This is a genomic window from Streptomyces sp. NPDC052114 (assembly GCF_040680155.1).
Taxonomy (GTDB): domain Bacteria; phylum Actinomycetota; class Actinomycetes; order Streptomycetales; family Streptomycetaceae; genus Streptomyces.
Genome location: NZ_JBFAWC010000014.1, coordinates 112,307 through 227,649, shown reverse-complemented (window position 1 = coordinate 227,649; position 115,343 = coordinate 112,307). Strand labels below are relative to the sequence as shown.

Sequence of the window (115,343 nt, the reverse complement as noted above, 5' to 3'; positions counted from 1 at the left end):
CCGCCGCGTTGCCCACCGCCCAGACGCCGGGGACGGTCGTGCGGAAGGTCTCGTCCACCACCGGGTACGGACCGACCGGGGTCTCCCTGAACTCCGCGCCCAGCGCGCTCAGGAGGCCGTCCCGCAGCACCGGCTTCGAGGCGACGAACAGCACCGAGCGCGGGAACACCCGGCCGTCGGCGAGCCGGACGCCCGTCAGGCCGTCCGCCCCGGCCTCCACGCCCGCGACCTCGCCCTCCACCACCTGGACCCCGGCCGCCGCGAGCCGTTCCCACTCCGCGTCCGGCAGGTCCCGCACGGTGTGCAGGAACAGCGTCACGTCCTTGGACCACTGGGTGACGAGCAGCGCCTGGTGGCTGGTGAAGGGCTCCGGGGCGAGCACGCCGAACGCCTCGTCCCGCACCTCCCAGCCGTGGCAGTAGGGGCAGTGCAGCACGTCGCGGCCCCAGCGCTCGGCGACGCCCGGCACGTCGGGCAGCTCGTCCACGACGCCCGTGGCCAGGACCACCCGGCGGGCGTGCACGGCCCCGCCGTCCGCGAGGCCGACCGCGAACTCGCCGTCGGCGTCGGGGGAGACGGCCGTCACGCGGTCGCGCACGACCTCCACGTCGTACCGCTCCAGCTCCCGGCGCCCCTCGCCGAGGAACTCCGCGGGCGGCATGCCGTCGCGCGACAGATAGCCCTGCATGTGCGCCGCGGGCGCGTTGCGCGGCTCGCCCGCGTCGACCACCAGGACCCGCCGCCGGGAGCGGCCGAGCACGAGGGCCGCGCTCAGGCCCGCCGCGCCCCCGCCGACGACCACCACGTCGTACGCCTGGTTCGTCTCGTTCTCCATCGTGTGCTCCCTCGGGTCCGCGTGACGGGTCATGGTGACCACCTCCCTTCCGACCATGCCCCCGCCACTGCGAAAACGACAAGCTCGTTTGCCGATAGTGCAAAAGGTGCGCCATAGTGGAGGCATGAGCGAAGAGACGGAAGCGCCGGAAGAGATGGAGCAGGTCCTCACCGAGGTGGGTCCCCGGCTGCGCCGTATCCGCAAGGAGCGCGGCGCCACCCTCGCGGGTCTGTCCGCCGCCACCGGCATCTCGGTCAGCACCCTGTCCCGCCTGGAGTCCGGCCACCGCAAGCCCAGCCTCGAACTGCTGCTGCCGATCGCGCGCGCCCACCAGGTCCCCCTGGACGAGCTGGTCGGCGCCCCGCCGGTGGGCGACCCGCGCGTGCGGGCCAAGCCGATCGTCCGGCACGGCCGCACCATGCTGCCCCTGACCCGTCAGCCCGGCGGCCTCCAGGCGTACAAGGTGATCGAGCCCGCCCGCACCGCACCGGCCCCTGACCCGCAGACGCACGAGGGGTACGAGTGGCTGTACGTGCTCTCCGGAAGGCTGCGCCTGATCCTCGGCGACCACGACGTGGTGCTCGGGCCGGGGGAGGCCGCGGAGTTCGACACCCGGGTGCCGCACTGGTTCGGGGCCACGACCGAGGGCGGCGCGGAGTTCATCAGCCTGTTCGGGCCGCAGGGCGAGCGGATGCACGTACGTGCACGGCCCACCCGCAAGGGGAAGGGTGACGACTGAGCGCCGGATCACGGGTGGGTACGGGACTGGTGCCGGGACGGTTCCCCTGGGGGTAAGCGACCGCTTAGTATGCGGTCGAGCACGGTCGACGACAGCCCCGTGGAGGCCCCGCATGCAGGCATGGCAAGTGCACGAGAACGGCGAGCCGGGCGAGGTGATGCGCCTGGCCGAGGTGGAGAGGCCCGTCCCCGGCGAGGGGCAGGTGCTGCTGAAGGTCCGCGCCGCGAACATCAACTTCCCGGACGCGCTGCTCTGCCGCGGCCAGTACCAGATCAGGCCCCCGCTGCCGTTCACGCCGGGCGTGGAGATCTGCGGCGAGATCGAGGACGGCCGCCGCGTGATCGCCAACCCCGCGCTGCCGTACGGCGGCTTCGCCGAGTACGCCGTCGCGGACGCCGCCGCCCTGCTGCCCGCGCCCGAGGCGCTGGACGACGCGGAGGCCGCCGCGCTGCACATCGGCTACCAGACCGGATGGTTCGGACTGCACCGCCGCGCGCACCTCCAGGAGGGCGAGACCCTGCTGGTGCACGCCGCCGCGGGCGGTGTCGGCAGCGCCGCGGTCCAGCTCGGCAGGGCGGCGGGCGCCAGGGTCATCGGCGTCGTCGGCGGCGCGGACAAGGCGAAGGTCGCGCGCGAGCTGGGCTGCGACCTCGTCCTGGACCGGCGCGAGGACGACATCGTCGCCGCCGTGAAGGAGGCCACCGGCGGTCGCGGGGCCGACGTGATCTACGACCCCGTGGGCGGCGACGCCTACGCCAAGTCCGCGAAGTGCGTGGCCTTCGAGGGCCGCATCCTCGTCGTCGGCTTCGCCAGCGGCGCGATCCCCTCGCCCGCGCTCAATCACGCCCTCGTGAAGAACTACTCGATCGTGGGCCTGCACTGGGGCCTCTACAACACCAAGGACCCGCGGGCCATCGCCCGCTGCCACGAGGAGCTGACCGCGCTCGCCGCCAAGGGCGCCGTCAGGCCACTGGTGAGCGAGCGCGTGCCGCTGGCCGACGCCGCGGCCGCCGTGCAGCGCGTCGCCGACGGCATCACGACCGGCCGCGTGGCCGTCCTGCCGCACGGAGGTGCCGCATGACGGACGCCGCCGAACTGCGCCGCCGCACCAGGGAGTTCCTGGCCGCGCACGAGCCCGCGGCCACGGACCGCCTGGACTTCCTCAGGGCCCGCTTCGACGCGGGCCTTGCCTGGGTGCACTACCCCGAGGGCCTCGGCGGGCTCGGCGCGCCGCGCTCCCTGCAGGCCGTCGTGGACGCCGAGCTGGAGGCCGCGGGCGCGCCCGACAACGACCCGCGCCGCATCGGCATCGGCCTCGGCATGGCCGCCCCGACCGTGCTCGGCTTCGGCACCGACGAGCAGAAGAGCCGCTTCCTGCGCCCGCTGTGGACCGGCGAGGAAGTGTGGTGCCAGCTCTTCAGCGAGCCCGGCGCGGGATCCGACCTCGCCGCGCTCGGCACCCGCGCCGTGCGGGACGGCGACCACTGGGTGGTCAACGGCCAGAAGGTGTGGACCTCCAGCGCCCACACCGCCCGCTGGGCCATCCTCATCGCCCGCACCGACCCGGAGCGGCCCAAGCACCGCGGCATCACGTACTTCGTGTGCGACATGACCGACCCGGGCGTCGAGGTGCGGCCGCTGCGCCAGATCACCGGCGAGGCCGAGTTCAACGAGGTCTTCCTCACCGACGTGCGCATTCCCGACGCGCACCGCCTCGGCGAGGTCGGCGACGGCTGGAAGGTCGCCCAGACCACGCTCATGAACGAGCGCGTCTCCATCGGCGGCATGCGCATCCCGCGCGAGGGCGGCATGATCGGCCCGGTCGCCGAGGCCTGGCGGGAGCGTCCCGAGCTGCGCACCCACGACCTCCACCAGCGCCTCCTGAAGCTCTGGGTCGAGGCCGAGGTCGCCCGGCTCACCGGCGAACGGCTGCGCCAGCAGATGGTCGCGGGCCAGCCGGGCCCCGAGGGCTCCGGCATGAAGCTCGGCTTCGCCCGCCTCAACCAGGAGATCAGCGGCCTGGAGGTGGAACTCCTCGGCGAGGAGGGCCTGGTGTACGACGACTGGACGATGCGGCGGCCCGAACTGGTCGACTTCGTGGGCCGCGACGCCGGCTACCGCTATCTGCGCTCCAAGGGCAACAGCATCGAGGGCGGCACCAGCGAAGTGCTCCTGAACATCGTCGCCGAGCGCGTCCTCGGCCTGCCCGCCGAGCCGCGCACCGACAAGGACGTCGCCTGGAAGGACCTCGCGCGATGAGTGACCTGCTGTACTCCGAAGAGGAAGAGGCGCTGCGCTCGGCCGTGCGGGCCCTGCTCGCCGACCGGTGCGACGCCGCCGCGGTGCTCGCGCGCGCCGAGACCGACGAGCCGCACGACCGCGCACTGTGGAAGGCGCTCACCGACGGCATGGGCCTCGCGGGACTGCTCGTGCCCGAGGAGCTCGGCGGCCAGGGCGCCACGCACCGCGAAGCGGCCGTCGTCCTGGAGGAGTTGGGCCGTGCTGTCGCGCCCGTGCCCTACCTGACCAGCGCGGTCGTCGCGACGGAGACGCTGCTGGCCTGCGTTCCTGGCGAGGGGAACGAGGCCGCCGAGCTGCTCGGGGCGCTCGCCGCCGGGCGCACGGTCGCCGCGCTCGCGGTGGGTCTCGCGCTCGCTCCGGGCGCCGCCTTCCCGGGCGTACGCGAGGAAGCGGGCGCCCTGCACGGGGAGTTGACCGGCATCGCGGACGCGGACGGCGCCGATGTGCTGCTCGTCCCCGCCGACGGCACGCTCTACGCGGTCGACACGGCGCGGGACGGCGTCACCGTCACCCCGCGGACCTCCCTCGACCTCACCCGGCGCCTCGCCACGGTCACCTTCGAGGGGGCACCCGCGCGTGTCCTGACGCGGGACGCCGAGGCGGCCGTACGACGCGGTCTGCGCGCCGGCGCCGCGCTGCTGGCCTCCGAGCAACTCGGCCTCGCCGACTGGTGCCTGACGGAGACGGTCCGCCACACCAAGGAACGTCACCAGTTCAACCGCCCCGTCGGCTCCTTCCAGGCGCTCAAGCACCGGCTCGCCCAGCTCTGGCTGGAGGTCGTCAACACCCGTGCCGCGGCCCGCGCCGCCGCCGACGCGCTCGCCACCAGGAGCGCCGACGCCGACGTGGCCGCCGCCCTCGCGCAGGCCTACGCCGCGCCCGTCGCGGTGCACGCGGCCGAGGAGGCGCTCCAGCTGCACGGCGGCATCGGCATGACCTGGGAGCACCCCGTCCACCTCTACCTGAAGCGGGCCAAGGCCGACTCGATCGCGTACGGCACGGCGGGCCGGCACCGCGAGGCGCTGGCGGAGCTGGTGGACCTCAGGGCCCCGTGACGTGACGCCTGCCGTCCCCGCCTGAACCGGCGTTCGCCGGTTCGGGCGGGCGGTGCTTTTGGGGCGGTGGCTACACCGGGAAGGAGTTGTCACCCGCCCAGGTGATCGTGACCTTCTCCGGCGAGAGGCCGTGGATGACCGCGCGGCCCGCGTCCCGCGCGAACCGCTGCGCGATGGCCGCGGTGTCCCCGGCCGGGAAGCGGTCGTTGAGGGCGGCGACGATCCGGTCGGCGGGGATGCCGACCGCCCGGGCGAGGTTGTCCGTGTTCCCGGGCCGGTTGTTCCAGCCCTCCGACGCGTTGCCCGGACCGACGTGGACGGAGTCCTGGGCGGTGAGGATGGAGGCGCCCGCGTCCTCGATGCGGTTCTGGCCGTCCATCGGCCGTGCCGTCAGGTGGAAGTGCGAGCCGGTGATCGTCACCTTCGAGTCGTCCCTGTTGCCCGTCTCGTTGCCGAGCGTGAGCATCACGTTGAGGTGCACGGCGAGCTGGGCGCTCGTGCCCTCATGGGTGACCGTGAACGCGATGGGCCGGGAGATGAGGTTCTTGCCGCCGTTGTTGCGGCACTCGGGGCCGAACAGGAAGCCGCCGAGCTCACGGCGCGGGCTGTCCCCGTCGTTTCCGCGGCCGACGATGATGTCCAGGATCCGGCTGCCGCTGCTGGCCCGCCAGTTGGGGTCGCCGGCCCGCTGCACGGCGGTCGCGCCCGCGACGGCGGGAGCGCGCTGCACCTGCCCCGGGGCTTCTTCAACCGAGCGCTGCACGTCCGCGGCCGGGGCCTCGGGTGCCGGACCGGCCAGCACCCGGTGGGCGTTGGCCTCCGCTTCGCGCTCGAACCGGTCGGAGGGGTCGGAGACCTTGAGACCGGAGCCGTTGTCGGTGCCCGCGACCGGGCCCTGGCGCTGCTGGATGACGTGGGTCAGTTCATGGGCGAGGGTGTGCCGGTCGTTGCCGCCGTCGCCGATGACCACGTGGCTGCCGGAGGTGTAGGCGCGGGCACCGACCTCGGCGGCCGAGGACTTCGCTGCGCTGTCGTCGTGGATGCGCACATCGGAGAAGTCCGCGCCGAGGCGGGCCTCCATGTCGGTGCGGGTGCCCTCGTCCAGGGGGCGTCCGCCGCCGCGCAGCACGTCGTGGACGGCGGAGCGCTGCACGGCGGGCTGCTCGGCCGCCTGGTGTCCGCACCCGGCGCCGTGCCGGTGCTGCTCCTGCGCGGCGGAGTGTCCGTTCCGGCGGAGCATCTGCACGACGGCGGCGTTGCCCGCGCTCGACTGGAGGGCGAGCAGCCCCTGGTGGGGCGCTCCGGTGTCCGCGTCGGCCTTGCGCACGGTGGTGTGCCCGCTCTTCGGGCCGTGCTGCTTGGTGTTGTCGTGCTCGTGCAAGGTGCCTCTTCCCACGCGGACGTGACGTCATCCTCATGCATACGCGCCACGCCGTCGCGGAACCAGGGCCCTGAGGGCAGAGTGGGCTGCCCGAACGGGCACCCTCGCGGGGGCGCATTTGATGTGGCATGCACGTACCGCGTGCGGGCTGCGCGTTTTACCCACTCCTTACGTAAGGCATAATTGCGAACCGTTCGCAATAACCATTGATCTTCTGTAGGGGTGTGGAGCATGAGGGCCCGATCGATACGGGGCACAGGCGCGGTGGCGACGGCGGCCGCGATAGCGGTCGCCGCCTCCGCCTGCTCGGCGCCGGGCGACGGCGACGGCGGCGGTGCGAAGGACTCGGCGGTCGTCGGCATCGCCTACGAGCCCGAGACCCTCAGCCCGCTCCTCGGCTACGGCAAGGACGGCAACTCGAAGATCTTCGACGGGCTGCTCACGCACGACGCAGACATGAAGCTCAAGCCCGCCCTCGCGGCCGAGCTGCCCAAGGTCACCGACGACGGCAGGACCTACACGTTCAAGCTCCGCAAGGGCGTCAAGTTCAGCGACGGCAAGCCCTTCTCGGCCAAGGACGTCGTCTTCACGTACGAGACCATCCTCGACAAGAAGACCAACAACGCTTCCAAGACGGAGCTGGACGCCGTCAAGAGCGTCGAGGCCAAGGGCGACGACGCCGTCGTCTTCCACCTGAAGTACCCCTACGCGCCGTTCGCCGAGCGCACCGTGCTGCCCATCGCCCCCGAGCACGTCGCGGGCAAGCAGGACGTGAACACCGGCGACTTCACCACGAAGCCGGTCGGCACGGGCCCCTACGAGCTCGTGAAGTGGTCCAAGGGCGAGAAGCTGACCTTCAAGGCCAACCCCGGCTACTGGGGCGGCGCGCCGAAGATCAAGAACTTCACGATGGCGATCATCAAGGACGACGACATCCGCGCCACCCGGCTCGACGCCGGTGAGCTCGACGGCGCGATCCTGCCGCCCAACCTCGCCGAGAAGTACAAGAACGACGACGGCAAGAAGACGTACGCCGCCAAGACCTTCGACTACCGCGTCGTGACCCTGCCGACCGGCAACAAGGTCGCCGGTGACACCGACATCCGCAAGGCCCTCGACGTCGGCGTGAACCGCAAGGCCATGGTCGACTCGATCCTGGACGGCGCGGGCAAGGAGGCCTACGGGCCGGTCCCGACCGACAGCCCGTGGTTCACCCAGGGCACCGAGCGCGAGTTCGACGCCGCCAAGGCCAAGAAGATCCTCGACGACGCCGGGTGGAAGCCGGGCGGCGACGGCATCCGCGAGAAGGACGGCGTCAAGGCCGCCTTCCCGCTCTGGTACCTCACCGGCGACAAGCTCCGCCAGGACCACGCCCTCGCCTACGCCTCCGACGCCAAGAAGCTCGGCATCAAGGTCGAGGTGCAGTCGGGCACGTGGGAGGTCATCGAGCCGCGCATGCCCAAGGACGCGGTCCTCGCCGGCGGCGGCTCCCCGGCCGACCCGGACTTCGACCAGTACACGCTCCTGAAGTCCTCGCTCGCCGGCGACGGCTTCAACAATATGGCGCACTACAAGAACGACAAGGTCGACAAGGCCCTGGAGGACGCCCGCAAGAGCGGCGACCGGGCCGAGCGCCAGAAGGCGTACGACACCATCCAGCGCGAACTGGTGAAGGACCCCGGCTACACCTTCCTCACCCACATCGACCACCTCTACGTCGTCGACAAGCGCTTCGGCGACCTGTCCACGCAGGTCGAGCCGCACGACCACGGCCTGGCCTCCGGCCCGTGGTGGAACGTCGAGGACTGGCAGCCGAAGAAGTGACATCGGCGACCTCCGAGGTCCCGCGGAAGGCGGCGGCGCGCCGTCTTCCGTGGGGGCCGATGGGACGCCTCGTGGGACGGCGGGCGCTGTTCGCCGTCCCCGTGCTGCTGGTCGTCACCTTCGGCGTCTTCGCCATCGCCGCCGCCTCGCCGTTCGACCCCGTCAAGGCGTACGCGGGCACGGCGGGGCTCACCGCGTCCCAGGAGAACCTCGACCAGCTGCGCGCCAACCTCGGCGTCGACAAGCCGCTGGTCGGCCAGTGGTGGGACTGGCTCACCTCGGCCCTCACCGGTGACCTGGGGACCTCCAGCACGCTGCGCCGGCCGGTCGCCGACGCCATCGGCGAGCGCATCGGCTGGTCGGTGCTGCTCGCCGCCACCGCGTTCCTCGTCGCGATCCTGGTCGGCACCGCCCTCGGCGTGCTCGCCGCGCGCCGCCCCGGCGGCTGGCTCGACCGCGCCGTGACCTCGCTCGCGTACACGCTGGAGGCGGCGCCGCCGTTCTGGCTCGGCCTCCTCGCCGTCTGGCTGTTCGCGCTCAAGCTGGGCGTGCTGCCCTCGGGCGGCCTCACCGACACCGCCAGCTCCACCGTGACGGCCGGACAGGTCGCGAGCCACCTCGTGCTGCCCGCGGGCGTCCTCGCGGTCTCGCAGCTGCCCTGGTTCGTGCTGTACGTGCGCCAGGGCGTCGGCGACGCGCTGGGCGACGACCCCGTGCGCGGCGCCCGCGCACGGGGCCTCGCCGAGCGGACCGTCCTGCTCGGCCACGCCCTGCGCTCCGGCATGCTGCCCGTGCTCACGCTCATCGGCTCGCGCGTGCCCGAACTCATCACCGGGGCACTGCTCGTGGAGACCGTCTTCAGCTGGCCCGGCATCGCGGCGGCCACCGTCCAGGCCGCCACCTCCGTGGACTTCCCGCTGCTCGCCGCCCTGACCGCGCTCGCCACCGCCGCGGTGCTCCTGGGCAACCTCGTGGCCGACCTGCTGTACGGCCTCGCCGATCCGAGGGTGGGTTTCGATGGCTGACCTCGCATGGCGCGCCCAGGGCGGCGCGCGTCGCGCACACCGCTCCACGCGTGCGTGGAAGGTGCGTTCCTCCGCGGTGATCGTCGCCGCGGTCGTCCTCGCCGTCCTCGTCGTACCGCCGCTCGTGAACCTCGACGAACAGGCCGTCGACCTGGCCCAGAAGCTGCGGCCGCCGTCGCTCGCGCACCCCTTCGGGACCGACGACGTCGGTCGTGACCTGCTGCTCCGCTGCGTCTACGGCCTGCGCGTCTCGCTCCTCGTGGGCGTCGTCGCGGCCGTCGTCGCGACCGTCATCGGCACGGCCGTGGGCGCCCTCGCGGCGGCCTCCGGGGGCTGGGTGGACCGGATCGTGATGCGGCTCGTGGACGTCTTCTCGTCCGTGCCGCACCTGCTGCTCGGCATCTTCATCGTCGCGATGTTCCGGCCCGGAGTCTGGCCGGTCGTCGTGTCCGTGGCCCTCACGCACTGGCTGTCCACGGCCCGCATCGTGCGCGCCGAGGTCCTCTCCCTGCGCTCGCGGCCCTATGTCGACGCGGCGATCTCCGGCGGCGCGTCACGGCTGCGCGTGACGGTGCGGCACCTGCTGCCCGGCGTCCTGCCGCAGGCCGGGCTCGCCGCCGTCCTGATGGTGCCGCACGCCATCTGGCACGAGTCCGCGCTGTCCTTCCTCGGCCTTGGACTCCCCACCCACCAGGCCAGCCTCGGCACGCTCGTGCAGAGTTCGCGCGGCACGCTCCTCGCGGGCGACTGGTGGCCGACGCTGTTCCCCGGCCTCTTCATCATCGTGCCCACCCTGGCGATCGCGGGCCTCGCGGGCGCCTGGCGGGAACGGATCAATCCCCGGCGCCGATCGGAGCTCATGCTGTGACGGTCACCGAGTCCGCCGTGGCGGCGGCCCCCGTCCTGTCCGTACGGGGTCTTTCCGTACGGTTCCGCATGCGTGGCGGCGCCCACGTCGCCGCCGTCACCGACGCCACCTTCGACCTCGCGGCGGGGGAGTGCCTCGCCCTGGTCGGCGAGAGCGGCTGCGGCAAGTCCGTGCTCGCCTCCGCGCTGCTCGGCCTGCTCCCGCAGAACGCCGAGACGGCCGGGTCCGCGCTCCTGGGCGACACCGACCTGCTGACCGCCGACGAGCGTACGCTGGCCCGCACCGTGCGGGGACGGCGCGTCGGCCTCGTACCGCAGAGTCCCGCCGCCCATCTGACCCCCGTGCGGACCGTGCGCTCCCAGCTGGAGGAGACCCTCCGCGAACTCGCGGACGTACCGAGGCCCCGGCTGCGGGCAGCGGCCGAGGCGGCCGCCGAACGCGCCGCCTTCCCCCTCGGCCACCTCGACCGCCATCCGCACGAACTCTCCGGCGGCCTGGCCCAGCGCGCCGCCACCGCGCTCGCCCTCATCGGCGACGCGCCGCTCCTGCTCGCCGACGAGCCCACCACGGGCCTGGACCGCGACCTCGTGGACCGCACCGTCGACGAGCTGCGCCGGCACGTCGGCACGGACCGCGCGCTCCTCCTGATCACCCACGACCTGGCCGCCGCCGAGCGGATCGCCGACCGCGTCGCCGTGATGTACGCGAGCCGCGTCGTCGAACTCGCCGACGCCACCGACTTCTTCGGCACGCCAGGGCCCCGCCACCCCTACGCCCGCGGGCTGCTCGACGCCCTGCCGGAGCGGGCCTTCAAGCCCGTGCCCGGCATGCCGCCCGAGCTGTCCGCGCTCCCCGAGGGCTGCGCGTTCGCGGCGCGCTGCGACCGGGCCGACGCGGCGTGCGGCGCCGTGCCCGCGCTCACCGGCGGGACCGCCTGCCACCACCCCCACGCGGACGTGCTGGAGGCGCCCCGTGCTTGAACTGCGCGGCATCATCGCCGGATACGACCGGCGCGCTCCCGTCGTGCGGGGCGTCGACCTCACCGTCGAGCCCGGCGAGTCGGTCGGGCTGCTCGGGCCCAGCGGCTGCGGCAAGTCCACGCTGGCGCGGGTCGCGGCGCTGCTGCACCGGCCCGACGCCGGGCAGGTCGTCGTCGACGGCGAGCCCGCGGGAGGCTGGCGCCATCGGGCGCCGCGTGCGCAGCGGACCGCCTTCGGCGTCGTCTTCCAGCAGCCCCGGCTGTCGGCGGATCCCCGGCTGTCCCTGGCCGATCTGATCGCCGAGCCGCTGCGGGCGGTGGGGCGGGGCGCCGATGTCTCCGCCGAGCTGCCGGAGCTGGCGACCCGCGTCGGCCTCGGCGCCGACCTCATGGGGCGCCGCCCGCACGAGGTCAGCGACGGGCAGTTGCAGCGGGCCTGCCTGGCGCGTGCGCTGGTGCTGCGGCCGCGGTGGCTCATCTGCGACGAGATGACGGCGATGCTGGACGCCTCGACGACGGCGGCGTTGGTCCACGTCGTGGAGGAGTACCGGAGCGAGTCGGGGGCCGGGCTGCTGGCCGTCGGGCACGATCGGGTGCTGCTGGAGCGGTGGTGCGACCGGACGGTGGGCTGGGAGGAGCTGGCCGCCTAGGCGCCCCGCGCCACCACCCGCACCTCCGTCCCACCCCGGCGTATCGCCCGGACCTCCTCCGCCGCCAGCCCGTCGTCCACCACCAGCAGGTCGAAGTCCGACAGCGGCGCCAGCGCGTACAGGCCGTCGCGGGTGAACTTCGTGTGGTCGGCGAGCAGCACCCGGCGCGTGGCCGCCGCCATCATCGCCCTCTTGACCTGCACCGTCTCCGGTGACGTGTGATAGCAGCGGCCCCGCGTCACGGCCGTCGTCGACATGAACAGCACGTCCGCGCGGAATGCCTCGACGCTGTCGGCCGTGTGCAGGCCCATGAACGCGTCGTACGCAGGGAAGTAGCTGCCCCCGAGCGCGATCAGCGAGACGCCGGGCTCCTTGGCGAGCGCCGTGATCGCGGGCAGCGAGTTGGTGATGACCGTCAGCGGGGTGCGCTCGGTCAGCAGCCGCGTCAGATGCAGACACGTCGTGCTGTCGTCGAGCAGCACCGTCTGCCCCGGCACGAGATCCCGCGCGGCGGCCCGTGCGAGCTGCTGCTTCGTCTGCGCCATCGTCGACATGCGCTCGGCGACGCTGCCGTGGAACTGCGCGGACGGCAGACCCGTCGCCCCGCCCCGCACCTTGCGCAGCCACCCCTGCGACTGGAGGAAGTCCAGATCGCGGTGGACCGTCATCAGGCTGACGCCGAACTCCTCGGCGAGGTCGGCCGCGCGCACGAAGCCGTGCGCGACCACCGACTCGCGGATGGCGCCGCGCCGCGCCTCCCGCACGTCCGCCCGGTCCGCCGTCGCCATGCCGCTCTCCCCGCCTGCCGCACCATGTGAAATCTCCGAGTGATGATCTCATGGATTTCACACACCGACCGGCCGGGGGCCGGGCCGTGGCGCTGCTGGGAGCGGGGGACGGAAGTCCTCCTCACACGGCGGAAGTCCCTCGTCGCGGGAGATGCCGGGAGACGATTGACGTGGGTTTTCGGCCACTTGTTAGCTCGTTCCTGCCAGCACACGTCGCCGTCATCGCCGCAGGGGAGCTTCAATGACGAACACCCCGAGTTCCGTTTTCACACGACTCGGCATTCCACCCGCCCTCTCCTGGGGATATCTGGGGCTCCTGATCTTCATGACCGGCGTCGGCATCGAGGCCGGCTACCTCGCGCCGTACCTGGAGAGCCTCGGGATCGAGGCCTCCGCCGTCGCGATGGTCTTCACCGTGTACGGCATCACGGGCGCCGTCGCCGCCTGGTTCGCGGGGGCGCTCTCCGACCTGTGGGGGCCGCGCCGCGTGATGTGGCTCGGGCTCATCGCCTTCGTCGTCACCCACGTCTTCTTCCTGACGGTGGCGATCCCCGGCAAGGCGTACCCGCTGCTGCTCCTCGGCTACGGCCTGCGCGGCCTGGCCTTCCCGCTCTTCGCGTACGCCTTCCTCGTCTGGATCGCGGCGGTCGCCCCGCAGCGGCAGATGGGCAGCGCGATGGGGTGGTTCTGGTCGGCGTTCTCCGCCGGACTCCCCACGCTCGGCTCCCTCACCGCCAGCCTGCTGATCCCGCACATCGGGGAACTCGGCACCCTGTGGGCCGCGCTCGGCGTGGTCGTCGTCGGCGGGCTCGTGCCGCTCCTGCTCATCCGCGAGCGGCGCGGCTCGGGACGGCTCGCACCGCCCGGGGAGAGCCCGGTGGCGGGACTCGTCGGCAGCGTGACGATCCTCTACCGCGAACCGCGGGTGGGCGCGGGCGCGGCGGTGCGGATGCTCAACACCGCCTCGCAGTTCGGCTTCCTGGTGATGCTGCCCACCTGGTTCGTCAGCGAGATCGGGCTCTCGAACGCGCAGTGGCTGCGGCTGCTCGCCCTGATGTTCGCCACCAACATCGTCACCAACCTCCTGTTCGGGATGGTCGGCGACCGGCTCGGCTGGCGCACCACCGTCGCCTGGTTCGGCGGCGTGGGCTGCACGCTCTCCACGCTCGTCCTCTACTACGTCCCGTCCGCGGCCGGCGCGCAGTACGCCCTGTGCGTCCTGGTCGCCGTCCTCTACGGCGCCACGCTCTCCGGATACGTCCCGCTCTCCGCGCTCATGACCGCCATCGCCCCTGCCCACAAGGGCCAGGCCATGGCCGCCCTGAACCTCGGCGCGGGCGCCTCCACCTTCGTCGGGCCCCTCGTGGTCGGCCTGTTCCTCGGGCCGCTGGGCGTGGACGGCGTGGTGTGGATCTTCGCCGGGTGCCACGCGGCGAGCGCGCTGCTCACGCTCTTCCTGAAGACCACCGCCCCGGACCCCGGTCGTTCCGGGCCCGGGACGGCTATCCCCGAGGACGACTCCGCGGTACTCCTGCCACAGCCGCTTCCCGCCCCCGCCGCAGGCGACGGACTCGTCGCCGCGCCCGCCCCGAAGGGACTGTGACCATGTCCGTACTCGCCATCGACGTCGGCACCACGATGATCAAGTCGGTCGTCTTCGACGACCAGGGCAACGAACTGGCCGTCTCCCGGCTCGCCACCGAGGTGCACCGCCGTCACCCCGGCTGGGCCGAGCAGGACATGGACACCGTGTGGAACGCCGTCGTCTACACCGTCCGCAACGCCCTGTCCGAGGTCACCGACCCCGTCTGGCTGGTGACCTTCACCGCGCAGGGCGACGGCGCCTGGCTCGTGGACGCCGCGGGCCGCCCCACCGGACCCGCCGTCCTCTGGTCCGACGGCCGGGCCGGCGACATCCTCACCCGCTGGGAGCGCGCGGGCGTCCTCGCCGAGTCCTACCGCCGCAACGGCTCGCTGACCTGTAGCGGCATGCCCAACGCGATCTTCAGCTGGCTGGGCTCCCACGACCCGCAGCGCCTGGCGCGCTCGGCCGCCTCGCTGACCGCGGGCGGTTGGCTGTTCCTGCGCCTGACCGGGGTCACCGCCACCGACGAGTCCGACGCGTCGGCGCCCTTCCTCGACCACGCCACGGGCGACTACGACCCCGAGATCATCGCCCTGTTCGGCCTGACCTCCTACGCCCGCCTCCTCCCGAAGGTCCTCGGCGAGCACGAGCGCATCAGCGAGATCACCTCCGAGGCCGCGGCCCAGCTCGGGCTGCCCGCCGGACTGCCCGTCGTCATGGCGCCGTACGACATCGCCTCCACCGCCCGCGGCGCCGGCGTCGTCAACCCCGGCCAGGCGTGCGGCATCCTCGGCACCACGCTGTGCACGGAGATCGTCCGCAAGGACGTCGACACCGGCGGCGAGCCGTCCGGCATCAACATCGCCTACCGCGGCCGCGAGCGGATCCTGCGCGCCTTCCCCACGCTGAACGGAGCCGAGGTCCTGACCTGGGCCGCCCGCACCCTCCACGTCGAAGGGCCGCCGGAACTGGCCGAGCTGGCGTTCACGTCCGAGCCGGGCGCCCGCGGCCTGATGTTCCTGCCCTACCTCTCGCCCGCCGGCGAGCGGGCACCCTTCCTCGACCCGCGCGCCCGGGGCGCCTTCTGGGGGCTTTCCCTGGACCACACCCGGGCCGACCTGGCCCGCGCCGTCTTCGACGGCCTCTCCCTGGTCCTGCGGGACTCCCTCGTCGCCTCGCGCACGACGGTCACCGAGCTGCGGCTGTGCGGCGGCGGCGCCAACAGCGCCGAGTGGTGCGCGCTCATCGCGGACGCGACCGGCGTCCCCACGGCCCGCTCCGCCGACACCGAACTCGGCGCCAAGGGCGCCTTCCTCACCGGCCTCGTGCTCAGCGGCGCCGAGTCCAGCATGCACAGCGCCGCCGCCAAGTACGTGCGCATGCGGACGAGTTGGGAGCCCGACCCGGAGCGCTCCGCCTACTACGCCGGTCTGTACGAGTCGTTCCTGAACTGGCGGACGCTCGCGAGGGACGCGGGCTGGACCGCGGCCGGCACGCCCTCCGTCCCCGGCAGCCCTTCCGTCCCCGCCGCTCGTACGGCACCGGAACCCCGTACGTCACCCGACGCCCGTACAGCACAGGAACCCCCTACCGCACATGACCAAGGAGCCACCCGTGCCTGAGCAATCGCCCGCCACGGACCCCGTCTGGCTCGGCCTCGACCTCGGCACCCAGAGCGCCCGCTGCGTCGCCGTCGACGCCACCGGCCAGGTCCTCGCCGCCGCGTCGCGGCCGCTCACCAGCCACCGCGAGGGCCACCGCCACGAGCAGGACCCCGAGCAGTGGTGGACCGCGCTCGCCGACGCCTGCCGCGAGGCCCTCGCCGGCATCGACGCCGAGCGGATCCGCGGCCTCGCCCTCGACGGCACCTCCGGCACGATCCTGCTCGCCGACGCGCACGGCGCGCCCCTCACACCGGGCCTGATGTACGACGACGGGCGCGCCGCCGCGCAGGCCGCCCGCGTCAACGACGCGGGCGCCGCCGTCTGGCAGGAGCTCGGCTACCGCACCATGCAGCCGTCCTGGGCGCTGCCCAAGCTCCTCTGGCTCCTGGAGCACGAACCCGCGGCGGCCGGTACGGGGGTCCGGCTGCTGCACCAGCCCGACCTGATCACCTGGCGGCTCGCCGGGCACCAGGTGCCGAGCGACGCGAGCCACGCCCTGAAGACCGGCCACCACCTCGTCGAGGAGCGCTGGCCGCTGCGGGAGTTCGCCGAACTCGGCGTGCCCGAGGAGCTGTTGCCCCAGGTCGTACGCCCCGGCAGCGTCCTCGGCACGGTCTGCGCGGCCGCCGCCGCACGCACCGGCATCCCCGAAGGCACCACGATCGTCGCCGGCATGACCGACGGCTGCGCGGCCCAGATCGGCGCGGGCGCCCTCACCCCGGGCGCCTGGAACTCCGTGCTCGGCACCACCCTCGTCTTCAAGGGCATGAGCCCGCACCTGGTCCGCGACCCGGGCGGTGTCGTCTACTGCCACCGCGGCCCCGGCGACAGCTGGCTGCCCGGCGGCGCGTCCAGCAGCGGCGCGGGCGTCCTGAGCCGCGCGTTCCCGGACGCCGACCTCGACGGACTGACCGCGCTCGCCGCCCGCTCGGACTCCGACGCGGTGGCCTACCCCCTGGTGTCCACGGGCGGCGAACGCTTCCCCTTCCGCGCGCCCGACGCCCGGCCGTTCGTCCTCGGCGAGCCCGCCGACGACGCCGAGCGCTTCCACGCCCACCTCCTCGGCGTCGCCTGCGTCGAACGGCTCTGCTTCGACTACCTCGACCTGATCGGCGCCCCCGTCGACGGCCCGCTGACCCTCACCGGCGGCGGGGCGCGCAACCGCTACTGGAGCGGCCTGCGCGCCGACGTCCTCGGCCGGCCCGTGTGGATCCCCGAACAGGCCGAGGGTGCCCTCGGCATGGCGGTGCTCGCCGCCACCTGCGCGGGGGTGTCCGTCCAGGACGCCGCGGCCGCCATGGTCCGCATCGGCGAGGAGATCTTCCCCGACCCGGCGCGCACGGCGCGCTGGACCCCCGTCTACCTCGCCTTCGTCGACGCCCTCGCCGCACGGGGCTGGCTCGACCGGGCCGTCGCCGACCACGCACGGGAACGCGCCCGCCGCGCGCCCGGCACGCAGGACCACGAAAGGGCAGGACAGTGACCGACTTCATCCTCGTACGCCACGGGGAGACCGTCTGGCACGACGGCAACCGCTACGCGGGCCGCACCGATGTCGACCTCACCCCGCGCGGCCTGGCGCAGGCCGCCGCGCTCGGGGCGTGGGCCGAGGGGGAGCGGATCGACGCCGTGGTCAGCTCACCGCTCGGCCGCGCCCGGCGCACCGCGGAGCCCGCGGCGCAGGCCCTCGGTCTGGTCCCGCGCGTCGACGAACGGCTCCTGGAGGTCGACTTCGGGCGCGGCGAGGGCCTGACGCGCGACGAGATGCGCGAACGCTTCCCCGAGGCGCTCGCCGCCTTCCTGCGCGACCCGGTCGCCCACCACCTGCCCGGCGGCGAGGACCCGCGCGCGGCCGCCGTCCGGGCCAGCGCCGCCCTGTTCGACCTCGGCGACGAGTTCCCCGACGGACGCGTCCTCGTGGTGGCCCACTCCACCCTCGTCCGCCTCGTCCTCTGCCGTCAGCTGGGCATCCCGCTCGCCGACTACCGGCGGGTCTTCCCCGCGCTCCACAACGGCGCCCTCACCGAACTGCGGCTGCGCGAAGGCCGGATGTCGCTGCTGCGCCTGAACGCGCCGGCCGTCGCCCCCGTACCCGCCGCGTAACCCCCACCAGGAAGGAAGCCCCTCATGAGCACCACCGTCCTCGCCGCAGGCGACCATTTCGTCCTCCCGCGCCTGCTCACCGAAGAGGTCCGCACGGCCACCGAAGGCGCCGTCGACGTCCGCGAACTCACGCTGCCCTGGCCGCACACGCCCTTCGGCCCCGTCGGCGAGGTCGACGAGGCGTCCGGCACCGAGGACGAGCTGATCGAGGCGCTCCAGGGAGTCGAGGTCTGCGTCACGCAGATGGCGCCCCTCACGGAGCGCATTCTCGCCAACTGCCCCGACCTGAAGCTGATGTGCGTCAGCCGGGGCGGACCCGTCAACGCCAACCTGGAGGCGGCCACCCGGCACGGCGTCGCCGTCTGCTACGCCCCCGGACGCAACGCCGTCGCCACCGCCGAGCACACCCTCACCCTGCTCCTCGCCGCCGCCCGCGGTGTCGGAGACACGCACACCGACCTGCGCGGCGGCGTGTGGCGCGGTGACTACTACGACTACGACAACTGCGGAATCGAGATCGAGGGCGCCACCGTCGGCCTCATCGGGTACGGCGCCATCGGCAGCCGCGTCGCCAAGGTCCTCGCGGCGATGGGCGCGCACGTCCTGGTCCACGACCCCTACGTGCGCCCGGAGGCCCTCGCGGGCATCGCCGAACAGGTCTCCCTCGACGACCTCCTCACCCGCTCCCGCATCGTCTCCCTGCACGCGCGCGTGACCGACGAGACGAAGGGCATGATCGGCGCCGCGCAGCTCGCCCGGATGCCCCGCGGCTCCGTCCTCGTCAACTGCGCCCGCGGCGCCCTCCTCGACTACGACGCGGTCTGCGACGCCCTGGACGCGGGACAGCTGTCCGGCGCCGCCTTCGACGTCTACCCCCACGAGCCCGTCCCCGCGGGATCGCGCCTCCTGAAGACCCCCGGCATCGTCATGACCCCGCACATCGCGGGCGCCAGCCAGGAGGTCGCGCACAAGGCCGCACGGATCGTCGCGGCCGAGGTCGCCCGCTTCCTGCGCGGCGAGCCGCTCGCCCACTGCGCGAACCCCGAGGTCCTCGGCGACCGGGCGTGAACACCCGACGGCAATAGCGCCAACTTCCGGAACGGCCGGGTCGCCGGGCGCGGGCGGGGCCCCATACTCACTTCGTTCCCGCCCGGCGCCGTGCCCGGGCGCCCTCGAACCCCCGTTCCGGAAGGCAGACATGGCCCTCACCACCCGTCGCAGAGCCCTCACCACCCTCGGTGCCGCCCTCGCGGGCAGCGTCGCGTTGCCCGCCCACGCCCACGCGAGCGGGCGCGGGCACCACCCCCGCCCGCTGATCCGCGCCCACGCCCACAACGACTACGAGCACCCCCGGCCCCTCCTCGACGCGCTCGACCACCGCTTCGGCAGCGTCGAGGCCGACATCTACCTCGTCGACGGACAACTCCTGGTCGCCCACGACCCGGTGGACCTCGACCCCCGCCGCACCCTCGAATCCCTCTACCTGGAGCCGCTCGCCGCGCGGATACGCGCCCAGCACGGCTCGGTCTACCGGGGTTACCACCGCACCCCCTTCCAGCTGCTCATCGACATCAAGACCGAGGGCGCGTCGACGTACGCCGAGCTGCACCGCCATCTGCGGCCCTACCGGCGGCTGTTCACGTCGTACACGTACGGAAAGGTGCGCCGGGGAGCGGTGACCGCCGTGGTCTCCGGGGACCGCGCGGCCCGCGCCCCGATGGAGGCGCAGCGCGTGCGGCACGCCTTCTACGACGGCAGGCTCGCCGACCTCGGCACCGCGGCGCCCGCCTCGCTCATCCCGCTGATCAGCGACAACTGGTCCCTCAACTTCGGCTGGCAGGGCACCGGGCCGATCCCGCCCGCCGAGCGCGACAAGCTGCGCGGCATCGTCTCCCGGGCCCACGCGCGCGGGCAGCGGGTCCGCTTCTGGGCGACGCCCGATCTGCCGGGCCCGCAGCGCGACGCGGTCTGGGGCGAGCTGCTGGCCGCCGGTGTCGACCACCTCAACACCGACGACCTGGCCGGTCTCGAGGCCTTCCTGGACGCGCACGGCGGCTGACGGGCCGCTGACCTCGGCGGATCAACGCCCGCGCACAGAGCACCCGTTCGGAGCACAGGTCACGGGCCCGAACGGGCCCTCCGCTGCGCCACACTGACGGCCGAAAGCCGCGGTGTCGCGTGGCGGAGGAGGTACTTCCCATGGCCGTTTCGATCTCTGTCGTGCTGCTGCTCCTGATCCTCGCGGTGGTCTTCCTGCGCAACGGCGCGCTGAAGCTCTCGCACGCCGTCGTCTGCGCCCTGCTGGGCTTCTACCTGGCGAGCAGCAGTGTGGCGCCGACCATCCACCACAGTGTGGCGGCCACCGCCGACCTCGTGCGCGGCATCGGGCCGTGAGTGTCGCGGACCGGCCCCGGGCGTGATCGTTCTTTGCGGGTTCATGAACAACTGACGCCTTTTCATGGACACTTCAAGGGGGCGGCCCTAGCTTCGGCGCATGTCCAGCAGACTGCGCCGCCTCACCCTCCTCAGCGCCGTGGCCCTGACGGTGTCCCTCGCGGGTCCCGCGTACGCCGACGAGATCCCCAAGGCCCCCGGGCACCGGCTCGTCGACGGCTATCAGGGCGCGCCCGCCCACGCCCGCCCGCTGCCCGGCACCCCGCCGCCCCAGCACCCCTACCTCGCCGCCAACGGACGCAGCGGCATGCACGCGGACGCGGCCGGCAGCGGCACGTACCCCTGGAGCGGACCGCTCGGGAAGCAGCCGGCCGTCGACAGCGAGAAGATGGCGGCCCTCGGCGGGGAGTGCGCGACCGTCACCTTCGACCGCGCCGGGCGCATCGTCACCGTGTGCGGCACCTTCACCGGCTTCCTGGTCAAGCTGCTCGACCCGAAGACGCTCGACACGCTCGCCGAGTACAAGCTGCCGCAGCGGCCCTCGACCGTCGAGGCCATCACCCGCCTCGACTTCTCGAAGATCTTCAAGGACACGTCGGGCGGCGCCTATTCGTACCTCGACAACGAGGACCGGCTCGTCCTCGCCGACTCGCGCCAGCACGTCGTCCGGCTCGCGCACGAGCAGGCGGCGGACGGCACCTGGCGCTTCGTCGTCGACAAGGAGTGGGACCTGACCGCGCACGTCCCGCACGACTGCGTCAGCTGGACCAACCTCTACCCGAGCGGTGAATGCGACCCGGTCACCTCCGTGATGCCGGACTGGGACGGCCGCATCTGGTGGGTGACCCGCCAGGGCCGGATCGGCACCGTCGATCCCCGGACCGACGAGATCCGCTCCGTCCGGCTGGAGGGCGAGGAGATCCAGAACTCGTTCTCCGTCGCCGAGGACGGCGTCTCGATCGTCTCCGACCACGCCCTCTACAGCTTCCGGGCCGCCGCCGACGGCACGCCGGAGGCCGTCTGGCGCCAGACGTACGACCGGGGCACCGGCACCAAGCCCGGCTCGGTGAACCAGGGTTCGGGCACCACGCCCGACCTCTTCGGCGAGCACGGCGACTACGTGGCGATCACCGACAACGCCGACGACCGCATGAACGTCCTCGTCTACCGGCGCGGCGCCGATGTGCCCGACGGCAAGCGCCTGGTGTGCAAGGTGCCCGTCTTCGGATCCGGCGCCTCCACCACCGACAACTCCCTGATCACCTGGGGCGACAGCCTCGTGGTCGAGAACAACTACGGCTACGAGAACATCACCTCGCTCGCCTTCGGCCGCAGCGTCGTCGGCGGCGTCAGCCGGATCGACGTGCGCGAGGACGGCAGCGGCTGCGACACGACGTGGGAGAGCGAGGTGCGCTCGCCCTCGACCGTGCCCAAACTCTCCACCGCCAACGGCCTGTTGTACTTCTACACGAAGGAGCCCAACAGCCTCGGCATCGACGCCTGGTACCTCACCGCCGTCGACTTCCGCACCGGCGAGACCAAGTGGAAGCGGCTCGCCGGCACGGGCATCGCGTACGACAACAACTGGGCGCCCGTGACGCTCGGCCCCGACGGGACCGCCTACGTGGGCGTCTTCAACGGTCTCGTGGCGGTGCGCGACACGCCGTGAGGCCACTCAGGCCCGGGAGAACACGCCGATGCCGTTCGGCACCGGGCGCTCGGCCCCGCCGCTGGGGTTGTTGCGCACGGTCACGGCATCGGCTCCCGGGGACCTGGCCACCAGGGTCGAGGTGGCGGAGACCAGCGTGGAGGAGCCACCGCCGTCCAGGCTGAACCCGTCCCGTGCCCCGAGCGCCCGCAGGGTGTCGGCGACTTCGGCGATGGTCAGGCCCGCGCGGAACTCCGGGGAGCCGTCGAGCGAGAGCAGCACCAGCCGCCGGCCGTCGTCGGATATCCCGGCTGCGGTCCGCACCGCCGAGGCGGTGGGGTCCAGGCCGGGCAGCGGCACGCCGTCCCGGAGCACGGGATACCCGCCGAGCGCGAACCGGAACGGAATGTGCGACCGGGCCGCCACCAGCCGGTGCGTGACCTGCACCCGGTCGCCCACCGACAGCTTGCGCAGCTCCTGCGCGCCCGCCTCGCGGCCGACCAGGACCGTGGTGCCGCGGGCTATCGGGCCGCTGCCGGGCGTGTTGGCGAGGGACACGACACGCCCGTGCCGGACCGTCACCTCGTGGGTGTCCGCGCTGCACGGCGCGCCGCGGCTCGTGTCGGTGCCGCAGGTCGCGCGCACCCGCGAGACGGCGCCCCAGTCCTCGGTGAACGCGCCGACGGAACCCACCGGCAGCGCGTACTGGTTGAGCCCGCCCAGCGGGAGGCGGGACTGCGGGGTGCGTATCCGCCCGTCCAGGGCGAGGTCGTCGAGGCGGGCCCTGCGGTCGTACCCGACGCCGAGCACGGCCTTGGTGGTCACGCCCGGCGGCATCGCGGGACCGAAGCGCTGGCCGTCGGGCACGGCCCCCTTGAGCGTGCGGCCGCTCGCGATCGCCGGTCCGACGGCCGCGCCGGTCGCCTCGACGCCCGGATGCTGGGTCTCGGTGATGTTGAAGAAGTCGCCGTTGATCCCGCCGACCGCGCCGGCGCCGTCGGCCAGCGCGGAGACGGGCGCGCGTGCGGCGACCTTGCCCGGGTAGAGCAGGTCGACGCCGGTGCGCGGATCGCGCAGGTCCACGTCGAGCACGTGCGCGCGGGCCGTGCCGTGCGAGGCGGGTATGTCGAAGTAGCCGTACTCCACGCCCGGCGCGATCTCGTCGAGCGCCGTCTGCCCGGTGCTCCCGGAAACGGCAGCGGCCGGTGCCGCTCCCATGAGAGCGGCACCGGCCAGCGTGCCGAGCGCGGTGATGAGGGCGCAGGCCGTTCTGAACCGTCCACTGCGTTGCTCGTGCCGTGTCACAGATCCCCCCTGGTGTCGGCTGGGCCACCCAACTGTCCCAGCGGCCAGGGGAGTTCACCAGGTCCCGGTGGCTATGTTCCGACGAGCCGGGAACGGATGAGGAAACGGACGCCTTCGGGGGCCTCCAGCGAGAAGCCGCTGCCCCGGCCCGGCACGACGTCCACGATCAGCCGGGTGTGGCTCCACACCTCGTACTGGCTCGCGGACATCCAGAAGTCGACGGGCTCGGCGACCCCCTCGACGGTCAGCCGCGCGAGGCGGACGTCGGAGGCCCCGGTGCGGAACTCGCCGGCCGGATAGCACATGGGCGCGCTGCCGTCGCAGCAGCCGCCGGACTGGTGGAACATCAGCGGCCCGTGGGTCTCCCGCAGCCGTTGCAGCAGCCGGGCGGCCGCGTCGGTCAGCTCCACCCGTGCGGCGCCGTCCTTCGTCTCATGGCGGTCCATGCGCCGACCCTCCTCCGCGGCACGTTGCAACAGGGTTGCGAGCGGGCCGCGGAGGCGGCGCGCGGGCCGCCGGGGCACCCGCATGGACCAATTGTGTGATCGTCGGGTCGTGTCGCCGGGTGTGGGAGCGGTCAGCGGTGAAGCTGGGGCGATGCGCTGGCTCCTCACGTCGATCGCCGCCCTGTCCCTGGCCGCTCCGTCGTCGTACGCGACGGCGGCCCCCGGCCCCGCCGAACCGCCGTGCCGCGCGGGCACCGCCGCCTACCAACGCGAGCTGGAGCGCGAGCTGCGCCTGCCGGTCGACGGCCGTCAGTCCGCCGCCGACTGTGTCGCCATCCGGCGCCTCCAGCAGCGGCTCGGCATCCGCCCGGCGGACGGCAGCGCGTCCCTGCGCACCTACCGCCTGGTCGTCGCGGACCACGTCCGGCGCGACCCCGCAGCCCGGCGCGGCTGCCCGGTGAAGCCGTTCCGGGTCACGTGCGTGGACCTGAACCGGCAGATCCTGTGGGTGCAGAAGGGCCGCGGGCTGGTGTTCGATCCGGTGCCGATCCGCAGCGGCAGGGACGGTCTGGAGACCCGGCGCGGCTGGCAGCGGATCTACTGGAAGAACCGCGACCACTTCTCCACGATCTACCACGTGCCCATGCCGTACGCGCAGTTCTTCAACGGCGGACAGGCGCTGCACGGCACGCGTGCCGACCTGTTCTCCTCCGGATCGGCCGGCTGCGTCAACCTCGCGCTGGGTGACGCCAAGCGGCTCTACGCCCTGCTGGTCAAGGGCGACCGCCTCTACATCTGGGGAACGAAACCGGGCACGGGCGGCTGACGCCGTCCGTGCCCGGTGCGCGGGGGCAGGCCGGGCTACTTGCCCTTCTTGCCTCCGCCTCGCTGGTTGGTGAGCTTCACCGTCACCGGCTTGGCGGCGCTGCCGGCGATGACCCGGTGCGGGCCGCTCACGGTGTTCTTCGGCAGGACGTACCCGTCGGGAACGGCGGTCTCCTTGAGGTAGTACGAGCCGAGTTCGAGGTTCTTGTAGTCGCACCGGCCCCGGCCGTCGGTGGCGCAGCCCCCGTCGATCAGGGTGTCCCGGTTCGCGCCGGCGGTCTGCAGGCCGGGCCTGGAGTTGGTCTCGCGCCACAGCTGGAAGACGGCGCCCGCCAGCGGCCTGTCCGTCTTCTTGTCGTGCTTGAGGACCGTCAGCGCGCCCGTGACGCCAGGGTGCTTCTGGACGACGTTCCGTGCCTCGACGGTGACGCCCTTGGAGGCGTTCTCCTCGGTGAGGACCAGCGGGCCGAAGACCGCGGGCCGGGGCTTCTGGTACCCGGGCGGTTCCTGCGTCTCGACCCAGTAGTACGTGCCCACGGGGACGTTCGTGCGGCAGGTGCCGTTCGCGGGCGTCGTGCAGGGCGGGCCCGTCTCGGTGTCGGGGTCGGCCCCGCCCTGCTGCAGGCCGTCGACGCCGTTGGTCTCGCGCCACAGCTGGAAGACGGCACCCCGCAGCAGGGCTCCGGTGTCCTTGTCCTTCTTGACGACGCCGACATCACCCTTGACCACGACCGGCTTCTTCTTGTTGGTCGCGGTGACCTTCACGCCCTTGTCGGCGTTGGCCGCCGTCAGCTCGACGGGACCGAAGACGTTCGGCGAGGGCAGGTCGTAGCCGCTGGGGGCCTTGGTCTCGCGCCAGTAGTACGTGCCGAGCGGCACGGTCTTCACGCACTCGCCGGGCGCCTCGGTGACGCAGGGGCTGCCGACCTTCGTGTCCGGGTCGGCGCCCCCGGTCTGCAGGCCGTCGGTGCCGTTGGTCTCCTGCCACAGCTCGAACTCGGCGCCCGCGAGAGGCTTGCCGCCGTCCTCGTCGGTCTTGACGACCTTGACCTGGCCCTCGGTGGGCGCGGTGGCGCAGTCGGGCAGGTCCCCCTCGAAGGGGTAGTTGTGGAACTCCTGGCCGCCGCCGCCCGTGGCCGCGCTGGTGTGGGTGAGCGAGCCGGTGGTGAAGAAGCGGCCGTTCATGCCGGGCACGCTGACCGTGGCCATCGAGCCCTGGTCGCCGATCAGGACGCTGCCCTGGAACTGCCCGGTGCCCTTGATCTCCACGGACGTGGCGTCGGGGAAGTTCCACAGGAGGCGGCTGCGCAGCTGGTTGAGCTGGCTGCTGTCGTCGATGGTGCCTGCGTAGGTGTTGATGGTGCGGTTGGTGCCGAGGATGTTGACCAGCACGGTGGCGTCGTCGGGGATCCCCTCGAAGCGGATGCCCTCCTGGCCGCCGCTGCCGCCCATCAGGTCGAAGTCGACGTTGAATACCTGGAGCTTGGAGGTGTTGTCGCCGCTGAACAGCGTCTCGCCGCCCGCGTGGGTGACCGTGCCGGTGGTCGGGCGCGTGCTGCCGCCGCCCGTCGGGTGGGCGTAGCACTGGCTGGCTTCCGTCAGCTGGTTGCGCAGCGGGATGTAGGGCTTGGCGGCGTCGGGGTCCTTCTTCTTGGTGCCGACGATCGTGCCGGTCGCGTCCCCGGCGTGCCGCACCACGCCCTCCTCGGCGAGGAGCCGCTCCCCGGTGGCGACCGTGACGTCGCCGCCCGTGGTGAGCCAGTCCGAGCCGACGGGCGGCGTCACGCGTGAGCCCACCCCGGCCTCGCCGACGTTGTAGATGCCGCTGACGCCGTCCGCCTTGTCCTGGTCGAAGTCGCCGAGGACCACGACGCGGCCCTCGGCCTCCGCGGCCCGCTCACGGACGAGGAAGTCGCCGCCGACGTAGATGTTGATGGCGTTGTCGCGGTACTGGATCGACCCGTTGTTGATGGGCGGGTAGCCGCCGCTCGGGCAGTTGCCCGGCACGCACGGACCGAGCCCGCCCGGCAGGGGCTTCGCGGCGGCGGGCGCGGCGGGGGTCACGCCCGGAAACGTCTGCGCGCTCGCGGGGGCGGCGGAGAGCCCGGTCCCGGCCACGATGCCGAGGAGACAGAGGTACCTCATTCCGGAATGGACGAGGGAGGGGAGAGTCACGTGCACATCAGCTCCTCACATGGTCAAAGAGACGTGGAGGAGGCTCGCATGAATGGCGCCGGGATCCTTTCAACCGAACGGCGCTTCATAAGAAGAGCACTGCAAAGGACGAGTGTTGGGCCATCCAGGGACGGCTTTCCGGAATCCGCGGGCTTGGCAAGGCGGAACCAGCTCATGCTCTTCGAATCCATGGTCATTGCTGCTGAAAGTCTGCTAAGTGGAGGAATGTGTGGGACCTCACAAGGTAACGGCGGGGTGAGCGAGGGGGTGAGGGTATGTCCTGGTTCGCCCAGGAGAATTCTCGGTGTTGTTGCCGTCTCATGAACAATTCCCGGCTCCGGGAAAGGCTCCCGAAACGTATCGAACACGTTCGCGGGGAACGGCGGGCGGACGTGTGGCAGGCCCGCTTTCGGCGGTGCTGTAATTCTCCGCAACCCGGCGCGGACCACCCTTTCCGCCCAGCCGGACCGATTTCCAAGGCCCGCCTCCGCGATCCGGTACGGGCACGAGCACCAGGAGCACGGCAGCGCATGGCCGACGTACAGACGCAGGAACCGCGTGGCCCGTTCGCCGTGGCCCTCAGGGCGTTCCGCGGGGACCGGCTCGGCCTCGCCTCGCTCGGTGTCGTCCTCCTCTTCGCCGTGCTCGCGCTCGCCGCACCGCTGATCGCCGCCCTCTACGGCAAGAACCCCACCGAGCACTACGGCCAGAACGAGCCGGGCCTGCTCAGCGCCGAGGGGCTGCCGGTGCTGCCCAACGGCGGGATGTCCGGCGAGTTCTGGTTCGGCATCGAGCCCGGCCTCGGGCGCGACGTGCTGACCCAGCTCCTGTACGGCATCCGCACCTCCCTGCTCGTCGCCGTCGCGGCGATCGTCCTCATCGCCGTCATCGGCGTCGTCCTCGGGGTGACCGTCGGCTATCTGAGCGGGCTCGCCGACCGGGTCTTCACCTTCGTCTGCAACGTGCTGCTCGCCTTCCCCACGCTGCTCCTGCTCCTCGCGCTGAGCCCCGTCATCCAGACGCGGTTCGTCTCGCCCGGCGAGAACGAGCCCGCGTGGATGCAGTTCACCGTGCTCGTCCTCGTCTTCGCCGCCTTCGGCTGGGTGCCCCTGGCCATGATGCTGCGCACCACCGTCCGGTCCCTGCGGGAGCGGGAGTTCGTCGACGCGGCGCGGGCCGTGGGCGCGAGCCGCCGGCACATCGTCTTCCGTGAGCTGCTGCCCAACGTCTGGGCACCCGTCCTGGTGCACATCACCATCGCCCTGCCGGGCATCGTCACCGCCGAGGCCGCGCTCTCCTTCCTCGGCGTGGGCATCAGCGAGCCGATCCCCGACTGGGGGCGCATGATCGCCCGTGGGGCCGAGGTCTTCTACGACGACCCGACGTACATGTTCTTCCCCGGCGTCGCGATCCTCGTCTTCGTCGTCGCCTTCAACCTGCTCGGCGACTGTGTGCGCGACGCGCTCGACCCGCGTACGCACCGCTGAACCGCCCTCCCCCTTCAGCTGCTTCTCCACGTCAACTCATCATCCTCCCAAGGGAGTCCGTCATGCCCAGAATCCGCCCGCGCTCCGCGGTCGCACCGGCCGCCGCCGCCCTCGCCCTGCTCGTGCTCTGCTCGTGCTCGTCGGGCGCCGGTGCGAAGGGCGACGACGCGCCGTCGGTGAGCGACGAGCCCGACCTCACCGCGGGCATCGGCACCGCCGACGACAGCGCGGGCCCGGCGCCCGAGGTCAAGGGCGCCCGGCGGGGCGGCACGATCCACGTCGCGAACCTCCGGGACGCCTCGCACCTGGACCCGCAGAAGATCTACGCCGGCGAGGGCTACAACACCTCGCTGCTGTGGGGCCGTCAGCTCACCCAGTACCAGGTCGTCGACGGCAAGGCGAAGCTGGTCGGCGACCTCGCCACGGACACCGGCACACCCTCCGACGGCAGCCGCACCTGGACGTACGAGCTGAAGGACGGCATCGCCTGGGAGGACGGCAAGCCGATCACGTCCGCGCACGTCAAGTACGGCATCGAGCGCACCTTCGCGCCCGGCTTCGAGCTCGGCCCGCCCTACTGGCCGCAGTGGCTCACCGGCAAGCAGGACCTCGCCCAGGCCCGCAAGGTCTACGGCGGGCCCAAGAAGGACGGCGACTTCAAGGGCATCGAGACGCCGGACGACAAGACCATCGTCTTCCACTTCAAGAAGCCGCAGTCCGACGTGCCGTTCATGGCCGCGCAGTCCTCCTCGTCCCCGGTGCGACCCGACAAGGACACCGGCGCGCAGTACGACCTCAAGCCGTTCGCCACCGGCCCGTACCGCATCGTCGGGCACCGGCAGAACCAGAGCATGACCCTGGAGCGCAATCCGCACTGGAAGGCGGAGACCGACCCGATCCGTCACCAGTACGCCGACAAGTTCGAGTTCACCTTCGAGAAGAAGGAGCTCAACACCGCCCAGGAGATCCTCAACGGGCGTGGTGACGGCGCGGACACCGTCACCACCAAGAACGAACTGCCGCCGGAGCTGTACGGCGAGGCCACCCGCGACCCGAAGAAGAAGGACCTCGTCGTCGACGGGCGGCGCGGCGCCTTCACCTACCACCTGGTGGCCAGGAACGACCGGGTCGCCGACCCCGAGGTCCGCAAGGCCATCCACTACCTCTTCCCGCGGCAGCAGGCCCGCCAGGCGCTCGGCGGTCCGCGCATGGGCGACATCGCCACCACGTACTCCTCGCCCGCGATCGTCGGCTACGAGAAGTACGACATCTACCCCGTCGCCCCGACCGGCGACATCAAGAAGGCCAAGGAGCACCTCGCCAAGGCCGCGAAGCCGGTCAAGAGCCTGAGTTACGCCTACGAGGCGACCGCCGCCAACGACCGCATGGCGCAGGTCCTCGTCGAGGCCTTCGGCAAGGCGGGCATCACCCTGGTCACCAAGCCGATGCCGCTGCCCGCGTTCACCAACGAGGTCGCGCGCAACGCCGACCCGAAGTACGACCTGTGGATGTCCGGCAGCTCGGTCGACTGGCCGACCCCGGCCACCGGCGTGCCCTACCGCTTCGACAGCCGCCGCGACAGCCTCGACAACGACCCGCGCTACAAGAACCCGGCCGTCGACAAGGAACTCGACCGCATCGCCACGATCGGCGACGCGACGGAGAAGGCCAAGGCCCTCGTCGCGCTGGAGAAGAACATCATCATGAAGGACGTGCCGCTCGTGCCGTTCCTGCACCAGCGCGTCCAGCAGGCCCGCGGCGCGAACGTCGGCGGCGCGTTCATCCACCCCATCTACGGCACCATCAGCCCCGCCTGGCTGTACCTGAAGAAGTCCTGACCCATGCTCACCTATCTGACGCGGCGCGGCGTGCAGGCGGTGGTGGTGCTGTTCGCCATCTCCGCCACCGCCTTCGCCCTCTTCTACGCGGCGCCGTCCGACCCGGCGGCCATCGCGTGCGGCCCCAAGTGCGACGCCACACAGATCGCGGCCGTCCGCCACGGCATGGGCCTGGACCAGCCGATCCTCACGCAGTACGCCGACTATCTGCGCGGTCTGGTCGCCGGGCGCACCATCAGCGACGTCGACGGCAGCGCCATCGCCTGCGACGCGCCCTGCCTCGGCTACTCCTACGCCCTGCACGAGCCGGTGCTCTCCGCGATCACCGGCCGCTTCCCGGTCACGCTGTCGCTGGCCGGGGGCGCGCTCGCGGTGATCGTCGTGGCGGGCATCGGCGCGGGCTTCGTCTCCGCGCTGCGCCGCGGCGGCCTCGGCGACCGGCTCCTGTCCGGGTTCACGCTGATCGGCGCCAGCGTGCAGATCTACTTCCTCGGCTACGCCCTGCAGTACCTCCTCGTCTACTCCACGGGCTGGCTGCCGCTGCCCGGCTACACCCCGCCCGGCGAGGATCTCGCGGCCTGGCTCTCCGGGCTGCTGCTGCCCTGCCTGGTGCTCGGCTTCGTCAACGCCGCCGTGTTCGCCAGGCTCTCGCGCGCCCAGCTCCTGGAAGTGATGCACGAGGGGTACGTCCGCACGGCGCGCGGCAAGGGGCTCGGCGTCCTGCGCACGCACCTCAAGTACACGGCGCGCGGGGCCGCGGCGCCGATCGTGCAGCTCCTCGGCCTTGAGGTCGGGGCGCTGCTCGGGGGCGCGTTCATCACCGAGACGGTCTTCGGGCTCAGCGGCGTCGGCAAGCTCGCCGTCGACGCCGTCACCCAGAACGACCTGCCGACGGTCGTCGGCACCGTACTGATCGCCGCGTTCTTCGTGGTGGTGTTCGTGGCCGTCGCCGATCTGGTCGTGGCCTGGCTCGATCCGAGGGTGAGGCTCGCATGACCCAGCGAGAAGTCGTGCTCGACGTACGCGATCTGACCGTGTCCTTCACCGGGCCGCGCGGCACCGTCACCGCGGCCGAGGGCGTCTCCTTCGACCTGGCACGGGGCGAGGTCCTCGGCCTGGTCGGGGAGTCGGGGTCGGGCAAGTCCACCGTCGGGCTCGCCGCGCTCGGGCTGCACGACCCCGCGCGCACCACGGTGCGCGGCACCGTCGAGGTCGGCGGCACCGACATCGTGGGCGCGAGCGAGAAGCAGCTGAGGGAGGTGCGCGGCGGGCGCATCGCGATGGTGTTCCAGGACGCCCTCGCCTCGCTCTCGCCCTTCCACGCGGTGGGCGCCCAGCTCGCCGAGGCGTACCGGCTGCACCACAGGGACGCGGGGCGCGGCGCGGCACGGGCGAAGGCCGTGGAGATGCTGGAGCGGGTCGGCATCGCGACGGCCCGCGCCCGCGACTACCCCCACCAGTTCTCCGGCGGGATGCGCCAGCGCGTGATGATCGCCATGGCGCTGATCAACCACCCTGACGTGCTGATCGCCGACGAGCCGACCACGGCGCTCGACGCCCGCGTCCAGCGCCAGGTCCTGGATCTGCTGGGGGAGTTGCAGCAGGAGTACGGCACCGCCGTGGTCCTGGTGACCCACGACGTCGACATGGTCGCCGCCGCCACCGACCGCATGCTCGTCATGCGCCACGGCCGCACCGTGGAGCAGGGCACCACGCATCAGCTGCTCACCGCGGCCGCCCACCCCTACACCCGGGCCCTCATCGGCGCGGCCCCGTCCCTGGAGACGGTGCCGGGCACCCGGCTGCCGACCGTGGACGCCCCCGAACCGGTGGCCCGCACGAACGCGCGGGTGTGGGGAGCGGCCGGCGAGGCGGCGCGCACCCTCGCCGAAGCCGCTGATCTGCGCGTCGAGTTCGGCGGCGGGCGCGGCCTGCTCGGCCGCCGGCGCCCGGCGACCCGCGCCGTGCGCGGCGTGAGCCTGCGGGTGGCCGAGGGCGAGACCCTCGGCCTGGTCGGCGAGTCCGGCTCCGGCAAGTCCACCACCGCCCGCGTCCTCGCCGGGCTCCAGAGGCCGACCGGCGGAACCGTCCGCTTCGACGGCCGCGACATCACGCGCGCCGCCGAGGACACCGCCCTGCGCCGCACGCTCAGCCGCGAGGTCCAACTGGTCTTCCAGGACCCCTACGCCTCACTGAACCCCCGCCGCACCGTCGAGGAGATCGTCACCACACCGCTGCGCGTGCACACGGACCTGAGCCGCCGGGAGCGCCGCGACCGGGCCGCCGAACTCCTGGAGCAGGTCGGCCTCGACACCGCCCATCTCCCGCGCTACCCGCACGAGTTCTCCGGCGGCCAGCGCCAGCGCATCGGCATCGCCCGCGCCCTCGCGCCCCGGCCGCGCCTGATCATCGCCGACGAGCCGGTCTCCGCGCTCGACGTCTCCGTGCAGGCGCAGGTCCTGAACCTCCTCATGGACCTCAGGGACGACCTCGGTCTCTCGCTCCTGTTCGTCTCGCACGACCTCGCCGTCGTACGCCATCTGTGCGACCGCATCGCGGTGATGCACCACGGCGAGATCGTCGAGACCGGCTCACGGGACGAGGTCTTCGAGGCTCCCCGGGAGCCGTACACCAAGGAGCTGTTGGCGGCGAGGCTGTAGCGGGCGCGGCGGGCGGCAGGTGGCCCCGGGCCCTTCCGGGACGCCGAGCGCTCCACGAGGATGACCCCTTCCTGTGGGGCGTCCTCGTGGAACGGAGACAGCACGATGGGATCACACGCGGCGACGGGCCGGCGCGGACGGCCGATCGTGCTCGGAGCGCTCGGAGTGACACTGCTCGCCGCCCTGCTGAGCATCCCGAGCGCGGGAGGTGCCCCGGTGTCGGCCGACGCCTGCCGGGACGCGGGCGCCGAGCTGCCGCGCGGCGACTGCGGGCCGTTCTGGCAGGTCCTCGCCGAGGACTTCAACGGCGACCGGGTGCCGCTCGGCGCGTTCAGCGACTGCGACCACCACGCCGACACCTCCGCCGCGTACTGCGCGGGCCTCGACGGCGCCTACCGCGACAACTGGTGGGCGTATCCCACCGGTTGGCGCGACACGGCGAACGACCGCGCACGCGACGTCGTCGGCGTCTACCACCCCGAGGACACCGTGAGCGTGGGCCCTGCGGAGAACGGCGACGGCCGCATGCGCATCCGCATGTGGCGGCCCGCCGACGGAGGCCCCGTGCACGCCTCCGCGGTCGTACCGCGTGCCGTCATGCAGATGAAGTACGGCAAGTACAGCGCCCGCATCAAGGTGACCGAACAGGCTCCGGGCTACAAGTCGGCGTGGCTGCACTACGGCGGCGGCTGCGAGATGGACCACCCCGAGGGCGAGTGGACGGGCACCCTCAGCGCCTTCCACCACCCCTGCGGCGGTGGCGAACAGGGCTCGTTCGAAGGGGCCGACGACTGGACCGAGTGGCACACCGTGTCCACCGAGTGGACCCCCGGGCATGTCCGCTTCTTCGTCGACGGACGGGAGACGGGACACGACACCAGGGGCGTCCCCGACCAGCCGTTGTCCTGGGTCCTCCAGAACGAGAGCGCCCTGGAGGGCCCGGGGGCGGCGCCCGGCAGCAGCGCCCAGCTGGAGATCACCTGGGTGGCCGCGTACGCGTACGGCTGGAAGTGACGCCCGGTACCCACGGCGGTGAGGGCGGATGCCCCGCAGCGGCAAGTGGTCCTCCGCACGTGCGAGTTGGCGCCTCGAAGTGGATTCCTGAATCCCGTACAACCCTCGCGCCCCATGCCGTGTCGAACAGGGCGCCGGACAAGGAACGGGCCCTTTCCGGACACCCCCCGCGCTGCCCGGCCACCTTTCCTTCACAGGAGCCGCTCGTGCGCAAGAACCGTTCGGCCGCCCTCGCCGCGGCATCGTTCCTTCTGCTGACCGGGGCCGGTATCGCCGCCGCCCCCGCCGCCTTCGCCGGCACCCCTGGGGGGACCCACGCCGACGACCGCAACAGCGACTTCAACGGCGACGGATACGAAGACGTGCTGGTCGGCGCCCCCGGCGCCACGGTCAGCGGCAAGAAGGGCGCCGGACTCGTCACCGTCCAGTACGGCTCGACCCGGGGCATCGGCACCAGCAACGTCGCCAGATTCAGCCAGTCCACGGCCGGTGTCGCGGGCGCCGCCGAGGCCGGCGACGCCTTCGGCAAGGCCGTCGCCACCGGTGACCTGGACGGCGACGGCTACGACGACGCGATCGTCGGCATCCCCGGGGAGGACCTCGACGCCGGGGCCGACGCCGGTGGCGTCGCCGTCCTGTGGGGTTCGAAGGCGGGACTCACCGGATCCGCCAGCAGCTGGCTGCAGAGCGAGCAGGCAGCCGCGGGCCAGCAGTTCGGCCTCAGCCTGGCCGCGGCGCACTTCACCGCGGACACTCCCGGCGACCTCCTCGCCGTGCTCGACCGGGACAACATCGAGCTCTTCGTGTACGACCCCGCGCCGCAGGCCCGCGGCGAGGCGCCGCTGCGCCGTCAGGCCACCGAGCGGCTCGACAGGTCGGCCGACGCCAGCCAGATCGTGTCCAAGTCGCTGACCACCGGCGACTACGACGACAACGGCTACGCCGACCTCGTCGCCTCGGGCGTGACGGAGGGGGACGAGCCCGGTCACGGCTGGTCCGTGCAGTTCGCGGGCGGCGCCGACGGCCTCACGTACAAGAACGACCTGCGCGGCGGCCCCGCGGCGGCCTCCGGGGACATCAACCACGACGGCTACGACGACCTGGTGACCGGCGAGCCCAACTCGCCCGACGACGGCGGCGAGACGATGACCGGCGGCCTGGTCGGCGTGCGCTACGGCACCGAGGACGGCCTCGTCGACGAGGCCAAGTGGTGGACCCAGGACTCCGCGGGCGTGCCCGGCACCGCCGAGCGCGGCGACGGCTGGGGCGCCGACCTGTCCGTGGCGGACACCAACGGCGACGGCTACGCGGACGTCGCGATCGGCGCACCCGGCGAGGACATCGGCACGGTCGCCGACGCGGGTGCCGTCTGGGTGCTGCGCGGCGGGGAGTACGGCCTGACGGCGACCGGTGCGAAGTCCTTCGACCAGGACTCCGCGGACATCCCCGGCGTGCCCGAGAAGGGCGACAAGTGGGGCGCGCAGGTGCGGCTCACCGACCCCAACCGGGACGGCCGCTTCGGCCTCCTGGCCGCCGCGCCCGGCGAGAACGCCGGTGACGGCGTGGTGTGGGTGCTGTCCTCGGGCTCCGGCGGCGTGACCGCCTCAGGGGCCTGGACGTACGGCGCCGCCTCGCTGGGGGCGCCCGGCACGGGCGCCGCGTTCGGCGCGGCGATCGACGAGTAGCCGCAGGTCGTCCACCGCATCCGAACACGGTCGTGAGCGAGCCGCTCCGTATGATCGCGGCATGTGCTTACGACCGCGTTCGGAGGCTGAACAGACATGACAGAGAGCCGAGTCGTCATCGTCACGGGCGGCGGAACCGGTATTGGTGCCGCCACCGCGCGGCAGTTGCGCGCCGCCGGACACCACGTGGTGATCTCGGGCCGCAGGCCCGAGCCGCTGGCGCGGGTCGCGGAGGAGACCGGGGCGCTGGCCCACCCCGCCGACGCCGGTGACCCGGCGGCGGTCGCCGGACTCGTCGACGCGGCCGTGGCGGCGTACGGCCGTGTCGACGGCCTGGTGCTCAACGCCGGGGTCGGGCGCGGCGGAGCGGTCGGCGACCTCTCCGACGAGGACTGGGACACGGTGCTGCGCACCAACCTCACCGGCCCGTTCCTGCTGCTGCGCGCCGCGCTTCCGCACCTGCTGGAGACGCGCGGCGCGGTCGTCGCGGTCGCCTCGGTCGCCGCGCTGCGCAACGGCGTCGCCAACGCCGCGTACGCGGCGTCCAAGGCGGCGCTCCTCCAGCTGTGCCGGTCCGTCGCCGTCGACTACGGCAAGGCCGGGCTGCGGGCCAACACCGTATGCCCCAGCTGGGTGCGGAGCGAGATGGCCGACGGGCGGATGACCCGGTTCGCCCAGGAGGCCGGGCTCGGCGGCGCCGACGCGGCGTACGAGGAGGCGACGCGGCTGGTCCCGACGGGCCGCCCGGGGCAGCCGGAGGAGGTCGCGGAGGCGATCGCCTGGCTGCTCTCGCCCGCCGCCTCCTTCGTCAACGGCGCGGCGCTGACCGTCGACGGCGGCGTGACGGCGGTCGACCCGGGCACGGTCGCGTTCGACTTCGGCATCGCGCCGCGCGGCGCCGCGGGGAGCTGACCCGAGCACGCCGCGCGGCGCCGCCGGACGTTAGCCGAAGCGTTCCACGCGCAGCTGGGCCGGTGGGTACGGCGAGAAGGAGGTCGTGCCCACCGACCAGAAGCCGGCCGTTCCGGGGATCCGGGTGATGGCCTCGGGCAGGTAGGCGGACGGCGTCTCGGGGCCCCGCTCACTGACCCACGTCGTACCGTCCCAGCGCAGGTAGTGGGCGCGCTTCTGGTCCCAGAAGTCCCAGCCGCAGATCCGGTCGGGCCTGCCCTGCGCGTCGCCCGCGATCCCGCCCAGGAGACCGACGCCGAACGGCGCCCCGGGGCTGGTCCACTCCGTGCCGTTCCAGTGCTCCAGCCTGACGCCCGGCGGCTTGCCGGGCGGCCCGCCCGGCCCGTAGGCGTAGCCGGTCAGCCAGATGTCGTCGTGCGCGACCGGCAGCAGTCCGGTCACCGAGGCGCGCAGCCCGACCGCGTGCGGCACCACGGTCCAGGCGCCGTCCCAGCGGGCGATGACGTCGCCGAACACCCACACCTCGCCGCCGGGCGTGACCATGACCCCGTACGGCGTCGGCGCGGCGGCGTCCGGCAGCGGCCGGCACCAGCGCCATGCCCTGCCGTCCCCGCGCAGCAGCCCGGCGCGGCCGCCGTGCCGCCCCGCCACCCAGAACACGCCGTCCGGGCCGGCCGCGACATCGGTGAGTTCCGTGCCCGTCTCGCCGCGCCCGGGGAAGGCGGTCTCCCGCCAGGTCGTGCCGTCCCAGGCGAGGAGCTGGTGGTGTCCGGCGGTGTCGGCGCCGAGCGCCCAGGCGGCCGGGCCCTTCGCGTCGGCGGCCACGGCGCGCAGCGGGCCCTTGTACGTGAGGTGGGAGACGTCGTCCGCCGTCCAGGCGGTGCCGTTCCAGCTCAGGGAGATCGGGGTGCCGTCGGTGGCGCCGTAGCGGTTGTGCTCGCCGACGGCCCAGGCGAGGTCGGGTCCCGCGGCGGCCACGGCCACCAGATGGGCGGCGGGTTGTCCGGCGGGCGCGGGGACCTCCTGCCAGGTGCCGGAGGCGGTCGCGGCGGGCGTCCGCGCGGTGGCGGCGCCGGCCGAGGAGAGCGGCAGGGCCAGCCCGGCGCCGGTCGCCGTCAGTCCTCGTAACACGTCACGTCTTCGCATGAGAGAGCCTTCCTCCTGAGGTGCGCAACACCCTGAACCGGACGCCCGGAGGCGTCAATGCACGCGCGTGAGCGTTTCGCCGCCGTGCCGGGAGCCGACTCCTCGGGGGCGGAGCGCCGCCACGGGGCCCGGAGCCTCTTCATGGGACTGAGAGGACCGAGAGGACCGAGTGGACCGCGAGGGCAGTCGTGGGGGCAGCCATGGGCGCCTTCGGGGGCGGTGCGGCATGTCGTTTTCCGCCCGTTCGGTCTGGCCCGGACGGGTCATGGACGCCGAAGGCCCCGAGCCGGAATGGTCTGGACCAACTGCCGCCGACGTGGGCGAAGTTGCCTGGGTGCGTCCTTCCGTGGGCATCACGTGACGGCGGAGTGAACTGGGGGCAAATATCGCCTTTTTGGACATGAAGGCGCCCAATTCAATTGTTGACAGCGAGAGTTGGTCTAGTCCATTTTGGTGGTACGCAAGTTCGACAGGGGGCTGGTGCGACACGCGCTGCCCCGGCGGACCTGAAGTGGTCCCGGCCCAACCCGGCGTGGAGACCTGCCGCCGGAAGAGAGAACCGAACCTTGGAGCACCACATGGCAGCGAGTGACCGCTACCTCCATCGAGCCGCCTCCGACACCCCGTACTTCAGCGCGGACGCCGACACCTACCTGGCACAGATCCCGCTGAAGGACCTCAAGAAGACACGGCCCCTGCGCGTCCTCTCCGAGGAGGACTTCGCGCACTGGCAGACGTACGGCTACATCGTCGTGAAGCAGGCCATCCCCGCCGCGGCGGCCAAGGACCTGCTGGACTTCGCCTGGGAGTTCCAGGGCCTGGACCGCGGCCGCCCCGAGACCTGGTACGAGGAGCGCGAGTTCCGCTCCGACCTGGACCGTGAGCTGCACGTCTACGGCTTCGTCGAGGCGTACCACCACCAGCTCATCTGGGACAGCCGCCAGACCCAGCGGGTCTACGACGCGTTCGTCGACGTCTGGGACTGCGAGGAGCTCTGGGTCACGTTGGACCGGCTCAACCTCAACCCGCCCAACGTCAAGAACCGCTCCCGCTCCCTGATCGCACCCACCGAGCGCGGCTTCGACATCAACCTCCACTGGGACGTCGACTCCACCCTCGGAGTCCTGCCCCAGCGCGTCCAGGGGATCATCGCCCTGGACGACACCCAGGAGGACCACGGCGGCTTCCAGTGCTGCCCCGAGCTGTTCCGTAGGTTCGACCGGTGGAAGGTCGCCCAGCCCGACGACCGCGACCCCATACGCCCCGTGATCGACCGGGACGACATGCCCGTGGTCCGCCCCGAACTGGAGGCGGGCGACCTGCTCATCTGGAACGGCATGCTGGCCCACGGCGTGGCCCCCAACACCTCGGAGAAGGGCGTCAGGGCCGTCCAGTACCTGTCGATGATGCCCGCGCTGGAGTCCCACGACGACCTGCGCCGCTCCCGCGTCGACTCCTGGAGCAACCTCTCCACGCCGGAGTGGAACGCCACCCTCCTCGGGGACGCCCACAAGCACGAGTCGCTCCGTTACGGCACCGCCGCGCTCAACGACCTGGGGGCCAAGCTGCTCGGCCTCAAGTCCTGGAACGGGGATGCCGCGTGCGCCGAATCTGCCTGACGCTGCCGACCAACCGGGCCTGCCCCGAGACCATCGCGGCGATCGGCGAGGAGGCCGCCTACGCCGCCGAGCACTTCGACGTCGAGGTGCACCTGCTGATCCTCGACTCCTCCGACCCCGCCACCTTCGCCGCGCACACCCGGGCCGTCCAGGCGCTGCCGGTCCTGCCGCGCGTCGCCGTGCACCACCTCGACGAGGCGGCCCAGCGCGACTTCCTGCGCCGGGTGATCGCCCGCGCCGAGGTCGCCAAGCCCGAGCTGCTGCTTGAGCTGATGCTCCCGGACGGCCTGTCCTACGGCGCCTGCACCAACCGCGCGTTCCTCATCGCGAGCGCGCTGGGCTGCGCGTCCGTCCACCGCAGGGACTCCGACAGCCGCTACCAGAGCGTCGAGGGACGGCCCGTCTTCCCCGTCCACCACGAGCTGATGTCGCTGGGCAAGCCCGCGCGGGAAGCGGCGGACGGCGTCACCGAGACGACGCTGGACGCCCGCCACGCGCACAAGCCCGTGGCGATGGTCGGCAGCTCCTTCGTGGGCGAACTCTCCGTCGACATCAGCGAGATCAGCCGCCTCGACGCGGACGTGTACCACGACGTCGTCAGCCTCTGGGCGCCCGCCCACTGGTCCGACGAGCAGAAGCGGGAACTGGTCGAGGACTCCTTCCGGGGCGCGGGATCCGAGCCCTTCTCGCGCGACCACGCGAAGCTCACGCTCGTCGACCCGATGCGCGTCGACATGTGCAACATCGCCTTCCACGGCGTGCACGAGCGCGTCCCGCTGCCGCCGGCGAAGGACACCATCGGCAGCGACTACTTCCTCATCCACCTGGTCCACGACGCCGCGCTGCCCGGCGTCCTGCACAACCGCAACATCGTCAACTATTACACCGGTGAGCGCCGGACCGACGCCGGTTTCATCGCGTACCAGACGCGCTTCGCCAAGTTCTTCCTGTCGATGCTCTACTTCAACCACATCTACGACCGGATGACCGCGGCGGGCGAGTCGCTGGCCGACGAGCGGGGCGAGGTCAGCGCGTCCGTCGTCGCCGCCTTCGCGCGCGAGAGCGCCGTGCTCGACCAGGCCGAGAACGTGGACCGCCTCGACCGTCTGGACACCGCGTACCGCACGCTCGGCGGCCGGTACGCAGACTTCGCCGACCACCTGGCCACGCGCCGCGAGCGGCTGCTCGACGAGGCGCGCGGCGACATCGAGGACTTCGCCCTGCTGACGGAGGCGTGGGCCGCGATGGTGAGTGCGAGCGGTGACGTGGGTCTGCGAGCGGCGGAGCGTTCCGCATGAGCGCCACGATGATCCGCGAGCACGACTCCGCGACGCTCCTCGACGCCCTGGCCGCCGCCGAGGAGGACCGGATCGTCTTCGACCTGCCCGGCATCGAGGCGCGCTACGACACGCTGTGCCGCGAACTCCCGGGCGTCGCCGTCCGCTTCGCCCTGAAGGCCTGCCCGGTGGACGAGGTGCTCGGCCGGCTCGCCGCGCGCGGCTCGGGCGTCGACGCGGCGAGCCCCCGGGAGATCGAGCAGGCCCTGGCGGCCGGTGTCCCGATCGAGCGGATGCACTACGGCAACACCGTCAAGTCCGACCGGAACATCGCCGACGCGTTCCGGCTCGGCATCCGCGACTACGCGACCGACAGCCTGGAGGACGTGCGGGCGCTGGCGGCGCACGCCCCGGGCAGCCGCGTGTTCTGCCGGCTCGCGACCACCGGCGAGGGGGCGCTCTGGGGGCTCAGCAACAAGTACGGCTGCTCGCCCGAGGACGCCGTGACCATCCTGGAGACGGCCCGCGACCTGGGGCTCGTCCCCGCGGGCCTCTCCGTGCACGTCGGCTCCCAGCAGATGACCGCCGACGCCTGGCACGGCGCGTTCGACCGCATCGCCGACGTGCTTGCCGCACTGGCCGGGCGCGGCATCGCCCTCGACCACGTCAACCTCGGCGGCGGCCTGCCCGCGCTCGGCTACCGCGACAAGCACGGCACCCCGCTCGACCCGCCCCTGGACAAGATCTTCACCGTCATCCGCGAGGGCATGGCACGGCTCGGCGCGATCCCCGGCCACCGGCTCGGTTTCGTCATCGAGCCCGGGCGCCATCTCGTCGCCGACCAGGGGGCGATCCGCGCGCACGTCTCCCGGCTGGCCGCGCGCCGCGGGCCCGACGGCGAGCGCCGGCACTGGCTCTACCTGAGCTGCGGGAAGTTCAACGGCCTCTACGAGATGGACCAGTTGCAGTACCGCCTGGTCTTCCCCACGCATCCCGGCGCCGAGTCGGTGCCCGCCGTGGTGGCGGGGCCGAGCTGCGACAGCGACGACGCGTTCTCCCACGAGGACGGCCTGGTGTCTGTCCCCAAGGACCTCGCGTCGGGCGACCCGGTGTGGGTGCTCTCCAGCGGCGCGTACGCGACGAGCTACATGACGCAGGGCTTCAACGGCTTCAGCCCGCTGCCGTACACCTGGATCGACGGAGAGATCGACGGCGAGATCCACGGTGGGATCGACGGAGCGCGCGCATGAGCGACGACATACGCGTGCGCCGCATCGCCGACGCCGACTGGGACGGCATCGTGGCCCTGGAGTCGCGCGCCTACGCGCCCCTCGGCCTCTCGGAGGGGCGGGCCGCCCTGGAGTCCCGGATGCGCGCGTCGCCCGCCACCTGCTTCGCGCTCGACCTGGCGGGGGAGCTGGCGGGCTATCTGCTGGCCCTGCCCTACCCGGAGTCCGCGTACCCGGAGCTGGGCGAGACCGGAGGGGAGCCCGCGCCCGCCCCGCTGCCGTCGCGCAACCTGCATCTGCACGACATCGTCGTCGCCGAGGAGCTGCGGCACCGGGGCCTGGCGCGGCACCTGCTGCGCCACCTCACCGGGACGGCCCTGAAGCACGGGTACGAGAAGTTATCGCTGGTCGCCGTCGGCGGCAGCGAGACCTTCTGGTCGGCCCGCGGCTTCACCGCCCGCCGCGGGGGCGTTCCCCCGGAAGGCTACGGCCCGACAGCCGTGTACATGTCCAAGGCGGTGACGGCCGAGGCGCCGTCGCCGGAAGAAGAAACAGAAATGTGGGCTGATGCCGGTGCTCCGCGTGCGTGACCCCTTCCACCGGGGCCAGTTGGCGATCGCCGCCCTGTTCTGCTCGCTCGGTTTCCAGTACGCGACCTGGGCCGCGCGGATCCCCGCCCTCAAGGAGGACCTCGGCCTGAGCGCGGCGGAGGTCGGCGTCCTCCTGATGGCCGCCGGCGTCGGCGCGGCCGTGTCCTTCCCGGTGGTGGCGGTGCTGATGCGGCGCCTCGGCTCGCAGCGGCTCTCGCTGCTGTCGGCGCTCTGCCTCGCCCTGGTCCTGCCGGCCCTGGCCGCGGCCCCCAACTACCCCGTGGCGCTGCTCGTGATGTGCGTCGACGGCGTCCTCGTGGGCTGTCTGAACGTCGCCATGAACGCCCAGGGCGCCGCGCTGGAGAGCCGCTTCGAACGCAACGCGATGGCCCGGCTGCACGCGACGTTCAGCGCCGGTTCGCTGCTCGCCGCGCTGGTGGCCTCCGGCATGAACGCGCTGACGTCGACGGTCCTCGTGCACTTCGGCGTGGCCGCGCTGATCATGTTCGTGCTGGTGGCGTGCGCGCGGACCGGTCTTCTCGCGGAGGACCGGCCGGCGGGGAAGGAAGCGGAGAAGGGGCATGAGGAGACGGCGAAGAAGAAGTCCCGCTCCTGGACCCTGCCGTCCCGCCTGACGCTGTGGATGTGCGTCGCCATGGCGTTCGGCACCGTCACCGAGGGCGCCATGAACGACTGGTCCGCCCTCTACCTGGAGGAGGTCGCCGAGGCGTCCGCGGAGCTGGCGCCCCTGGGCATCGCCGTGGTCTCGGGAATGATGGTCATCGCCCGTCTCTTCGCCGACGGCTGGCGCAGCCGCTGGGGCGACGGCCGTGTCGTCCTGTACGGCAGCGTGCTGGCGGGCGCGGGCCTGGCGCTCGCGCTGGCCGTCGGCGGTCTGGTGCCCGCGCTGCTCGGCTTCGCCTGCGTCGGCCTCGGCATCGCCGCCGTCACCCCGTGCGTCTACGTGGCCGCGGCGGGGCAGGGCTCGGACTCGCTGACCCTGGTCGCCGCCATGGGCACGACGGGTCTCCTCGCCGGGCCGCCGCTCATCGGCTTCATCGCGCATGCGAGCACCCTGGTGTGGGGGCTCGCCGCGGTCGCCGCGTCGGCGCTCGTCGTGTCCGCGTGCAGCACGCAGATCCGATGGCCCGCCGCGAGCGGTCGGACCGCCGAGCCCGTCGCGGAGTCGGCCCTCTCGGAGTGAGCTCGGTTCAATCTCGTACTTACCCGAGGGTAGGCGCGCCCGACCCCCTTGTTATACGTTCTGTCTAACAAGGGGGTCGCGGCCTGCCGTGCGACGAGGCGCCGTGCCCGCTGCCCGGACCGCTGAGTCAAGGAGCCGCAGCATGGCAAGCAGCACTGTTCCGCCGAGCGCACAGGACAGCTCCCCGGAAGGCGACGTGGCGCGTCGGCTGCTGGATTCTGCCGCCGTGCTGGCGTACGACCCGGCCACCGAGGTCGACTGGGAGACGCCGCTGGACCGCGACTGCCACGGCGCGAGCCCGGAGTGGAGCACCCTCTACGGCACCGCCTACTGGCGGGAGATGACCGAGGACCAGCGCAAGGAGCTGACCCGGCAGGAAGCCGCGTCGGTGGCCAGCACGGGCATCTGGTTCGAGATGATCCTGCAGCAGATGGTCCTGCGCGACGTCTACGCCAAGGACCCGACCAGCGCCGAGGTGCAGTGGGCGCTCACCGAGATCGCCGAGGAGTGCCGCCACTCCATCATGTTCGCGCGCGGCGCCGAGAAGCTCGGTGCCCCCGCCTACCGTCCGCACCGCTTCGCGACCGAACTGGGCAGGGTCTTCAAGTCCGTCGCCTTCGGCGAGGCCGCGTACGCCGCGATCCTGGTGGCCGAAGAGGTCCTCGACGTCATGCAGCGCGACTGGATGCGCGACGAGCGGGTGGTGCCCTTCGTCCGCACCATCAACAACATCCACGTGGTCGAGGAGTCGCGGCACATGAAGTTCGCCCGCGACCAGACGCGCAAGCGGCTGGCGGGCGCGGGCCGGGCCCGGCGCCAGATCAACGCGCTCATCATCGCCATCGCGTCGTACGTCATCGTCACCAGCATGGTGAACCGCAAGGTGTACGCGAACGCGGGCCTGGACGAGGAGCGCGCGCTGGCCGAGGCGAAGGCCAACGAGCACCACAAGTCCATGATGCGGTCGAGCTGTTCGGGCCTCATGGAGTTCCTGGCCTCCTGCGGCCTGCTCACCAAACCGGCCCTCGTCTTCTACCAGCGCGCCCACCTCATCTGACCGACGGATCCGAGCCGAGCAGAGTCGACGACCATGACCTACGCCATCACCCAGACCTGCTGCAGCGACGCCACCTGCGTCGCCGTCTGCCCGGTCAACTGCATCCACCCCACGCCGGAGGAGCGGGCGTTCGGCAGCACGGAGATGCTGCACATCGACCCCGCGACCTGCATCGGCTGCGGCGCCTGCGCCGACGCCTGCCCGGTCGACGCGATCTTCCCCGTGGACCGGCTGCCGCTCGCGCAGCGCGAGTACGCCGGGATCAACGCGGCGTACTTCGCGGGGGAGGAGGCCGAGGAGGGCTCCGCCCCCGACCCCGAGGGGCCGAACTTCCACGCCTGGGGCGAGCCGTCCTTCCCGCGCGTCCTGCCCGCCGACTTCGCGCCCCTGAAGGTCGCCGTCGTCGGCACCGGGCCCGCCGGCATGTACGCCGTGCAGGACCTGCTGCTGCACACCAGCGCCGAAGTGACGCTCATCGACCGGCTGCCGGTGGCAGGCGGCCTCGTGCGCTACGGCGTGGCGCCCGACCACCCCGCCACCAAGAAGGTCGGCGAGACCTTCGCGCGCTTCCACGCACACCCCCGGGTGCGCATGCACCTGGGCCTGGACGTGGGCACCGACGTCACCCCCGAGGAGATCGCCGCCCACCACGACGCGGTCGTCTACGCCGTGGGCGCCTCCGCCGACCGCCGCCTAGACGTCCCCGGCGAGGAGCTGCCCGGCAGCCTGTCCGCCACCGCGTTCGTCGCCTGGTACAACGCCCATCCGGACGCCGTGCGGGACGCCGTCGACCTGTCCGCGGAGCGCGCGGTCGTCGTCGGCAACGGCAACGTCGCCCTGGACGTCGCGCGGATCCTGCTCGCCGACCCCGACACGCTCGCCCGCACCGACATCGCCGACCACGCGCTGCGCGCCCTGCGCGAGAGCAAGGTGCGCGAGGTGGTCCTGCTCGCCCGGCGCGGCCCCGAGGACGCCGCGTACACCCGGTCCGAACTGCTCGCCCTCAAGCATCTGCCGGGCGTGGACCTGATCGTCGACGACCACGACCCCCGCATCGCGCCCGCCGTCGAGTCGGCGGGGCCCCGGGACAAGGCGGCGGTGCTCAAGGACGTCACCCGCGGACGGACCGACGGCGAGCTGCCGCCGGCGCCGGGCCGGCGGATCGTCCTGTGCTTCTACTCCGAACCCGCCGAGGTGCTCGGCGAGGACAGGGTCGAGGGCGTCCGCGTGACGGCCGGGTCGGGGGAGCGGACGGTGCGGGCGGGGCTGCTGCTGCGCGCCATCGGCTACCGCGGACTGCCCCTGGCCGGACTGCCCTTCGACGAGAGCACCGGCACCGTGCCGCACGAGGGCGGCCGCGTCGAGGGGCTGCCCGGGACCTACGTCGTGGGGTGGATCAAGCGCGGCCCCAGCGGCGGCATCGGGGCCAACCGCACCTGTGCCGCCGAGACGGTCTCCACCCTGCTGGCCGACGCCGTCGCGGGCGCGCTGCCCGCCCCGCGGCACGCGCCGAGGGCCTTCCACCGGCTGGCCCGCCGCCGCAACCGCCAGGTGGTCGACGCCCGGGGCCTCGCCGCGATCGAACGGGCCGAGACCGCTCGGGGCCGCGCCGCGGGACGCCCGCGCGTGAAACTGGCCACGGTCGCCGAACTCGTCGCCACTGCACGGTCGGGACGCCCGGGTCCGCTGCGCTGACGGGGCGGTCCGCCGCGCGGCCCCGGGGCCGTCCACCGGTCCCCGGAACGTGCCCGGACCCGCAGGTGCGGCCGCGCCGGCTCCCCCTCACACATGGCGCGGCCGAACCGCCTCAACTACCGCCCCGGCGCGCGGGAGTTCACCGAGGGCAATAGGAGCCTTCGGCCGGCGCCGCCGTGTGGTGGACCTCGCTCAAAAGCCCCTGTCCATGTGTACGTCTACCCCTGGCGCGCCGCCCGCACCCTTCGAAGTCCGGAGCACCACGCGCGGCACACGTGCGGGCGGCGGCAGCAGGAGAACGGGAGAGGGCCCCGGATTCCTCACGGAATCCGGGGCCCTCTCGTCCGGAGCGCTGGGCAGGCCTTGCACCTGCATTTCCCCGCAGGAAGCGGGGCGTCTTTCCTTGGACGACCAACGCCGGGCCCGGCACCGTCTGTTCGGCGGCGAGCACATGATCGACTGTACCCCAGGGTGCGGGCCCGGGGGAAATCCGCCCTGACGGGGAGTCACTGGATGCTCCAGCGGTGCGGATGGGCGGGATCGGCGGGGCACGCGAAGACGTTGAGCTCGCCCGCGCGCCCCACCACGACCTCGGTGGGCGTGGCCGCCCGGAAGACGGTCGGCCGCTCCTCCTCGCGCGGGATCCAGCTCGTGGTGCCGCCGTCCCACTCGGAGCTGTCGATCGTCAGGAGCAGCTCCATCGGCGTCGCGCAGGAGCGGCAGTCCATGCGGGACGGGTCCGTCAGATGCCAGGAGGCGAACCCGCCCGCGCGCCAGCCGGGCGGGATCGACAAGTCGTACTGATAGGACGGTGGTTCGGGTCCCTCGTCGTCCCCGGACTCCTCCTGCTCCTGCTCGGCCGCCTCCTCCAGCTCCTCCTCCCAGGCGTCGATCCGGGCGCACAGCTCCTGCGGCAGCAGCCCCGCGAACGGATACGTGGTGACCTGCTCGGGGTGCAGCGCACATGGTTCGGCCACATAGCCCGGATAGCCCACCACCTCGGGGAGAGGGGGTGTGAGCAGCGGCTCGGTGATCTCCCGCGACCGGTGCCAGCGCAGCTCCACGGACATGCCGTAGCCGGTCCTGCCGTGCCGGTCGAAGGGGCACCAGAAGACCTGGAGCAGATCGCTGCCGTCCGGCCCCGCGCGCAGGTCGGGGACGTCCCGGCGGTACAGCTGCGCGACGCCGATCATGGGGATCGGGTCGGTGTCGGCGATGCCCGCGACGCGGTGCTCCGCGCCGAGTTCGTCCAGCAGCCCGCGCTCCTCGTCCGTGAGGCCCCGGGAGGTGTCCCGGGCCCGCGCCCCGGCGAGGATCCGCCGCTCGCGGTGGATGTCGGCGACGCGGCGCCCGCGCCCGCGGCCGTGCGGCTCGGTGCACACCGGCCAGGGCTCGTCGGACGGCCACAACAGGGGCCCGCCCACGTGGCTGTCGCAGGCGTCCGGGCTGCAGGACGCGGGTGCAGCCGGGTCGTGGTCCCGCGGTGCGCGGCCAGTTCCGGGAAGAGGGCCTCGGCATCGAGCGGGCGGGGCGGCGTGGTGCGCGTCATGACGGCGACCCTAGACATCACCCGCCCCACACATCACATTGACCCCACAAGCAACGGAAGTCACGCGGACGGACTGCTTCCTCTGAACTGTCCTGCCGTTCTTTCCCGCGTGCTGCCCGGACTGACGGCGTCCGCGACCGCGTCCGTCCTACGATCACCGGCATGCTGCTGCGCCGGAAAATGCGAATGGTCATGGCCCTTGTCGTGGCGCTCTCCGCCGCCCTGGTCTGGGCGGTCGGGAGCAGCGCGTGGGCCGCACCCGACGACGACAAGGAAGAACCGCCCTCAGGGCGGCAGTTGCTCTTCTACAACCACGCCTATGGAGTGCTCGACCGCGAGACGGCCGATGCCATCGAGCACTCCGCCTACCTGCGGGACTTCGCCAACTTCCAGGTCCGCACCACCACCGGATCGGACGGCAACGTCTGGACCGGCCGCTATCTGATGGGCCGCGAGACCTACCTCGAACTGTTCGGGATCGGGGACGTGGCGGGCAAGGACGGCGAGTTCGGGTCCACCGGGATGGGCCTGTCGGTCGAGCGCGAGGGCGACCTCGCGACGGTGAACAAGCGGGTGCGGGACCTCGGGATCACCCCGACCGAGTTCGTGCAGACGCGGGACTTCGGCGACGGCGTGCCCGTGCCGTGGTTCGCCGGCTTCTTCGCCTTCCCGGCCAACGAGTACGACTCCTTCGGTGCCTGGACGATGGAGTACCGGCCGGAGTACTTCGCCGACCCGCGCAGCAAGACCGAGCCGGCCGCCTACCCGGGTGACGTGGGCCGGGAGCGCTACCTGAACGACGACTACGGCTCCCGCCTGATGCGTGACGTGAGCTCCATCCGGCTCGCGATGTCCGCGCGCGACGTGGCGAGCACGGAGCCGCTGCTGCGGGCCGGCGGTTTCACGGTGCGGACCGAGGGCGACGGCCTCGTCGCGCGCAGGGGCGGCACCACGATCCGGCTCGACGCGACGACGCGCGCGGACTCGGGCCTGAAGGAGGTCTCGTTCACGCTGAACAAGTCCGTCAAGCGCCATGTGGAGCGGATCGGCCGCTCGACCCTGACCGTCGGCCCGGGGGCCACCGCCGTGTGGACCTTCGACGACCCCAAGTGACGCTCCCGTCCGGTTGATCACTCTTTGGCCGGAAAGCGTCGTTGCCGCCCCCGGGCAGTGATGTCAGCATCGACGGACGCCGCGTTGCTCTGCCTTGGGGGAGGCTGATGCCGGTGGACCACCGTCCAGCGGTCGACGGAGAGAGCGCGCGCGACGCACTCGGCATGAGTTCCGGGTACGTCGCGCCGCGCACCACCACCGAACACAGACTCGCCGTCATCTGGGACGCCGGCCTCGGGATCTCACCGATCGGCGTCGAGGACGACTTCTTCGAGCTCGGCGGCGACTCGCTGCTCGCCGCCGAGCTCCAACTCGCCATCGACCAGGAGTTCGGCGTCGAGGTGCCCGCCGCCGCGCTGTTCCTGACGCCCACCGTGGCCGCCCTCGCCGAGGCCGTCGAGGCGGCGGCGAAGAACGGCGCGCGTCCGGAGCCGGGCCGGTGAGCACCCGGTCCCCGGAGGTCGACCTCGCCGATCCGGGGCTGTACGCCGAAGGGGACCCGCACGCGGTCTGGCGCGCCCTGCGCGCCCACGCGCCCGTGCACTGGCAGTCGGTCTCGGGCACCCTCGGATTCTGGTCCGTGACCCGGTACGCCGACGTCGAACGCGTCCTGGGGGACCACGCGAGCTTCACCTCCGAACGCGGCACCCTGCTCAGCATCCTCGGCCGCGCCGACCCCGCCGCGGGCCGCCAGATGGCGGTCACCGACCCGCCCCGCCACGACCGGATGCGCGCCCCGCTGCACCGGGCCCTGCGCCTGCGCTCGGCCGAGACCCACGCGGGCCCGATCCGGGCCGGGATCCGCGACCTGCTGCCCGAGGCCCCGCCCGACGGCCTGGCCCTCGACCTCTCGGCGGCCTGCGCGCAACTCCCGCTCGTGGTCCTCGGACCCCTGCTCGGGCTGCCCGCGTCGGACCGGCCGCGACTGGTCCGGCTCGCGATGATGTGCGCCGCCGAGGACGACCCGGAGCACCAGTTGCCCGGCGGCCCCGGGGCGACCCTGGAGCGCGGGCACCGTGAACTGTTCGCGTACTTCGCCGACCTGGTGCGCGAGCGGCGGCGCGGCCACCGGGAGCGGTCCGCGCACACCCCGGGCGACCTCGTCGACGTCCTGCTGACGATGGAGGTCGACGGGGAGCGCCTGACGCCCGGCGAGGTCCTGTCCAACTGCTACAGCCTGCTGCTCGGGGCGAGCGTGACCCTCGCCCACGTCCCGCCCGCCGCCGTGCTCGAACTCACCCGCACCGGGCGGTACGCCCACTGGGCCACCCGCCCCGACCTCCTCGACAGCGGCGTCGAGGAGGCGCTGCGGTGGGCGTCGCCCGCGAGCCACTTCATGCGGCACGCGCGCCGTCCGCTCGACCTCGCGGGCGTGCGCGTCGCGCAGGGCGAGGCGGTCGTGGCCTGGCTCGGCTCCGCCAACCACGACGACGCGGTCTTCGAGCGGCCCGGTGAGTTCGACCCGGCCCGCCGCCCCAACCGGCACCTGGCGTTCGGCGCGGGCCCGCACTACTGCGCCGGCGCGGGGATCGCCCGGGTCACGCTCCGGCTGTTCTTCGCGGAACTGTTCGCCCGGTACGCGGAGATCGAGGTGACCGGCGCGCCCCGACGGGCCCGGTCCACCTTCCTCAGTGGCATCACCCACCTGCCCGTACGCGTGCGGCCGAGGCGGAAGGAGGCGGCGCGGTGACGGCAGCCACGCCAGGCGGAACGGAGAGCGCGCACGGCCCCGAGCCGCGCGCCGGAGGCGGGCCCGCCGCCGAGGAACCGGCCGCGTACGGGACCGCCGAGGGCGCGCGCGGGGAATCCCACGAGGCGACCTACGCGCAGGACCTCCTGGAGCTGGTGGAGACGCTGCTGCCGGGCACCGTCCGGCAACCGGGGTTCCTGGTCCGCGCGGCCTACCGCGTGCCGGGGCCGGTGGACGAGCGGATCCTGCGGCAGGCCCTCGACGACGTCGTCGCCCGCCACGGCGCGCTGCGCACCCTGCTGCTGCACGAGGACGGGGCGCTGCGCCAGCGCGTGCTGCCGCCGATGCCCGCCCGGCTCACCGTCGGCCTCCTCGCCCCCGGCGAGTCGGCCGACGACTGGATCGCCGAGGTCACCACCCGGCCCCACCCCAGCGACGAACCCCCGCTGCTGTGGGCCTACCTGGGCCGCCGCGACGACGCCGAGGCCGTGCTCGTCCTCGTGGCCCACCACATCGCCGCCGACGCCTGGTCGCAGGACGTGCTGGAGCGCGACCTCGCCGCCGCCTACACCGCACGGCTGCACGGCCGAGGACCCCTGCCCGTCGACGTCATGCAGTACGCCGACATCGCGGTGGAGGACCGCAGCGACAAGTGGCAGGCCCGCATCGGCGAGGCCCTGCCGTACTGGCGCGAACGGCTCACCGGTGCCGAAGGGCTCGGGCTGCCCGCCGAGACCCCCGACGCCGCGCCCGGACCGACCGCGGTGCACCCCTTCCGCATCGACGCCGGGCTGCGCGACGCCGTGCGCGACGCCGCCCGGCGCGGGCGCACCACGCCGTTCACCCTGCTCCTGACCGCCTTCGTCGGCGCGCTCCTGCCGCCGGGCGACGCTATGGTGCCGGTGATCACCGCGGGCCGCATCCCCTCCGAGTGGCAGACCGTCGGATTCCTCCTCAACGTCCTGCAGATCCGCGTCGACAACCCCGGGCCCGGCAACCTCGCCGAGCTGCGCCCGCGCGTCGACCAGAGGTGCCGCGAGGCGTACGCCAACGACATTCCGCTCATCCCCGTACTGCGTGAGAACCCGCAGCTGTTGGCCCGCATGACCGCCCGCGACCGCGTCGCCCCGGCGTTCCAGATGATCGTGCGTCCGCCGGCCCGCGCCGCCCGCGAACCGGCCGCCCTCGCCCTGGAGCGGCTGCCGCTGGACACCCAGCCACCGCTGCCGATCCCGCTGCCCTTCCTGTGGACGATGCGCTGGGACGACGAGCCGGGCGGATACGTCACCTACGACGCGCACCTGTTCGGCCCCGCCTGGATGGAGCGAGCCGTCGAGAGCTACCTCGGCGCCCTGACGGAACTGGCCCGTTGACATGACGGGGGCGGACGCGGACGGGGAACTCCCGGCCGCAGGGCGGTGGTTGACCGGTCCGCCCTTCGGTGGGCGGCCGCCCCACATCCTGGACCTCGTCGAGCCGCACCTCGGGCGCGACGCGCCCGCCGTCGCCGACGCCGAGGGCATGTTCGGCTACCGCGCGCTCGACGAGGCGTCCCGGGCCGTCGCCCGCCTGCTGCTCGCGCGCGGCATCCGGCGCGACGAACCGGTCGTGGTGCACGCCACCGCCTCCCGCTGGACGATCGCCGCCCTGCTGGGCGTCCTGCGCGCCGGATGCCGCTACGTCCCCGTCGACGCCGGATTCCCCGAGGACCGCCAGCGCCGGATGGCACGGCGCAGCGGCGCCCGCATCGCCCTCGTACCCGATCCGGCGGACGAGGCGGACGGACCGGACGGACGGCACGGACCGGGCGCGGCGCCGGCCATCGGCGGCCTGGAGCGCGTGCCCTGCGGACCCGCCGACCTCGACACCGCGTCCGGCGACGGCTGCGCCACCCGCCGCGGCACCCTCGCCTACACGTGCTTCACCAGCGGCTCGACCGGCCTGCCCGAGCCCGTCACCGTCCCCGCGACGGCGCTCGGCTGGTCCACCGCCGCGCGGCTGAGGCACTACACCGAGCCCGTCGGCGCCTTTCTGCTCTGCTCGTCGATCTCCTTCGACAGCTCCATGGCGGGCATCTGGTGGACGCTGGCCACCGGCGGTCTGCTCGTCGTCCCCGAAGGGCGCACCGGCGACCTGCTGGCCCTGGCCCGCGCGGCCGAACGCCACGGCGCCACCCACCTGTTGCTCGTCCCCTCGCTGTACGGCGCGGCGCTGCGCGGCGGACTCGCGCCCCGGCTGCGCACCCTCACCACCGTGATCGTCGCCGGCGAGAGCTGCCCGCCCGCGCTGGTCGCCCGCCACCTGGCCGACCTACCGCAAGCGGCGCTGCACAACGAATACGGGCCCACCGAGTGCACCGTCTGGTCCACCGTCCACACCTGCACCGCCGCCGACGCGCGCGCCAAGGTTGTCCCCATCGGGCGGCCCATCAGCGGCGCCGCCGCGTACCTCGCCCCGGACGCGGACGGCGGCCCCGCCGAACTGTGCGTCGCGGGCCCGGGACTGGCCGACGCCGCGAGCGCGCGGGACCGCTTCGTGACCCTCGACGGCACCCGCTGCTTCCGCACCGGAGACCTGGCGACGGTCCGCGACGACGGCGCGCTCCTCTTCCACGGCCGCCGCGACCACCAGCTCAAACTCGGCGGCCTGCGGGTGGAGCGGGCCGAGATCGAGCAGGCCCTCGTGGCGTGCGACGGAGTCGTCGAGGCGGGCGTCGGCGTCACCGCGACGGCCCGGCCGCGCCCGGTCGGCTTCGTGGTCACCACCGACGAGGACCTCGACGTCCAGCGGATCCGTACGCAGCTCCTGCGCAGCCTGCCCACCACCGCGCTGCCCGCCCGCGTCATCGCCGTGCCCGCCCTGCCGCGCCTGCCCAACGGCAAGGTCGACCACGCCGCGCTCGACGACCGGGCCACCGCCGCCCGCTGACCGCGATCCTCCGATTCCACCCGTGATGACCGCGATGAACCCCTGGTGAACAAGTGGTGCCCGGGTACAACGGCGCCTGCCGGTGACCGTCTGACCTGAGTGAGGTGGGAATGCCACCTGCGGCACACGAGGTGCCGACCGCACCACTGAACTCCCTGGAGAATCACGCATGTTCGCTCGCACGTTACGGCCGCTCGGCGTCGCCGCCGCGCTCGCCTGCACGGCCGCCGTCACCGGCCTCACCGGTACGCCCGCCCTGGCCGCCGCTCCCACCGCGACCGTGGACGCCGTATCCGGCTCGCGGTTGAGCTACGAGGCCGCCCCGGGCCAGGTCAACGACGTGACCGTCACCACCCGCTACCGCGAGATCAACGAGTGGGAGGGCGTCTACGACGTCACCATCGACGACCGCGTCGCCATCACCGCCAAGGACGGATCCGGCTGCACCCACCCGGACAGCGCCGACCGCACCCGCGTGACCTGCACGATCGCGGACCCCGGCGACCGCGCCTCGGACCTGATCACCCTCGGCGCCCACCTCGGCGACAAGAACGACAAGGCCACCATCGCCCCCGGCAACCACGCCTACCTGCAGATCCACGGCGGCGCGGGCAACGACACCCTCAAGGGCGACGGCGTCACCGCGCAGTACGGCGAGGACGGCGACGACCGCCTGGACAACGGCGGCGGCGTGTACGGCGAGGGCTCCTTCGGCGGCGCGGGCAACGACATCCTGACCCACTGCGTCTACGACTGCGACGGCGGCGCGGGCAACGACACCCTGTACGGCGACGCGAGCGGCGACGGCCACACCCTGACCGGCGGCGACGGCGACGACACGGTGCACGGCAGCGCCGACGGCGAGAAGATCCTCGGCGGCCGCGGCAACGACAAGCTGTACGGCGAGGCCGGCGACGACACGATCTACGGCAACAGCGGCGACGACCTGCTGCACGGCGGTCCGGGCAACGACTTCCTGTCGGGTGGCCCCGGCACGAACCGCGTCTACCAGGACTAGCCCTGCCAGGCGGCCACCGCGGCCAACTGGGACCCGAGGGTTCCGGCGCGGGGCCGCAGCGAGCCGTCGAAGGCGGCGGAGCCGATCGTGAACGCGTCGGCTCCCGCCGCAGCCAGGTCCCGGATCTGGTCGCCGCCGGTGATGGACCCGGCGACGACCAGCCGGCCCGACGTGGCGGCTCGCGCGGCGCGCACCAGATCGAGGGGGTCGGCGTCGACGGCGCGGTACGCGAGCAGGTCGACGCCCGCGCAGCCCGCCGCCTCGGCCCGCCGGCAGTCGTCGGCGATCCGCTCCGGATCACCGGCCAGGCGCGTGGGGTGCCCGAACGGCTCTCCGGCGAACGGCAGACAGCGCGTGGCCGTCCCGGACAGCAGGCCGACGGTCTCCTCGATCCAGGTGCCGCCCATGACCCAGTCGACGCCGAGACCGACGGCGGTGCGCACCGAGGCGAGGGCCTGTTCCCGCCCGGTGCTGACCACTTCGAGGTACGAGACGGCCCCCGTCTCCTTGATGGCGGTGTGCAGCCGGGTCAGAGTGGCGGTGTCGACGCCGACGTCCTTGAACCCGATGTGCGTGATGCCGAGGTCCCCGACCGCGTCGAGGACGTCGAGGCAGTCGGTCACGGTGCGGTCGTCGCGGGTCAGCATGAAGATGAAGTCCACGGATGTCCCTCGGTTCTGGGTTCTCGGATCCCGGTTCTGGGTTCTCGGTCCGCGGTCAGCGGGCGGACAGGCGGTCGGCGTGGCGGAGGGCGGTGAGCAGGCTGGTGTGGTCGGCCGTGCCCCGGCCCGCGATGTCGAACGCCGTGCCGTGGTCCACGCTGGTGCGCACGAACGGCAGGCCGATCGTGATGTTCACGCCGTGCTCCAGGCCCAGGTACTTGACGGGGATGAGGCCCTGGTCGTGGTACTGCGCGACCACGGCGTCGAACTCCCCGGCGCGGGCCCGCATGAAGACCGTGTCCGCCGGCCAGGGGCCGCTCGCCTCGATCCCCTCGGCGCGCGCCGCCCGGACCGCCGGGGCGATGACGTCCAGGTCCTCGCGGCCGAAGAGGCCGTTCTCGCCGGCGTGCGGGTTGAGTCCGGCCACCGCGATGCGCGGTGCGGACAGGCCGCCGCGCCGCAGGGTGCGGTCGGTGAGGCGGATGACGTCCAGCTCGCGCGCGGTGCCGAGCGCGTCGAGGGCCGTGCGCAGCGACTGATGGACGGTCACCAGGACCACCCGCAGCTCGCCGTTGTCCATCATCATCGCGTAGTCGGTCGTCCCGGACAGCTCGGCCAGGATCTCGGTGTGCCCGGGGTGCGGGACACCGCCGAGGCGCAACGCCTCCTTGTTGATCGGCGCGGTCACCAGCGCGCGGACGTCACCGTCCAGGGCCAGTCGGATGCCGCGCCGGACGTAGCGGAAGGACGCGTCGCCCGCACGGGCGTCGACCGTGCCCCAGGGCAGCTCGGCGGGCAGGTCCGTCTCCGCGAGGACGTCGACGGTGCCCGGCGCGTACGCCGCGTGGTCCAGGGAGTCGATCGGGTGGGGCGTCAGGCCCGTGCCGGCGAACGCGTCGGCGCGGGCCAGCACGCCCGGGTCGCCGATGACGACGACGGGCATCGTGCGGCGCGGGTCGGCGCACACCTTGAGCGTGATCTCCGGTCCGATGCCGCAGGGGTCACCCATGCTGAGGGCGATCGGGTTCATGCGCGCTCTCCTTGGTCGGCAGGTGTCCGTACGAGGCGGCAGAGCCGCAGGAGCAGGTCGTCGTCGCCGAAGCCGCCCGCCTTGACGAGGACGGGCGGACCGGCCGGTGCGGGCAGACCGGGTCGGCCGAGCGGGGTGCCGAGGGCGATGCCGGGTTCGGGCTCGTCGAGCAGGTGCAGGCCGGTGATGTCGAGGGCGCGCAGCACGGTCGTCGCGGTCTCGCCGCCGGTGACGACGAGCGCGTCGACGCGGTGTTCCGTGAGCAGGGTCCGTATGTGTGCCGCCATGGAGCGTACGAAGTCCCGGGCGATGAGCGGCGGGTGGCGCGTGTCGGGTGTCCGCAGGGTGAGGACCGGGGCCGTCAGGCCGCGCAGCGCCTCGGTGTCCCCGGCCGGATCGTCGCCGACGGTGATGCCCTGGACGTCCTCGCGGGCGTGGAGCGCCGCCAGCTGCCGCCGTGTCGCGGGGTGGGCGCTGCCCACGACGACGAGGGGCCGCCGGGCCGGAGGGACGGGGGGTGCGGTGGCTTCGACGGCGTGCGCGCACCTGCGGGCGAGGGCGGCGGCCAGCCCCGGTGACCCGACCCAGAGCACGTCGTCGAGGCGCGGCACCGCCGCCACCAGACGGTCGAGGTCGGCGTCCGTGCGGGCGGAACAGACGATCGGGCCGCCCGCACGGACCAGGCGAGGCAGTTCGGCCGCCCGCCCGGGGCCGACGCGTGCGGCCGTGGGGAACAGCACGGCCAGGTCCGAGCACCGCACGGGGTGCACCGGGTCACGGGCGTAGTCGCTCTCGTGGACCGGGACGCCCCGTACGTACTGGACCGCGTCCACCGTTTCCCTGCCCTCCGCGGGGAAGGCCGGGGCGATGACGACGGCGCGCCGCCGCGAGCCCGCCCACGCGGCCTTCGCCTCCGCCACGACATGGCCGCGCAGCGTGGAGTCCACCGTCTTGAACAGCACGGCGGAGCCACGGCGCAGGCGCGCGGCCCGCTCGGTGGCCGCGGCGGCCGCCGCCTCGTCCAGCACGCGGCTGCCGAGGTCGACCGCGGTCACGCCACCGCCCCGTACGACAGCCGGGTCCGGGGCGGCGAACAGGATCCGCGCGGGCAGCCCGCCGCCGCGGAAGGGCGCGGCGCCGTCAGCGGCGCTGGTGAGGTCGTCGGCCAGGATGGCGACGTCCGGCCCGGGACCGTCGAGCACTGTCATGCGCCATCTCTCCGTCGGTCGGCTGCTGCTGTGACGGATTCAATGGTGCGGCGGCCAAAAGCCCAGGACAAACGATTCCTTGTCACGAGAGCTGTGACTAGAGTTCACGGATGCGCTGGCCGGCCCTTCCCCCGCTCAACACGCTGCTGCCCTTCGAGGCGACCGTGCGGCACGCCAGCATGACCGCGGCGGCACAGGAACTCCACGTGACGCACGGCGCGGTGAGCCGGCAGATCCAGAACCTGGAGCGCGCCCTTGGCACCACGCTGTTCGAGAGGGGCGCGCGGACCCTGCGCCCGACCCCGCAGGCACGCCAACTGGCCGCCGTCGTCAGGGACGCACTCGACCAGATCGACGGCGCGGCGGCCCAGATGTCACGGCGCGCGCCCGCCGGACCGCTCACGCTGTCCTGCGAGCCCACGCTCCTGATGCGCTGGCTCATCCCGCGCCTGCCCGACCTGACGGCGAGCGTGCCGGAGGTGACCGTGCATCTGTCCGCCGGCGGCGGTCCCGTCTTCTTCGAGCGGGACGGCATCGACCTCGCGATCCGCAGGGACGACTTCCCGCTGCCCGAAGAGGTGAGCCGCACCCGGCTGTTCGGCGAGCGGATCGGACCGGTGTGCCGCCCCGATCTGGCGTCCGGGCTCACCGGCGCCGACGGGGTGCGGGACGCCGTTCTGCTGCACACCGCGACCCGGCCCCGGGCCTGGGAGGACTGGTGCGGCATCACCGGCCTGACGGCCCGGCCCGCGTCCGAACAGACCCTGGAGCACTTCTACTTGACCCTCCAGGCCGCCGCGGCCGGGGTCGGGGTCGCGATCGCCCCCTACGCCGTAGCCCGCGACGACCTGGAGCGCGGGCAGCTCGTCGCGCCCTTCGGCTTCGTCCCCGACGGGACCGGCTACCACCTGCTCGGCCGTCGGCCGCCCGAGCACGACGAGCGGGTGCGCCGCCTCGTGTCGTGGCTGCGCGGCCGGACGGCCGGTCTGGCGGACGAGGCGGACTCAGTCGCCTGACGAGGCGGTCATGTCGGCCAGTTCCGCGAGTGACAGGCCCAGCTCGTCGTGGAGGAACCGCACCACGGTCCAGTGCGGCAGCGCGTCCTCGTCGAAGGGGCCGAACGCGGCGGTGTACAGCGGGATCCACCGCAGCGCCTCCTCGGCCGCCCGCTCGCGCCCCGGATCCTCCTGGTAGGCGTCGTAGCTGATGCTGCGGTGGTGGATGAAGTGGCCGCCGGGAAGCCGCTGTTCGCACAGCTCGCGGTACTCGCGGGTCTGCAGGATGAGGTAGTGCCAGATCTCGTCGATGTCCTGCTCGACGGGGAGGAAGAGGCCGGCGAGCCGGTCGGGGTGGCGGGAGACCAGGTAGAGGTAGCGGAGGCACTCGCGGACCTGGTGGGTGACGTGGGGCAGCTCCGGGGCGTCGGGCTTCGCCGCGAAGTGCCGCACCACCTCGTCGTGCAGGACGGTGCCGAGCAGTTCCTCGGCGGTGGGCGCGGCGGGAGCGCCGGGAGCGGTCGTCGCGGTGGGGGCGGTGCCGGTGGGCGGTGCGGTGGTGTGCATGGGAAGTCCTGTCGGGAAGTCCTGTCAGGGGGCGTCGCCAGGGCGTCGCTAGGGCGTGGTGAGCCAGGCGTACTTGCCGGAGCGCCCGATCGGTACGTGCGCGCGGTGCTCGACCCGGCAGGTCCGCCCGGTCAAGTCGGCCACAGTCGCGGTCAGTTCGGTGATCTCGTCCGGGGCGAGAGGCTCACCGTCGAAGGTCGTGCACCACAACTCGCAGTGGTCCTCGCCGGTCAGGCGCAGCTGGTGGAGGAAGACGCGGGACGTCACGGCGGCGATCCGTACGTCGAGATCGGCCTGGGCGACGGGGCCGCGGGGCGTGGCCAGCAGTTCCTTCTCGCGACCGCAGAACGAGATGATCCGCTCCGGGTCGGCGCTGCCGTCACGGGTGCGGACGCAGTCCCCGGAGCGGTACCGGACCAGCGGCATGTACGGGTTGCGGACGCTGGTGACGATCAGGCTGTGGATGCCGCTGCCCGGCTCCACCGGGATCAGCTCCACGCTCATGTCGTGCAGGTAGGGCCGGTAGCTGCCGTCGGCCTCGCTGTAGAAGAGGTAGCCCAGTTCGGTGCTGCCGAAGAGGTCGACGACGGGGCAGTCGAAGTGGTCGCGCAGGAACACGCGGACGTTCAGCGGCGTGTACTCGTACGCGTGGATGATGCCGCCGGGCGGGGGGAAGGCGTCCCACAGGTCCCACTCGTCGACCTTCCTGACCAGGTGCGCCAGGTGGTAGCCGGAGCAGTCCAGGAGGTAGGCACCCTTCGGGTGCGCGGCGGCGACGGCACGGATGTCGGCGAGGATCCGCTCGACCTCGGTGCGGTCCCAGCCGGACGGATCCAGCTCGCGGTTGAGGTACAGCGTGCGGTCGTCCAGCCAGCGCTCGCCGGGCGTCGCGCCCGGCTTGGCGGCGTTCACGCGCGCCACGTGCTCGGTGGCCAGCACGGTGGTCAGCGAGACCCGTCGCGCGCCCTCGTGCCAGAGCGCGCCCAGATCGGGGTGCTCGCTCCACAGGCGGTAGTAGGAGCGGAGCAGGAAGTACGGCGGCCGGATGAGCTGCATCCGGGCGTGGTTGGTCCCGGTGGACAGCACGAACTCGGCCTCGCCCGTCTCCAGGGCGCGGGACAGCTCGGGGGTCATCCAGTTGGCCGGGAATTCCCGGGCGATCTCCGGCTTCTCCAGGATCGGGAAGTGGCCGCGCTCCACGGAGGCGCGGTAGAGGGGGATCTCCCGGACGTGGTCGAGGACGTCGGCGCTCGGCAGTCGGTTCAAGGGGGCTCCGGTGCGGGGCGGTGGGCGGGGGAGTGACGGGCACGGGGCGGCCGCCGCGACAGGGACGGCCGCCGGGCGGCCGCCCCGCGGCCCGTCAGTGGCTCAGGTGGCGCGGCCGGCGGCGCCCGGGGGACGCCGCCGGCCCGGGGTCAGGAGATACAGCCCGACTTGCCGGTCGCGCTGATGCAGCCGCTCTTCGGCGTGGCGCTGATGCAGCCGTCCTTGGCGCCCTGCGCGGAGTTGGCGGCGACCCACTTCTGCCACACGGACTCCTGCGTCATGCGCGCGATGAGCTTCTCCATGGTGAAACCTCCATAGTCATCAGATGGTGGACAAACGGAACTTGCGTGTCACTCAGTGCCTGGCCCGCGCCGTCGCGGGCTCCTCGGCACCGGCACCGGACACCGGAAGCGTCTTCATGCGTACCGCTTCGGTGCCGGAGTCGTTGTGCCGCAACGCCCAGTTCTCGAGCGTCGTGCGGCAGGCGTGGTCCAGATGGCGCACGGCCGTCAGGTCCAGCTCGATGGGCCGGTCCTTGGGCATGGCCTCCAGGGTCTCGAGGATGCGGGGCAGCCGCAGGAACGTGGCGTTCCCGGTGAGCGTGACCACGATGCGGCCATCGGTCAGCTCCGTGACGTCCAGCTGCACGTGGGAGGTCTCCCAGGCGGACTTGACGACCGCGAGGATCAGACCGAGGACCACGCCCTCGAACATGTTGGTCACCACGATGGCGATCGCCGTGACCGCGAGGATGATGGCCTCGCCGCGGTGGGCGCGGGCCAGCGGGACGATCTCCTTGAAGGGGATCAGCTTGCAGCCGGCGTGCACCAGGACACCGGCGAGCGCCGCCAGCGGGATGATGCCGAGCGCGGCCGGCAGCAGCACGGCGAACAGGAGCAGCCAGACGCCGTGCAGGACCCGGGAGAGCGGGGTGCGCGCACCGGCCTGGACGTTGGCGGAGCTGCGCACGATGACCGCGGTCATCGGCAGGGCCCCGAGCACGCCGCACACGGTGTTGCCGACGCCCTGGGCGACGAGTTCCTTGTCGTAGTGCGTGCGCGGCCCGTTGTGCATCCGGTCCACGGCCGCCGCGCTGAACAGCGATTCGGCGGACGCGATGAGGGTGAACGCCAGGACGGTGCCGAGCACCGCCACGCTGCCGAGCTGCGCCAGGTCGCCGAGGCCCGGCGGCTGGATCGAGTCGACCAGGCCGCGCACCGTCACGTTCGCCACGTCGAGGCCCAGCCCGGCGGTCACGGCGGTGGCGAGGGCGACCGCGGCGAGCGGTGCGGGCACCACGCGCGCGGCGGCGGGCAGTTTGGGCCAGAGCACGAGCACGGCGATGGTGCCGAGTCCGACGGCCGCGGCGGTCAGCGCCGTGGTGGACTGCAGGGTGTCGGCGAGGAGACCCGGCAGGCCGGCGATCTTGTCGAGACCGGACTGCGGCTGTTTCGCCCCGGCCATGGTGTACAGCTGGCCGAAGATGAGGACGAGTCCGATGCCGGCGAGCATGCCCTGCACGACGGACACGGATATCGCCCGGAACCATCTGCCGCAGCGCAGCAGACCGAGGGCTATCTGCAGGGCGCCGGTGAGCAGCACGATCGCGCCGAGCATGCCGAGCCCGAACTCGCGTACGGCCTCGAAGACGAGGACGGTGAGTCCGGCCGCGGGACCGCTGACCTGAAGGGCGCTGCCCGGCAGGATGCCGACGATCAGACCGCCGACGATGCCGGTGACCAGGCCCAGTTCGGCCGGTACGCCGGAGGCGACCGCCACACCGACGCACAGCGGCAGGGCGACCAGGAAGACCACCAGCGAGGCGAGGACGTCCCGGCGCAGGACGCCCGGATCACGCAGCTCGCGGAAGGGGGCGAGGAGGGGGGAAGAAGAAGAGGACATGAGGGTGGGGGGTCCTGTCGTGGGAGCGGGCCGGGCGGAGGGGCGCGGCGGCTCTCACAGCGGACCGAACGCCGGCCGGCCGTCGTCCGACGGACGGTGTGCGGAGACGGTGCCGGTGTGCACCTCGTAGTACCAGGCGTGCAGGGTGAGCGATCCGTCGGCGGTGCGCTCGCGCACGCAGGGGTAGCCGCGCAACCTCTCCAGCTGGGCGAGCACATGGGTCTGCACGGCCTCCGACACGTCGTCCGACGTGGGGGTGAGGGAGCGCAGCGGGGCGTCGGCGGCGACCGAGTGGTCGAGCCAGTCGCGTACGGCCGGGACGGCCGACAGGTCCTCGTGCCGCACGACGGCGCCCACCGCGCCGCAGTGCGAGTGTCCGCAGACGACGATGTCGCGGACGCCGAGCACGCACACCGCGTACTCGATGGTGGCCGCCTCGCTCATGGGATGGCCGGGGCGGCCTATGGGGCCTTCGGTGGGGTAGGGCGGTACGACGTTGCCCGCCGTGCGGAGTTCGAAGAGCTCGCCGGGCCGCGCTCCGGTGATGAGGGCCGGGACGACGCGCGAGTCGGAGCACGTGACGAACAGGGCTTCGGGCGACTGCCCGGCTCCCAGGGCCTGGAAGGCCTCGGCGTTGCGGGGGTCCGCCACGTGGTTCGCGGCGAACGAACGGGCGTTGTCGATCAGTGACTTCAAGGTGGCCTGCCTCCTGCGTCGCTGCGGCGGTCAGCCGGGACGCGGTGTGGTCGGGTCGATGGTGACGGTGGGGAGGGTCGGTCCGCGGCGCTGCGGGCGCCCGTTGCCCCGGTGACAGCCTGAGTGGCTCTCGTGACTCCCACTTTGCCATCGCATTAACCTTCCATGACAGAGCAAAAATCTGCCAAAGAATGAGTAATAAACGCCCCTGAGCTGGGAGTTGGTCCAGCGCTAAACCGTTGACCAAAGATCTTGGTGATGATTCTGTGGAGCAGATGAGGCGATTCCGTTCGCAAGGGATTGCAGTCGCATCGAATCCGGCATCGGCCGGGCCGTCGGAAAACCCCGTGATCCCCTGCGAGGGGGAGCACTAGGGTGCTGCGTGCCATCGCCCGGGGCCGTGCGCCGTCGCCCGGGAGCACAGAACGACAGGGAGCAGAAGAGCCATGCCGGACACCTTCTTCGAGGGCCAGGCCGTCGACACCGAACCCGCCCCCCACGTCTTCCTCGTCGTCGGCATCCCGGGGTCCGGCAAGAGCTCGGTGTCCGCGGCCCTGGCCCGCCGCATGCCCCGTGGCGCGCACATCGAGGGCGACCACCTCCAGGACCTCGTCGTCTCGGGCGGCCGGCTGCCCACGCCCGAGGGGGACGCGGAGGCGGACCGCCAACTGCTCCTGCGCGCCCGCAACGCGTCGGTGCTCGCCCGCAGCTTCCACGCCGGCGGCGTCGTACCGGTCATCGACGACGTGGTCGTACGCCGCGCGCACCTGGAGTTCTACCGGGAGCACCTGAAGGACCTGCCGCTGCGCCTGATCGTGCTCGCGCCGTCGGTCGAGGTCGTCTCGGGCCGGCTCGCGGCCCGCGACAAGGTCCTGCCGGTCGACTGGTCCTTCCTGGACGAGGCGCTGCGCGCCGAGCTGGCGGGCGAGGGGGAGTGGTACGACAGCTCGGCGCTCACCCTCGACGAGACGGTGGACGCGGTCCTGGCGGGCGGCTGAGCCACCTCAACGTCCTTCCGCCGCCCGCCAGTTCCGTCGCAGCTCCGCGTTGACGGCGTCGGGCTCCTGCGTGTGGGGATAGAAGCCGGGCACGCGCAGCAGGCGGGCGCCGAGCGTGTCGGTGAGCGACTCGGCGACGGCGATCAACGGATCGCCGACATACGTGCGGTACAGCTCGGGGGAGTCCTCCCAGGTCCCACAGATCACCGACGTCGGCCAAGGGGCCGCCCGCAGGGGCTCCAGGGGGATGCGGGCCTCCCAGACGGGCCGTTCCCGCATCGAGGTGGCCACCGCCCGCAGTCGGTCCGCCGTCGGCTCCGGCACGGGCAGTCCGATGCCCTCGGTGGAGGCGCGCAGGAACTCCCGCACCTCCTGCTCGCCCGGCGCCGCCGGCACTCCGGGGGCCGACTCCGTCACGCGGCTCAACAGGGCCGCGACGGTGGGGTGTTCGGCCGCGGCGGTGAACGCGGAGGGCTGGATCAGCGTCAGGGACCGCACGAGGTCGGGGCGGCGGGCGGCGGCCAGCATCGCGATCACCCCGCCGTTGCCGTGGCCGACCAGATGGGCGCCGCCCTCGCCGAGGAGGCCGACGACGTCGTCGGCGTCCGTCTCGAAGTCGTTCCGCTCGGTGTCGGGGCTGCGGCCGTAGCCGCGCCGGTCCACCAGGTGCAGGCGGTGGCGATCGGCCAGCGGCCGCTGGGCCGCGAAGCCGTACGTCGCGTCGCTGCCCCAGCTGAAGATGTTGTGCACGAAGACCGCCGGCGGGCCCTGCCCGTCGGTCTCGTCCCATGTCGTCACGTGGATCGGTGTCAAGGGTCGTGACTCCTCTCGGTGCCGGACGGTCGAGCCTGTCGGTGCCGGGTGACCATGCCGTCCGATCATGCCCGTTCGCAGGCCTGTTCGTACGGCGGTCAGTATTGGTCTGAACCTTGGCAAAGCGTCGGAAAAATATGTTCCAGGTACACCAAACTGGCCAAAAAGTCGTCCACATCGCGGACGTCCCAGGAGGAGTCTGTCCCTCGTTCGTCGAGAGGCGCGCGCCGGAGGAGAGAACGTTCTGGTGCGCCGACCCCTGAGGGGAGTCCGTGGCGTGGGACGTGGCAGGGCCAGGGCGGAGCAGATCGCGACGGAGGCGGCCGAACGGCTCTTCGCGGTGGGGCAGTTGTTGAGAAGGGCGCAGACCACGCCCGAGGGGCGAGCGGTCTTCCGCACGGACCAGCAGGTCAACGACCAGCCGTACAGGGAGCGTTGGGCGCACGACAAGGTGGTTCGCTCCACCCACGGAGTGAACTGCACGGGCTCCTGCTCGTGGCAGGTGTACGTCAAGGACGGGCTGATCACCTGGGAGACACAGGCGACCGACTACCCCTCTGCGGGCCCCGACCGGCCGGACTACGAACCGCGCGGCTGCCCACGCGGCGCGTCCTTCTCCTGGTACACGTACTCGCCGACGCGGGTCCGTCATCCGCACGCGCGCGGCGTGCTGGTCGAGATGTTCCGCGAGGCCAAGCGCCGCCTGGGCGGTGATCCCGTCGCCGCGTGGGCCGAGGTCACCGGCGACCCCGGGAAGCGGCGCCGCTACCAGGCGGCCCGCGGCAAGGGCGGCCTGGTCCGCATCGGCTGGGACGAGGCCCTGGAGATCGCGGCCGCCGCCCATGTGCACACCCTGGGCGCGTACGGCCCCGACCGGATCGCCGGGTTCTCGCCGATCCCCGCGATGTCCATGGCCTCCCACGCCGTCGGCGCCCGCTTCCACGCGCTGATCGGCGCGCCGATGCTGTCGTTCTACGACTGGTACGCCGATCTGCCGATCGCCTCGCCGCAGGTGTTCGGCGACCAGACCGACGTGCCCGAGTCCGGTGACTGGTGGGACGCGGCGTATCTGATGCTGTGGGGCTCGAACGTGCCGGTGACCCGGACCCCCGACGCGCACTGGATGGCCGAGGCCCGCTACCGCGGCCAGAAGGTGGTCGTCGTCTCGCCCGACTACGCGGACGCGACGAAGTTCGCCGACGAATGGCTCCACCCGCACCCCGGCACCGACGGCGCGCTCGCCATGGCCATGGGCCACGTCGTCCTGCGCGAGTGCTTCGTCGAGCGGCAGGTCCCGTACTTCACCGACTACGTCCGGCGGTTCACCGATCTGCCGTTCCTCGTCGGCCTGGACGAGCACGCGACGGGCCGGACCGGGAAGGGCGGGGCCGAGGCGGGCGCCCACACCCCGGGCGCCTTCGTGACCGCGCGCGACCTGGACCTCGCCCGGGACGCCGACCCCGACGCCCGGCGCTGGATGCCGGTCCTCTACGACGCGGCGGCCGGGCGGCCCGCCGTACCGGGCGGCACGCTTGGCGACCGCTGGGGCACATCCGGCGAGGGCCGCTGGAACCTCGACCTCGGCGACATCGACCCGCTGCTCACCCTCTACGGCAGGCCCGGCACGACGACCGCGACCGTGGTGCTGCCCCGCTTCGACGAGGAGGGCGCGACGCTGCGGCGCGAAGTGCCCGCGCTGCGCGTCGGCGACCGCCTGGTGACCACCGTCTTCGACCTGATGCTGGCCCAGTACGGCGTCGGGCGCGAGGGACTCGACGGGCAGTGGCCCGACTCGTACGACGACGCGACCACGCCCTGCACCCCCGCCTGGCAGGAGGCGCTCACCTCGGTCTCCGCGGGCGCGGTCGTCCGCGCGGCGCGGGAGTTCGCGCGGACCGCGGAGCAGACCCGCGGCCGCTGCATGATCGTGATGGGCGCGGGCACCAACCACTGGTTCCACTCGGACACGATCTACCGCTCGTTCCTGTCGCTGCTCCTGCTCACCGGCTGCCAGGGCGTCAACGGCGGCGGCTGGGCGCACTACGTGGGACAGGAGAAGGTCCGTCCCTACGCCGGCTGGCAGCAGATGGCGACGGCATCGGACTGGGTGCGCCCCGCACGGCAGATGGCCGGGACCCCGTACTGGTACCAGCACACCGACCAGTGGCGCTACGAGAGGTCCACCGCCGACGCCCTGGCCTCGCCCACCGCGCCCGGCACCCTGAGCGGACTGCACACCGCCGACCTGATCGCACGCTCCGTCCGGCAGGGCTGGATGCCCGCCGCCCCGACGTTCTCCGCCAACCCCCTGGAACTGGGGCGGCGCCTGCGCGCCTCCGGCGCCGACCCGGCGGACTGGGTGGCCGCGGAGCGCGACGCCGGACGGCTGTCGTACGCCTGCGAGGACCCCGACGACCCGGTCAACTGGCCCCGGGTGCTCACCGTGTGGCGGGCCAACCTCATCGGCTCCTCCGCCAAGGGCAACGAGTTCTTCCTGCGGCACCTGCTCGGCGCGTCCGACAACGCGAGCGCCGAGGAGGCCCCTCCCGAGGCCAGGCCCCGGGACGTGACCTGGCGCGACGAGGGCCCCCGCGGCAAGCTCGACCTGCTGCTCGCGCTGGACTTCCGCATGACGTCCACGACCCTGTACGCCGACCTCGTGCTGCCCGCGGCGACCTGGTACGAGAAGCACGACCTGTCCAGCACGGACATGCACCCCTACGTGCACGCCTTCTCCCCGGCGATCAGCCCGCCGTGGCAGGCCCGCACCGACTTCGAGATCTTCCACGGCCTGGCCGCCGAGGTCGCCCGGCTCGCGCGGGGCCGCCTCGACGTCGCCCACGACCTGGTCGCCACGCCTCTCCAGCACGACACCCCCGGCGAGGCGCCGCCCGACGGCCCCACCGGGCCGCACTTCACCGTCGTCGAACGGGACTACACCGCCATCGGCGACCGGATGGCCGCCCTCGGCCCGCTCGTCGAGGAGCGGGGCATCACGGTCAAGGGCGTCACCGTGCGCCCCCGACCGGAGGTCGCATGGCTCACCGCCCGGTGCGGGACCGCCGCCCACGAGCCGGTGCGCGGACGCCCCCTGCTCGACACGGACGTGAAGCTCTGCGAGGCGATCCTGGCCCTGTCGGGCACCACCAACGGCCGCCTGGCCGCCGAGGGGTTCGAGCGGCTCGCCGAACGCTGCGGCACCGACACCGGACTCGCGGAGCTCGGCGCGTCGGTGGCCGAACGGCGCGTGGAGTTCTCCGACACCCAGGCCCGCCCGGTGCAGGTCGGCGCCAGCTTCGAATGGTCGGGCAAGGAGGGCCCCGACCGCCGCTACGCCCCCTTCACGATCAACACGGAGCACCGCAAGCCCTGGCACACCCTCACCGGCCGCCAGCACTTCTACCTCGACCACGCGTGGATCGCCGAGTACGGCGAACAACTGCCGCTCTACCGGCCGCCCCTGGGCCTGGACATGCTCGGGGAAGCGCCGCCTCGGGACGACGGCGGGCGCTCGGTGACGGTGCGTTACCTCACGCCGCACTCCAAGTGGTCGATCCACTCCGAGTACCAGGAGAACCTGCTGATGCAGACCCTGGCGCGCGGCGGCCCGGTGATCTGGCTCGGCGTCGCCGACGCCGAGGCGATCGGCGTCGCGGACAACGACTGGATCGAGGCGCACAACGCCAACGGCGTGGTGGTGGCCCGCGCGGTCGTCTCGCACCGCATGCCGCCCGGCACCGTCTTCATGTACCACGTGCAGGAGCGCCTGGTGAACGTGCCCACGTCCGAGGCCACCGGGCGGCGCGGCGGGGTGCACAACGCGCTCACCCGGCTGCTGATCAAGCCGACCCACCTGATCGGCGGCCACGCCCAGCTCTCCTTCGCCCCCAACTACTACGGCCCCACCGGCAACCAGCGCGACGCGGTCACCGTCATCCGGCGCCGCGCCCAGGCCGTGTCCTATTAGAAGCGTGGAGAACGAGACATGTCCCGTGGCAAGACCACCGTCGGACGCTGCATGGCGCAGGTCGCGATGGTGATGAACCTCGACAAGTGCATCGGCTGCCACACCTGTTCCGTCACCTGCAAACAGACCTGGACCAACCGCTCGGGCACCGAGTACGCGTGGTTCAACAACGTCGAGACCCGGCCCGGCCAGGGCTACCCGCGCGGCTACGAGGACCAGGACAAGTGGCAGGGCGGCTGGCGGCTCAAGCGGGGCAGGCTCGTGCCGCGCGGCGGCGGCCGGGCCCGGCGCCTGGCCCGCCTGTTCGCCAACCCCGATCTGCCCTCCCTGGACGACTACTACGAGCCGTGGACGTACGACTACGAGAACCTGATCAGCGCCCCGCTCGGGGACGACGTGCCCACCGCTCCGCCCCGCTCCCTGATCGACGGCGAGCCCACCGCGATCACCTGGGGGCCCAACTGGGACGACGACCTCGGCGGCGGCCCCGAACACCTCGCCGGCGACCCGGTGCTGCGGAAGATGAACGAACAGGTGCGCCTGGAGTACGAGCAGGCCTTCATGTTCTATCTGCCCCGCATCTGCGAGCACTGCCTGAACCCGTCGTGCGTGGCCGTGTGTCCCTCCGGCGCCCTGTACAAGCGCGTCGAGGACGGCATCGTCCTCGTCGACCAGGACCGCTGCCGCGGCTGGCGGATGTGCGTGAGCGGCTGCCCGTACAAGAAGGTCTACTTCAACCACCGCACGGGCAAGGCCGAGAAGTGCACGCTGTGCTACCCGCGCATCGAGGCCGGGCAGCCCACGGTGTGCTCCGAGACCTGCGTCGGGCGCCTGCGCTACCTCGGCGTCATCCTCTACGACGCCGACAAGGTCGGCGAGGCCGCCGCCACCGAGGACGAACAGGGCCTCTACCAGGCGCAGTTGGACTGCTTCCTCGACCCCGAGGACCCGGAGGTCGTGGCCGCCGCCGAGGCCTCCGGCATCCCGCACGACTGGATCACCGCCGCGCGCCGCTCACCGGTGCACGCCCTGATCAGCCGTCACAAGGTCGCGCTGCCGCTGCATCCCGAGTACCGCACCATGCCCATGGTCTGGTACATCCCGCCCCTGTCCCCGGTCGTCGAGTCCCTCACCGCCACCGGGCACGACGGCGAGGACCCGGCCAAGCTGTTCGCCGCCATTGACTCCCTGCGCATCCCCGTCGGCTATCTCGCCGAGCTGTTCACCGCGGGCGACCCGGCACCGGTCGAGGCCGCGCTGTGCCGGCTGGCCGCGATGCGCTCGCACATGCGCCGCGTCAACCTCGGCGAGGAGCGCGACCCGGCCATCGCCCGCGCCGTCGGCATGGACACCACCTCCATCGAGGCCATGTACCGGCTCCTGGCCCTGGCCAAGTACGACGAGCGCTATGTCATCCCCACCGGCTACACCGTCACCGGGCACGACGACCTCGACGCCGGCTGCAGTCTGGACGGCCACGGAGGCCCCGGCATGTACGACGCGGACGCCTTCCACGCCCCGCTGCCCGGCACACGGGATCCGGAACACGCGGGTGCCTCGCTGCGCGGCCGGGTCAACCTCCTGAACTGGAACGGCCGGGGCCGCCCCGACGGGCTCTTCCCGCGCGGCGAGGGCGGCGCCGCCCGATGAGCCGACCCGTCGTCCACCAGGCCGCCGCCCTGCTCCTCGGCTACCCCGACCACACCTGGCCCGCCCGCCTGCACACCGTCGACACGACGCTGCGCACCGTGCCGGGTCCCGAGATCCGCCTGCTCCTGCGCTTCTGCGCGCAGGTCCGCGAGATCCCGCAGCTCACGCTGGCCGCCCAGTACGTCGCCACCTTCGACCGCAGCCGCCGCCGGTGCCTGTACCTCACCTACTACACCGACGGGGACACCCGCAGGCGCGGCGCGACCCTCGCGGGCCTCAAGGCCCTCTACCGTCGGCACGGATGGAGCCCGCCCGAGGACGAGCTGCCCGACTTCCTGCCCCTCGTGCTGGAGTTCGCCGCGCGCGCCCCGGATCCCGGCACACGGCTGCTCACCGGGCATCGGCCCGCCCTCGAACTGCTGCGCTTCGCCCTCGCCGCGCACCGCAGCCCCTACGCCGACGTCCTCCAGGCCGTCTGCGACACCCTGCCCGGTGCCGGGCCCGCCACCCGCGAGGCGGCGCTGCGGCTCGCCCGCAACGGACCGCCCGCCGAGGCGGTCGGCCTCCTGCCCTATCCCCAACGTGCTCCCGACGCCCCGCACGCGAAGGAGACGCCCCGGTGAACCACCTGCGCATCGCCCTGTGGGGCGTCCTGCCCTATCTCGTCGTGGCCGTCCTGGTCAGCGGCACCGCCTGGCGCTACCGCTACGACCGGTTCGGCTTCACCACCCGCTCCAGCCAGTTGCACGAACACCGGCTGCTGCGGATCGGCGGCCCGCTGTTCCACTACGGCCTGCTCTTCGTGATCGCCGGGCACGCCATCGGGCTGCTCGTGCCGGAGTCGCTCACCGAACGCCTGCACGTCCACGAGTGGCTGTACCACGCCAACGCCCTGCTCGTGGGCGGCACCGCGGGCCTCGCCACCCTGGCCGGGCTCGTGGTCCTGCTGTACCGGCGGCTGCGCGTGCCCGCCGTGCGGGCCGCGACCAGCCGCAGCGACCGGGCCGTCCACCCGGTCCTGCTCTGCGTGATCCTGGCGGGCCTCGTCGCCACCGCCACCACGGTGCGGCCGCACGCGTACGACTACCGCCTCGGCGTCTCGGTGTGGTTCCGCTCCCTGTTCACCCTCGACCCGGACGTGTCCGCCATGGCGCACGCGCCGCTCGCCTACCGGATCCACGCCCTGCTGGGCATGGCCCTGTTCGCCCTGTGGCCCTTCAGCCGCCTGGTGCACGCCTTCACGGCGCCGTTCGGCTATCTGGCCCGCCCCTACATCGTCTACCGCTCCCGCGGCGCGCGGCAGGTGCCCGCCGCGCGCCGCTGACCCCGGCCGGCCGGCGAGGGGCCCGCCCTGTCACCAGGCGAACGCCTCGGGGGCCGGGCCGGGACCCGGGAAGATCTCGTCGAGGGACTCCAGCAGGGACGCGGGCAGGTCGAGCGCGACGGCGCGCAGCCCCGACTCCAGCTGCTCGGCGGTGCGCGGACCCACGATCGGGCCGGTCACGCCCGGCCGGGTCAGGAGCCACGCCAGGGCCACCTCGCCGGGCTCCAGACCGTGCTCCGCCACGACCTTCTCGTACGCCTCCACCTGGGCCCGCACCGCCGGGTCGGCGAGGCCCGACGCGGACCGGCCGCCGCGGGTGCGGGCGCCGCCGCCCTCGCGCTCCTTGCGCAGCGCCCCGCCCAACAGGCCCTGGTGGAGCGGGGACCAGGGGATGATGCCGACGCCGTAGTCCTGGGCGGCCGGGATGACCTCCATCTCGGCGCGGCGCTCGGCCAGGTTGTAGAGGCACTGCTCGCTGACCAGGCCGAGGCGGCCGTGGCGGGCGGCGGTCTCGTTGGCCTGGGCGATCTTGTAGCCGGGGAAGTTGGAGGACCCGGCGTAGAGGATCTTGCCCTGCTGGACCAGGACGTCGATGGCCTGCCAGATCTCCTCGAACGGGGTGTTCCGGTCGATGTGGTGGAACTGATAGACGTCGATGTGGTCGGTGCCCAGGCGCCGGAGCGAGGCGTCCACGGAGCGGCGGATGTTGAGCGCGCTCAGCCGGTCGTGGTTGGGCCACGACTGCTGGTGCCACGGCGTGCCGTCGTTGGTCATGTTGCCGTACAGCTTGGTGGCCAGGACCACCTTGTCGCGCCGCCCGCCGCCGCGCGCGAACCAGGAGCCGAGGATGCGTTCCGTCAGTCCCTTCTCCTCGTCGATGCCGTAGATGTCCGCCGTGTCGAAGAAGTTGACGCCGGCGTCGAGGGCCGTGTCCATGAGTGCGTGGCTGGTCTCCTCGTCGGCCAGGCCGCCGAAGTTCATCGTGCCGAGCACGATCCTGCTCACCTTGAGTCCGGTGCGTCCGAGCTGCGTGTACTCCATGGGCGCACAGTGAAGCCGCTGGAGCGCACTCGAAGTCAAGGGGCCCGGCCGGCGCGGGGCGGCTCAGACCTGCTCGGCCCGGAAAGCCGCCGGGGTCAGCCCGGTGTGCAGCTGGAAGAACTTCGAGAAGTTCGCCGAGTCGGCGAAGCCCACCGCCGCCCCGATCCGGCCCACCGGCAGCTCGGTGTGCGCCAGCAGCCGCTTCGCCTCCAGGACCACGCGCCGGTCGATGAAGCCCTTGGGGGTCTGGCCGGTGGCGGCGCGCACGGCACGGACGAGCGTGCGCCGCGAGTAACCGAGCTCGTCCGCGTACGCGCTGACGCTGTGATTGGTGGTGAAGCCCTGCTCCACCGCGGCACGGAAGCGCGTGAACGTCGTGTCGGGCTGCGGCCTGCACTCGTCCGCCGCGGCCCGCGCCGACACGTGCGCCACGCGCAGCATGAGGGCGGTCAGGGAGTGCCGCAGCACGTTCGTGTGCAGGCTCAGGGGGAGGGTCGCCGTGTCCAGGTACTCGCGCTGGAGCTGCTCCAAGGAGGCGGCCAGCGCGGTGCGTTGGGCCTCGTCCGGGCGGAGCAGCGGCGGGCGGTCGTAGCGGTACATGCCCGTCGACTCGACGGTGGCGCGCGGCAGGAAGCCGGGCTGCATCGTGAGCGCCGTGCCGACATAGCGGTCGGTGGCCGAGAAGCCGTGCACCTGGCCGGGCCTGATCCACAGGATGTCGCCCGCCCGCGCCTCGTGCGGGGTGAAGTCGACCGTGTGACGGACCGGGCCCTCGCGGAAGAACAGCAGGACGTGGAAGTCGATCCGGTGCACGCGCCGCGCGAGGCCCACGCCGCCCGCCCAGGGGCCGTCGGTGCCCATCGGGCCGACCTGCATCCCGACGCCGGAGACGCTCGCGCTCGGGTCGAAGGGATACGTACGGATGTGCTCCGCGGCTCCCAGATGTGCGCTCGGATGTGCGCCGCCCCGCTCCGTCATCCGTGTTCCTCGTGTTTCCTCGTGCCCGATCGACTTCGGCTGCCTGTCATGTGCTGTTCGTGTCCCATTTTCACCGAACGCTGACACGGGGGCACCTACCTCGCCAAAAGTATGACCTTTAAGTTCGTACGTGGCTGGACCAGGGACTTTGGACCCGGACCGCCGGTGCCTTTCGGCGCCACGGATGCACAACGGATGCGAAGGAAGTCTTACAGATGAGCACGCAGACACCGGACGCCCTCGACCCCTTCGAGTGGACCGACCTCGACCGGCGTGCCGTCGACACCGCCCGCCTCCTGGCGGCCGATGCCGTGCAGCGGGTCGGCAACGGACACCCCGGCACGGCCATGAGCCTGGCCCCGGCGGCGTACACCCTCTTCCAGAAGGTCATGCGGCACGACCCGGCCGACCCCGAGTGGACCGGCCGCGACCGCTTCGTCCTCTCCCCGGGCCACACCAGCCTCACCCTCTACACCCAGCTCTTCCTGGCCGGCTACGAGCTGGAGCTCGACGACCTGAAGGCCTTCCGCACGCAGGGCTCCAAGACGCCCGGCCACCCCGAGTACGGCCACACCGCCGGCGTCGAGACGACGACCGGGCCGCTCGGCCAGGGCGTCGCCAACGCCGTCGGCATGGCCATGGCCGCCCGCTACGAGCGTGGCCTGTTCGACCCCGAGGCCCCCGAGGGCACGAGCCCCTTCGACCACACCATCTGGGCGATCGTCTCCGACGGCGACCTGGAGGAGGGCGTCTCCGCCGAGGCCTCCTCGCTGGCCGGACACCAGAAGCTCGGCAACCTCGTCTTCGTCTACGACGACAACCACATCTCCATCGAGGGCGACACCGCGACCGCCTTCTCCGAGGACGTCCTGAAGCGCTACGAGGCCTACGGCTGGCACGTGCAGCGCATCACGCCGCAGGAGAACGGCGACGTCGACACCAAGGCCCTGTACGAGGCGCTCGCCGCCGCCAAGGCCGAGACGGAGCGCCCCTCGCTCATCGCGATGCGCACGATCATCGCCTGGCCCGCGCCGAACGCCCGGAACACGGAGGCCTCGCACGGCTCCGCGCTCGGCGCCGACGAGATCGCCGCCACCAAGCGGGCCCTCGGCTTCGACCCCGAGCGGACGTTCATCGTCGAGGACGAGGTCATCGCCCACAGCCGGCAGGCCCTGGACCGCGGCGCCGAGGCGCACGCCGCCTGGGACAAGCGGCTCGTCGAGTGGCGCGCGGACAACCCCGGGCGCTCGCAGCTCCTGGACCGGATCGTCGCGGGCCGCCTCCCCGAGGGCTGGGAGCAGGCGCTCCCCGTCTTCGAGGCGGGCACGAAGGTCGCCACGCGCGCCGCGTCCGGCCAGGTCCTCAAGGCCCTCGGCCCGGTCATCCCCGAACTGTGGGGCGGCTCCGCCGACCTCGCGGGCTCCAACAACACCACCATCGACAAGACGTCGTCCTTCCTCCCCAAGGGCAACCCGCTCCCGGAGGCCGACCCGTACGGCCGCACCGTCCACTTCGGCATCCGCGAGTTCTCGATGGCCGCCGAGATGAACGGCATCGCGCTGCACGGCAACACCCGCATCTACGGCGGTACGTTCCTGGTGTTCTCGGACTACATGCGCAACGCCGTCCGCATGTCGGCGCTCATGCAGCTCCCGGTCACCTACGTCTGGACCCATGACTCCATCGGCCTGGGCGAGGACGGCCCCACCCACCAGCCGGTCGAACACCTCGCCTCGCTGCGCGCCATCCCGGGCCTGAACGTGGTCCGCCCGGCCGACGCCAACGAGACCGCCGTCGCCTGGCGGGAGATCCTGCGCCGCGGCTCGGCCGCGCCGGCCCCGCACGGCCTGGCGCTGACCCGGCAGGGCGTGCCCACGTACGAGCGCAACGAGCTGGCGGCCAAGGGCGGTTACGTCCTGGCCGAGGCGTCGAAGGAGACGCCCGACGTCCTCCTCCTCGCCACCGGCTCCGAGGTGCAGCTCGCCGTCGCCGCCCGCGCGGCGCTGGAGGCCGAGGGCCTGGCCACCCGCGTCGTGTCGATGCCGTCCGTCGAGTGGTTCGAGGAGCAGGACCAGGCGTACAAGGACTCCGTCCTGCCGCCGTCGGTGAAGGCCCGTGTCGCCGTCGAGGCCGGGATCGGCCTGACCTGGTACCGCTACGTCGGCGACGCCGGACGCATCGTCTCCCTGGAGCACTTCGGCGCCTCCGCCGACGCCGGTGTCCTCTTCCGCGCGTTCGGCTTCACCGCCGAGAACGTCGCAGCCAAGGCCCGCGAATCCGTGGCCGCCGCCCGCGCCTGATCACCACCCACCCCGCACGTCCGAAAGAAGATGACCGACATGAGCAACGCCGTCGCACCCCTCAAGGCTCTCTCCGACGAAGGCGTTTCCATCTGGCTGGACGACCTGTCCCGCACGCGCATCGAGTCCGGCAACCTCGCCGCCCTCATCGAGCAGAAGCACGTCGTGGGCGTCACGACCAACCCCTCGATCTTCCAGGCCGCCATCGGCTCGGGCGAGGGCTACGAGGACCAGCTCGCCGACCTGGCCGTCCGCAAGGTCACCGTCGACGAGGCCGTCCGCATGATGACCACGGCCGACGTCCGCGCCGCCGCCGACGTCCTGCGCCCCGTGTACGACGCGACGAACGGCCGGGACGGCCGGGTCTCCATCGAGGTCGACCCGCGCCTGGCCCACGAGACCGCGGCCACCGTCGCCGAGGCCAAGCAGCTCGCCTGGCTCGTCGACCGCCCGAACGTCATGATCAAGATCCCGGCGACGGAGGCGGGCCTCCCGGCCATCACCGAGGTCATCGGCCTCGGCATCTCCGTCAACGTCACGCTGATCTTCTCCCTCGACCGCTACCGGGCCGTCATGGACGCCTACCTGGCCGGTCTGGAGCAGGCCCGCGAGCGCGGCATCGACCTCTCCACGATCCACTCCGTCGCCTCCTTCTTCGTCTCGCGCGTCGACTCCGAGATCGACAAGCGCCTCGACAAGGTCGGCTCGGACGAGGCGCTCGACCTCAAGGGCAGGGCGGCGCTCGCCAACGCCCGTCTCGCGTACGAGGCGTACCAGCAGGTCTTCGCCACCGACCGCGCGGCGAAGCTGGTCGCCGCCGGCGCCAACGAGCAGCGCCCCCTGTGGGCCTCGACGGGCGTGAAGGACCCGGCGTACAAGGACACCCTGTACGTCGACGAGCTGGCCGCGCCCGGCACCGTGAACACCATGCCGGAGGCCACGCTCGACGCCACGGCCGACCACGGCGACATCCACGGCGACACCGTCACCGGCACCTACGAGCAGTCCCGCGCCGAGCTGGCCGCGGTCGAGCGTCTCGGCATCTCCTACGACGAGGTCGTCCAGCAGCTGGAGGACGAGGCCGTCGCCAAGTTCGAGAGCGCGTGGAACGACCTGCTCGCCGCCGTCGCGACCGCCCTGAACGGCAAGGGAGCTGACACCAAGTGAGCACGAACCGTGCCTGGCGCAACCCGCTGAGAGACCCCCGCGACCGGCGCCTGCCGCGCGTCGCGGGCCCCTCCGGGCTCGTCATCTTCGGCGTCACCGGCGACCTGTCCCGCAAGAAGCTGATGCCGGCCGTGTACGACCTCGCCAACCGCGGGCTGCTCCCGCCGGGCTTCTCGCTCCTCGGGTTCGCCCGCCGCGAGTGGGAGGACCAGGACTTCGCGCAGGTCGTGCACGACTCCGTGCGCGAGCACGCCCGCACCCCCTTCCGCGAGGAGGTCTGGCAGCAGCTCGCCGAGGGCATGCGCTTCATCCCCGGCGACTTCGACGACGACACCGCCTTCGAGCAGTTGCGCGAGGCCGTCGACGAGCTGGACGAGAAGCGCGGCACCAGCGGCAACTACGCCTTCTACCTCTCGGTCCCGCCGAAGTTCTTCCCCAAGGTCGTCCAGCAGCTCAAGCGGCACGGCCTCGCGGACGCCCCGAAGGGCTCCTGGCGCCGGGCCGTCATCGAGAAGCCGTTCGGCCACGACATCGAGTCGGCGCGCGAGCTGAACCGCATCGTCCACGACGTCTTCGCGCCCGAGCAGGTCTTCCGCATCGACCACTACCTCGGCAAGGAGACCGTCCAGAACATCCTGGCGCTCCGCTTCGCCAACCAGATGTACGAACCCATCTGGAACCGGTCGTACGTGGACCACGTGCAGATCACGATGGCCGAGGACATCGGCATCGGCGGCCGGGCCGGCTACTACGACGGCATCGGCGCCGCCCGCGACGTCATCCAGAACCACCTGCTCCAGCTGATGGCGCTCACCGCCATGGAGGAACCGGCCGCGTTCGACGCCGCGTCGCTCGTGACGGAGAAGCTCAAGGTCCTCAAGTCCGTGCGGCTCCCCGCCGACCTGGGCGAATCCACGGTCCGCGCGCAGTACGCCGAGGGCTGGCAGGGGGGTGAGCGGGTCAAGGGCTACCTCCAGGAAGACGGCATCGACCAGAGGTCGAAGACCGACACCTACGCCGCCGTGAAGCTGGAGGTCGACAACCGCCGCTGGGCGGGCGTCCCCTTCTACCTGCGCACCGGCAAGCGCCTGGGCCGCCGCGTCACCGAGATCGCGGTCGTCTTCCAGCGCGCCCCGCACTCGCCGTTCGACTCCACGGCCACCGAGGAACTCGGCCAGAACGCGATCGTCATCCGCGTCCAGCCCGACGAGGGTATGACCGTACGCTTCGGGTCCAAGGTGCCGGGCACGTCGATGGAGATCCGCGACGTGTCGATGGACTTCGCGTACGGCGAGTCGTTCACGGAGTCCAGCCCGGAGGCGTACGAGCGCCTGATCCTGGACGTACTGCTGGGCGACGCCAACCTCTTCCCGCGCACGGAGGAGGTCGAGGAGTCCTGGCGCATCCTCGACCCTATCGAGGCGCACTGGGACACCCACGGCACGCCCGCCCGGTACGCCTCGGGAAGCTGGGGCCCCAAGGAAGCCGACGAGATGCTCGCACGAGACGGACGGAGCTGGCGCAGGCCATGAAGATCGACCTGACCGACACCACGGCAAGCAAGATCAACAAGGCGCTCGTGCAGGGGCGCAGGTCCATCGGGACCCCCGCGGTGGGCGTCGTCCTGACGATGGTGATCGTCACCGACGAGGAGAACGCGTACGACGCCACCAAGGCCGCCCAGGAGGCGTCCCGCGAGCACCCCTCGCGCACCCTCGTGGTCATCAAGCGCACCGCCCGCACACCGCGCGACCGGCAGGGCAACCGCCTCGACGCCGAGATCCGGATCGGCGCCGACGCCGGCACCGGCGAGACCGTGGTCCTGCGCCTGCACGGCGAGGTCGGCCAGCACGCCGACTCCGTCGTCCTGCCGCTGCTGCTGCCCGACGCCCCGGTCGTCGTGTGGTGGCCGGTCGACGCCCCGGACGACCCCGCCAAGGACCCGCTGGGCGCGCTGGCCGCCCGCCGCATCACCGACGCGTACGCCGTCGAGGACCCGATCGCGGCCCTCGCGACCCGCGCCGGCTCCTACGCCCCCGGCGACACCGACCTCGCCTGGACGCGGCTCACGCCGTGGCGCTCCATGCTCGCCGCCGCCCTCGACCAGGCGCACGCCGACGTCGTCTCCGCGGCCGTCGAGTCCGAGGCCGAGAACCCCAGCGCCGAACTCCTCGCACGCTGGCTCGGCACCCGCCTCGGCGTCCCGGTCGAGCGCGTCACGACCGCCGGTCCCGTCATCACCGCGGTCCGCCTCGGCACGGCCGGTGGAGAGATCCGCATCGACCGCCCCGACGGGCCCCTCGCCACCCTGTCCCTGCCCGGCCAGCCCGAGCGCACCCTCGCCCTGAAGGTCCGCTCCACCGCCGAGCTCATCGCCGAAGAACTCCGCCGCCTCGACGCCGACGAGATGTACGCCGTGGCCCTGCACGGAGACGCCTCCGGCTCCACCGTCACCAAGGAGTCCGTTCCAGATGCCTGACACCGACCTCCCGCTCACCGGCCGCCCCCAGTGGAGCGCCCTGGCGGACCACCGGGCCAAGACCGAGGGCACCCACCTGCGTGAGCTGTTCGCCGCCGACCCGCAGCGCGCCGAGCGCTACACGGTCCAGGTCGGCGACCTGCACATCGACTACTCCAAGCACCTGATCACGGACGAGACGCTCGCCCTGCTGCAGGAACTGGCCGCCGCCACCGACGTGTTCGGGCAGCGCGACGCCATGTTCCGCGGCGAGAAGATCAACACCACCGAGGGGCGGGCCGTGCTGCACACCGCCCTGCGCGCCCCCGCGGACGCCGTGATCGAGGTCGACGGCGAGAACGTCGTGCCGAAGGTGCACGCCGTCCTCGACAAGATGGCCGCCTTCGCCGGGCGGATCCGCTCGGGGGAGTGGACCGGCCACACCGGCAAGCGGATCAAGAACGTCGTGAACGTCGGCATCGGCGGCTCCGACCTCGGGCCCGCCATGGCGTACGACGCGCTGCGCCCCTACACCGCACGGGAGTTGACGTTCCGCTTCGTCTCGAACGTCGACGGCGCCGATCTGCACGAGGCCGTCCGTGACCTCGACCCGGCCGAGACGCTGTTCGTCATCGCGTCGAAGACGTTCACGACGATCGAGACGATCACCAATGCCACGGCGGCGCGCGCCTGGCTGCTCGCCTCCCTCGGTGACGAGGAGGCCGTCGCCAAGCACTTCGTCGCCCTGTCGACGAACGCCGAGAAGGTCGCCGACTTCGGCATCGACACGGCCAACATGTTCGAGTTCTGGGACTGGGTCGGCGGCCGCTACTCCTTCGACTCGGCCATCGGCCTGTCCCTGATGATCGCCATCGGCCCGGCCGCGTTCCGCGAGCTGCTCGACGGCTTCCACCTCGTCGACGAGCACTTCCGCACCGCACCGGCCGAGGCCAACGCGCCTTTGCTGCTCGGCCTGTTGGGCATCTGGTACGGCAACTTCCACGGCGCCCAGTCGCACGCGGTGCTGCCGTACTCGCACTACCTCTCCAAGTTCACCGCGTACCTCCAGCAACTGGATATGGAGTCCAACGGCAAGTCCGTGGACCGCGCGGGCCGGCCGGTCCAGTGGCAGACGGGCCCCGTGGTCTGGGGCACCCCCGGCACCAACGGCCAGCATGCCTACTACCAGCTCATCCACCAGGGCACGAAGGTGATCCCGGCGGACCTCATCGGCTTCGCGAGGCCGGTCGAGGAGCTCGGCGCGCTCGCGGACCAGCACGACCTGCTGATGGCCAACCTGTTCGCGCAGGGCCAGGCGCTCGCCTTCGGCAAGACGCCCGAGGAGGTGCGCGCCGAGGGCGTCTCCGAGGAGCTGGTGGCCCACAAGACGTTCCAGGGCAACCACCCGACGACGACGATCCTCGCCGAGGAGCTGACCCCGTCGGTCCTCGGCCAGCTCATCGCGCTCTACGAACAGAAGGTGTTCGTGCAGGGCGCCGTCTGGAACATCGACTCCTTCGACCAGTGGGGCGTCGAGCTCGGCAAGGTGCTCGCCAAGCGCGTCGAGCCCGCCCTCACGGACGGCGCCGAGGTCCCCGGCCTCGACGCCTCCACCCAGTCCCTGGTCGCCACCTACCGCGCGCTGCGCGGCCGTACCACTGAAGGTAAGTGAACTGACATGCAGCTCGGACTCATCGGTCTCGGCAAGATGGGCGGCAACATGCGCGAGCGCATCCGCCGCGCCGGCCACACCGTGATCGGCTACGACCGCAACCCCGAGGTCTCCGACGTCGCCTCCCTCGCCGAGCTCGTCGAGCGGCTCGAGGGCCCGCGCGTGGTCTGGGTGATGGTCCCCGCGGGCGCCGCCACCCAGTCCACCGTCGACGAGCTGAAGGACCTGCTCTCCGAGGGCGACATCGTCGTGGACGGCGGCAACTCCCGCTGGACGGACGACGAGAAGCACGCGGAGGAGCTCGCCGAGCGCGGCATCGGCTTCGTCGACGCCGGGGTCTCCGGCGGCGTCTGGGGCCTGGAGAACGGCTACGCGCTGATGGTCGGCGGCTCCGACGAGCACGTCGCGCGCGTCAAGCCGGTCTTCGACGCGCTCAAGCCCGAGGGCGACTTCGGCTACGTCCACGCGGGGAAGGTCGGCGCGGGCCACTTCTCGAAGATGGTCCACAACGGCATCGAGTACGCGATGATGCAGGCCTACGCCGAGGGCTGGGAGCTCCTGGAGAAGGTCGACTCGGTCACGGACGTCCGTGAGGTCTTCCGCTCCTGGCAGGAGGGCACGGTCATCCGTTCCTGGCTGCTCGACCTCGCGGTCAACGCCCTGGACGACGACGAGCACCTGGAGAAGCTGCGCGGCTTCGCGGCCGACTCCGGAGAGGGCCGCTGGACCGTCGAGGCCGCCATCGACAACGCCGTCCCGCTGCCGGCGATCACCGCGTCGCTCTTCGCGCGCTTCGCCTCGCGTCAGGACGACTCGCCGCAGATGAAGATGATCGCCGCGCTGCGCAACCAGTTCGGCGGCCACGCGGTGGAGTCCGCGAAGTGACTCAAGTGACTCACGCGGGGGAGCCCGCCCAGTGACCCACGCGGCGAAGTCCGCGAAGTAGCTCACGCGGTGGAGCGTGCGAGGTGGCTCCCGTTTCCTCGGCCTCCCCTCAAAAGGCGCCTGATGGGCAAATGCCCCATTCAGGCGCCTTTTGCGTATCCGGCGCGAAGATCACTTGCATGTGCTCTGGCTGGTTAGTTAGGTTAGCCTTGCCTAGTCAGACGGGGGGTGGCGCATGTCGGCTCGAAGTGCACGAGAGCGGGGGTCACTGCCCCGAACTCGCCCCGACGTACGCCCGTTGGCGGTGCCTGGAGCGCCGTCCCCGCTGTCGTCACCGATCCTCGCAGGAGCCCAGCCGATGAACCAGACCCTGTCCGCCGAGCGGATACGCGCCGACGTCGCGGAGCTGCTCGGCTGCGACCCCGCCGAGATCGCACCCGACGACAACCTCCTGGACCACGGCCTGGACTCGATGCGGATCATGACGCTGATCGAGCGCTGGCGCGCCGCGGGGGCGCCCGCGGTGGAGTTCCCCGACCTGGCCGAGCAGCCCGAACTGGCTCACTGGACCGCCCTGTTGACGGGCGGGGCGGCATGACCCGCGAGGACCACCGCCACCGGCACCTGGAGCGCATCGCCGAGGTCAGGGCGGGCCGCCACGCCGAGAAGGTGGGCTACCCGATCCGCGTCCGCGAGACCGAGGTCGTCCGCACCGCCATGGTCGGCTCCGGCCTGCTGCGGGTCACCCTCGGCGGCCCCGGTGCCAAGGACTTCGAGGCGCACTCGCCCGACGAGCACATCAAACTGATCTTCCCCGAGCCGGACGGCTCGCTGCGGCTGCCCGAGCAGAACGGCGCCATGCTGCGCTGGCCGCGCCCCTCGCCCACCTCGCGCGAGTACACCGTGCGCCGCTACGACCCGGCCACCGCCGAGATCGACGTCGACTTCGCCCTGCACGACGGCGGCCTCGCCTCGGACTGGGCGCGCGCGGTCGCGCCGGGCACCGCCGTCCACGTCGCGGGCCCGCCCGGCGGACTGATCGTCCCTCACACCTACGACCGCTACGTCCTCGCCGGTGACATCACGGCCCTGCCCGCCATCGCGCGCTGGCTGGAGGAACTCCCGAGGACCGCGCGGGGCTGGGCGTTCGTCGAGGTCACCGACGCGGACGAGCAGATCGAGCTGTCCGCGCCCGAGGGCGTCGAGGTGCGCTGGCTGCACCGCGGCGACCGTCCCGCCGGCACCGGCGAGGACCTGGCGCGGGCCGTGATGGCCGTGACCGTGCCCGAGGGCGAGCGCGTCTACGTGTGGGCCGCGGGCGAGGCGGGCCAGATCAAACCGCTGCGCCGCTGGGTCCGTGACGAACTGCGCCTGGACAAGGCCGATCACGACATCACCGGCTATTGGAAGCGCGGCGTCGCCGACTTCGACGACGACCACTGAGCCACCCCTGAACCACCCTCTGTTCCACCCCTGATCCCCCGATCAGAACCACCGATCCAACCGGCCGGACGAAGGCACGGACAGGCGAACGCGCCGTCCCCTCCGTCCCGCCGCGCAGGCCGCCGACAGCGCGTGCCGCAGCTGAGGAAACAAGGAGCATCACATGTCCATACGCAGAACGTCGGCCGTGGTAGGCGCCGTGGCGCTGGCCCTGGTCGCGACCGGGTGCGGCTCGTCCGACGGCAAGTCGGACGACGCCGGCAAGGGCAAGACCCGGGTGTTCGCCGCGGACAACGGCAAGATCAAGATCCCGGCGAACCCGAAGCGTGTGGTCGCCACCGGCTACGCCGTGCCCGTCATGATCGAGGCGCACGCGCCGCTGGTCGGGATCTCGTCGTGGAAGCGCGGCGAGCCGATGATGAGCAAGACGGACCTCGCCACCTACAAGAAGACCCCCAAGGTGGCGGGCGAGCTGGCGACCGAGACCAACTACGAGGCCATCGCCGAGGCCAAGCCCGACGTGATCGTCATCGGCGTGCCCGCCCCGGTCCTCGGCGACATCGACGTCAAGCGCCTGGAGACCATCGCCCCGGTCGTCGCGATCGGCCCGACCGTGCCGTCCATGTGGCGCGAGCAGTCCCGCAAGCAGGCCGACGCCGCGGGCGCGCTCAAGCAGTTCGACGCCGTGCAGGACAAGTACGAGGCCAAGGCCGCCGAACTCGCCAAGAAGTACAAGAAGGTGCTGCCCGAGCTGAAGCTCGGCCACGTCGGCGCGTACGGCGAGAGCGCCAAGGGCACCTTCCAGCGCGAGTTCGGCGGCTCCTGGGGCACCAACGTCGCCGAGGACGTCGGCGCCACGTACTACGGCAAGGTCAAGAAGAAGGGCCCCGGCTCCCGCGCGGTCAGCGAGTACCCCTCCCTGGAGGAGCTGCCCGAGGCCCTCGGCGACGCCGACGCCATCACGTACTCCGTGAACGCCGACGGCAGCGTGCCCGAGTCCGTCAAGTACGTCATGGACTCGAAGCTGTGGAAGAACCTGCCGGCCGTCAAGGCCAAGAAGACCTTCCCGATCCGCTACACCGAGGCCGCCACCTACGGTCAGGCCATGCAGACCCTGGACGCGATCGACAAGTCGCTCGCGCCGCTGCTGAACCGGTGACCGTCGCAGGCCGCACGACCGAGGCGGCGGGAAGCAGGCGGGACGGGTCCCGGATCGGCCTGCTCGTCGGCGGCCTGGTGCTGCTGGCGGCGATCGCCGTGCTCAGCATCGGCGTCGGCGCCCGCTCGATCTCGCCGACCGAGGTCGTGCGCGCGCTGCTCGACTACCAGGGCACCGACGAACACGTCATCGTGCGCGACGTCCGGGCGCCCCGCGCGCTGCTCGCCATCGCCGTGGGCGCCGCCCTCGCGGTGGCGGGCGCGCTCATCCAGACGCTGGCCCGCAACCCGCTGGCCGAGCCCGGCATCCTCGGGGTCACCGCGGGCGCCGGGTTCGCCATCACCGTCGGCTCCGGGCTCGGCCTGGCCGCCGGGCAGGGCGGCCAACTGGGCTGCGCCGTCGTCGGATCCGTGCTGGCGGCGCTGCTCGTCGCCGCCGTCGGACGCCGCTCGCCGCTGCGCCTGGTCCTCACCGGCGTCGCCCTCACCGCGATCCTCAACGGCGTCGCGCTGGGCATGCGCCTGATGCTCCCGGACACCTTCGACGTGTACCGGTTCTGGTCGGTCGGCTCCCTCGCCGCCCGCGAACAGGCGCCGCTGGCCCTGCCGTTGACCGCCATCGGCGTCTGCCTGGTCGGCGCGCTGCTGCTCAGTCGCGCGCTGAACGCCCTCTCCCTCGGCGAGAGCGTGGCCCACACCCTCGGCGCGAGCGTGACGCGCGTACGCGTCCTCACCCTCGTCCTGATCACCGTGCTGAGCGGGGCGGCGACGGCGGTGGCCGGGCCGATCCTGTTCGTCGGACTGATCGTGCCCCACCTGGTCCGCAAGCCCGCCGGAGGCTCGGTGCCCTGGCTGATGCTCTACACGATGGTGCTCGGACCGATCCTGCTCCTGATCGCCGACATCGGGTCCCGGGTGCTGCTGCCCACCGGCGAGGTGCCGGTGGCCATCGTGACCGCGTTCCTCGGCGGCCCGATGCTGATCTGGGCCGTCCGACGCTACGGGGCGGGGTCGCTGTGAACGCATACGGATTCCGGGCCGAACGCCGCACCGTCGTCCTCGTCGCCGTGCTGGGCGCCCTCATGCTCGCCCTGGCCCTCACCGGGCTCTGCTACGGCGCGTCCTGGTCCAGCCCTCAAGAGGTGCTCGCCGCCCTGACCGGCGCGGAGCCCTCCGTGGTGATCTCCGACTGGCGGCTGCCGCGGGTGCTCGCCGGACTGGTCTTCGGCGCCGCGCTCGGCGTGGCCGGAGCGATCTTCCAGAACCTCACCCGCAACCCCATGGGCAGCCCCGACGTCATCGGACTCGACGCGGGCGCCTACACCGGCGCCCTGGTCGCCCTCACCGTCCTGTCGGGCACCTCCGCCCAACTGGCCGTCGGCTCGGTGCTCGGCGGGCTCGTCGTCGCGGCCGCCATCTACCTGCTCTCGTTCGACAAGGGCTTCTCCGGACTGCGCCTGGTCGTCATCGGCATCGCCATCAACGCGATGGTCACCGCGATCAACTCGTGGATCGTGCTCCGCGCCGACCTGGAGGTCGCGATCGCCGCGGTCGGCTGGAGCGCCGGATCGCTGAACGGCGTGGGCTGGTCGGACCTGGGGATCCCCTTCACGGTGATCGCCGTCCTGCTCGTCCTGATGGCCACGCGGGCCCACGCCATGCACCAGGCCTCGCTCGGCGACGCGATCGCCGTGACCACCGGCGTCGGCCTCGACCGGCTGCGGCTCCTGATGGTCCTGGTCGGCGTCGGCTGCACGGCCACGGTGACCGCGGTGGCCGGACCCATCGCGTTCATCGCGCTGGCCGCCCCGCAGATCGGCCGCCGGCTCGCGGGTGCCGCGGGCGTACCGCTGCTGCCGGCCGCGCTGACCGGGTCCGTACTGCTCCTGGGCGCCGACCTGATCGCCCAGATGCTGCTCGCGCCCGTCGCGCTGCCCGTCGGCGTGGTGAGCACCGCGATCGGCGGTTGCTACCTGATCTGGCTGCTGACCAAGGAGGTGAGGCGCGCGTGAGCGCACGCCTGACCGCGCGGGACATCACCCTGCGCTACGGAGACCGTGTGGTGTCCACACGGCTGAGCCTCGACGTCCCCGACGGCGCGTTCACCGCCATCGTGGGACCCAACGGCTGCGGAAAGTCGACCCTGCTGCGCGCGCTGGTGCGCCTGCTGCGCCCGGACGACGGACACGTCGAGCTCGACGGCCGCGACGTCGGCGGCTACCCCGCCAAGGCGCTCGCCAAGCAGCTCGGCTTCCTGCCGCAGGACCCGCAGGCCCCCGACGACATCAAGGTCCGCCAGCTGGTGGGCCGCGGGCGCTTCCCGCACCAGTCGCTGCTCGCCCTGTGGTCCAAGCACGACGAGGACGCCGTCGTCGAGGCGATGGCCGCCGCCGGCGTCACCGACCTGGCCGACCGGCCCGTGCAGGAGCTGTCCGGCGGACAGCGGCAGCGGGTGTGGATGGCCATGGTCCTCGCCCAGGAGACGCCCTATCTGCTCCTCGACGAGCCGACGTCCTTCCTGGACATCACCCACCAGTACCAACTGCTCGGCCTGCTGGCCGGGTTGCGCGATCAGGGCCGCACGGTCATCGCCGTCCTCCACGACATCAACCAGGCCTGCCGGTACGCCGACCACCTGGTCGCCATGAAGGACGGCCGCGTGATCGCGGAGGGCGACCCCACGGACATCGTGGACGCCGCCCTGATCAAGGACGTCTTCGACCTGCCGAACGTCATCATCCCCGACCCGGTGACGGACACGCCGATGGTCGTCCCCACACTGCAAGGAGAGTGAGTTGAGCACCATCGTGTCCTCGGACGGACTGCTCGCCCTGACCAGCGCCCAGCTGGGCATCTGGAACGCGCAGCGGCTCGAACCGGACTCGCCGTACTACGTGGTCGGCGACGTGGTGGAGATATCCGGCGACGAGCCGGTCGACGTGGACGCGTTGGTCGAAGCGGTCAGGGCCACCACCGAGGAGGCCGAGACACTGCGGCTGCGGGTGCGCGACACCCCTCACGGGCCGCGCCAGTTCGTCGCCGACGAGCCCGTCCAGGCACCCCGCGTGGTGGACCTCGGCGGCGAGGCCGACCCCGCCGCCGCTGCGGAGGCGTTCGTCGTCGCCGAGCGGGCCAGGACGGCCGAGGCCTGCCGGGGCATGGAGGACCGCCCGCTCTACTCGCGCACCGTCATCCGGCTCTCCGAGCGCGAGGTCTGGTACACCCAGCTCGGCCACCACCTGATCTTCGACGGCTACACCGCCGCGATGCTCGCCCGCCGCACCGCCGCCCGCTACACCGCGCTGGTCGACGGCGTCGAGCCGCGCCCCTCGACCTTCGGCGCCTTCGCCGACCTCGTCGCCGCCGACCGGGCCTACCGCGACAGCGAGCGGTTCGCCGAGGACCGCGCGTACTGGGTCGAGCGGTTCACGCCGCTGCCCGACCTCGGCGAGGCCGACACGGCGGCGGGCCCGCCGGACGCCACCCTGACCGCGCGCGCCGTCCTGCCGCCCGAGGAGACCGCCCGGCTGCGGGCGTTCGCCGACCGCGAGGGCGTCACCTGGGGCGAGGCGCTCATCGCCGGATACGCCGCGTTCCTGCACCGGATGCTCGGCCGCACCGACGTCGTGTTCGCGCTGCCGCTGATGTGCCGCACCGGCTCGACCGAACTGCGCACCCCCGCCATGGCGGTCAACGTGCTGCCGCTGCGCGTGACCGTGCACCCCGGCGACGGTCTCGGCGCACTCGCCCGCCGCGTCGCCGACGCGATGAAGGAGATGCGCGACCACCAGCGCTACCGCGGCGAGGACCTGCCGCGCGACCTCGGTGTGCCCGGCGCGGGCGCGCTGCTGCACGGACGCGGCATCAACCTCAAGGCGTTCGACCTCTCCATCGACTTCGCCGGCGCCACCGGCGTCATGCGCAACGTCGCGGGCGGCCCGCCCGAGGACATGGGCCTGAGCGTCCTGCCGACCCGCGACGGCGGCCTGCTCCTCGGCTTCGAGGTCGACGCCCGCGGCACCGACCAGTCCATGGTCGACGCCAAGCTGTCCGGGCTGCGCGCCCTGGTCTCCGGGCTCGTCGACGGCCGGCCCCTGGGACGGATCGCCCTCGCCGACGACGTGCCCGCGCTCCTGGAGCAGTGGGCGCCGCCCGCGCTGCCCGGCACCCCGCAGGACGTGCCGTCCGCCTTCGCCGCGCTGGCCGCCGCCGACCCCGACCGCATCGCCCTGGTCGGCGGGGAAGTGCGCCTGACCACGGGCGAGCTGGCCGACCGGGTGCACCGCGTCGCCCGCGCGCTGCGGGCCCGCGGCATCGGCACCGACGACATCGTGGCCCTCGCCCTCCCGCGCTCCGCCGACTCCGTGATCGCCCTGCTCGCGGTCATGGACGCCGGCGCCGGGTTCCTGCCCCTGGACGCCGCGCACCCGCCCGAGCGGCTGCGCGAACTGATCGACGACACCCGCCCCGCGCTCGTCCTCACCGACGGCGCCGTCGACGGACTGCCCTGGACCACCCTGCTCGACGAGGCCGCACCGCTGTCCGGCGCGCCGCTGACCACGGGCGAACTGGCCGCCCTCCGGCACCCCGAGCACCTCGCCTACGTCATCCACACCTCAGGCTCCACCGGCCGCCCCAAGGGCGTCCTCGGCCGCGTCGGCGGACTCGCCGCGCTCCTGCACCACCAGCGCGCCACCGTCGTCGCCGAGGCCGCACGGACCGAGGACCGGCCGCTGCGCGTGGCCCACACGTACTCCTTCGCCTTCGACTCCGCCTTCGACCACCTGATGTGGCTGCTGTGCGGGCACGAACTGCACGTCTACGACGCCGAGACCATCCGGGACGCCGACGCGCTGCTGGCCGCGTACGCCCGCGACGGCATCGACGTCGTCGACACCACGCCCTCGATGGCCGTCCCGCTGATCGACGGCGGCCTCCTGGAGCGGCGCCCCGCACTCCTCGTCCTCGGCGGCGAGGCCACCCCGCCCGCCCTGTGGCGCCGGATCGTCGCCTCGGGGATCAACGCCCGCAACATCTACGGCCCCACCGAGGCGACCGTCGACGCCACCACCGCGCGGATCACCGGCGACGAGCCGACCATCGGCCTGCCGCTCGCGGGCACCCGGACCTACGTCCTGGACGGCGCGCTGCAGCCGGTGCCGCACGGCACGGCGGGCGAGCTGTACCTGGCCGGGCCGCACCTGGCGCGCGGCTACCTCGGCCGGCCCGGCGCGAGCGCCGAGCGGTTCGTCGCCGACCCCTTCGGCGCGCCGGGGGAGCGGATGTACCGCACCGGCGACCTGGTCCGCTGGCTGCCCGGACGCGGCATCGAGTACCTGGGCCGCGGCGACGGACAGGTCAAGATCCGCGGCCACCGCGTGGAGACCGGCGAGGTCGAGGCCGCGCTCGGCGCGGTCCCCGGCGTCACCGCCACGGCCGCCACGATCCGCGCGGGCCGCCTCGTCGGCTACGTCGTGTCCGCCGCGGTCACCGGCGAACAGGTCCGCGCCCACCTCGCCGAGCGGCTCCCCGACCACATGGTCCCCGCCGCGGTGGTCGTCCTCGACGCACTGCCGCTCACGCCCAACGGCAAGCTCGACCGCGCGGCCCTGCCCGCGCCCGCCGCCGCCGGCGGCGGCCGGGAGGCGAGCACCGACCGCGAACGGCTGCTGTGCGCCGTCCTCGCCGAGGTCTTCGAGCTCGAACGCGTCGGCGTGGACGACGACTTCTTCGCCCTCGGCGGCGACAGCATCACCGCGATCACCATCAGCAGCCGGCTGCGCGCCAAGGGCCTCGAACTGCGGCCGCGCGACCTGCTGGCGCGCCGCAGCTTCGCCGCGCTCGCCGCCTCCGCCGCCCTCGTCGAGGACACCACGGGCCCGGCGGACGACCCGACGGGCCCGGTGCCCGCGCCTCCCATCGTGCGCGGCCTGCTCGACCCGCACCCCGACGTCGACACCGTCGCCGGATACGCCCAGTGGACCGCCCTGCATGTGTCCGGACTCGCCCACGACGACCTCGTGTCGGGCGTGCGCACCGTGCTCGACCACCACGACGCGTTGCGCCTGCGGGTGGGCGACGGTCTGGAGGTGCTGCCCCGCGGGGCGGTGCCCGCCGTCGTCGACGAGGTCCACGGCGAGGACGTGACCGCCGTGGCCGAGCGCCTCGCGGGCCAGCTCGACCCCCGCTCGGGCGACCTGCTGCGCGCGGCCCTGGTCCGCACCGGCGACGGAGGCGAGGACCGCCTGGTCGTCGTCGTGCACCACCTCGCCATGGACGGCGTGTCCTGGCGCGTTCTGCTGCCCGACCTGCACACGGCCTGCACCGGCGGCACCCTGGAGGCGGCCGGCGCGTCCTGGCGCCGGCACGCCACGCTCCTCGCCGAACAGGGCACCTCCGGCGCCCGGCGCGGCGAACTCGACCACTGGCGCACCGCGCTGGACGCCGCCGCCCGCGTCGGCGACCGCCCGCTCGACCAGGCGCAGGACACCGTCGCCACCGCCCACCGGTCGGTCACCGTGGCCTCCCCGGAGGTCACCGACGCGCTCCTGACCACCCTGCCCGCGGCCTACCGCGCCGGCGTCGACGAGGTGCTCCTCGCCGCGCTCGTGCTCACCCTGCGGGACTGGGGCGTCGGCGGCGACGCGCTCACCGTCACGATGGAGGGCCACGGCCGCGAACACCTCGACCTGGCCCGCACGGTCGGCTGGTTCACCAGCGAGTACCCCGTGCGCGTGCCCGCGTCCGGCGACACCGGGCAGCTGCTGCGCGCCGCCAAGGAGGCCCGGCGCGCCGTCCCCGACGGCGGTGTCGGCTACGGCGTCCTGCGCCACCTCGACCCGGTGGCGGGCCCCGACCTCGCGGCCACCCCGGTGCCGGACGTGCTCCTCAACTACCTGGGCCGGTTCGCCGCGCTGCCCGGCACCGGCTGGCGCCTGCCGGAGGAGGACGCCTTCGCGGTGACCGAACCCGACGCCAAGGCCCTGGAGCAGGTCCTCGCCCTCAACTGCTTCGTCCACGAGGAGGGCGCGCCCCGCCTCGCCGTCGAGTGGACGGCCGCCACCAAGGTGCTCGGCACCGACGCCGTGGCCGCCCTCCAGGCCGCCTGGACCGCCGCCCTGGAGACCCTGGCCGCGCACGCCCGGCACACCACCGGCGGGCTCACCCCCTCCGACCTGCCGTTCGTCGACCTCGACCAGGCCGCCATCGGCACCCTCGAACGCACCGGCCCCCTCGCCGACGTCCTGCCCGCCACCCCGCTGCAGGTCGGCCTCTCCTTCCACACCCTGGTCCGCGACGACCAGGACACCGACGTCTATGTCGTCCAGGCCGTGACCACCCTCGTCGGCGAGCTGGACGCGGACCGCATGGCCGAGGCCGCGCGCGAACTCCTGCGCCGCCACCCGGCGCTGCGCGTGTACCTCGGCACCGCCGGGGACGACGTGGTGCAGGTCATCCCCACCGAGGTCGCCCTTGACTGGCGCCGGGACGACGACTTCGAAGAGGCCGTACGCGCCGAACTGGCACGCCCCTTCGACCCGGCGCGCCCCCCGCTCATCCGCTTCCTGCTCTCCCGCGTCGGCCCGGCCGAGCACCGGCTGGTCATCACCAACCACCACGCGCTGCTGGACGGCTGGTCGATGCCGATCGTCGGCCGCACCCTGCTCGCGATCTACGCCGAACTGGGCGGCGGCCCCGCCGCGCCCGTCGCCGCGCCGCTGCAGGAGTACTTCCGCTGGCTGGCCGGGCGCGACCGCGAGGCATCGCTGACCGCCTGGCGCGACGCGCTCGCCGGTGTCGACGAGGCCACGCGCCTGGCACCCGCCGGTGTCGGGACCGCCGTCGAGCGGCCCGGCCGTGTGAGCGTCGGCCTCGGCGAGGAGTTCAGCGACCGGCTGCGGGCCTTCGCCCGCGCACAGGGCGTCACCCTCACCACCGTCCTCCAGACCGCCTGGGGCCTGCTCCTCGGCCGGCTCACCGGGCGCCGCGACGTCGTCTTCGGCTGCCCGGTCTCCGGACGGCCCGCCGAGGTCGACGGAGTGGAGTCGATGATCGGCCAGCTCGGCACGACCATCCCGGTGCGCGTGCGCCACACCCAGGACCGCACGGCCCGCGACCTCATGGCGGACATTCACGCCGAGAGCGTGGCGCTGGCCGAGCACCACCACGTCGGCCTGCCCGAGATCCAGCGCATGGTCGGCGTCGGCGAACTCTTCGACACCATGCTGGTGATGGAGAACTTCCCGCTGTCCAGCCGGAAGCGCACCCCCCTCGCCCCCGGCCTCGACCTGGCCGGCGTGGACATCACCGACGCCACGCACTACGCGCTCACCGTCATCGTCATCCCCGACGACGAGATCACCATCGGCCTCGGCTACCAGCCGCAGGCGTTCGCCGAGTCGACCGTGCGGGACTACGGCCGCTGGCTGCACCACCTCCTGCGCGAGATCGTCGAGGACCCGGCACGGCCCGCGCTCGCGCTGCCCGCGCTCGACGCCGACGAGCGCGAGCGGATGCTGCGCACCGGCACCGAGGTCGTCCCCGCCAAGCCGCGCGGCCCCTGGCTGGCGGAGTTCGCCGCCTGGGTCGACCGCAAGCCCGACGCCGAGGCACTGGTCTGCCGCGACCGCAGCCTGAGCTACGCCGAACTGGACCGGCAGGCCAACCGCCTGGCCCACGCCCTGATCGCGCGCGGGGTCCGCCCCCAGGACCCGGTCGCGGTGCTGCTCGGCCGCGACATCGAGATGACCGTCGCGCTGTTCGGCGTGGCCAAGGCCGGTGCCGTGTACGTCCCGATGGACGCGAGCTACCCGCGCGAGCGCCTCGCGTACATGATCGACGACATCGTCCCGGCGGCCGCCGTGACGACCGGCGCCGACGTGCCGAGCGACCGCGACATCCCCGTGGTGCGGCTCGACGACCCGGCCACGCTCGCCGACGTCCCGGACACCGACCCGGCGCGGGCGCGCGCCCGGCTCACCGACGACGCGCTCGCGTACGTCATCTACACCTCGGGCACCACAGGACGCCCCAAGGGCGTCGGCGTGACCCACCGCGGCGTGCCCGACCTGATCTCCCTTCAGGAGGAGGTCGTCGGCGTCACCGAGCACGACCGGTACCTGCACTTCGCGTCGACCAGCTTCGACGTCGCGTTCTGGCAGACGATGGTCCCGCTGCTGTCCGGCGGCACCTCCGTCATCGCCCCCGAGGAAGTGCGCGTCCCCGGCGACGAACTGCTCGACTACATCGCCGAGCACCGCGTCACCGGAGTGAACCTCCTGCCGTCGTTCCTCGCCGCGATGCCCGACGACCGCACCGTCCCCTCCGACGTGTTCTTCGTCGTCGGCGCCGAACGGCTCGACCCGGCCCTCGCGCGACGCTGGGGCACCGGCCGCAAGGCGCTCTTCAACGCCTACGGCCCCACCGAGGTCACCATCAACTCCGTGACCTGGCACTACGACGCGGACGACGAGGGCCCGCTGCCCATCGGCCGCCCCGATCCCAACGTCCGCGCCTACGTCCTGGACGGCGGACTCCAGCCCGTCGGCGTCGGCGTGACGGGTGAGCTCTACCTCGGCGGCCCCAGCGTGGCCCGCGGCTACCTCGGCCGCCCCGGCCTGACGTCCGAGCGGTTCGTCGCCGACCCGTACGGCGCCCCCGGCGAACGGATGTACCGCACCGGCGACCTCGTGCGCTGGCGCGCCGACGGACAGCTGGTGTTCCTCGGCCGCGTCGACCACCAGGTGAAGGTGCGCGGCTTCCGCGTCGAGCTCGGCGAGATCGAGTCCACGCTCACCCGCCACCCCGACGTCCGCGCCAGCGCGGTGATCGTGCGCGAGGACCGCCTCGTCGGCTACGTCATCCCCACCGACGGCGCCGACCTGGACACCGCACAGGTGCGCGCGTACGTCGCCGGTGAACTGCCCGACCACATGGTGCCGACGGCGCTCGTGGAGATCGACCGGCTGCCGCTGACCCCCGGCGGCAAGCTCGACCCCACCGCGCTGCCCGCCCCCGAGATCGCCGCCACCGCGCGACGCGAACCCGCCACCGAGGCCGAAGCGGTGCTCCTCGGCGTCTTCCGGGACGTCCTCGGCACCGACGACATCGGCCCCGACGACGACTTCTTCACCATCGGCGGCGACAGCATCGTCTCGCTCCAAGTCGTCTCGCGGGCCCGCCGCAAGGGCCTCGGACTGACCGCCCGCGACGTGTTCGAGGGCGAGACGGTCGCCGGGATCGCGGCCAGGGCCCGCGCCCTGGACGGCGGTTCGGCGCCCGTGGCGGGCGACGCGCCGCTGACCCCGATCATGCGGGACCTGCTGCGCCGCTCGGGCGCCGCCGCGGACGGCTTCTGCCAGTGGGTGGAGATCTGCGTCCCGCCCGGCGGCGACGAGACCACCTGGCGGGCCACCCTCGACGCGCTCCTGGCCCGGCACGACGCGCTCCGCGCCCACCTGACCGACGACGCCCTGCGCATTCCGCCGGTCGGCGCCGTGACCGGAGTCGACGTACTGACCTGCGTACGCACGGCGGACGAGCCGCGCGACCTGGTCGACGCCGAGGTCGCGAAGGCCCTCGCGTCGATGGACCCGCGCACCGGCCCGCTGCTGCGCGCCGTATGGGTGGACGCCGGACCCGCACGCCCCGGCAGGCTCGTCCTGATCGCCCACCACCTCGTCGTCGACGGCGTGTCCTGGCGGATCCTCCTCGACGACCTGCGGCACGCCCACGACGGCGGCGAACTGACCCGGCACGGCCAGTCCTTCCTCGGCTGGGCGCGCACCCTGCGCGAGACCGACCGGAGCGCCGAACTGGCCCACTGGCGGCGGATGACCGCCACCCCGGCGCTCACCCGGCCGCTCGACCCCGCCAGGGACACCGCCGCCACCGCGACGCACCACGAGCTGTGGCTCGACACCGCCGTCACCCGCGCCCTGATCACGACCCTGCCCGCCGCCCACCGCACCACGCCCGACGCCGCGCTGCTCACGGTGCTCGCCCGGGCCGTACGCGACTGGCGCGGCACGGGGGAGCTGCTCGTCGCCCTGGAGAGCCACGGCCGCCCGACCCAGGTCGACCTGTCCCAGACCGTCGGCTGGTTCACCGCCGTCCACCCCGTACGCCTCCACGCGGACGACGACGTGCGGGCGGTCGGCGAACGGCTGCGCGCCCAGGGCGACGGCCTCGGCCACGGCATCCTCACCGCCGCCGGGCTGCTCGACCCGGTGGCACCGGAGGTCGCCTGGAACTACCTCGGCCAGTTCCCCGGTGCCCCCACCGAGGAGACGCCGTGGCAGCCCGCCCCGGACGCCGACCCGCTCGGCTCGGGCGGCACCGGCGAACTGCCGCTGCCACACGCCCTGATGGTCAACGCCCTGGTGCGCGACGACGCGCTCGGCATCCGCGTCACCTGGCCGTCGGCGCTGTTCACGGCCGACGAGATCGAGGAGCTCGCCGGGCACCTGCGGAGCGCGGCAGCGCACGTCGCCGCCGCACCGGAGATCGAGGCCCTCGACGGCGGCCGGCCGGTCGCCGAGGTGCAGCCGCTCACCCCGCTCCAGGAGGTGATGCTGCGGCACTCGCGCACCGAGCGCCCCGACCCGTACACCGTGCAGTCGACGTTCTCGCTCGCCGGTCCGCTCGACGTCGACGCCCTGCGCGCCGCCGGAGACGGCCTGCTGGCCCGTCACCCGAACCTGGGCGCGGTGTTCCCCGCCGACCTCGCGGTGATCCCCGAGGCGCCCCGGCCGGACTTCCGGGTGTCCGACGGACCCGCCGACGAGGTGCTCGCCGCCGACCTCGGCGAACCCTTCGACCTGGCCGAGGGCCCGCTCGTCCGCCTGACCGTGATCCGGCGCGGCCCCGACCTCGCCGACCTGGTCCTGACCACCCACCACGTCCTGTCCGACGGCTGGTCGGCCCCGCGGATCCTCACCGAACTGTTCGCGCTCTACACCGCCGAGGCCCGGGGCGGGGAAGCGGATCTGCCCGCCCCCGTGCCGTTCGGCGACTACCTGCGCTGGCGCACCGACCACGAGCCCGAACTGGCCGCCTGGGAAGCAGAATTGGACGGCCTGCCCGAGGGCGACTACCTGGTGGGCGACACTGAACCCGGCGCCGCCTGGCAGGAGCCCGAGATCATCACGTTCGACGCGGCGCTCGTGGCCGGGCTCACCGAGCTCGCCGCACGGCGCGGCCTGACGCCCAACACGCTGGTGCAGGGCGCCTGGTCGGTGCTCCTGGCCCGCCGCTCCGGCCGTACGGACGTCTGCTTCGGCGCCATGGTCGCCTGCCGTCCCCCGGAGCTCACGGGCGTCGAGGAGATCATCGGCCTGCTGGCCAACACCGTGCCCGTGCGCGCACGCCTCGCGGGCACGCTCGCGCGGACGCTCGCCGACCTCCAGTCCGGACAGCGCGGGCTGGTGGAACACCACCACGTCGCCCTGACCGACCTGGAACGGCTCACCGGACGCCGACGCCTCTTCGACAGCCTCGTGGTGTTCGAGAACTACCCGGTCGACCCGGAACGGCTGCGCGCACCCGCCCCCGGTCTCACCGTCGTCGGCACCCGCTTCCGCGAGTCCACCCACCACCCGGTGACCCTGACCGTCATGCCGGACGGCGACGGCTGGACCGGCGTGCTCGCGCACCGGGCCGGCGTGGACGTCGACGGGCTCGCCGACGAACTGGTCGGCCTGCTGCGGACGCTGGGCGACCGGCTCGACTCCGACGTGCGCGACCTCCTGGAGCGCCCGTGAGCGAGAAGACCGCACCGGCGGAGACGAAGGTCGACGCGGCGCTGCTGCGCATCGCGTTCATCCTCGTCCTCGGCACCTTCATGGCCACGGTGGACGCCACGATCGTCAGCGTCGGCATCGACACCCTGGCCGGTGAGTTCGGGGCCTCCGTCAGCGAGATCCAGTGGGTCTCCACCGCCTACCTGCTGGCGGTGGTGGCCGCCGTGCCCGCGTCCGGCTGGCTCGCCGACCGATTCGGCGGACGGCGGACCTGGCTCGCGGCCGTGGGCGTGTTCCTGCTCGGCTCGGCGCTGTGCGCGCTGGCCTGGTCGGCGACCAGCCTCATCGTGTTCCGGGTGATCCAGGGGCTCGGCGGCGGCATGCTGCCCGCGACCGGGCAGGCGCTGCTCGCCCGCGTCGCGGGACGCGAGCGCATGGGCCGGGTGATCAGCATCGTGTCGGTCGTCCCGCTCCTGTCGCCGGTCCTCGGCCCGCTGGTCGGCGGCTCCATCCTCGGTGTCGCGTCCTGGCCGTGGCTGTTCCTCGTCAACCTGCCGATCGGCGCGGTCGCGGCGCTGCTCGCGCGGCGGTACGTGCCCCAGGTGCCGCCCGCCCCGCGGCGGACGCCGTTCGACCTGCGCGGCGCGGCGCTCCTCTCGCCCGGCCTCGCCGTGCTGGTGTACGGGCTCACCGAGGTCGCCCACGGCCGCACCCTGCCGGCCGCGATCGGCATCACGGCGGGCCTCGCGATGCTGACCGCCTTCGCCGTCCACGGGCTGCGCACCAGCCGCACACCGCTGGTCGACCCGCGGCTCTTCGCCCGGCCGCCCTTCGGCGCCGCCGCGCTCGCGCTGCTCGTGCTCGGTGCGTCGGTGTTCGGCACGATGTTCCTGCTGCCGCTGTACTTCCAGACCGGCCGCGACCTCACGGCACTGGAGGCCGGGCTGCTGCTCGCCCCCCAGGGCATCGGCGCGGCGGCCGGATCGGTCCTGGTCAACCGCACCATCGACAAGGTCGCGCCACGGACCCTCGTCGTCACCGGCATCGTGCTGATCCTCGCGGGCACGGTCCCGTTCACCCAGCTCGGCCACCATCCCTCCGACGCCCTGATCGCCGCGGCGCTCACGGTACGGGGCGTGGGCATGGCGATGATCGGGGCACCCGTGATGAACATCGTCTACAGCCGCATCGAACCGGCGCAGCTCCCGCGGGCCTCCGGAGCGCTCAACCTCCTGAACACCGTGGGCGGTTCGCTCGGCACCGGCGTGCTCGCCGTGGTCCTGCAGAGCCGTCTCGACGCCCGCGGCCAGGAGATCTCCTGGGCGTTCGCCGACACGTTCTGGTGGGTGATCGGCTTCTGCCTGCTCGCCGCCGCCGGCGCCACACGGCTGCCGCGCACCCGTCCCGGGAAGGCCTGAGGCACGCCACCGGGGAACGACCACGGCCGGGGCCGGGGCGCACACGGCGCCCCGGCCCCGGCCGCTTCGCGTCAGGCCGCGGCGTCCGTGGTGCATGCAGAACCTCGGCGAGGAGGCGTTCCTGCGTGACGCCGTCGTCGCGGGGAAGGCCGAACTGTCCACCGGGCACGGGCAGAAGCCCCTGATCGACGCCGCGGACATCGCGGCGGTCGCGGTCGAGGCGCTCACCGGCAGCGGGCACGCCGGACAGACCGAGGAGTACGCCGACCATCTGGTCCGGCGCGGCTTCCCGGCGTACTTCGCGGCTCCGGACGTGCCGTCACCCCTCCCGACAGGAGCTGCCCTCCACGACCCTGCTCCTGGAGTGCACGGTGCTGCGGCTCGCTGAGAGCGGACACTCCGGAGTGGAGGCCGTCGGCATGCTGAGCCATGTCCTGCGCCGCAGGGAGGGACGACGCCGGATGAGGCGGGAGGGGCCTCAGCGGTGAAGTCGTCCGGATTTCCTCTTGTGAGAGGAGATGGCCCCCCGTTTCGCCGTCTATTAAGGTTAGGCTAACCTCTGCTGCGTGCATGTAGGTGAAGAGACCTCGGCGGCCACGCGTCCCCAAGGCCATGAACTGTCGGCCACGGGCGTCACCGTGGCGTACGAAGGCGTCGACGTCGTCCACGACGCCGCCATGACGCTGCGCCCCGGCGAAGTGACGGTCCTCGTGGGCCCCAACGGCAGCGGCAAGTCGACGCTGCTGCGCACCCTCGCGCGGCTGCAGCGACCCCGGAGCGCCACGCTCGTCATCGACGGCGACACCGACGGGCTCGCGCTGAGCCCCCGCGCGTTCTCGCGCCGTGTCGCGCTGCTCACCCAGGGCCGCCCCACACCGGGCGGCCTGACCGTGCGCGACGTCGTCGAGTTCGGCCGCTACCCCTACCGGGGCCGCTGGGGCAAGGCCGACCCGGACGGACCGGCCGCGGTCGACCGCGCCCTCGCCCTGACCGGCGTCTCCGACCTCGCAGAACGCGGCGCCGAGCACCTCTCCGGAGGCCAGCTCCAGCGCGTCTGGCTCGCCGGCTGTCTCGCCCAGGAGACGGGCGTACTGCTGCTCGACGAGCCCACCACCTACCTCGACCTGCGCTACCAGGTCGAACTCCTCGACCTCATGCGGGACCTGGCGGACGACCACGGCATCGCCGTCGGCGCCGTCCTGCACGACCTCGACCAGGCGGCGGCCGTCGCCGACCGCATCTTCCTGCTCGACGCGGGACGGATCATCGCCGACGGCGCCCCCGAGGACGTCCTCACGCCGCAGCGGCTCACCGACACGTACGGCATCCGTATCGAGGTCGACACCGATCCCGCCACCGGCCGGCTGCGCACCCGCGCCATCGGCCGCCACCACTCGCGAAGCGAAAGGCTCAGCACCACCTCATGAGACGCCTCCTCCTCACCGCGGCGGCCGCCACCACCGCGGCCCTCACCCTGACCGCCTGCGGAACCACCGAGCCCGCCGCCGACGACGCGAAGAAGAGCGACGGCGCGATCACCCTCACCGACGGCACCGGCGAGAAGGTGAAGCTGGACGGGCCCGCGAAGAAGGTCGTCGGCACCGAGTGGAACGCCGTCGAGAGCCTGATATCCCTGGGCGTCGACCCGACCGGCGTCGCCGACGTCAAGGGCTACAAGACCTGGGACACCGCCGTCCCGCTGAAGAACGACCCGAAGGACGTCGGCACGCGCGGCGAGCCGAGCATGGACTCCATCGCGTCCCTCAAGCCCGACCTCATTATTGCGACCACGGACCTGCCCGCCGCCGCCGTGAAGCAGATGCGCAAGATCGCCCCGGTCCTGAACCTGCGCCCCGCCGACGCCAAGGACCCGATCGGTCAGATGACCGAGAACCTCGACCTCCTGGCCAAGGCCACCGGCACCACCGAGCGGTCCGCGAAGCTCAAGAAGGACTTCGAGGCGAAGCTCGCCGAGGGCAGGAAGAAGCTCGCGGGCGCCGACCTCGCCGGCGCCGAACTCGCCTTCGCCGACGGCTACGACGTCTCCAACCAGGTCACGATCAGGCCCTACACCAGCGGCTCGCTCATCGGCGCCGTCAACGGCGAACTCGGCCTGAAGAACCCCTGGAAGGTCAAGGGCGACAAGGCCTACGGCCTCGGCTCCACCGACGTCGAGGGCCTCACCAAGCTCGGCGACGACGTCCACTTCGCCTACATCGGCAACGACGGCGACAAGAGCAGCACGCCGTTCACCGACGCCCTCGCCAAGGACAAGGTGTGGACGTCGCTGCCGTTCGTCAAGAAGGGCAACGTCCACCGACTGCCCGACGGCGTCTGGATGTTCGGCGGCCCCGAGTCGATGAACCAGTACGTCGACTCCCTCGTCGCCGCCCTGACGAAGTAGCGCCATGGCCGTCACCGCAACCACCCCCGCACCCCGTCCGCCGACCGTCACGTCCCGCACGGGCGCGGCCGCGGTGACGGCCGCACTGGTCCTCCTCGTCGCCGCGCTCGCGGTCGTCGACATCACTCAGGGCACGGCCGCGGTCGGCGCCCCCGAGGTCTGGAAGGCGCTCACCGGCCGGGCCGACACCGGCGACGCGTCCGTCGTCATCGCCTCCCGGCTGCCGCGCATGGCCGCGGGGCTCTTCGTCGGCGCCGTACTCGGCATGGCAGGCGCCGCCCTCCAGGCCGTCAGCCGCAACGTCCTCGCCTCGCCCGACACCCTCGCCGTCAACGCGGGCTCCTACGTGGCGCTCGCGCTGGCCGCCGCCACCGGCCTCTCCCTGCCGCTGTTCGCCACCTCCGGCATCGCCTTCGTCGGCGGCCTCGCCGCGGCGGCCGTCGTCCTCGGCCTCTCCGGACTCGGCGCGGGCACCGTCCGGCTGGTCCTCGCGGGCAGCGCCCTCACCCTGGGCCTCACCGCCGTCACCGAAGGCCTCCTCCTGCTGTTCCCCCAGGAGACGGAGGGCATCTACAAGTGGAACCAGGGCAGCATCGGGCAGAACGGCTTCGACGCCGTGCTCCAGATGGCACCCATCGGCGTCGTCGGCCTCGTCGGGCTGATCCTGCTCGCCCGCAGGGTCGACGCCCTCGCCCTCGGTGACGACGCGGCGCGCGGCGTCGGCGTGCCCGTCCGCTCCACGCGCGTCACGGCGGTCGTGCTCGCCGCGCTCCTGTCCACCGCCGCCGTCAGCCTCGCAGGACCCATCGGCTTCGTCGGCCTGTGCGCCCCGGCCCTGGTGCGGCCCCTCGCCCGCAGGTTCCGTGCGTTCACGCGGTCGCGGGCGCGCCTGCCGTTCGCGGGTCTCACCGGCGCCGCCCTGGTGCTCGGCTCCGACGTCCTACTGCGCGCCGTCGTGTCGCCGGACGCCGCCGTCGGCGTGCCGACCGGCGTCGTCACCAGCCTGGTCGGCGCCGCCTTCCTCGTCGTCATGGCCGCGCGGGTCAAGGACACGGCCGGCGCCGCCCCGGCCGACCGGCTGCGCATCAGGAGCAGGACGGTCTTCCTCACCACGACGGCCGTCCTGGTGGTCCTGGTCGTCGCCGTGGGCATCGCCGCCGTCCTGCTCGGCGACAGCAAGCTGCTCCTGGGCGACGTGGTCAACTGGGCGCAGGGGAGGGCGGGTCAGACCGTCTCCTTCGTGCTCGACACCCGCATGCCCCGTGTCGTCGCGGCTCTGCTCGCGGGCGCGGCGCTCGCCCTGGCCGGCACGCTCATCCAGGCCGTGACCCGCAACCCGCTGGCCGAACCGGGCATCCTGGGCGTCACCAACGGCGCCGCGCTGGGCGCCGTCATCCTGGTGACGACGGTGCCCCTGGCCGGCTCGTGGAGCATCGCCGCCGGCGCCTTCGCGGGCGCAGCCGTCAGCGCGGTCCTCGTCTTCGGCCTCGCCGCGCGGGGCGGCTTCCAGCAGAACCGCCTCGTCCTCGTCGGCTTCGGCGTCGCCACCGGCGCGTCCGCCGTGATCAGCCTGCTGATCATCCTCACCGACCCGTTCAACGCGACGAAGGCCCTCACCTGGCTGTCGGGCTCGACGTACGGGCGGACCCTGTCCGACTCGGTGCCCCTCGCGGCCGTCCTCGCCGTGGGCCTCGCCCTCGCGGTCGCCCGGCGCACGGAACTCGACCTCGTCTCCCTCGACGAGGACACCCCGAGGCTGCTCGGCCTGAACCTCGGCCGCGGCCGGCTCGGCTTCCTCGTCCTCAGCGTGCTGCTGAGCGCCACCGCGGTGGCCGCCGCCGGCACGATCGGCTTCGTCGGCCTCGTCGCCCCGCACGCGGCCCGCGCCCTGGTCGGCCGGCAGCACGTCCGGGTGGTGCCGGTGGCGGTGCTGCTCGGCGCGATCCTCGTCTGCACCGCCGACATGGTGGGCCGGACCGTGATCGCCCCGGCCCAGCTCGGCGCCGGCCTGATGACGGCCGTCATCGGCACGCCGTACTTCCTCTATCTGCTCGTGCGCAGCCGCCGCTGACGCCCCGTGACGACGCCCTTCCCGTCCCCACGGCACGGGAAGGGCCCGTTCCCCCATGGAACGGGCCCCGGGACGGCAGTGGGTCAGACCCGGTCGGCCGCGATGAGCACGTACTGGAAGGACCCGTCCTTGTACGAGTTGATGAACGCCTCCTCGATCCCCGTCACCAGCGAGGACGTGGCCCGCAGCTCCCAATAGGGCAGCGTGTCGGGGGTGAGGTCGATGACGGCCTGCGGCACGAGGCGGTTGTCGGCCATGGCGCGCAGGTACTCCCGGCGCGAGTGGATGTTGCACTCGAAGTGCGCGTTGATCTGGGAGACCCACTTCGAGGGCTGGCCGTACCGGGGGTTCCAGCACCCGGTGATGGTCACGTACCGGCCGCCGACCTTCAGCACGCGGGAGTGCTCGGCGAAGAGGTCGTCCAGATCGACGTACATGCTCGACTCGTTGTTCCACGAGGCCGCGGCCTGCCCGGTCTCGAAGGGCATGGCGAGCATGTTGCAGACCTGGGCGCGCACATGGTCCTGGATGCGCAGCTCACCGGCGCGCCGGTTCGCGAACTCGGCCTGCTTGGCGGAGAGCGTGACGCCTTCGACCGAGCATCCGAAGCGCTGGTGCGCCATCACCATCGAGCCGCCACGGCCGCAGCCGGCGTCCACCAGGGTGTCCTCGCGCCCGATGTCGCCGAGGTTCGATAGGAGCACCCCGGTCTGCGCCGACTCCAGCCGGTGCAGCTCGGCGATCAGCTTCTTCTCGCTCTCGCTGTCCTCGGGGTCGCCGAGCGCGGCGTGGTCGACCTCGCCGATGCCGTAGTGGTGGTGGTACAGACCGTCGACATCGCCGAGACGCAGGTTCACGGGCCTGGCCTCCCCGTCCCAATAGCGGGCGATGTCGCCCTGGTAGGGCGTCGCCGGACCGGGGATGCGCACACGGGCGTCGGTGGCGGTGAGTTCGGTGCTGGTCACAGATAAATCCATTCTCTTACCAGAAATCGGGCAGGCTGTAGCGGTACGTATTGGTCTGGTGCCAGTGGTGGTTGCCGTCGACCCAGGCGGCCACGCCCCGCAGGAAGCGCTGCACCGTCGGGAAGGGGCAGGCGGCGGCCAGGGCCGCGGCCTCGGTCTCGAAGTCGCGCATCAGGTCGTTGTGGACCTCGACGGACTTCAGATAGGCGTCCCGGTCGGAGAGGCCCTCGCGCTCGGCGATCACGACGGGCAGGTTCAGGTGCCGGCCGGGAGCGTCGAGCTCCTTGGTGTACGAGTACAGGTCGTTGACGATGGTCGTCGCGTTGCCCGCGAGCGCGATGACCTTCTGCATGGCGGCCTGGGCGTGCAGGTCCGCCGGCAGTTCGTAGCCGCCGACGGTGTCGGTGATGGTGGGGCAGGGGCGGAAGTTGTTGAACTGGCGCATCGCCAGGTACTCCCACACCTCGGGCACACGGTCCTCCTGGGCCCAGGCGGCCTCGGCGAGATAGCCCAGGTGCAGCCGCGCCATGTCGTGCCGGTACCGGTCGGTCTGGGAGGGGCTCGCGACCTGCGTGAAGTACTCCATGGCGGAGCGGTAGGCGCGCCGGGGCGCGTCCGAGTGGAGCGATGCCGCCCACGGCTCCTGGTACTCCGGCGTCGTGTACACCGGGTCGAGAGCCGTGTGGGCCAGGAGCAGCCGCTCGCCGAGGCCGTCGGGCGAGCCGCCGTGGTCCTCGCAGTAGCAGTCGTCGACCGCGTTCTCGGCGACCATCAGGCGGGTGGCGAGCATCAGATGGTCGACGGTGGGCGCGTCCGGATGGCAGACGGCCATGTAGCGGCCCACGGAGAAGCCGTCGAACTGCTCCTCCCAGTCGTCGGGGAACAGCGAGACCTCGTCCACCGCCCACGACTTGATCCGCCGGCTGACCTCCTCGACCCGCGCCGGATCGGGCTCCGGCACCGGATGGAAGTAGAGGCCGGGGATCGGCCGGCCCTGCGCGACCCCACCGGGCGAGGGCGCCGGCGGTTCCTGCGGCAGGACCAGCCGCAGGCCCGCCGTGCCCAGGCCGGTGGGACCGGCCAGGACCCGGGCCAGGTCGGCGCCCGCGGAGGGCGCGGGCAGATCCGTGACGGGTCCCGCGGCCTGCGCGGGCACGGAGACCGGGACGGGTGGTTCGGGTACGGGCACCGCGCGTGGCGGCTCGGGCACGGAGATCGCGGTGGATGGTTCGGTCACCGCGACCGCGCTCGGCGGTTCGGACACCGCGACCGCGACGGGTGGTTCGGGTGGCGTCGACGGACAGGGCGGGCCGCCGGTCGCGGCCCGGATGTCGCACGCGCGCGCCGCGGCGTCCGCCAGGACCTGCGCCCCGAAACGGGCGGCTGCCTCGGGCACGCTCGACTGCGGCGGTGCCTGATCGGGCACGGGCATCGATGGCTCCTCGGTGGGGTGGACTACTGGGGCCAGCGGGCGATCTGCACGTTCTCCAGTACGCCGACCGCGTCCGGCACGAGGATCGCGGCGGAGTAGTAGGTGCTGACGAGGTAGGAGGTGATCGCCTTCTCGTCGAGGCCCATGAACCGCACCGACAGACCCGGTTCGTACTCGTCCGGCAGGCCGGTCTGGTGCAGACCGATGACGCCCTGGTTGTCCTCGCCGGTACGCATGCACAGGATCGAGCTGGTCTTCTCCTGCGTCACCGGGATCTTGTTGCAGGGCAGGATCGGTACGCCGCGCCAGGCAGGGACCTGCTGGCCGCCGAGGTCGACGTGGTCGGGGTAGATGCCGCGCGCGTTGAACTCGCGCCCGATCGCCGCGATCGTCCTGGGGTGCGCGAGGAAGAACTTGGAGCCGCGCCGACGGCAGAGCAGCTCGTCCATGTCGTCCGGGGTCGGCGGACCGGCGTGCGGCTGGAGGCGCTGCTTGAAGTCGGCGTTGTGGAGCAGGCCGAACTCCCGGTTGTTGATGAGCTCGTGCTCCTGGCGCTCCCGCAACGCCTCGATGGTGAGCCTCAGTTGCTCCTTGGTCTGGTTCATCGGGCCGTTGTAGAGGTCGGCGACCCTGGTGTGGATCCGCAGGATGGTCTGCGCGGCGGAGAGTTCGTACTCGCGGGGGTTCAGTTCGTAGTCGACGAACGCGCCGGGCAGCTCCTGCTCGCCGGTGTGGCCGGCCGACATCGCGATCTCCGCCTCGCCGCGGTGGTTCTGCCGCCGCTGGGAGCGCGCGGTGAACTCGTCGAGGTGGGCGCGGAGGTCGGGGGACGTGTCCACCACCGCGGCGAAGTCGGCGCGCGACAGGGTGAGGAGGGTGCCTGCCGTCTCGGCGGTGGCGTTCTGCTCCCACCGGGCGTCCTCGTCCAGGAGGGCGTTCTCGCCGAACAGGTCGCCGTCGGCGAGGACGTCCAGATCGATCTCGTCGCCGTAACTGCCCACGGAGGTCTGGCTGATCCGCCCGTGGGCGATCAGGTGGAGCTGGTCGGCGGGCGTGCCGCGCACCACGAGGGTCTCGCCGGCCCGGAAGTCGCGCTGGACGCACCGGTCGGCGAGGGCGCCGAGCACCTCCACGTCGTCGAAGCCGCGCAGCAGGGCCAGTTCGCCGAGCTCCCGGGGGATCACCCGCACGCTGGCGCCGTCCTGCACGAACTCCACGGTTCCGTCGCCCACGGTGTAGCTCAGGCGGCGGTTGACCCGGTAGACACCGCCTTTGGTCTCCACCCAGGGCAGCATCCGCAGCAGCCACCGCGAGGTGATCTCCTGCATCTGCGGTGCGGACTTGGTCGTACTGGCGAGGTTGCGGGCGGCCGCGGTGCCCAGGCTGGACTGCCGGGGCGGCTCCACGCGGGCTTCCGGGCTCGAGTCAACGGTCATCGGGCGAGCTCTCCTTGCTCAGGTCGGTGACGCCCGTATGAGGACGTCATCGGGCAACAGGAGTAAAAGGGCTTATTTAAACGGGAATCCGGTCAGATCCAGGGGAACATTAGTGGCGGGCTCGCCCCGCGGACCAAGGAAAACCGGTGACATTAACTCGATACGATGATCGCGCCCGTGCGATGTTTGCCCGGGTACCGACGGAATCGAGTCGGGCTCGCCGGGGCGTCGCGCCGTGCCACCGGCGCTTTCTCGTGGTGGGGCGTCACAAACGCGACAGAACTCGCTCGGACCGGGGCGCTGCCGGGGTCATACTCCGATGTTCCACCGTCGCGGACTCGCGGGCCTGCGGACTCGTCCGGCCCACAGGCTCAGGGTCTTGCCGAGAGGAGCGGGACCGCCATGACCGAGGAAGCGCAGAGTCCGCCGTCCGGGGCCCGTTGGGAACGGGCCGTCGTCGTCGGCGGCGGATACGCCGGGCTGGTCACCGCACGGGTCCTGGCCGACCACTTCGCCGAAGTGCTCGTCCTGGAGCGCGACCCCGTGCGTCCCGACACCGGAGTGCATCCCCATGTCCCGCAGGGCTACCACGCGCACGCGCTGCTCGCCCGGGGCGGCGACGCGCTGGAGGTCCTCTTCCCCGGCCTGCGCGCGGAGCTCGCCGAACTGGGCGCGCCCGTCTTCGACTACGGCGAGCGGATGAGCTTCCTGCTCCCGACCGGCTACGCGCCGACCGACCCGGTCGGCATTCCCGTCCAGACCTTCACGCGCGACGAGCTCGAACGGCGCCTGCGGCAGCGGGTGTCGGCGCTCCCGGCGGTGCGGATGCTCCCCGCGACGCGCTGCGAGACGGTGACGGGCAGCGCACCCGACCGCCTGGACCGGGTGCGCTACCGCACCGAGGGCGCCGACGCATCCGTCGACGTCCCCGCCGACCTGGTCGTCGACGCCTCGGGCCGCTCCACCCCGGTCGACCGGTGGCTCGCCGACGCGGGGCTCCCGGCGTCCGCCCCGGCCGTGGTGAAGGCGAAGATCACCTATACGTCCGCGTGCTACGAACGTCCGCCGCGGGACCCGCAGGACTTCGACATCGCGTACCAGATGGCCTTCGCGCCCGGCGTCCCGCGCGGCGGAGTCGTGCTGGCCGTGGAGCACGATCGCTGGATGTGCTCGCTGTTCGGCGTCGACCGGCACGTCCCGCCCACCGACGACGAGGGCTATCTCGAATTCGCCCGCACGCTCGGCAATCCCCGCATCGCCGAACAGATCAAGCGCGGCACCCGGCAGGGGGAGATCCACCGCTACACCAACCCCGGCAACGAGTGGCGCCTGCACCACAAGAACCCCCGCTGGCCCGAACGCCTGATCGCGGTCGGCGACGCGCTCTGCGTCTTCAACCCGGTGTACGGGCAGGGGCTCACGGTCGCCGCGCTCGAAGCGGAGCTGCTCGGCGGGTTGCTGAGCCGCTGCCGGGCCGGCGCGGCCGGACTCGACGGCCTCAGCCGGGCCTACCAGCGCGGCGCGGCCCGCGTGATCCAGGTCCCCTGGACCCTGGCGACGAGCTCGGACCTCATGTGGGCGCCCGACGGACAGCCGCTCTCCGCGCGCTTCGCCCACTGGTACAACCGCCACGTCTTCGCGCTCGCCGTGCGCGAACCGGATGTGTGGGCCCGTTTCGTACGGGTGTTGAACATGACGGACCCGCCCTCGCTGCTGTTCCGCCCGGCGGTCCTGGTGAAGGTGGCGCGGCGCGCGCTCACCCGCCGCGCGGGCCGCGACGCCGTGAACTGAAAGGGTGCGAAGTCGAGTTGACGTACGCTGTAGTTGTTCTAGTTGAATGCGAACAACTATAAGAGGTGGGGAAGCCGGATGACTGCCTTCCGCAGGGGAGCCCTGACGGCCGTGCCGTTCGTCGTCGCCGTCGTCGCGTACGTCGGTGTCTTCCTGGCGCACTACGACCGGTTGCCCGACCGGATCGCCACCCATTTCTCGGGAGGCGGCACGGCCGACGACTTCATGAGCCGCACCACGGCACTGTGGTTCGGCGCCGGAATGCTCGCCGGCCTCGGCCTGCTGTTCTCCGTCCTGGCCCTGAGCGCCAAGGAGCCGACGCAGGCGAGGACGGCCGTCGCGATCGGCGCGGGCACGGCCGCCACCGTCGCCTACCCGTTGATCGTGACCGTCCTCGCCAACGCGGACACCACCGACCCGGCCGGGGTGCGGATGCCGTTGTGGCACCTGGCGGTGCTGGTGCTCGCGGGCCTGGCCGCAGGCGCCCTGGCCTGGTGGCTGATCGGGCGGGGCCCCCGCCCCGCCCCCGCGCCGTCGGCGCCCCCGCTGCCCCTGGCCGACGGCGAGGCGGCGGTCTGGAGCCGCCCGATGACCTCGCGCGCGCTGCTGTTCGCCGCCGCGGCCGTCGTGGTGGGCGGGGCAGTCGGCGCGGTGTTCGGCTCCTGGTGGGCGGGGGTGCTCGTGCTGCTCCTCGGACTGGCCTGCGTCGCGTCGGCCAGGATCCGGGTCACCGTCGACCGGCGCGGACTCACCGTCGCCTCGACGGTGCTGCCCCGGCCGCGCCTGGCCCTGCCGCTCGGCCGCATCGTCGACGCGGGCAGCGTCCAGGTCGACGCCATGGGCGACTTCGGCGGCTGGGGCTATCGGATACGCCCGAACCGGCGGGGCGTGGTGCTGCGTTCGGGGGAGGCGCTCTCGGTCCGTACGGTGGGCGGCCGTGAGTACGTCGTGACCGTCGACGATTCGGCCACCGCCGCCTCGCTGCTCAACGGCCTGGTGGACCGTCATGGCGCGAAGGGAGACTAGCGATGCTGTTCCGGGTGCTCCCCGGCTCTCCCGTGCCGCTGGGCGAGCAGATCGCCGCCTGCGTTCGGGGAGCGATCGCCGACGGCTCGGCGGCTCCCGGCGAGCGGCTGCCGTCCGCCCGAGAGGTCGCCGAGTCGCTGGGCGTCAACGTCCACACGGTGCTGCGCGGCTACCAGCGGCTGCGGGACGAGGGGCTGATCGAGCTGCGCCGCGGCCGGGGCGCGGTGATCACGGCGGCGCGGGGCGCCGCGGACCGGGCCCGCCTCACCGATGCGGTGCACGGCCTCATCGCGCAGGCGCGCGAACTCGGCCTCACGGACCAGGAGTTCCTGACGCTCGTCCGAAGCGGCCTGGCCATGGCACCCGGCACCGCCTCACCCGCCTCCGGGGGGTGACGCGGCGTGCCGCCGGTGATCCGGCGGTGGCGAGGGAGATCTCGGTCGACCTGATCAGCAGGCTCATGGAGACGTGCCTCACGGAGTAGAGGACGAGCTGTCGGGCGCTGGGCCCGCAGTGCTGTGCCGAACACGCTCATGCCGCGAAACAGGCGCGCCGCGCAGGCTGTGGCATCCGCGGGCCCACCGGCCCGATCCGCCTCGCACAGGGCGACCACCGGCGCGGACGAGCCGGCTTCGCGCTTGTGGAAGGCGCCGGGCTTGACCCCGTGAACGGCGGCGGTGATCGTTGGTGCTTGCCGGTGTGCACTCCGGCCGACCGCGACCCCGACCCCGTCGAAGTGATCTCGACCGTGGCCCTCGGCGCCGGTCGGTCCCGGCCCCGAGAGAGGGATCGCTCACCGGCGCCGGCACAAGGAAGGAAGACCCGTCATTCCCACCACGACGCTGCAGATCCCCACCCCGGACGGCCAGGCCGACGCCTTCGCCGCCTTCCCCGACGACGGCGGGCGCCACCCGGGCGTGCTGATGTACATGGACGCCTTCGGCGTGCGCCCCGTGCTCCAGGAGATGGCCCGCGAACTGGCCGGGCACGGGTACTACGTACTCCTCCCCAACGTCTACTACCGACAGGGCCCGACCCCGGTCGTCGAACTCCCCGAGCACATCGGAGAAGAGGCCAGGCCCGGGATCTTCGCGCAGGTGATGCCTCTGATCGAGGCGCACACCGCCGAACGCGCCCTGAGTGACGCCGACGCCTACCTCCGGTTCCTCACGTCCCGGCCCGAGGTGAGCGACGGGCCGGTCGCCGCGATCGGCTACTGCATGGGCGCGGTCCTCGCGATGCGCACCGCGACGGCCCACCCCGATCAGGTGGCCGCCGTCGCGGGGTTCCACCCCGGCCAACTCGTCACCGACGCACCCGACAGTCCGCACCACTCCGTCCCCCGGCTCACCGCCGAGGTCCATCTCGGCCTCGCCGAGAACGACATGACGCCGGAGGTGATGAGCACGTTCAACAAGGCGCTGGACGCCGCGGGCGTCGGCTACACCAACGAGGTCTATCCGGGCACGGTCCACGGCTTCACCATGGCCGACACCGAGGCCTTCGACGCCGAGGCGCTGCGGCGCCACTGGGACCGGCTGCTCCCGCTCCTCGGACGCACCCTGAACGGCGGCTGAATCACGGGTTCCGCCCGCTGTTCGTCCACCTGTTCCCCAGCCGTCGCGAACGTATGACCGGAACGTCAACACAGCGCACGGAAACGGCGAATGAGACGTGTACGCAGGGCGTCGTGCGGAGCACTATGGGAGCAACGACGTCGGTACGCCGTCCCTTTTCCGGTGACGGCGTGCCGACGCGGACGACAGGGCGACCCACGACGGGACCTGGGGGAGCACAACATGACAGACGTCTCCGATGCGGCCGTGGAACGGCTGGCCGCACCCACGATCGACGAGGCGGTGGGCAGCGCCGTGGTGGTGCCCGACGGCACCCCGCAACTCGTCGTCCGCGTCGAGCCGTACGCGGGAATGAGCGGTGGAGACCAGGTGCAGCTGCGCTGGGACACCGGAGTGCTGCGCACCTCACGGATCGAGACACACGTCGTCGACACCGCCGAAGTGGGCCAGACGACCCTCTTCACGATCCCGCACCCCAGGCCGGGCTCCGCCCGGGTGAGCTACCTCATCAGCCGTACCACCGGCGAATGGCGGGCCTCGGAGCGGCTGGACATCACCCTTCAGGGGGACGGCGCGGGCCCGCCCCGCCGACGAGCGACCTGACGCCGCGTGCGTCACGCCCGGCGGTCACCCGGCAAGCCCCTTGATCGCATCCCGATGCCATTCGGATGCCTCAGCCGAGGGATTCCGATCATTTGCGGCCTTCCGGCCCGTCGCCCGCGTCGAGGGCAGCACCATGAGCACATGACCGACGACTGGAAGCGGCACCTGGCCCGGCTCCACGCAGGTCTGGTGGACCGGGACGATCCCGCCGAGCTGGTGGCGGAGTCCGACGCGGTGGACGCCTCGGTGCGCTATCCGCATCTGGCGCTGCGCGGACCGGTCTTCGGACTCGCGGTGCGGGACCCCGCGGCCGACGCGGCGTGGCGGGTGCTGAAACCGGTGGTGGACGGCACGCCCCAGCAGGTCCGCGACGCGCTCAACTCCCACCTGTGGTTCCGGGCCAAGGACGAGACCGACGACCCCGGCGAGCGCCGGCAACTCCTCGCGGCGGTCGCCGTGCTCGAACGCGAGCCGGTCGACGAGCTGGAGGTGCGGGGTACCCGCTACCGCGTGGTGCGCGGGGACGAGTTCGCGCGGATCGGCGAGGACGGCCTGGAGCCACCCCGGCCCACCGACCGGGAGGCGGCGGACCGCTCCTGGACCATGCCCCGACGGGCCACCAGGTCCTGCGACGCCGATTGCGTGCTCGGCCCCGACGCGTCCCCGGCGAGCCCGATGACCGGCGCCCTGCTGGCGGCGCTGCGGGGCTTCGCGTACAGCGGGGCCCGATTCCCGGACGACGTGTGCACCGACTCCCGGCGGGCCGTGGCCACCCACCCCGACGTCGTGCTGCTGCCGGTCGGCTTCGGGGTGGCCGAGCGCGACGAGGAGGGCTGGCAGCCGCTCAGCACGCTCAGGCCCACCCCGCACGAGGCCCGGCGGACGCTGTACAGCGCGATGACCGAGACCTGGCCGCTGCTGTACGAGTTCGACGCCGCCCGCAAGGCCGCGTACGCGCGCGCCGCGGACCGCTTCAAGGCCGCGGGGCGCGCCAACGAAGTACGCGTGGGCAAGCGCCTGTTCCGTATCTGCCGCATCCAGCGCCTGGTCCGCCTGGGCCCCGACGGTCCGGAGCCGCCCCGCCCCAGTGACCAGGACACATACGGCCCGACGAAGATGCACCCGACCATGGACGAGGACGGCACCATTCACCAGTGAGGCCGATCCGTCCGGCCCCGCGCGGTCAGCTCAGGCGAGCTGATAGGCGCGGAGCCCGGTGAGGAGCAGGTGACAGTCCTTGAGCGAGCCCGAACTGTCGCCCAGGGAACGGTAGATGCCCCACTTGGGCCGGACCCGGTCGGCGAGGAAGGTGTCGACCCCGGACTTCGACTCGTCGATCACCGTGCTGCCGCCGCTCTTGAGGATCCAGCGTACGGAGCCCGACGACGCGTCACCGATCGTGATCCGGAAATCGACGTCGGTCCACTTGTCGTGCAGCGGCGACAGCGCGGTGCGGCCGACGAGCGTGTCCGAGCCGAACACCTTCAGCTCGATGGTCTGCACCCCGTCCACCCGCCGCAGCGACTGCACGACGATCGGTGACGTGCCCTGGCCCGGCTGCTTCATCTGCATGATGTGCGTGAACGTGCTGGTCGCCCGCAGGGACTGAGGGATGTACATGGAGTACGTCAGCCGCCAGGTCTGGCCCGGCAGCCAGCGCAGGAAGGAGTCGCCGTCGCGGCACCCGGTGACCTCCTGCCGCTGCCGGTCGCCCGCGGTGTCCCGGTCCACCGTGTGCATCGTGAAGCGCCAGTTGTCACCGTCGGTGCGGATGTGCGGCTTCGCCGCGGGATGGGAGTTCGCACGGTCGTCCTCGACGGTCTCCCAGGCCCGCATGCCGTCGCCGCGGGCGGTCGGCGACCAGCGCAGCCGCCATTCGGCGGCGGGCGCGGCGGGTGCGGTGATGCCGGAGAGGGCCGAGGCGGTCCCGGGAAGCGCGGCCGCCGCCGCGCCGCCGAGCGCCGCGCCCAGAAGTCCTCTGCGGGACGCGCCCCTTTGCTGCGTACCGCCCTGGAATCCACTCATCTCCCGCTGCCTCCTCATGGCTGGCTGGTCCTTCATGACGCGTGCCGCCGCTCACGCTCGTGTGTTCACGTGAATGAACGGTGTTCGCAAGTGTGGTACAGAGTCCCGTCATGACCGTGCATCGTCAATGGGGCGGAGCGAGGTGTGGTGGGGCGGGTGGGGCGGTATCGAGTCAATTCCGTTGCGGTGCGGGCACGGTGGCGCACGATGCGGACAGTGCGGCGTCGTACGTGAGGGACACTTCAGGATCAATCCCCGAATCGCCGTACCCTCAGGAGGTCCCATGACCGATCGCACGGAATCGATCGAATCGATGGAGCAGCTGGCCGCGGGCTGGCGCACCCTGGTGCTCGACCGCGACGCGGACGCGGACGTGCGGGACCTGCCGGGCATCGCCGTGCGCTGGGCCGACTGCCGGTTCGCCTTCTGGAACTGCCTCACGCTGACCGATGTCGACGCGGGCCCGGAACTCGTCGAGGAGCGCCTGCGCCGGGCCGCGGACATCATGCGCGCGAAGCGGCACCCCGGATTCCTCTGGCTCTTCGAGGGCCTCCTCGGCGACGAGGCGCGGGAGCAGTTGGAGGCGGCGGCCGACAAGGCGGGCCTCGCGTACGCCTTTCCCGGCACCGGCATGGCAGGGGACTTCCTGCCGATCCCCGACCCGGTCCACCCCGACCTGACGTTCGAGCGGGTGACCACCGACGACCAGCTGCGGGCGTACGCGGATCTGAACTCGCGCGCCTACGGCTTCCCGCTGGAGGACGGCCGTGACGGGCTCCTCGGGTCGGCCCTGTGGAAGGAAGGCGTGCACGCCTATCTGGGTGTACGGGACGGCGTCCCCGTGACCTGTGCCGCCACCGTCGAGACGGACGGCCGCCTCTTCGTCGTGCTCGTCGCCACGGACCCGGAGTGGGAACGACGGGGCTACGGCGAGGCGGTGACCCGCAAGGCGCTCCACGAGGGTGCCCGCGCCACGGGTCTGACCCGCGCCACCCTGCACGCGACGGCGGCGGGCGCGCCGGTGTATCCGCGGATCGGCTTCCGGCCAAACTCGCCGGTGCACTTCTACACGCTGAAGAGCGACTGACGAGCCACGGAAGCGCGACTCAAGGATCACGGTGATGGACCGGGCGCCTGGAGGACCCCATGACGAGTACGCGGCCCACCAAGCAGGTGACGGCACGGTCGTCCCACGAGATTCCCGCACGCGAACCGCTCCGCCTCGCCGCGGGTGACCGCGTCGAGGCCGGCGAACGCAGCCCCGACTGGCCGGAGTTCGTCTTCGTGACCGCCGCCCACGGAACGGGCTGGGTCCCGGCCCGGCACCTCTCGGGCCCGTCCGGATCGGTGCGCGTCGAGATCCCGTACGACACG

At 72.7% G+C, this 115,343-nt stretch carries 93 protein-coding genes (2 of these 93 running past the window's edge); 70 read left to right on the top strand and 23 right to left on the bottom strand.

Annotation, left to right across the window (positions count from 1 at the left end; genetic code table 11):
- A protein-coding gene (locus AB0L89_RS29200) for an NAD(P)/FAD-dependent oxidoreductase (RefSeq protein ID WP_365147147.1) crosses the window boundary here: on the bottom strand, window positions 1-868 show its 5' portion. It extends 191 nt beyond the left edge of the window; 868 of the gene's 1,059 nt are visible here — the first part of the coding sequence; the start codon lies at window positions 866-868; its stop codon lies beyond the left edge, outside the window.
- A 91-nt stretch (window positions 869-959) separates the two neighbouring features.
- On the opposite strand from AB0L89_RS29200, the gene AB0L89_RS29195 reads away from it, so the two are divergent.
- The 4 genes from AB0L89_RS29195 (at window position 960) to AB0L89_RS29180 (ending at window position 4,930) form a co-directional block, all read left to right on the top strand.
- Window positions 960-1,574 carry an XRE family transcriptional regulator gene (locus AB0L89_RS29195; protein WP_365147144.1) on the top strand — a complete coding sequence of 205 codons (615 nt, stop codon included), beginning with the start codon at window positions 960-962 and terminating at the stop codon, window positions 1,572-1,574.
- 112 nt (window positions 1,575-1,686) lie between these two features.
- Window positions 1,687-2,655, top strand: coding sequence for an NADPH:quinone oxidoreductase family protein (locus AB0L89_RS29190; RefSeq protein ID WP_365147141.1), 969 nt, complete (start codon window positions 1,687-1,689; stop codon window positions 2,653-2,655).
- Entirely contained in the window at window positions 2,652-3,833 is a 1,182-nt protein-coding gene (locus tag AB0L89_RS29185) for an acyl-CoA dehydrogenase family protein (RefSeq protein ID WP_365147138.1), read from the top strand. The genes AB0L89_RS29190 and AB0L89_RS29185 overlap by 4 nt, the downstream gene beginning before the upstream one ends.
- Window positions 3,830-4,930: an acyl-CoA dehydrogenase family protein gene (locus AB0L89_RS29180; protein WP_365147135.1), complete on the top strand. Its 1,101-nt coding sequence runs from the start codon at window positions 3,830-3,832 to the stop codon at window positions 4,928-4,930. Before AB0L89_RS29185 ends, AB0L89_RS29180 begins: the two co-directional genes overlap by 4 nt.
- 70 nt (window positions 4,931-5,000) lie before the next feature.
- Here the strand turns inward: AB0L89_RS29180 and AB0L89_RS29175 are convergent, their stop codons facing one another.
- Entirely contained in the window at window positions 5,001-6,170 is a 1,170-nt protein-coding gene (locus tag AB0L89_RS29175; RefSeq protein ID WP_365147264.1) for a DUF4157 domain-containing protein, read from the bottom strand.
- A gap of 372 nt (window positions 6,171-6,542) precedes the next feature.
- On the opposite strand from AB0L89_RS29175, the gene AB0L89_RS29170 reads away from it, so the two are divergent.
- From AB0L89_RS29170 to AB0L89_RS29150, 5 genes are all read left to right on the top strand, one after another.
- Window positions 6,543-8,135, top strand: a complete 1,593-nt coding sequence (locus AB0L89_RS29170; protein ID WP_365147132.1) for an ABC transporter substrate-binding protein — start codon at window positions 6,543-6,545, stop codon at window positions 8,133-8,135.
- Between the two features lie 59 nt (window positions 8,136-8,194).
- Entirely contained in the window at window positions 8,195-9,160 is a 966-nt protein-coding gene (locus AB0L89_RS29165) for an ABC transporter permease (RefSeq protein WP_365147129.1), read from the top strand.
- Entirely contained in the window at window positions 9,153-10,028 is an 876-nt protein-coding gene (locus AB0L89_RS29160; RefSeq protein ID WP_365147126.1) for an ABC transporter permease, read from the top strand. The genes AB0L89_RS29165 and AB0L89_RS29160 overlap by 8 nt, the downstream gene beginning before the upstream one ends.
- Before the next feature lie 68 nt (window positions 10,029-10,096).
- The gene (locus tag AB0L89_RS29155) at window positions 10,097-11,008 is read left to right on the top strand and encodes an ABC transporter ATP-binding protein (protein ID WP_365147261.1); all 912 of its coding nucleotides are present in this window, start codon (window positions 10,097-10,099) and stop codon (window positions 11,006-11,008) included.
- Window positions 11,001-11,657, top strand: coding sequence for an ATP-binding cassette domain-containing protein (locus AB0L89_RS29150; RefSeq protein ID WP_365147123.1), 657 nt, complete (start codon window positions 11,001-11,003; stop codon window positions 11,655-11,657). Before AB0L89_RS29155 ends, AB0L89_RS29150 begins: the two co-directional genes overlap by 8 nt.
- On the opposite strand, the gene AB0L89_RS29145 is transcribed toward AB0L89_RS29150, so the two are convergent.
- Window positions 11,654-12,445 (bottom strand): DeoR/GlpR family DNA-binding transcription regulator, encoded by a 792-nt coding sequence (locus AB0L89_RS29145; protein WP_365147121.1) that lies wholly within the window; start codon window positions 12,443-12,445, stop codon window positions 11,654-11,656. The two genes, AB0L89_RS29150 and AB0L89_RS29145, sit on opposite strands and share 4 nt — an antisense overlap.
- 241 nt (window positions 12,446-12,686) lie before the next feature.
- On the opposite strand from AB0L89_RS29145, the gene AB0L89_RS29140 reads away from it, so the two are divergent.
- From AB0L89_RS29140 to AB0L89_RS29105, 8 genes are all read left to right on the top strand, one after another.
- A complete protein-coding gene (locus tag AB0L89_RS29140; RefSeq protein ID WP_365147118.1) occupies window positions 12,687-14,048 on the top strand; it encodes an MFS transporter in 1,362 nt (453 codons plus the stop codon).
- 2 nt (window positions 14,049-14,050) lie between these two features.
- Window positions 14,051-15,652 carry an FGGY-family carbohydrate kinase gene (locus AB0L89_RS29135; RefSeq protein ID WP_365147115.1) on the top strand — a complete coding sequence of 534 codons (1,602 nt, stop codon included), beginning with the start codon at window positions 14,051-14,053 and terminating at the stop codon, window positions 15,650-15,652.
- Window positions 15,645-17,177 (top strand): FGGY family carbohydrate kinase, encoded by a 1,533-nt coding sequence (locus tag AB0L89_RS29130; RefSeq protein WP_365147112.1) that lies wholly within the window; start codon window positions 15,645-15,647, stop codon window positions 17,175-17,177. Before AB0L89_RS29135 ends, AB0L89_RS29130 begins: the two co-directional genes overlap by 8 nt.
- Window positions 17,174-17,797 carry a histidine phosphatase family protein gene (locus tag AB0L89_RS29125; RefSeq protein ID WP_365147109.1) on the top strand — a complete coding sequence of 208 codons (624 nt, stop codon included), beginning with the start codon at window positions 17,174-17,176 and terminating at the stop codon, window positions 17,795-17,797. The genes AB0L89_RS29130 and AB0L89_RS29125 overlap by 4 nt, the downstream gene beginning before the upstream one ends.
- Before the next feature lie 24 nt (window positions 17,798-17,821).
- Window positions 17,822-18,865, top strand: coding sequence for a 2-hydroxyacid dehydrogenase (locus tag AB0L89_RS29120; RefSeq protein ID WP_365147106.1), 1,044 nt, complete (start codon window positions 17,822-17,824; stop codon window positions 18,863-18,865).
- Between the two features lie 130 nt (window positions 18,866-18,995).
- Window positions 18,996-19,856 carry a phosphatidylinositol-specific phospholipase C/glycerophosphodiester phosphodiesterase family protein gene (locus AB0L89_RS29115; protein WP_365147104.1) on the top strand — a complete coding sequence of 287 codons (861 nt, stop codon included), beginning with the start codon at window positions 18,996-18,998 and terminating at the stop codon, window positions 19,854-19,856.
- Window positions 19,857-19,996: 140 nt separating this feature from the next.
- Window positions 19,997-20,191 (top strand): hypothetical protein, encoded by a 195-nt coding sequence (locus AB0L89_RS29110; RefSeq protein WP_365147101.1) that lies wholly within the window; start codon window positions 19,997-19,999, stop codon window positions 20,189-20,191.
- A 100-nt stretch (window positions 20,192-20,291) separates the two neighbouring features.
- Window positions 20,292-21,860: a hypothetical protein gene (locus AB0L89_RS29105; RefSeq protein WP_365147098.1), complete on the top strand. Its 1,569-nt coding sequence runs from the start codon at window positions 20,292-20,294 to the stop codon at window positions 21,858-21,860.
- Window positions 21,861-21,866: 6 nt separating this feature from the next.
- Here the strand turns inward: AB0L89_RS29105 and AB0L89_RS29100 are convergent, their stop codons facing one another.
- Both AB0L89_RS29100 and AB0L89_RS29095 read right to left on the bottom strand, forming a co-directional pair.
- Window positions 21,867-23,144 (bottom strand): phosphodiester glycosidase family protein, encoded by a 1,278-nt coding sequence (locus AB0L89_RS29100; protein ID WP_365147095.1) that lies wholly within the window; start codon window positions 23,142-23,144, stop codon window positions 21,867-21,869.
- A 71-nt stretch (window positions 23,145-23,215) separates the two neighbouring features.
- A complete protein-coding gene (locus tag AB0L89_RS29095) occupies window positions 23,216-23,590 on the bottom strand; it encodes a DUF779 domain-containing protein (protein WP_365147092.1) in 375 nt (124 codons plus the stop codon).
- 151 nt (window positions 23,591-23,741) lie between these two features.
- Between AB0L89_RS29095 and AB0L89_RS29090 the strand changes: the two genes are divergently transcribed.
- Entirely contained in the window at window positions 23,742-24,416 is a 675-nt protein-coding gene (locus AB0L89_RS29090; RefSeq protein WP_365147089.1) for a L,D-transpeptidase, read from the top strand.
- Between the two features lie 35 nt (window positions 24,417-24,451).
- Here the strand turns inward: AB0L89_RS29090 and AB0L89_RS29085 are convergent, their stop codons facing one another.
- Entirely contained in the window at window positions 24,452-26,560 is a 2,109-nt protein-coding gene (locus tag AB0L89_RS29085) for a choice-of-anchor A family protein (RefSeq protein ID WP_365147086.1), read from the bottom strand.
- Window positions 26,561-27,120: 560 nt separating this feature from the next.
- Here AB0L89_RS29085 and AB0L89_RS29080 point away from each other — a divergent pair.
- The 7 genes from AB0L89_RS29080 to AB0L89_RS29050 all read left to right on the top strand — a co-directional run bounded on the left by AB0L89_RS29080 (window position 27,121) and on the right by AB0L89_RS29050 (window position 36,186).
- A complete protein-coding gene (locus AB0L89_RS29080) occupies window positions 27,121-28,077 on the top strand; it encodes an ABC transporter permease (RefSeq protein ID WP_365147083.1) in 957 nt (318 codons plus the stop codon).
- Window positions 28,078-28,139: 62 nt separating this feature from the next.
- A complete protein-coding gene (locus tag AB0L89_RS29075) occupies window positions 28,140-29,915 on the top strand; it encodes an ABC transporter substrate-binding protein (protein WP_365147080.1) in 1,776 nt (591 codons plus the stop codon).
- A 3-nt stretch (window positions 29,916-29,918) separates the two neighbouring features.
- Entirely contained in the window at window positions 29,919-30,911 is a 993-nt protein-coding gene (locus tag AB0L89_RS29070; protein ID WP_365147077.1) for an ABC transporter permease, read from the top strand.
- Window positions 30,908-32,575 (top strand): ABC transporter ATP-binding protein, encoded by a 1,668-nt coding sequence (locus tag AB0L89_RS29065; protein ID WP_365147074.1) that lies wholly within the window; start codon window positions 30,908-30,910, stop codon window positions 32,573-32,575. The genes AB0L89_RS29070 and AB0L89_RS29065 overlap by 4 nt, the downstream gene beginning before the upstream one ends.
- Before the next feature lie 105 nt (window positions 32,576-32,680).
- Window positions 32,681-33,589 (top strand): glycoside hydrolase family 16 protein, encoded by a 909-nt coding sequence (locus AB0L89_RS29060; protein WP_365147071.1) that lies wholly within the window; start codon window positions 32,681-32,683, stop codon window positions 33,587-33,589.
- A 206-nt stretch (window positions 33,590-33,795) separates the two neighbouring features.
- Window positions 33,796-35,274 carry an esterase gene (locus AB0L89_RS29055; RefSeq protein ID WP_365147068.1) on the top strand — a complete coding sequence of 493 codons (1,479 nt, stop codon included), beginning with the start codon at window positions 33,796-33,798 and terminating at the stop codon, window positions 35,272-35,274.
- Window positions 35,275-35,370: 96 nt separating this feature from the next.
- Window positions 35,371-36,186 (top strand): SDR family oxidoreductase, encoded by an 816-nt coding sequence (locus AB0L89_RS29050; RefSeq protein ID WP_365147065.1) that lies wholly within the window; start codon window positions 35,371-35,373, stop codon window positions 36,184-36,186.
- Window positions 36,187-36,216: 30 nt separating this feature from the next.
- On the opposite strand, the gene AB0L89_RS29045 is transcribed toward AB0L89_RS29050, so the two are convergent.
- Complete coding sequence (locus tag AB0L89_RS29045) at window positions 36,217-37,332, bottom strand: hypothetical protein (protein WP_365147062.1); 1,116 nt, start codon at window positions 37,330-37,332, stop codon at window positions 36,217-36,219.
- A 578-nt stretch (window positions 37,333-37,910) separates the two neighbouring features.
- Between AB0L89_RS29045 and AB0L89_RS29040 the strand changes: the two genes are divergently transcribed.
- The 7 genes from AB0L89_RS29040 to AB0L89_RS29010 all read left to right on the top strand — a co-directional run bounded on the left by AB0L89_RS29040 (window position 37,911) and on the right by AB0L89_RS29010 (window position 46,003).
- Window positions 37,911-38,951 carry a phytanoyl-CoA dioxygenase family protein gene (locus tag AB0L89_RS29040; RefSeq protein WP_365147059.1) on the top strand — a complete coding sequence of 347 codons (1,041 nt, stop codon included), beginning with the start codon at window positions 37,911-37,913 and terminating at the stop codon, window positions 38,949-38,951.
- Window positions 38,933-40,249 (top strand): DUF6271 family protein, encoded by a 1,317-nt coding sequence (locus AB0L89_RS29035; RefSeq protein WP_365147056.1) that lies wholly within the window; start codon window positions 38,933-38,935, stop codon window positions 40,247-40,249. Before AB0L89_RS29040 ends, AB0L89_RS29035 begins: the two co-directional genes overlap by 19 nt.
- A complete protein-coding gene (locus tag AB0L89_RS29030) occupies window positions 40,246-41,478 on the top strand; it encodes a type III PLP-dependent enzyme (protein ID WP_365147053.1) in 1,233 nt (410 codons plus the stop codon). The genes AB0L89_RS29035 and AB0L89_RS29030 overlap by 4 nt, the downstream gene beginning before the upstream one ends.
- On the top strand, window positions 41,475-42,047 hold the full coding sequence (locus AB0L89_RS29025) for a GNAT family N-acetyltransferase (protein ID WP_365147050.1): 573 nt from the start codon (window positions 41,475-41,477) through the stop codon (window positions 42,045-42,047). Before AB0L89_RS29030 ends, AB0L89_RS29025 begins: the two co-directional genes overlap by 4 nt.
- A complete protein-coding gene (locus AB0L89_RS29020) occupies window positions 42,025-43,251 on the top strand; it encodes an MFS transporter (RefSeq protein WP_365147047.1) in 1,227 nt (408 codons plus the stop codon). Before AB0L89_RS29025 ends, AB0L89_RS29020 begins: the two co-directional genes overlap by 23 nt.
- A gap of 142 nt (window positions 43,252-43,393) precedes the next feature.
- Window positions 43,394-44,308: a diiron oxygenase gene (locus tag AB0L89_RS29015; RefSeq protein WP_365147044.1), complete on the top strand. Its 915-nt coding sequence runs from the start codon at window positions 43,394-43,396 to the stop codon at window positions 44,306-44,308.
- Between the two features lie 33 nt (window positions 44,309-44,341).
- Complete coding sequence (locus tag AB0L89_RS29010) at window positions 44,342-46,003, top strand: FAD-dependent oxidoreductase (protein ID WP_365147041.1); 1,662 nt, start codon at window positions 44,342-44,344, stop codon at window positions 46,001-46,003.
- A 506-nt stretch (window positions 46,004-46,509) separates the two neighbouring features.
- On the opposite strand, the gene AB0L89_RS29005 is transcribed toward AB0L89_RS29010, so the two are convergent.
- Complete coding sequence (locus AB0L89_RS29005; RefSeq protein ID WP_365147038.1) at window positions 46,510-47,427, bottom strand: hypothetical protein; 918 nt, start codon at window positions 47,425-47,427, stop codon at window positions 46,510-46,512.
- A gap of 311 nt (window positions 47,428-47,738) precedes the next feature.
- Here AB0L89_RS29005 and AB0L89_RS29000 point away from each other — a divergent pair, with 311 nt between their 5' ends.
- From AB0L89_RS29000 to AB0L89_RS28975, 6 genes are all read left to right on the top strand, one after another.
- Window positions 47,739-48,665, top strand: coding sequence for a DUF5829 family protein (locus tag AB0L89_RS29000; RefSeq protein WP_365147258.1), 927 nt, complete (start codon window positions 47,739-47,741; stop codon window positions 48,663-48,665).
- 113 nt (window positions 48,666-48,778) lie between these two features.
- Complete coding sequence (locus AB0L89_RS28995) at window positions 48,779-49,108, top strand: phosphopantetheine-binding protein (protein ID WP_365147035.1); 330 nt, start codon at window positions 48,779-48,781, stop codon at window positions 49,106-49,108.
- Window positions 49,105-50,355, top strand: a complete 1,251-nt coding sequence (locus AB0L89_RS28990) for a cytochrome P450 (RefSeq protein ID WP_365147032.1) — start codon at window positions 49,105-49,107, stop codon at window positions 50,353-50,355. The genes AB0L89_RS28995 and AB0L89_RS28990 overlap by 4 nt, the downstream gene beginning before the upstream one ends.
- Entirely contained in the window at window positions 50,352-51,728 is a 1,377-nt protein-coding gene (locus AB0L89_RS28985; RefSeq protein ID WP_365147029.1) for a condensation domain-containing protein, read from the top strand. Before AB0L89_RS28990 ends, AB0L89_RS28985 begins: the two co-directional genes overlap by 4 nt.
- Before the next feature lies 1 nt (window position 51,729).
- The gene (locus AB0L89_RS28980; protein WP_365147026.1) at window positions 51,730-53,283 is read left to right on the top strand and encodes an amino acid adenylation domain-containing protein; all 1,554 of its coding nucleotides are present in this window, start codon (window positions 51,730-51,732) and stop codon (window positions 53,281-53,283) included.
- Window positions 53,284-53,452: 169 nt separating this feature from the next.
- The gene (locus AB0L89_RS28975; protein ID WP_365147023.1) at window positions 53,453-54,301 is read left to right on the top strand and encodes a calcium-binding protein; all 849 of its coding nucleotides are present in this window, start codon (window positions 53,453-53,455) and stop codon (window positions 54,299-54,301) included.
- Here AB0L89_RS28975 and AB0L89_RS28970 read toward each other — a convergent pair.
- Genes AB0L89_RS28970 through AB0L89_RS28960 form a run of 3 tightly spaced genes read right to left on the bottom strand, consistent with a single transcriptional unit; the run spans window position 54,298 to window position 57,201 of the window.
- Complete coding sequence (locus tag AB0L89_RS28970) at window positions 54,298-54,963, bottom strand: HisA/HisF-related TIM barrel protein (protein WP_365147020.1); 666 nt, start codon at window positions 54,961-54,963, stop codon at window positions 54,298-54,300. The genes AB0L89_RS28975 and AB0L89_RS28970 overlap by 4 nt on opposite strands.
- Before the next feature lie 55 nt (window positions 54,964-55,018).
- Entirely contained in the window at window positions 55,019-55,993 is a 975-nt protein-coding gene (pdxA, locus tag AB0L89_RS28965) for a 4-hydroxythreonine-4-phosphate dehydrogenase PdxA (protein ID WP_365147017.1), read from the bottom strand.
- Window positions 55,990-57,201, bottom strand: a complete 1,212-nt coding sequence (locus AB0L89_RS28960) for a four-carbon acid sugar kinase family protein (protein ID WP_365147014.1) — start codon at window positions 57,199-57,201, stop codon at window positions 55,990-55,992. Before AB0L89_RS28960 ends, pdxA begins: the two co-directional genes overlap by 4 nt.
- Window positions 57,202-57,311: 110 nt before the next feature.
- Here AB0L89_RS28960 and AB0L89_RS28955 point away from each other — a divergent pair, with 110 nt between their 5' ends.
- The gene (locus AB0L89_RS28955; RefSeq protein ID WP_365147011.1) at window positions 57,312-58,217 is read left to right on the top strand and encodes a LysR family transcriptional regulator; all 906 of its coding nucleotides are present in this window, start codon (window positions 57,312-57,314) and stop codon (window positions 58,215-58,217) included.
- Here AB0L89_RS28955 and AB0L89_RS28950 read toward each other — a convergent pair.
- From AB0L89_RS28950 to AB0L89_RS28930, 5 genes are all read right to left on the bottom strand, one after another.
- A complete protein-coding gene (locus AB0L89_RS28950; protein WP_365147008.1) occupies window positions 58,206-58,763 on the bottom strand; it encodes a hypothetical protein in 558 nt (185 codons plus the stop codon). The two genes, AB0L89_RS28955 and AB0L89_RS28950, sit on opposite strands and share 12 nt — an antisense overlap.
- 48 nt (window positions 58,764-58,811) lie before the next feature.
- A complete protein-coding gene (locus AB0L89_RS28945) occupies window positions 58,812-60,029 on the bottom strand; it encodes a hypothetical protein (protein ID WP_365147005.1) in 1,218 nt (405 codons plus the stop codon).
- A 149-nt stretch (window positions 60,030-60,178) separates the two neighbouring features.
- Window positions 60,179-60,331, bottom strand: coding sequence for a hypothetical protein (locus AB0L89_RS28940; RefSeq protein ID WP_365147002.1), 153 nt, complete (start codon window positions 60,329-60,331; stop codon window positions 60,179-60,181).
- Between the two features lie 52 nt (window positions 60,332-60,383).
- Entirely contained in the window at window positions 60,384-61,931 is a 1,548-nt protein-coding gene (locus AB0L89_RS28935; protein ID WP_365146999.1) for a SulP family inorganic anion transporter, read from the bottom strand.
- A 54-nt stretch (window positions 61,932-61,985) separates the two neighbouring features.
- On the bottom strand, window positions 61,986-62,582 hold the full coding sequence (locus tag AB0L89_RS28930) for a carbonic anhydrase (RefSeq protein WP_365147255.1): 597 nt from the start codon (window positions 62,580-62,582) through the stop codon (window positions 61,986-61,988).
- A 491-nt stretch (window positions 62,583-63,073) separates the two neighbouring features.
- Here AB0L89_RS28930 and AB0L89_RS28925 point away from each other — a divergent pair, with 491 nt between their 5' ends.
- On the top strand, window positions 63,074-63,625 hold the full coding sequence (locus AB0L89_RS28925; protein ID WP_365146996.1) for an AAA family ATPase: 552 nt from the start codon (window positions 63,074-63,076) through the stop codon (window positions 63,623-63,625).
- Window positions 63,626-63,631: 6 nt separating this feature from the next.
- Here the strand turns inward: AB0L89_RS28925 and AB0L89_RS28920 are convergent, their stop codons facing one another.
- Window positions 63,632-64,438: an alpha/beta hydrolase gene (locus AB0L89_RS28920; RefSeq protein WP_365146993.1), complete on the bottom strand. Its 807-nt coding sequence runs from the start codon at window positions 64,436-64,438 to the stop codon at window positions 63,632-63,634.
- A gap of 277 nt (window positions 64,439-64,715) precedes the next feature.
- Between AB0L89_RS28920 and AB0L89_RS28915 the strand changes: the two genes are divergently transcribed.
- Genes AB0L89_RS28915 through narI form a run of 4 tightly spaced genes read left to right on the top strand, consistent with a single transcriptional unit; the run spans window position 64,716 to window position 71,379 of the window.
- A complete protein-coding gene (locus tag AB0L89_RS28915) occupies window positions 64,716-68,405 on the top strand; it encodes a nitrate reductase subunit alpha (RefSeq protein WP_365146990.1) in 3,690 nt (1,229 codons plus the stop codon).
- Between the two features lie 18 nt (window positions 68,406-68,423).
- Complete coding sequence (narH, locus tag AB0L89_RS28910; RefSeq protein WP_365146987.1) at window positions 68,424-70,055, top strand: nitrate reductase subunit beta; 1,632 nt, start codon at window positions 68,424-68,426, stop codon at window positions 70,053-70,055.
- The gene (narJ, locus tag AB0L89_RS28905; RefSeq protein WP_365146984.1) at window positions 70,052-70,678 is read left to right on the top strand and encodes a nitrate reductase molybdenum cofactor assembly chaperone; all 627 of its coding nucleotides are present in this window, start codon (window positions 70,052-70,054) and stop codon (window positions 70,676-70,678) included. The genes narH and narJ overlap by 4 nt, the downstream gene beginning before the upstream one ends.
- On the top strand, window positions 70,675-71,379 hold the full coding sequence (gene narI, locus AB0L89_RS28900; RefSeq protein ID WP_365146981.1) for a respiratory nitrate reductase subunit gamma: 705 nt from the start codon (window positions 70,675-70,677) through the stop codon (window positions 71,377-71,379). Before narJ ends, narI begins: the two co-directional genes overlap by 4 nt.
- Before the next feature lie 30 nt (window positions 71,380-71,409).
- On the opposite strand, the gene AB0L89_RS28895 is transcribed toward narI, so the two are convergent.
- Window positions 71,410-72,420, bottom strand: a complete 1,011-nt coding sequence (locus AB0L89_RS28895; protein WP_365146978.1) for an aldo/keto reductase — start codon at window positions 72,418-72,420, stop codon at window positions 71,410-71,412.
- 63 nt (window positions 72,421-72,483) lie between these two features.
- The gene (locus AB0L89_RS28890; protein WP_365146975.1) at window positions 72,484-73,398 is read right to left on the bottom strand and encodes an AraC family transcriptional regulator; all 915 of its coding nucleotides are present in this window, start codon (window positions 73,396-73,398) and stop codon (window positions 72,484-72,486) included.
- A gap of 215 nt (window positions 73,399-73,613) precedes the next feature.
- Here AB0L89_RS28890 and tkt point away from each other — a divergent pair, with 215 nt between their 5' ends.
- The 18 genes from tkt to AB0L89_RS28800 all read left to right on the top strand — a co-directional run bounded on the left by tkt (window position 73,614) and on the right by AB0L89_RS28800 (window position 103,114).
- Window positions 73,614-75,698, top strand: coding sequence for a transketolase (tkt, locus tag AB0L89_RS28885; RefSeq protein WP_365146972.1), 2,085 nt, complete (start codon window positions 73,614-73,616; stop codon window positions 75,696-75,698).
- Between the two features lie 30 nt (window positions 75,699-75,728).
- The gene (gene tal / locus AB0L89_RS28880; RefSeq protein ID WP_365146969.1) at window positions 75,729-76,865 is read left to right on the top strand and encodes a transaldolase; all 1,137 of its coding nucleotides are present in this window, start codon (window positions 75,729-75,731) and stop codon (window positions 76,863-76,865) included.
- The gene (zwf, locus tag AB0L89_RS28875; protein ID WP_365146966.1) at window positions 76,862-78,397 is read left to right on the top strand and encodes a glucose-6-phosphate dehydrogenase; all 1,536 of its coding nucleotides are present in this window, start codon (window positions 76,862-76,864) and stop codon (window positions 78,395-78,397) included. The genes tal and zwf overlap by 4 nt, the downstream gene beginning before the upstream one ends.
- Entirely contained in the window at window positions 78,394-79,344 is a 951-nt protein-coding gene (opcA, locus tag AB0L89_RS28870) for a glucose-6-phosphate dehydrogenase assembly protein OpcA (protein WP_365146963.1), read from the top strand. Before zwf ends, opcA begins: the two co-directional genes overlap by 4 nt.
- On the top strand, window positions 79,337-80,995 hold the full coding sequence (gene pgi / locus AB0L89_RS28865; RefSeq protein WP_365146960.1) for a glucose-6-phosphate isomerase: 1,659 nt from the start codon (window positions 79,337-79,339) through the stop codon (window positions 80,993-80,995). Before opcA ends, pgi begins: the two co-directional genes overlap by 8 nt.
- Window positions 80,996-81,001: 6 nt before the next feature.
- Window positions 81,002-81,880 (top strand): phosphogluconate dehydrogenase (NAD(+)-dependent, decarboxylating), encoded by an 879-nt coding sequence (gene gnd / locus AB0L89_RS28860; protein WP_365146957.1) that lies wholly within the window; start codon window positions 81,002-81,004, stop codon window positions 81,878-81,880.
- Between the two features lie 358 nt (window positions 81,881-82,238).
- The gene (locus AB0L89_RS28855; RefSeq protein WP_055703265.1) at window positions 82,239-82,478 is read left to right on the top strand and encodes a phosphopantetheine-binding protein; all 240 of its coding nucleotides are present in this window, start codon (window positions 82,239-82,241) and stop codon (window positions 82,476-82,478) included.
- Complete coding sequence (locus AB0L89_RS28850; protein WP_365146953.1) at window positions 82,475-83,323, top strand: siderophore-interacting protein; 849 nt, start codon at window positions 82,475-82,477, stop codon at window positions 83,321-83,323. The genes AB0L89_RS28855 and AB0L89_RS28850 overlap by 4 nt, the downstream gene beginning before the upstream one ends.
- A gap of 163 nt (window positions 83,324-83,486) precedes the next feature.
- The gene (locus AB0L89_RS28845) at window positions 83,487-84,482 is read left to right on the top strand and encodes an ABC transporter substrate-binding protein (protein ID WP_365146950.1); all 996 of its coding nucleotides are present in this window, start codon (window positions 83,487-83,489) and stop codon (window positions 84,480-84,482) included.
- Window positions 84,479-85,501, top strand: a complete 1,023-nt coding sequence (locus AB0L89_RS28840; RefSeq protein WP_365146947.1) for an iron chelate uptake ABC transporter family permease subunit — start codon at window positions 84,479-84,481, stop codon at window positions 85,499-85,501. The genes AB0L89_RS28845 and AB0L89_RS28840 overlap by 4 nt, the downstream gene beginning before the upstream one ends.
- Before the next feature lie 62 nt (window positions 85,502-85,563).
- Complete coding sequence (locus tag AB0L89_RS28835; RefSeq protein WP_365147252.1) at window positions 85,564-86,493, top strand: iron chelate uptake ABC transporter family permease subunit; 930 nt, start codon at window positions 85,564-85,566, stop codon at window positions 86,491-86,493.
- Window positions 86,490-87,275, top strand: coding sequence for an ABC transporter ATP-binding protein (locus AB0L89_RS28830; protein WP_365146944.1), 786 nt, complete (start codon window positions 86,490-86,492; stop codon window positions 87,273-87,275). Before AB0L89_RS28835 ends, AB0L89_RS28830 begins: the two co-directional genes overlap by 4 nt.
- Before the next feature lies 1 nt (window position 87,276).
- Entirely contained in the window at window positions 87,277-97,242 is a 9,966-nt protein-coding gene (locus AB0L89_RS28825; protein WP_365146942.1) for an amino acid adenylation domain-containing protein, read from the top strand.
- Window positions 97,239-98,639 (top strand): MDR family MFS transporter, encoded by a 1,401-nt coding sequence (locus AB0L89_RS28820; RefSeq protein ID WP_365146939.1) that lies wholly within the window; start codon window positions 97,239-97,241, stop codon window positions 98,637-98,639. The genes AB0L89_RS28825 and AB0L89_RS28820 overlap by 4 nt, the downstream gene beginning before the upstream one ends.
- Before the next feature lie 94 nt (window positions 98,640-98,733).
- Window positions 98,734-99,027, top strand: a complete 294-nt coding sequence (locus AB0L89_RS28815; RefSeq protein WP_365146936.1) for a hypothetical protein — start codon at window positions 98,734-98,736, stop codon at window positions 99,025-99,027.
- Between the two features lie 178 nt (window positions 99,028-99,205).
- A complete protein-coding gene (locus AB0L89_RS28810; RefSeq protein ID WP_365146933.1) occupies window positions 99,206-100,066 on the top strand; it encodes an ABC transporter ATP-binding protein in 861 nt (286 codons plus the stop codon).
- A complete protein-coding gene (locus AB0L89_RS28805; RefSeq protein WP_365146930.1) occupies window positions 100,063-101,043 on the top strand; it encodes an iron-siderophore ABC transporter substrate-binding protein in 981 nt (326 codons plus the stop codon). Before AB0L89_RS28810 ends, AB0L89_RS28805 begins: the two co-directional genes overlap by 4 nt.
- Before the next feature lie 4 nt (window positions 101,044-101,047).
- Window positions 101,048-103,114, top strand: coding sequence for an iron ABC transporter permease (locus AB0L89_RS28800; protein WP_365146927.1), 2,067 nt, complete (start codon window positions 101,048-101,050; stop codon window positions 103,112-103,114).
- A gap of 83 nt (window positions 103,115-103,197) precedes the next feature.
- Here the strand turns inward: AB0L89_RS28800 and AB0L89_RS28795 are convergent, their stop codons facing one another.
- The 3 genes from AB0L89_RS28795 to AB0L89_RS28785 are packed head-to-tail and all read right to left on the bottom strand — an operon-like array spanning window position 103,198 to window position 106,947.
- Window positions 103,198-104,091 (bottom strand): geranyl diphosphate 2-C-methyltransferase, encoded by an 894-nt coding sequence (locus tag AB0L89_RS28795; protein WP_365146924.1) that lies wholly within the window; start codon window positions 104,089-104,091, stop codon window positions 103,198-103,200.
- Between the two features lie 4 nt (window positions 104,092-104,095).
- Window positions 104,096-105,511 carry a family 2 encapsulin nanocompartment cargo protein terpene cyclase gene (locus tag AB0L89_RS28790; RefSeq protein WP_365146921.1) on the bottom strand — a complete coding sequence of 472 codons (1,416 nt, stop codon included), beginning with the start codon at window positions 105,509-105,511 and terminating at the stop codon, window positions 104,096-104,098.
- A gap of 23 nt (window positions 105,512-105,534) precedes the next feature.
- Window positions 105,535-106,947, bottom strand: coding sequence for a family 2B encapsulin nanocompartment shell protein (locus AB0L89_RS28785; protein WP_365146918.1), 1,413 nt, complete (start codon window positions 106,945-106,947; stop codon window positions 105,535-105,537).
- 402 nt (window positions 106,948-107,349) lie between these two features.
- Between AB0L89_RS28785 and AB0L89_RS28780 the strand changes: the two genes are divergently transcribed.
- The 6 genes from AB0L89_RS28780 (at window position 107,350) to AB0L89_RS28755 (ending at window position 113,102) form a co-directional block, all read left to right on the top strand.
- Entirely contained in the window at window positions 107,350-108,738 is a 1,389-nt protein-coding gene (locus tag AB0L89_RS28780; RefSeq protein ID WP_365146915.1) for an FAD-dependent monooxygenase, read from the top strand.
- Between the two features lie 78 nt (window positions 108,739-108,816).
- Window positions 108,817-109,764, top strand: coding sequence for a DUF1648 domain-containing protein (locus AB0L89_RS28775; RefSeq protein WP_365146912.1), 948 nt, complete (start codon window positions 108,817-108,819; stop codon window positions 109,762-109,764).
- A gap of 2 nt (window positions 109,765-109,766) precedes the next feature.
- On the top strand, window positions 109,767-110,159 hold the full coding sequence (locus tag AB0L89_RS28770) for a GntR family transcriptional regulator (protein WP_365146909.1): 393 nt from the start codon (window positions 109,767-109,769) through the stop codon (window positions 110,157-110,159).
- A 432-nt stretch (window positions 110,160-110,591) separates the two neighbouring features.
- Window positions 110,592-111,341: a dienelactone hydrolase family protein gene (locus AB0L89_RS28765; RefSeq protein WP_365147249.1), complete on the top strand. Its 750-nt coding sequence runs from the start codon at window positions 110,592-110,594 to the stop codon at window positions 111,339-111,341.
- Window positions 111,342-111,563: 222 nt separating this feature from the next.
- Window positions 111,564-111,944 carry a hypothetical protein gene (locus tag AB0L89_RS28760; protein WP_365146906.1) on the top strand — a complete coding sequence of 127 codons (381 nt, stop codon included), beginning with the start codon at window positions 111,564-111,566 and terminating at the stop codon, window positions 111,942-111,944.
- A 141-nt stretch (window positions 111,945-112,085) separates the two neighbouring features.
- Window positions 112,086-113,102, top strand: a complete 1,017-nt coding sequence (locus AB0L89_RS28755) for a DUF5954 family protein (protein ID WP_365146903.1) — start codon at window positions 112,086-112,088, stop codon at window positions 113,100-113,102.
- 30 nt (window positions 113,103-113,132) lie between these two features.
- Here AB0L89_RS28755 and AB0L89_RS28750 read toward each other — a convergent pair whose 3' ends face one another.
- Window positions 113,133-113,969 (bottom strand): Tat pathway signal sequence domain protein, encoded by an 837-nt coding sequence (locus AB0L89_RS28750; protein ID WP_365146900.1) that lies wholly within the window; start codon window positions 113,967-113,969, stop codon window positions 113,133-113,135.
- Between the two features lie 283 nt (window positions 113,970-114,252).
- Here AB0L89_RS28750 and AB0L89_RS28745 point away from each other — a divergent pair, with 283 nt between their 5' ends.
- Complete coding sequence (locus tag AB0L89_RS28745) at window positions 114,253-115,056, top strand: GNAT family N-acetyltransferase (RefSeq protein WP_365146897.1); 804 nt, start codon at window positions 114,253-114,255, stop codon at window positions 115,054-115,056.
- 59 nt (window positions 115,057-115,115) lie between these two features.
- On the top strand, window positions 115,116-115,343 hold the 5' portion of the coding sequence (locus AB0L89_RS28740) for an SH3 domain-containing protein (protein ID WP_365146894.1). It continues 135 nt past the right edge of the window; 228 of the gene's 363 nt are visible here — the first part of the coding sequence; its start codon is at window positions 115,116-115,118; its stop codon lies beyond the right edge, outside the window.

Coding starts and splice junctions, on each gene's coding strand:
- AB0L89_RS29170 (WP_365147132.1), top strand. CDS start 6,543: ATGAGGGCCCGATCGATACGGGGCACAGGCGCGGTGGCGACGGCGGCC.
- AB0L89_RS28750 (WP_365146900.1), bottom strand. CDS start 113,969: ATGAGTGGATTCCAGGGCGGTACGCAGCAAAGGGGCGCGTCCCGCAGA.
- opcA (WP_365146963.1), top strand. CDS start 78,394: ATGAAGATCGACCTGACCGACACCACGGCAAGCAAGATCAACAAGGCG.
- AB0L89_RS28975 (WP_365147023.1), top strand. CDS start 53,453: ATGTTCGCTCGCACGTTACGGCCGCTCGGCGTCGCCGCCGCGCTCGCC.
- AB0L89_RS28755 (WP_365146903.1), top strand. CDS start 112,086: ATGACCGACGACTGGAAGCGGCACCTGGCCCGGCTCCACGCAGGTCTG.
- AB0L89_RS29020 (WP_365147047.1), top strand. CDS start 42,025: ATGCCGGTGCTCCGCGTGCGTGACCCCTTCCACCGGGGCCAGTTGGCG.
- AB0L89_RS28960 (WP_365147014.1), bottom strand. CDS start 57,201: ATGACAGTGCTCGACGGTCCCGGGCCGGACGTCGCCATCCTGGCCGAC.
- AB0L89_RS28775 (WP_365146912.1), top strand. CDS start 108,817: ATGACTGCCTTCCGCAGGGGAGCCCTGACGGCCGTGCCGTTCGTCGTC.
- AB0L89_RS29065 (WP_365147074.1), top strand. CDS start 30,908: ATGACCCAGCGAGAAGTCGTGCTCGACGTACGCGATCTGACCGTGTCC.
- AB0L89_RS29085 (WP_365147086.1), bottom strand. CDS start 26,560: ATGAGGTACCTCTGTCTCCTCGGCATCGTGGCCGGGACCGGGCTCTCC.
- AB0L89_RS28855 (WP_055703265.1), top strand. CDS start 82,239: ATGAACCAGACCCTGTCCGCCGAGCGGATACGCGCCGACGTCGCGGAG.
- AB0L89_RS28795 (WP_365146924.1), bottom strand. CDS start 104,091: ATGGATTTATCTGTGACCAGCACCGAACTCACCGCCACCGACGCCCGT.
- AB0L89_RS29190 (WP_365147141.1), top strand. CDS start 1,687: ATGCAGGCATGGCAAGTGCACGAGAACGGCGAGCCGGGCGAGGTGATG.
- AB0L89_RS29025 (WP_365147050.1), top strand. CDS start 41,475: ATGAGCGACGACATACGCGTGCGCCGCATCGCCGACGCCGACTGGGAC.
- AB0L89_RS28925 (WP_365146996.1), top strand. CDS start 63,074: ATGCCGGACACCTTCTTCGAGGGCCAGGCCGTCGACACCGAACCCGCC.
- AB0L89_RS28940 (WP_365147002.1), bottom strand. CDS start 60,331: ATGGAGAAGCTCATCGCGCGCATGACGCAGGAGTCCGTGTGGCAGAAG.
- AB0L89_RS29115 (WP_365147104.1), top strand. CDS start 18,996: ATGGCCCTCACCACCCGTCGCAGAGCCCTCACCACCCTCGGTGCCGCC.
- narH (WP_365146987.1), top strand. CDS start 68,424: ATGTCCCGTGGCAAGACCACCGTCGGACGCTGCATGGCGCAGGTCGCG.
- AB0L89_RS28805 (WP_365146930.1), top strand. CDS start 100,063: ATGAGACGCCTCCTCCTCACCGCGGCGGCCGCCACCACCGCGGCCCTC.
- AB0L89_RS28790 (WP_365146921.1), bottom strand. CDS start 105,511: ATGCCCGTGCCCGATCAGGCACCGCCGCAGTCGAGCGTGCCCGAGGCA.
- AB0L89_RS29010 (WP_365147041.1), top strand. CDS start 44,342: ATGACCTACGCCATCACCCAGACCTGCTGCAGCGACGCCACCTGCGTC.
- pgi (WP_365146960.1), top strand. CDS start 79,337: ATGCCTGACACCGACCTCCCGCTCACCGGCCGCCCCCAGTGGAGCGCC.
- AB0L89_RS29160 (WP_365147126.1), top strand. CDS start 9,153: ATGGCTGACCTCGCATGGCGCGCCCAGGGCGGCGCGCGTCGCGCACAC.
- tal (WP_365146969.1), top strand. CDS start 75,729: ATGACCGACATGAGCAACGCCGTCGCACCCCTCAAGGCTCTCTCCGAC.
- AB0L89_RS29140 (WP_365147118.1), top strand. CDS start 12,687: ATGACGAACACCCCGAGTTCCGTTTTCACACGACTCGGCATTCCACCC.
- AB0L89_RS29110 (WP_365147101.1), top strand. CDS start 19,997: ATGGCCGTTTCGATCTCTGTCGTGCTGCTGCTCCTGATCCTCGCGGTG.
- AB0L89_RS28745 (WP_365146897.1), top strand. CDS start 114,253: ATGACCGATCGCACGGAATCGATCGAATCGATGGAGCAGCTGGCCGCG.
- AB0L89_RS29060 (WP_365147071.1), top strand. CDS start 32,681: ATGGGATCACACGCGGCGACGGGCCGGCGCGGACGGCCGATCGTGCTC.
- AB0L89_RS29090 (WP_365147089.1), top strand. CDS start 23,742: ATGCGCTGGCTCCTCACGTCGATCGCCGCCCTGTCCCTGGCCGCTCCG.
- AB0L89_RS29075 (WP_365147080.1), top strand. CDS start 28,140: ATGCCCAGAATCCGCCCGCGCTCCGCGGTCGCACCGGCCGCCGCCGCC.
- AB0L89_RS28955 (WP_365147011.1), top strand. CDS start 57,312: ATGCGCTGGCCGGCCCTTCCCCCGCTCAACACGCTGCTGCCCTTCGAG.
- AB0L89_RS29175 (WP_365147264.1), bottom strand. CDS start 6,170: ATGCTCCGCCGGAACGGACACTCCGCCGCGCAGGAGCAGCACCGGCAC.
- AB0L89_RS29050 (WP_365147065.1), top strand. CDS start 35,371: ATGACAGAGAGCCGAGTCGTCATCGTCACGGGCGGCGGAACCGGTATT.
- AB0L89_RS29195 (WP_365147144.1), top strand. CDS start 960: ATGAGCGAAGAGACGGAAGCGCCGGAAGAGATGGAGCAGGTCCTCACC.
- gnd (WP_365146957.1), top strand. CDS start 81,002: ATGCAGCTCGGACTCATCGGTCTCGGCAAGATGGGCGGCAACATGCGC.
- AB0L89_RS29105 (WP_365147098.1), top strand. CDS start 20,292: ATGTCCAGCAGACTGCGCCGCCTCACCCTCCTCAGCGCCGTGGCCCTG.
- AB0L89_RS29045 (WP_365147062.1), bottom strand. CDS start 37,332: ATGCGAAGACGTGACGTGTTACGAGGACTGACGGCGACCGGCGCCGGG.
- AB0L89_RS29135 (WP_365147115.1), top strand. CDS start 14,051: ATGTCCGTACTCGCCATCGACGTCGGCACCACGATGATCAAGTCGGTC.
- tkt (WP_365146972.1), top strand. CDS start 73,614: ATGAGCACGCAGACACCGGACGCCCTCGACCCCTTCGAGTGGACCGAC.
- AB0L89_RS29040 (WP_365147059.1), top strand. CDS start 37,911: ATGGCAGCGAGTGACCGCTACCTCCATCGAGCCGCCTCCGACACCCCG.
- AB0L89_RS28800 (WP_365146927.1), top strand. CDS start 101,048: ATGGCCGTCACCGCAACCACCCCCGCACCCCGTCCGCCGACCGTCACG.
- AB0L89_RS28780 (WP_365146915.1), top strand. CDS start 107,350: ATGACCGAGGAAGCGCAGAGTCCGCCGTCCGGGGCCCGTTGGGAACGG.
- AB0L89_RS29120 (WP_365147106.1), top strand. CDS start 17,822: ATGAGCACCACCGTCCTCGCCGCAGGCGACCATTTCGTCCTCCCGCGC.
- AB0L89_RS28785 (WP_365146918.1), bottom strand. CDS start 106,947: ATGACCGTTGACTCGAGCCCGGAAGCCCGCGTGGAGCCGCCCCGGCAG.
- AB0L89_RS29015 (WP_365147044.1), top strand. CDS start 43,394: ATGGCAAGCAGCACTGTTCCGCCGAGCGCACAGGACAGCTCCCCGGAA.
- AB0L89_RS28845 (WP_365146950.1), top strand. CDS start 83,487: ATGTCCATACGCAGAACGTCGGCCGTGGTAGGCGCCGTGGCGCTGGCC.
- AB0L89_RS28890 (WP_365146975.1), bottom strand. CDS start 73,398: ATGACGGAGCGGGGCGGCGCACATCCGAGCGCACATCTGGGAGCCGCG.
- AB0L89_RS29000 (WP_365147258.1), top strand. CDS start 47,739: ATGGTCATGGCCCTTGTCGTGGCGCTCTCCGCCGCCCTGGTCTGGGCG.
- AB0L89_RS29165 (WP_365147129.1), top strand. CDS start 8,195: ATGGGACGCCTCGTGGGACGGCGGGCGCTGTTCGCCGTCCCCGTGCTG.
- pdxA (WP_365147017.1), bottom strand. CDS start 55,993: ATGAACCCGATCGCCCTCAGCATGGGTGACCCCTGCGGCATCGGACCG.
- AB0L89_RS29185 (WP_365147138.1), top strand. CDS start 2,652: ATGACGGACGCCGCCGAACTGCGCCGCCGCACCAGGGAGTTCCTGGCC.
- AB0L89_RS28980 (WP_365147026.1), top strand. CDS start 51,730: ATGACGGGGGCGGACGCGGACGGGGAACTCCCGGCCGCAGGGCGGTGG.
- AB0L89_RS29145 (WP_365147121.1), bottom strand. CDS start 12,445: ATGGCGACGGCGGACCGGGCGGACGTGCGGGAGGCGCGGCGCGGCGCC.
- AB0L89_RS28770 (WP_365146909.1), top strand. CDS start 109,767: ATGCTGTTCCGGGTGCTCCCCGGCTCTCCCGTGCCGCTGGGCGAGCAG.
- narJ (WP_365146984.1), top strand. CDS start 70,052: ATGAGCCGACCCGTCGTCCACCAGGCCGCCGCCCTGCTCCTCGGCTAC.
- AB0L89_RS29070 (WP_365147077.1), top strand. CDS start 29,919: ATGCTCACCTATCTGACGCGGCGCGGCGTGCAGGCGGTGGTGGTGCTG.
- AB0L89_RS28950 (WP_365147008.1), bottom strand. CDS start 58,763: ATGCACACCACCGCACCGCCCACCGGCACCGCCCCCACCGCGACGACC.
- AB0L89_RS28935 (WP_365146999.1), bottom strand. CDS start 61,931: ATGTCCTCTTCTTCTTCCCCCCTCCTCGCCCCCTTCCGCGAGCTGCGT.
- AB0L89_RS28895 (WP_365146978.1), bottom strand. CDS start 72,420: ATGGAGTACACGCAGCTCGGACGCACCGGACTCAAGGTGAGCAGGATC.
- AB0L89_RS29095 (WP_365147092.1), bottom strand. CDS start 23,590: ATGGACCGCCATGAGACGAAGGACGGCGCCGCACGGGTGGAGCTGACC.
- AB0L89_RS29030 (WP_365147053.1), top strand. CDS start 40,246: ATGAGCGCCACGATGATCCGCGAGCACGACTCCGCGACGCTCCTCGAC.
- AB0L89_RS28850 (WP_365146953.1), top strand. CDS start 82,475: ATGACCCGCGAGGACCACCGCCACCGGCACCTGGAGCGCATCGCCGAG.
- AB0L89_RS29080 (WP_365147083.1), top strand. CDS start 27,121: ATGGCCGACGTACAGACGCAGGAACCGCGTGGCCCGTTCGCCGTGGCC.
- AB0L89_RS28835 (WP_365147252.1), top strand. CDS start 85,564: ATGCTCGCCCTGGCCCTCACCGGGCTCTGCTACGGCGCGTCCTGGTCC.
- AB0L89_RS28815 (WP_365146936.1), top strand. CDS start 98,734: ATGCAGAACCTCGGCGAGGAGGCGTTCCTGCGTGACGCCGTCGTCGCG.
- AB0L89_RS28760 (WP_365146906.1), top strand. CDS start 111,564: ATGACAGACGTCTCCGATGCGGCCGTGGAACGGCTGGCCGCACCCACG.
- AB0L89_RS29180 (WP_365147135.1), top strand. CDS start 3,830: ATGAGTGACCTGCTGTACTCCGAAGAGGAAGAGGCGCTGCGCTCGGCC.
- AB0L89_RS29155 (WP_365147261.1), top strand. CDS start 10,097: ATGCGTGGCGGCGCCCACGTCGCCGCCGTCACCGACGCCACCTTCGAC.